Consider the following 101,948-nt stretch of genomic DNA (forward strand, 5'->3'; position numbering starts at 1 on the left):
GCGTCGCCGCGCCCGCCGGGACCATCACCCACACGACGCGGGGGGCCTGCAGGCTGTCCACAAGTTCCCGCAGGCTGTGGACATCGGCGAGGTCCGGGTTGCGGTCGTATCCGATGACGGTGTGGCCTGCGCGGCGGATGCGCTCGCGCATGTTGCCGCCCATCTTGCCGAGACCGACGAGACCAAGCTCCATCAGGTGGTTCCTTAAGCGTTGTGGCCGTCTTTGCCGGGGCGTCCGTGGATCCCGGGGACACCCCAGGCCCCGAGCCTACGCCGGGCCGGGCCGCCCGGCCCCATGGGGCGCGCGCTGCCGGCCTCCTGCCCCCGCACGTGCGCAGGCCCGGCCTCGCTGACCGCGAAACCGGGCCTGACCTGCGAAGAATCAGCCGGAGAGGCGTACCGGCATGATCAGGTACTTGTAGGTCTCGTCGGCCTCCGCGTCGACCGCCGGACGGCCGCTGAGCAGCGCGGGCTTGGTGGACGTGGTGAAGCTGAGCTGCGCCACCGGGGAGGCGATCGCGCTCAGGCCGTCCAGCAGGAAGGTCGGGTTGAAGGCGATCGAGATGTCGTCGCCGTCGAGCTGCGCGTCGACCCTTTCCACAGCCTGTGCGTCGTCGGAGGAGCCGGCCTCCAGGATCAGCACCCCCTGCTCGAAGCTGAGGCGGACCGGGGTGTTGCGCTCGGCCACCAGGGCCACGCGCTTGACGGCCTCGACGAACGGCGCGGTCTCGATCACGGCGACGGAGTTGAACTCGGTCGGGAAGAGCGTCCGGTACTTGGGCAGGTCGCCTTCGAGCAGCCGGGTGGTGGTGCGGCGGCCCGCGCCCTCGAAACCGATCAGGCCTTCGCCCGCGCCGGAGCCGGACAGCGCCAGGGTGACGGTGTCACCGCTGGTCAGCGAGTTGGCGATCTCCTGGAGCGTCTTGGCGGGCACCAGGGCCACGGCCGACGCGTCCGGGTTCTCCGGCTTCCACAGGAACTCGCGGACCGCGAAGCGGTAGCGGTCGGTGGAGGCCAGGGTGACGCGGTCGCCCTCGATCTCGATGCGGACACCGGTCAGGACGGGCAGCGTGTCGTCGCGGCCGGCGGCGGTGGCCACCTGCTTGGCGGCGGAGGCGAAGACCTCGCCGGGAACGGTGCCGGTGGCGGTGGGCATCTGCGGCAGCGCCGGGTACTCCTCCACAGGCAGGGTGTGGAGTGTGAACCGCGAGGAGCCGCAGACCACGGTCGCCCGTACACCGTCTGTGGAAATCTCCACCGGGCGGTTGGGGAGGGCGCGGCAGATGTCGGCGAGCAGCCGGCCGGAGACCAGGACGGTGCCGTCCTCCTCGACGTCCGCCTCGACGGAGACGCGGGCCGAGACCTCGTAGTCGAAGCCGGAGAGGCTCAGCGTGCCGTCCTCGGCCTTGAGCAGCAGGCCCGCGAGAACGGGCACCGGCGGCCGGGCCGGGAGGCTACGGGCAGCCCAGGCCACCGCCTCCGCGAGTACGTCGCGCTCCACCCGGATCTTCACCGGAACCGCCTCCTGCTGTTGCTCGCTCGTCTGCCGGCCTTCGTCGTCGGCTCGTCGATGCCTCGACCGATGCCGGGGACCAGTCTGACGTACGGCGCCGACAGTCCGTGCGGCCGGCGGTCAAGTCGGGAGCGAGGCGTCGGGGCGGGCTCTCGACGAGTTGTGCACAGGACCCGCTTGAAAACCGAAACCGGCCTAACTCTCTATGGGGGTAGTAGTAGGGCCTGTGGAAACGGTGGATAAGCCCGTTCTCGCAGGTCATCGCGCGTTTTTTATCCACCGACCCTGTGGGTGACACCGGTGGACAACCTCGTGTCTCTGTGGAGAACGAAAAGTTCTGCACAGGCTGTCCCCAGGTACCCCCGACTACTCCACAGGTGTGTCCCCAGCTTTCCCCCGGTACTCCACAACCCAAACGTCTACTTCCGTGTGACCGCTTTCACTCCGGGCGGTGAGAGGGGCTGGTGCGTTGCCGAACAGTGGACAAGGGTGTGGAGAACAGACCCGATCCTGTGCACAGGGTGCGCGAACCTGTGGGGAGGCGGTGGACAACGTCGTGGACAGACCTGTGGACGAAATATTTGTCCACAGCCTGTGGATGACGCTTGCGCACAATTCCACAGGGTGCTGACCTGGCCTGATGGAACCTCACCCGGCAAGCCTGTGGACAGATTGTGGGTGACGGAACCCGTCCCCAGGGTGTGGACGGAAGAAAGTCCCCCAATCTGTGGATGAGTTGCTCCTCAGGGGGCGTATTCGAACAGGTCAGGGGCGCGCGGACGAAAAAGGGCGCCCCCGTCGCAGCCCGGGAGCGCCCTCTGAAAGCGTGTGAAGGGGCCGTTTCGCGGCCCCGGCGAGCGGTACGGAGCCCGCGCTCAGCCGTTCTTGATGCGGTTGGTGAGCTCCGTGACCTGGTTGTAGATGGACCGTCGCTCGGCCATCAGCGCGCGGATCTTGCGGTCCGCGTGCATCACCGTGGTGTGGTCGCGACCGCCGAACTGGGCCCCGATCTTGGGCAGCGACAGGTCGGTGAGCTCCCGGCACAGGTACATGGCGATCTGCCGGGCGGTCACCAGCACCCGGCTGCGCGAGGAGCCGCACAGGTCGTCCACGGTCAGACCGAAGTAGTCGGCGGTGGCCGCCATGATGTCGGAGGCGGTGATCTCGGGGGCGCTGTCCTCCCCGCCCGGGATCAGGTTCTTCAGGACGTCCTCGGTCAGGCCCAGGTCGACCGGCTGCCGGTTGAGGCTCGCGAAGGCCGTGACCCGGATCAGCGCCCCCTCCAGCTCGCGGATGTTGCGCGAGATGCGGGAGGCGATGAACTCCAGTACCTCCGGCGGGGCGTTGAGCTGCTCCTGGACGGCCTTCTTGCGCAGGATCGCGATCCGGGTCTCCAGCTCGGGCGGCTGGACGTCGGTGATCAGCCCCCACTCGAAGCGGTTGCGGAGCCTGTCCTCCAGGGTGACGAGCTGCTTGGGCGGCCGGTCGGAGGAGAGCACGATCTGCTTGTTCGCGTTGTGGAGCGTGTTGAAGGTGTGGAAGAACTCCTCCTGCGTCGACTCCTTGCTCGCGAGGAACTGGATGTCGTCGACGAGCAGGATGTCCATCTCGCGGTAGCGCTTGCGGAACGCGTCGCCCTTGCCGTCGCGGATGGAGTTGATGAACTCGTTGGTGAACTCCTCGGAGCTCACGTACCGCACGCGGGTCCCGGGGTAGAGGCTCCGCGCGTAGTGCCCGATGGCGTGCAGCAGATGCGTCTTCCCGAGGCCCGACTCCCCATAGATGAAGAGGGGGTTGTAGGCCTTCGCCGGCGCCTCGGCGACGGCCACCGCGGCCGCGTGCGCGAAGCGGTTGGAGGCGCCGATGACGAAGGTGTCGAACAGGTACTTGGGGTTCAGCCGGGCGGTCGGCTCCAGCGGGCCCGAGGTGGATCCGCCGGACGGGGCCGGGGGCGCGGCGGGCCGGCCGGGGGCCTGGCGCGGCGCGGGCTGTTCGTACTGTTGCTGTTCGTACTTCTGTTGCTCGTACTGATGCGACTGGTGCGACTGGTGGGGCTGCTGAGGCTCGTACGGGGACTGCTCGTACTGCTGCTGGTCGTAGGAGCCCTGCTCGTAGCCGGAGGGCTCGGACTGCTGGAGGTAGCCCGGCTGCGGGGAGGCGTAGGGGTCGCGCTCGGGGAAACCGCCGAGTCGGGGCTGCTGCCATCCGTAGTCGTCCTGCTGGCCGCCGCGGGGCCAGGCGCCCGGCTCGGGGCGCTGCTGCTGGTAGTCCGGGTAGGCGGGGCGGGCCGTGGGGAGCTGGTCGTCCCCGTTGCCGGAGCCGCCGCCGGGGCGCTGGCCGCCGTACGGCTCGTACCCGCCGGACTGCTGCGCGGGCGGGGCGGGGGGCGCGGGCTCGCCCGCGGAGTCGTCCACCGTGATGGCGATCCGGATGGGGCGGCCGCATTCACGGCTGAGCGCGTCACTGATCAGCGGGGCGAGCCGGCCTTCGAGGACGCGCTTTCCCCATTCGTTGGGGACGGCCAGCAGCGCGGTGTCGGCGACGAGCGCCAGGGGCTGGCACCTCTCGACCCACTGCTTGTCCTTCGGCTCGATCCCCGGCTGTCCCTCCCCGAGGAGCTTTTCGAGCACCCTTGGCCACACTGCGGCAAGATCGGCAGGTACGTCAGCCACAGAGCACGCTCTCTCACAGGGGTCCCACGAATGTGTGGTTCTTTGGGACGGTCGGGACAAAAAAACCGGGGTCGGACAACGGTAGTCAGGCCAGCGGGTACGGTTCAAGTCGTTGTCCACAGCCTGTGCACAGTGTGGGGCCCCGCCGGCTCGGTTTGACCGGATGGCGTAGCCGCGCGTACCGTAACGAGGTCGAGTTGTCGATGGCTGCTGCCGCCTGCCTACCGATGGGCGAAGGTCACTGATAGTGATCATTTAGCGGTGCCACTCGGGCGAACACGCGAGTTTCCTCGTGGGCGCACGGTGACAGCCAGGCGATGTCCCGCCACAACGATTCATTCTCTGGAGCCCCCGAGTGAGCAAGCGCACCTTCCAGCCGAACAACCGCCGTCGTGCCAAGACCCACGGCTTCCGTCTCCGGATGCGTACCCGTGCCGGTCGCGCGATCCTCGCGAACCGTCGTGGCAAGGGCCGCGCCGCCCTTTCCGCGTAACAACACGCAGGTCGTGACGTCGTGCTGTCTCCCGAAAATCGGCTGAGGCGGCGCGAGGACTTCGCGAGCGCGGTACGCCGAGGTCGTCGGGCTGGTCGCCCGCTCCTCGTCGTCCACCTACGTACAAGCGGTGCAACGGACCCGCACGAGTCGGGGGAGATCGATCCCTCGTCGCGTGCGGGTTTCGTCGTCAGCAAGGCTGTCGGCAACGCCGTCATACGTAACCGGGTGAAGCGCCGTCTTCGTCATCTGGTCCGGGAGCGGCTCTCCCAGCTGCCCGCCGGTAGCCTGGTGGTGGTACGTGCGTTGCCCGGAGCGGGTGATGCCGGCCCCGAGGAACTGGCCCGGGACCTGGATGCCGCTCTGGTGCGGCTCCTGGGAGGCGTGGCTCGATGAAGTACCCGCTGCTCGCTTTGATCAAGCTGTACCAGTGGACGATCAGTCCGCTGCTCGGGCCGGTGTGCCGGTACTACCCGTCGTGTTCGCACTACGGGTACACGGCCATCGACCGGCATGGTGCGGTCAAGGGGACGGCCCTGACCGCCTGGCGGATCCTGCGGTGCAATCCGTGGTCCCCGGGTGGTGTGGATCACGTCCCACCCCGTAAACGCCCGCGTTGGCACGAGCAGCTGCGCAGTGCGTTGCGTAGATCTCGCAATGCTCAAGGAGCCTGATTAGTGGACACGATCGCCGGTCTGTTCAGCTTTATCACCACGCCCGTCTCGTGGGTCATCGTCCAGTTCCACTCGCTGTACGGCGCCATCTTCGGCGCGAACAGCGGGTGGGCCTGGGGTCTGTCCATCGTGTCCCTGGTGGTCTTGATCCGCATCTGTCTGATCCCGCTCTTCGTGAAGCAGATCAAGGCGACGCGAGGCATGCAGGCGCTCCAGCCGAAGATGAAGGCGATCCAGGAGCGCTACAAGAACGACAAGCAGCGCCAGTCCGAAGAGATGATGAAGCTGTACAAGGAGACGGGTACCAACCCGCTCTCCTCGTGCCTTCCGATCCTGGCGCAGTCCCCGTTCTTCTTCGCGCTCTACCACGTGCTGGCGAGCATCGCCAACGGTGAAGAGATCGGCTACATCGACGGTCCGCTGCTGGCCAGCGCGCGTGAGGCCCACATCTTCGGGGCCCCGCTGGCCTCCAAGTTCACCGACAGCGCCGCCGAGGTCGCCGCCCTGGGCGCCTCGATCACCGACGTGCGCATCGTCACCGCCGTCATGATCGTCCTGATGTCGCTGTCGCAGTTCTACACGCAGCGCCAGCTGATGCAGAAGAACGTCGACCTCTCGGTCAAGACGCCGTTCATGCAGCAGCAGAAGATGCTGATGTACATCTTCCCCGTGATCTTCGCGGTCATGGGCATCAACTTCCCCGTCGGTGTTCTCGTCTACTGGCTGACCACGAACGTGTGGACCATGGGCCAGCAGATGTACGTGATCAACCAGAACCCGACGCCGGGCAGCAAGGCGCAGGACCAGTACCTGACCCGCCTGCTGAAGCACATCGGCTCGCACGGTGACGTCAAGGGCCGGAGCAAGAAGAAGATCGTCGCGGCGATCGTGGCCAAGGGCCCGGACCGCAACGACAACGAGCGGAAGTTCATCACGGCGCTGACGAAGCAGGGCCTCGCGGCCCAGCCGGACGGCTCCGTGATCAGGAGTTCCGAGGCCACGGCGGATTCGGATGCGGCGAGCGGCGGTGTCGCGAAGCGGCAGCAGCCCAAGCGGCAGTCGAAGTCGCAGCGTCAGACGCCCAGCAAGCCCTCTCCCAAGAAGTAAGAAGGAGTCCCTCCCGTGACGGAAGGCACCACCACCGCCGCCGCTGAGAGTGGCGACACCCTGACCCGCCTCGAGCAGGAGGGTGAGATCGCGGCCGACTACCTCGAGGGTCTGCTGGACATCGCCGACCTGGACGGCGACATCGACATGGACGTCGAGGCCGACCGGGCCGCGGTGTCGATCGTCAGTGACTCCGCCAGCCGCGACCTGCAGAAGCTCGTGGGCCGCGACGGTGAGGTCCTGGAGGCTCTGCAGGAGCTGACCCGCCTCGCCGTGCACCGGGAGACCGGGGACCGCAGCCGGCTGATGCTGGACATCGCCGGGTTCCGCGCGAAGAAGCGCGAGGAGCTGGCGGCGCTGGGCGCGCAGGCGGCGGAGGACGTGAAGGCTTCGGGCGAGCCGATGAAGCTGGCCCCGATGACCCCGTTCGAGCGGAAGGTCGTCCACGACGCCGTGGCGGCCGCCGGTCTGCGGAGCGAGTCCGAGGGCGAGGAGCCGCACCGCTTCGTCGTTGTGCTCCCGGCCTGACCCCTGGCGCGAGTATCCGGCCCCGTCTGTGTCGCAGGCGGGGCCGATGTTTGTCAGCCTGGCATGTGAACGACGCGGCATCTTGAAGACGTGGTTTCTCCAGAACCATGCGGTACGGAAGGACGGTCCCCGTGACGGAGGCAGCTGAGCTTCCCCCGGCGCCTGAAGAGGCGCGCGCGGTGTTCGGTGAGTTTTTCCCGGAAGCTGTGCGGTATGCGGAGCTGCTGGCGGACGCGGGAGTCAAGCGGGGCCTGATCGGGCCGCGTGAGGTGCCGCGGCTGTGGGAGCGGCACCTGCTGAACTGCGCTGTGCTGTCGGAGGTGGTGCCGCAGGGCGTCACCGTGTGCGACGTGGGTTCGGGCGCCGGTCTGCCAGGTATCCCGCTGGCGCTGGTGCGCCGGGATCTCAAGATCACACTGCTTGAGCCGCTGCTGCGGCGCACGACCTTCCTCCAGGAGGCCGTGGAGCTGCTGGGCCTGGACCACGTCACCGTGGTGCGCGGCCGGGCCGAGGAGGTTCTCGGCAAGGTGCAGCCGGTGCACGTGGTGACGGCCCGTGCGGTGGCCCCGCTGGACCGGCTGGCCGGCTGGGGCGTGCCCCTGCTGCGCCCGTACGGGGAGATGCTGGCGCTCAAGGGCGACACCGCGGAAGAGGAGCTGGTGTCGGCGAAGACCGCGCTGGCGAAGCTCGGTGTGGTGAAGACCTCGGTGCTGCACGTGGGCGAGGGTCTGGTGGACCCGCTGTCGACGGTGGTGCGGGTCGAGGTCGGAGAGAGCCCCGGTGGGGTGAGGTTCGCGGCCAAGCGGGCTAAGGCGGCCCGGGTGGGACGCACCCGCCGTCGCCGTTGATTCGCTGACGTGTGGGGCTCGGCGGAGATTTCGCCTCCGTTGGGCCCCATAGGTATGGATTTCGGAGTGTCGTAGCGGCCCGAAGACCCGGTCTGGGCGCGGTCCGGGCATCGTGTTTCACGTGAAACGTCGCTCTCTGCTGCACGGAATCATCAGCCGCGGTCGTGCGGCTGCGTCCCCCCTTCACCGCAAGGACGCAAGGGGGACGGAGTTGTCCACATCGGTGGATTCATCCACAGGAGTACGGGCCCCGCTGGTTCGCGACCCCGGTGACATGGCAGGCTCTGTTCATCGCGAGCCTGATGTCGAGGAGAGTGACACCGTGCGGTCCGACGCCAACCTCGCGGGGCCGATGGCCGATCCGGTCCCCGGTCCCCGCTCTGAATCGGCGGGAGACGATGTTTCACGTGAAACATTGCCTCCGCCCCTTGTAGACAACGACACCCCCATCGGCCGAGCCGCCCAGCAGGCGGTCGAGGCGCTGGGTCGTACCGGAGAGCGGCTGCCCCGGCCGGAGCAGACCCGTGTCATCGTGGTCGCCAACCAGAAGGGCGGCGTGGGCAAGACCACGACGACCGTGAACCTGGCGGCCTCCCTCGCCCTGCACGGGGCGCGGGTCCTCGTGGTCGACCTCGACCCGCAGGGCAACGCTTCCACGGCCCTGGGCATCGACCACCACGCGGACGTGCCGTCGATCTACGACGTACTCGTGGACAGCCGGCCTCTTCTGGAGGTCGTCCAGCCGGTCGTGGATGTGGAGGGGCTCTTCTGCGCTCCGGCCACGATCGATCTGGCGGGCGCGGAGATCGAGCTGGTGTCGCTCGTGGCGCGGGAGAGCCGGCTTCAGCGGGCCATCCAGGCGTACGAGCAGCCCCTCGACTACATCCTGATCGACTGTCCTCCCTCACTCGGGCTGCTGACGGTGAACGCGCTGGTGGCCGGCGCGGAGGTGCTGATCCCGATCCAGTGCGAGTATTACGCGCTGGAGGGCCTGGGCCAGCTGCTGCGCAACGTCGACCTGGTGCGGGCCCACCTCAACCCGACGCTGCACGTGTCGACCATCCTGCTGACCATGTACGACGGCAGGACCCGGCTGGCCTCGCAGGTGGCGGAGGAGGTGCGCAGCCACTTCGGCAAGGAGGTGCTGCGGACGAGCATCCCCCGATCGGTGCGCATTTCCGAGGCGCCGAGCTACGGGCAGACGGTGCTCACGTACGACCCGGGATCGAGCGGTTCCCTCTCCTATCTGGAGGCGGCGCGAGAGATCGCGTATCGAGGGGTCGGAATGCAGTACGACGCCCAGCACGCCCATCTGGGCGCGGGCATGAACAGCACGCAGAGTGTGGCGGAGGGGATCCAGTGAGCGAGCGACGTAGAGGTCTGGGGCGGGGGCTCGGTGCGCTGATTCCCGCGGCCCCGCAGGAGAAGACGCCGCCGGTGATCAGTGCCGGTTCGACGTCTCCGTCGGCGGTGCCGGTCATGACGTCGGAGCGGGGGGTGGCGGCGGCCAAGCTCGCTTCGTTGGCGCAGGCGGATGTTTCACGTGAAACATCGCTCGCGGTCGTCCCGGCGCAAGAGGCGGATCCGGTGCCGGCCGAGACCAACGGGGTGGCGGGAGCGACGTTCGCGGAGCTTCCGATGGACGCGATCACACCGAACCCGCGGCAGCCCCGCGAGGTGTTCGACGAGGACGCGCTCGCCGAGCTGGTGACCTCCATCCAGGAGGTGGGCCTGCTCCAGCCGGTGGTGGTGCGACAGTCGGCCCCTGGTCGCTATGAGCTGATCATGGGTGAGCGGCGCTGGCGTGCCTGCCGGGAGGCCGGGCTGGAGGCCATTCCGGCGATCATCCGGGCGACGGACGACGAGAAGCTGCTCCTGGACGCGCTGCTGGAGAACCTGCACCGGGCTCAGCTGAACCCGCTGGAGGAGGCTGCGGCGTACGACCAGCTGCTCCAGGACTTCAACTGCACGCACGACCAGTTGGCGGACCGGATCGGGCGTTCGCGTCCCCAGGTGTCGAACACCCTGCGGCTGCTGAAGCTGTCGCCGTCGGTGCAGCGCCGGGTGGCCGCGGGCGTGCTCTCGGCCGGGCACGCGCGGGCACTGCTCTCGGTGGAGGACTCCGAGGAGCAGGACCGGCTGGCGCACCGGATCGTGGCCGAGGGCCTGTCGGTCCGCGCGGTCGAGGAGATCGTGACTCTGATGGCCTCGGAGCCTTCGAGCGGGGTGAAGCCGAAGGGCCCGCGCGCCGGTACCCGGTTGGCTCCGGCGCTCAGCGAGCTGGCGACGCGGCTGTCGGACCGGTTCGAGACCCGGGTGAAGGTGGACCTGGGCCAGAAGAAGGGCAAGATCACCGTCGAGTTCGCGTCGATGGAGGATCTGGAGCGGATTCTCGGAACGCTGGCGCCGGGCGAGGGCCGGGTGCTGGAGCAGGGTCTTTCCGGGGAGTGATCCCAAGGCCGCCGAGGGGCGGGTCGTGCTGGTGCGAACCGGCGCGGTCCGCCCCTTCGCCGTGCTGTCGAAGAACGGGGGGCCAGTGGATACGATGCGGTCATGGGTCGTCGGCTGGTACCGCTCACGCTGGACAACCTCCAGGATCTGCCGCGACGTTGCCGATCCTGTGTGTTCTGGGAACTGGACCCGGTCAGCGGTGAGGCCGCCATGAAGGCGGGCACTCCGGCACTGGAGAAGGAGGCGTGGATCTCCGCTGTCCTTCTGGAGTGGGGATCCTGCGGCCGCGTGGTCTATGTGGACGAGGTTCCGGTGGGGTTCGTGCTGTACGCGCCGCCGGCGTACGTGCCACGGGCCACCGCCTTTCCGACCAGCCCGGTCTCGCCGGACGCAGTGCAGCTGATCACTGCGTGGATCATGCCGGGGTATCAGGGGCAGGGTCTGGGGCGGGTCATGGTGCAGACCGTGGCGAAGGACCTGCTGCGGCGCGGCTTCCGGGCGATCGAGGCGTTCGGGGACGCCCGCTGGGAGGGTCCGGCGTGTCTGCTGCCCGCGGACCATCTCCTGGCCGTGGGATTCAAGACCGTACGGCCCCATCCGGTGCATCCCCGGCTGCGACTGGAGCTGAGGTCGACGCTGTCCTGGAAGGAAGACGTGGAGCTGGCGCTGGACCGGCTGCTGGGCGCGGCGCGCAAGGAACCGGCACTGCGGCCGCTCTGAGCGGGGTATGCGAAACGGGACCGCCCCCAGGGGCGGTCCCGTTTCACGTGAAACGCTGTGCGTCAGGCGGTCTTGACCTGGACGAAGTCCGAGAGGTCACGCAGGATGGCGGCCTTCGGCTTGGCACCGACGATCGTCTTGGCGACCGCGCCGCCCTGGTAGACGTTCAGCGTCGGGATGGACATCACGCCGTACTTGGCGGCCGTGGCCGGGTTCTGGTCGATGTTGAGCTTGACGATCTCGATCTGGTCGCCGTATTCGGCGGCGATGGCCTCGAGAGACGGCGCGATCTGGCGGCACGGTCCGCACCATTCGGCCCAGAAGTCCACCAGTACGGGCTTCTCGCTCCTGAGGACCTCGGCGTCGAAGTCAGCGTCGGTCACGGTCTTGAGAGCCACGGCGGGCCTCCTTCTTTCCTGCGGGGTGGGGTGTGTGTGGGGTGAAGCGGTCAGACAGTGGCGGTCGCGGTCGCCTTCTCGACGTCCGCGAGGGCGGCGAGGAAGCGCTCGGCGTCCAGGGCGGCGGAGCAACCCGTGCCCGCAGCGGTGATGGCCTGACGGTACGTGTGGTCCACGACGTCGCCGGCGCCGAACACGCCCGTGACGCTGGTCCGGGTGGAGGGCGCGTCGACCTTGAGGTAGCCCTCCTCGTCGAGGTCCAGCTGGTCCTTGAACAGCTCGGTCCGCGGGTCGTGGCCGACGGCGATGAACAGGCCGGTCACCGGCAGCGCGGAGGTCTCACCGGTCTTGGTGTTGCGCAGGGTGAGGCCGGAGAGCTTCTGGTCGCCGTGGATCTCGGCGACCTCGCTGTCCCAGGCGAACTTGATCTTCGGGTCGGCGAAGGCGCGGTCCTGCATGGCCTTCGAGGCGCGCAGGCTGTCACGGCGGTGGACGATCGTGACGGACTTGGCGAAGCGCGAGAGGAAGGTGGCCTCCTCGATCGCGGTGTCGCCGCCGCCGACGACGGCGATGTCGTGGTCCTTGAAGAAGAACCCGTCGCACGTGGCGCACCAGGAGACGCCGCGGCCGGAGAGGGCGTCCTCGTTGGGCAGGCCGAGCTTGCGGTGCTGGGAGCCGGTGGTGACGATGACGGCCTTGGCGCGGTGCACGGTGCCGGCGGTGTCGGTGACGGTCTTGATCTCACCGCTGAGGTCCACGGCCACGATGTCGTCCGGGACTAGCTCGGCACCGAAGCGCTCGGCCTGACCGCGCATGTTGTCCATGAGGTCCGGGCCCATGATCCCGTCCTGGAAGCCCGGGAAGTTCTCCACCTCGGTGGTGTTCATCAGCGCGCCACCCGCCGTGACCGCGCCTTCGAAGACCAGGGGCTTGAGCGAAGCGCGTGCGGTGTACAGGGCGGCGGTGTAACCGGCCGGCCCGGAGCCGATGATGATCACGTTTCGTACGTCGCTCACGGGTTTCTTCCTCGTCTCTGCGGACTGCGTGCTGCCTACCGGGGGCCGGTGCGGACTCTCACCCCACCCAACGGATCCTACGGCGCATGCATTCCCCGCCCGTCCCACCGTGGAGCGGAACCCGTCAGCTCCGGGGATAGGTGCGCGTCAGGAGGACCTTTCCGGTGGTGGCCGAGCCGTTGTTCTCGCACCCCGAGTCGACCAGGTAGGCGTCCACGCGCGCGGAGTCGTCCGGGTGCGGGAGGACGAGGAGGTAGGCGCCGGCGCCCTGGTAGGTGCCGCGCTCGGCGGCGAGCGGGGATTCCGGGCGGCCGGTGGCGCCCTGGACGCAGTCGGGGACGGACGCCGCCGCCCGCTTGTCACCAGGGGCGACGCCCGGGGCCGGAGCCGTGTTCTCCATGCCGTAGGTGTTGTTCTGCTCCCCCGGAGCGGTCTTGGCGCCGTGGGTGGCGATGAGCCCGCGCACGGTGTCCTGGAGTCCCTCGGCCGTGTAGTCACCGCCGCGCGCGACGGCCGCGCCCCGATCCGCGGAACTCGGGGTCTCCGTACGGGCGGCCGTGTCACCCGTGGGAGTGCCGGAGAAGTCGCCGAACAGGAAGAGGCCGAGGGCGCAGGCGGCGGCTCCGACCAGGCCCGAGAGCACGGCGATCCGACGGCGGGCGCGGCGTCGGCCCGGGCCGGTTGGGCCGGACGGGTGACCGGCGGGCGATGTTTCACGTGAAACATCGCGGCTCGGGGTGCGCGGCTGTGCGTCGGGCGCGGCGTGGATCCGGGGTTGGGTGGCGTCGAGGAGGGCCTCGGCGGCGAGGGCCGCGTCGATGCGGCCGGCGATGTCACCGGGCATCCGGACCGGCCCCGGAAGAGTGCCGAGGAGCCCGCGGATCTCCTCCAGGGAGTCGCGGACGTCGGCGCACAGGGCGCAGTCGTCGAGATGGCGGCGGACTTCCGCGGTCCGGGACGGGGAGAGGAGACCTTCGGTCAGGTCGGAGATCTCCGAGACGTCCGGGTGCCGGATCGTGCCGGTCGTGCCGGTTGTGGGGCTCACGGTCGTCCACCTCCGCCCTTCACAGCGTCTGGGTCTGCATGCCTGGGTTCTGCCGCTGGTGGGACGGGTGGACCCGGCGACCGGTTCCTTCCCCGCTCGATGGCGGTGTTATCCCCGGCATTCGTGCGCAGATGAGTGAGGAGGGGGACGAGCTTCGCCCGGCCGCGTGCGCACCGGCTCTTCACCGTGCCGGTGGGGACCTCGAGGATGCGGGCGGCTTCGGCGACGGGGTATCCCTGCATGTCGACGAGGACCAGCGCGGCCCGCTGATCGGCCGGGAGGGTGCTGAGGGCGGCCAGCAGCTGGCGGTGGAGGTCCTGGCGCTCCGCGGGGGCCTCGGCGGACTCGTGGGGCTCCAGGAGCCGCTCCAGGCGGTCCGTGTCGTCGAGGGGAGAGGTCCTGCGGGAGGCTGCCTTCCGCGCGCGGTCGAGGCAGGCGTTCACCGTGATGCGGTGCAGCCAGGTCGTGACGGCGGATTCCCCGCGAAAGGTGTGGGCGGCCCGGTAGGCGGAGACAAGGGCGTCCTGCACGGCGTCCGCGGCCTCCTCGCGGTCTCCGAGGGTTCGCAGGGCCACGGCCCACAGCCGGTCCCGGTGCCGTCGCACGACCTCCCCGAACGCGTCGGGATCGCCGGCCACGTGCCGGGCCAGCAGGTCCGCGTCACTGGCGTCGCCGGTCGTCGCGTCGTGCATCACACCTCGCCTCCGGGAGGGAGATTACGGCTTGGGCGGGGGAATGACGAGGGCCCGCCGTGCCGGAGCGCAGCGGGCCCGCGAGGGTGGACGGGACCTAGGGGTTGGCACCGAGGATCTTGATCTCGCTGATGCCGCCGCGGTAGCTGTCGCCCCCCTCGGGGGGCAGCGCGGTGATGTGGATCAGGATGTAGCGGGTCTTGATCGTGTGCCCGAGCGTGACCGCGAGGTTCTTCTCGACGGTCTTCTCCTCGGCGATCTGCTCGGGGAACCTGGCCAGCGACGTCGGTGAGGAGGCGTCGGGCGCTGCGGCGCGGACCTGGAGCTTGTGCCCGGGGGCGGAAAGGGTCACGTCGATGCCCGCCACCTCCTGCACGCTGCCGAGGTCGACGATGATGCCGCTACCGGCCCTGCGGTTGTTTTTCTCGAGGTTTCCGAAGTTCGCGTAGCCGTCGTACCGCGGGGTGATCCAGCTGGTGGACGGGTCGTTGTCGACCGTCTTGGCCGCGTCCTCCGGCTTCAGCGGGTCCCCACCGGGTGCGTACACGGAGACGCCGTTGACGGTCAGGGGCTTGCCCAGCGTCACGGGCTTCGGGTCGTCCTCGGAATCGGTCTGGGTCTGGTTCGGGCCGTTGGTGCCGCCGTTGTTGCGGCCCAGGAGGGCGTCGGCCAGCTGCCAGCTGCCCAGGCCGAGGGCGGCGATGAGCAGGGCGGCGACACCCCACTTGAGGGCCTTGCCGGTACGGCTCTGCAGCGGGGGAGGCGGCGGCTGTACGGGCCGGACCTGTGTGGTGTGGGCACCGGGAGGCGTGGGGCGACCGTAGTTGCCCTGCTGGTAGGTGGTGTGCTGGTACTCCGGCGGGGCCGTGAAGGCGGGCTCCGGCGGCCGGATGCGGGGCATCGCGGCGACGGCCTTGGCCAGCTCCTCGGGGCTCGTGCAGGCGGGCTCCTGGCGGGAGGCGGTGGCCCCGTCGTTGGCCAGCGCCCGCATGGCGAGTTCGCCCAGACCCCGGTGGACACCGGCGCGGACCTGGTCGGGGGCGATCAGGCCCACGCCCTTGGGCAGGCCGGCGAGGCCGTACGCGTCGTTCTCGTACGGCCAGCGCTGGGTGAGGGCGGCGTACAGGAGGGCGCCGATGGCCTCGGTGTCGGCGCGCTGCGGGGTCTCGCTGGTGATGCCGCGCAGGGCGGCGTTCACGGCGAGGCCGCGGATCCGGTACTGGCCCGTGGAGGTGCGCAGTATCGCGCTGGGCGTCAGCCGCAGATGGGCCAGTCCTTCGCGGTGGGCGGCGGCCATGGCCTGGGAGACCTGGCTGACGAGCTGATAGGCCTCGTGGGGCTCCAGGGGGCCTGCGGCGAGGAGTGCGGTGAGCTCGGTGGCGTCGGGCAGCCATTCGTGGACGACGTAGACGAGGTCGTTCTCCTCCACGGCGTCGAGGACCTGGACGAACCGGGGGTCGCCGAGGAGTGCGGAGGAGCGCGCGGCGGCCAGGACGGAGCGTGCCCGCGCGTGGTCGGCGGGCATCAGGTGGACGCCGACGGCCCGCCGCAGTTTCTCGTCCATCGCGCGCCAGCTGCTGAAGCCGTCCACACGGGTGACGCACTCCTCCAGCCGGTAGCGTCTGGCCAGCTTGTGGCCGCTGTGGAGTTCGGGTGCGGCCGCGGGGGCCGCCTTGGTGCGTTCGCCGTCCTTGTCGGGCATGGGTCCGTCCGCGGCTCGTCCGTTCTGGGTGTCCACCCCGTCGGACGTGGCCTTTGCCGCTTGCGCGGCCAGCGGCTCATCGCCGCTGCTGTCGGCCACGTCGACGGCAGCCGTGCTACGTTCCGCCACCGTCGTTCCTGCCTCCCCATCCGTTGCGCGCTGTAGGCCAGTCTGCGAAGCCATGCCAATTGTGCCCACAGTCCGACGCTATGCACGACACACGAACGGGGGCGACGGTTGTGCGCATCAGCGCCCCAAACGTCCGCGGACCATTCCCACCATCGCGTTGAGCTCTTCGATCCGCATCCGCTTGGCGGCGATGAGGAACACGGCCGCCAGGGCGATGCCTCCGGTCACCAGGGCGGCGGCGGAACCGGCGACTCCACTGCCCAGCCACTGGGTGACCGCGTAGGCGACGGCACCGGCCACCGCGGCGGCCGGGACGCAGGCGCCGGTGAGGCGGGCGTAGGTGCGCATCACGTGGGCGCCGTCGAGGTCGCCGCCGAGGCGGGTCTTGAGCCGGCGCCAGGCGACGCCCACGCCGACGGTGTAGCCGAGACCGTAGGCGGCGGCCATGCCGACGACCGCCCAGCGGGCGGGGAGCACGAAGAAGGAGGCCGCGGAGACCGCCGCATTGACGGCGGCGACGATGACCGTGTTGTAGAAGGGCGTCCGGGTGTCCTCGTAGGCGTAGAAGCCGCGCAGGACGACGTACTGGATGGAGTACGGGATCAGCCCGAGGCCGAAGGCCATCAGGATGTAGCCGATGTTCTGAGCGCCCGAGCCCGAGCCGGCGTACAGCAGGGTGGCCATCGGCACGCCGAGGGCGAGGAACGCGAAGGCGCACGGCACGATCGCGACCGCCGAGGTGCGCAGCCCGTAGGAGATGTCGTCGCGGACCGCGGCGGCGTCCCCGTCGTGGGCCGAGCGGGAGATGCGGGGCAGCACGGCCGTCATGACGGAGACGGTGATGATGGCCTGCGGCATCTGCCACAGCAGCAGCGCGTAGTTGTAGGCGGTGATGCCGGTACCGGAGTGGCCCTGCTTCTCGGCGACGGATCCAGCCCAGGTGGCGAACTGGGTGACGACGACGAGGCCGATCTGGTTGGCGAGGACGAAGAAGAACGTCCACTTGGCCAGGCGGGCGGCCTTGCCGAGGCCGTGGCCCTTCCAGTCGAAGCGCAGGCGCGGCCGGAAGCCTGCGTCGCGGAGGTAGGGCAGCATCGCGAGGGCCTGGACGGTGAGGCCGAGCAGCGTGCCGACACCCAGCAGGCGCACCCCGTCGCTGGTCACCGTGGTGGCGTTGACCCCGGAGGTGGTGAAGCCGCCGAAGGCCCAGATGAAGGCGCCGAAGGTGGCGATGACCACGATGTTGTTGAGGACCGGGGTCCACATCATGGCGCCGAACCGGCCGCGGGCGTTGAGGATCTGACCGAGCACCACGTGGATGCCCATGAAGAACATGGTGGGCAGGCAGTAGCGGGCGAACGCGACGGCCACTTCCATCTGCTGCGGGTCGGAGGCGATCTTCGGCGACATCATCGTGATGAACACCGGTGCGGCCAGGACACAGATGGTGGTGATGGCGGCCAGCAGGACCACGACGAGGGTCAGCAGCCGGTTGGCGTACGCCTCTCCCCCGTCCTTGTCGTTCTTCATGGCCCGGACCAGCTGCGGGATGAAGACGGCGTTGAGGGCGCCGCCACCGACCAGCACGTAGATCATCGTGGGCAGGGTGTTGGCGATCTGGTACGTGTCGTTGAACGTGCCCACGCCGATCGCGCCGGCGATGACCAGGGTCCGGCCGAAGCCGGTGATGCGCGAGACGATCGTGCCGGCGGCCATGAGCGCGCTGGACTTCAGGAGGCTGGAGGCGCGTCCGGCGGGCTTGCTCGGTGCCGGCGCCGCGACGGGGGCTTCCTCGGCGGGGGTGCGGGGCGCCGCCTCCTGGTCCCGGTAGAGGTGAGCGAAGGCATCGGGTTCCGGCTGCTCGTCCGCGGCCTGGGTGACGAGGGAGTCGACGCCGACGAACTGGGTGGTGGTCGCGTGGTCGCCGTACGGCAGGTGGCGGGAGGGGCCGTCCGGCTCGGGCGGCGGGGTCTGGGCCCAGACGCGCGGGTCGGGGGAGTACGAGGGCGCGGTCGGCGCCGCGTAGAGCGGTCCGGGCTCCTGGAAGGTGCCGGGCGGCGGCGGGGGGTGCGAGGCGCGGTCGTAGAGGACCTCGGCGACGGGGTCCTGGGCGGACAGGTCCTGGGCCCGGTACGGGTCGTAGTCGTAGGCATCCTGGACATACGGGTCGCGTTCCGGCGCGGGCGCAGGCGCGGGAACCTGCCCGGGCACCGGGGTGCCCGGGGCAGTGCCCTGGGAGGGCGCGGGCCCACCAGTGCCCTGCGCGCGTTCACCGTCGTACGGCGCGTTCATCGAAACCCCACCTCATCGTCCCCAGGCCGACCGGCCACGGCATCGCTCAACGGTCCACTGTCTCACCCGTGCCGGACCCCTCGGTGCTTTGCGGTCCGGTGTCCGTGGACTCGTCACTCGGCTGCGTGCTCTCCTCGGCGGCCGCGCGGGCTGCGACGCGCTTGCGACTGGCGTACATCTTGATGCCCGCCAGGACCAGGAGGAGCACACCGCCGGCGATGACGAGCATCACGGTGGGGGTGATCTCGGTGGCCTCGACGGTGAACCGTCGTTCCTTCCCGTAGGGGACGCCGTCCTTGGTGAAGAGCTGCGCCGTGACCTCGACCGGACCGCTCGCGGTCGCGTTGGCGGTGAACTTCACGGTCTGGGTGTGGTCGCCCTGGACGGTCACCTGCTGCTCCGCCTGGCCGCTGTCGCCGAACATCAGGCGCGTCGGGTTGGCGGACTTCACCCGCAGGACCAGGTCGTGGACGTCCTGGACGAGGCTGTTCTGGACGCTGACCGGGATGGTGGCGCTGTGTCCGGACAGGGTGGCGTCGGACTTGGGGATGACCTTGACCTTCTCGGTGAGACCGATCAGGTAGTCCTGCACCTGGTCCCGGTAGAGGCGCGCCTCCTCGGGACGCCCGCGCCAGGACGTGGACATCTCCCGGTTGGTGGTGTTGCCGAAGGGGATCTCCACGCGGTCGGGCGCGGCCAGGATCACCTTGAAGTGGTCGAGGCTGTTCTGTGTGGAGCGGATCTTCTCGAAGGCCGACACCGGCAGCTCCTGCTTGCGCAGGGCCTCGGGGTACTGACCGGCGCCCGGCACCTGGGTGGCGGCGCCGGGATCGGGCTTGGCGGCGGCCGCGGCCTCCAGGTCCCCGGGCTGCGTCCACCGGCCCGCCTGGAGCCCGCGTACGGCCGCTGCCATCGTCTGCACCTGGCTGACGGTGGGCATCCGCGGCGGGGCGACGACGAAGCTGCGCTGCTCGTCGGTCTTCTGCAGGTTGAGGGCGAGGCTGTGGGCGAGGAACCGCTGCACGGCCAGGGTGGAGGTCCCGGCGTTCAGCATGTCGCCCTCGAAGGCGGTGGACAGTTCGGCGTCCGCGACGACGGCGGTGGTGCCCGCGCCGATGGGCCGGGCGGCCGACGGCGTGTAGCCGAGCGCTCCGCTCTCCACGAGGCTGTCGCTGCGGGTGAGGACGTTGTGGGCGCCGGCCGAGGTGGCGACGTTGACGATCGAGGGGTCGATGGCCCCGTCCACCGGCCAGGAGAAGTCGGTGGACGCCGTGACGTGCAGGACGGTCTCGACAGCCTGCTTCGCCTTGTCGGTGGCGGGGCGCAGCTGGCCCAGGGTGCCCGAGACGTCCTTGCCGTGGTGGGCGAGGGAGGCGAGGTCGGGATCCGCGAAGGGCAGGGCGACGACCTTCTTGCCCTGGACGGCGGCTTCCAGGGAGCTCAGCCACTGCTCGGCGACGGCTTTGTTCTTCCCCTGGACGGGCTTTCCGCCCGGAGTGCGGACCCGGTAGCCCTTGGTCATCGCGTCGACGGTGTAGAGCAGGTCGGGGTCGATGACCCAGGTGATCGGCAGGTCCTTGCCGAGGGTGACCATCTGCTCCAGGCGGCCGCCGGGCTTGAGCTCGTCGGCGAGGGAATCGTCGAGGAAGACGGGGGTCTGCAGCTCGTCGGAGCCGGTCTCCGCGGTCACGCGGGTGGTGGAGATCAGCGGCCACGCGTAGGTGAGCTGGGAGCGCTTGGAGGCGGCTTCCGGCTGCCAGGGCAGGAAGGTGCGCTTGATCCCCAGGACCTGTTCGGACGGGCGGCTCTCGGTCGCCCCGGACAGGGAGACCCCGAGCTGGTAGACCCCGTCCTTGTCCAGTTCGAGCTTGTTCACCGGGACGGTCAGCGTGAAGTCCTGGTGGACCTTCGACGGCAGCGAGGCGATCTTCACGGCGTAGGCCGGATCGATCTCGCCCGGGTCGGCGCCGGCCCGGAACCCGTTGCGTTCCGCGGCCTCGTCGATGGAGGACCGGTCCGCGAGCGCGGGCCCGACCCGCAGGCCGACGTGCGCGTCGTTGATCGTCTCGGAGCCGGTGTTCACCACGGTGCCGGAGATCGTCAGGGTGTCCCCCTTGACCGGCGCGGCAGGGGTCATGGAGGTCAGCTGGACGTCCACACCGGTCGCCTGGACCGCCTGGGCCTCGGGGGCGGGAGAGTAGACCAGAGCGGCCATCACGGGCGTCCCGGCGAGCAGGACGATCGCGCGCCGCAGCCAGCGGCGCCGGACAGGAGCGGGGGACGCCCCCTGGATGTCTGCCGCCTCGGCCACGCGCTAGCCCGTTCCTCGAAGTGTCAGTGCTCGTCTTTTGTGCGTCCACGCATGGTAACGAGGCCCGCTGTGTGCGAGTGCCGCGCCTTGCTCCACATGATCGGCCCGGCCCCGGGGCGGCCGGCTACCGGGGTCGCGCAAAACGGGGCGGCTCCCGGTGGGCCGGGCACGTACCCTTTTCTGTTGTGCCGAACGCCAACGAAGACACCCCCAGTGCCCTGAGTCAGGTGCAGCGCCGCGCGGTCAGTGAACTGCTGCGGGTCGCCCCTGTCGCCGACGAGCTCGGCCGCCGATTCCAGGAGGCGGGCTTCCGCCTCGCCCTGGTCGGCGGGTCCGTCCGCGATGCGCTGCTCGGGCGTCTCGGCAACGATCTCGACTTCACCACCGATGCCCGCCCCGAGGACGTGCTGAAGATCGTCCGGCCGTGGGCGGACTCGGTGTGGGACGTGGGCATCGCCTTCGGCACCGTCGGGGCGCAGAAGAGCGCCCGCGTCGGGGACGTCGTGCGGAACTTCCAGATCGAGGTGACGACGTACCGCTCGGAGGCCTACGACCGCACCTCGCGCAAGCCCGAGGTCTCCTACGGCGACTCGATCGACGAGGACCTGGTCCGGCGCGATTTCACGGTCAACGCCATGGCCCTGGCCCTTCCCGAGCAGGAGTTCATCGACCCGCACGGGGGCCTGGAGGACCTGGCCGCCGGAGTGCTGCGCACCCCCGGGACGCCGGAGGACTCGTTCTCCGACGATCCGCTGCGGATGCTGCGGGCGGCGCGGTTCTCCGCGCAGCTGGACTTCGAGGTCGCCCCAGAGGTCGTGGCGGCCATGAAGGCGATGTCCGACCGCATCGAGATCGTCTCGGCGGAGCGGGTCCAGGGCGAGCTGAACAAGCTGATCCTGTCGGCCAACCCGCGCCGCGGTCTGGGACTGCTCGTGGACACCGGGCTGGCGGACCGGGTGCTGCCCGAGCTGCCCGCGCTGCGGCTGGAGAGTGACGAGCACCACCGGCACAAGGACGTCTACGACCACTCGCTGATCGTCCTGGAGCAGGCGATTGCCCTGGAGGAGGACGGCCCGGACCTGGTGCTGCGCCTCGCGGCCCTGCTGCACGACATCGGCAAGCCCCGCACCCGCCGCTTCGAGAGCGACGGCCGCGTCTCCTTCCACCACCACGAGGTGGTGGGCGCGAAGATGACCAAGAAGCGGCTGACCGCGCTGAAGTACTCCAACGACATGATCAAGGACGTGTCCCGGCTGGTGGAGCTGCATCTGCGCTTCCACGGCTACGGCGACGGGGAGTGGACCGACTCCGCGGTGCGGCGCTACGTCCGCGATGCCGGCCCGCTGCTGGAGCGTCTGCACAAGCTGACCCGGTCCGACTGCACCACGCGCAACAAGCGCAAGGCCAACGCCCTCTCCCGGACCTACGACGGGCTGGAGGAGCGCATCGCGCAGCTGCAGGAGCAGGAGGAGCTGGACGCGATCCGGCCCGACCTGGACGGCAACGAGATCATGCAGGTGCTGGACGTCGGCCCGGGTCCGGTGATCGGCAAGGCGTACGCCTTCCTGCTGGAGCTGCGGCTGGAGAACGGCCCGATGGGCCGTGACGCCGCGGTCGCCGCGCTCAAGGAGTGGTGGGCCGCGCAGGCCTGAGGAAGGCCCGTCGGCGTCGATGTTTCACGTGAAACATCGACGCCGGCCGTCGGTCGGGGGCGTCCTCAGACGAGGCGTCGCTCCTGCCGGCCCAGCAGCAGCGCGGTCGCGGCGTAGAGGGCGGACACACAGAGGATCAGGGCCACCGAGCGCCCGTCGGTGAGGAGCATGAGGGAGGCCACCGCCGCCGCTCCCACGAAGGCGACGTTGAAGAGCACGTCGTAGACGGAGAAGACGCGGCCGCGGAAGTCGTCGTCCACCCGGGACTGCACCTCCGTGTCGGTGGCGATCTTGGCCCCTTGGGTGGCGAGGCCGAGGACGAAGGCGGCGACCAGCATCGGCCCGGGGGCGAAGAACAGGCCGAGGGCCGGCACCAGGACCGCGGCTCCCGCGGAGCAGGCCGTGATCCAGCCGAGCGTGCCCAGTCGGCCCGCCAGCCAGGGGGTCACGACGGCGGCAGCGAAGAACCCCGCCCCGGAGGCGCCGACCGCGACGCCGAGCAGGGCCAGCCCGTCGGCCTCGTTGTCCGACCAGGAGTAGCGGCACAGCATGAGCAGCATGACGAACAGGGCGCCGTAGCAGAACCGCATCATGGTCATCGCGGCGAGCGCCCGGGCCGCCTCGCGCCGGCCGGCCAGGTGCCTGAGGCCTTCGGCCATGCCCCGCACGGTGAGGGCGACCCCTTCGGCGACGGAGGGGTGGACCCGGCCAGGGGGGTGGTCGGGCCCGAGCAGGCCGATGGCCAGGTGCAGGGAGACGAGGGCCGCACACAGGTAGAGCCCGGCCCCGAGCAGGACGACGAGGGCGTTGGAGTCGGAGGCCAGCAGCCGGACGAGGAAGGCCAGCCCGCCGCCCGCGACCGCCGCCAGGGTGCCCGCGGTGGGGGAGAGCGCGTTCGCGGTGACCAGCTGGTCGGGGCCGACGACGCGGGGCAGCGAGGCCGCGAGCCCGGCCAGCACGAAGCGGTTGACGGCGGTCACGGACAGCGCCGAGGCGTAGAACAGCCAGTCGGGTACTCCCGCGACGATCAGCATCCCGGTGACGCAGGCGAGGAAGGCGCGCAGCAGGTTGCCGTAGAGGAAGACCTGACGCCGGCGCCAGCGGTCGAGCAGCACCCCTGCGAAGGGACCGATCACCGAGTAGGGCAGGAGCAGCACCGCCATGGCGGAGGCGATGGCCGCCGGCGAGGTCTGTTTCTCCGGGGAGAAGACCACGTAGGTGGCGAGGGCGACCTGGTAGACGCCGTCCGCCGCCTGGGAGAGCAGCCGTACGGCGAGCAGGTTGCGGAAGTCCCTGAGGCGCAGGAGTACGCGCAGATCACGTACGACAGGCATGAGGGCAAGGGTCACATACGCGGAGGGTCCCCGGGCATATTGCCCGGGGACCCTCCGCGGAAGAACAGTCGAAGTCCAGGTGTCCTCGCGGACCCTTGGGGTTCGACTAGCGCTCGACCTCGCCCTTGATGAACTTCTCGACGTTCGCGTAGGCCTCGTCGTCGAAGTACTGCACCGGCGGGGACTTCATGAAGTAGCTGGAGGCCGACAGGATCGGGCCACCGATACCGCGGTCCTTGGCGATCTTCGCGGCGCGCAGGGCGTCGATGATGACACCGGCGGAGTTCGGGGAGTCCCACACCTCGAGCTTGTACTCGAGGTTCAGCGGGACGTCACCGAAGGCACGGCCTTCGAGGCGGACGTAGGCCCACTTGCGGTCGTCGAGCCACGCGACGTAGTCGGACGGGCCGATGTGGACGTTCTTCTCGCCGAGCTCACGGTCGGGGATCTGCGAGGTGACGGCCTGCGTCTTGGAGATCTTCTTCGACTCGAGGCGGTCGCGCTCGAGCATGTTCTTGAAGTCCATGTTGCCGCCGACGTTGAGCTGCATGGTGCGCTCAAGACGGACACCGCGGTCCTCGAACAGCTTCGCCATCACGCGGTGCGTGATGGTGGCGCCGACCTGGGACTTGATGTCGTCGCCGACGATCGGGACACCGGCCTCGGTGAACTTGTCGGCCCACTCCTTGGTGCCGGCGATGAAGACCGGGAGGGCGTTGACGAAGGCGACCTTGGCGTCGATGGCGCACTGGGCGTAGAACTTCGCCGCCGCCTCGGAGCCGACCGGCAGGTAGCAGATCAGGACGTCGACTTCGCGGTCCTTGAGGACCTGGACCACGTCGACCGGGGCCTCGGCGGACTCCTCGATCGTCTGGCGGTAGTACTTGCCCAGGCCGTCCAGGGTGTGGCCGCGCTGGACGGTCACACCGGCGTTCGGGACGTCGCAGATCTTGATGGTGTTGTTCTCGCTGGCGCCGATGGCGTCCGAAAGGTCGAGGCCGACCTTCTTCGCGTCGACGTCGAACGCGGCGACGAACTCGATGTCACGCACGTGGTAGTCGCCGAACTGGACGTGCATCAGACCGGGGACCTTGGCCGCCGGGTCGGCGTCCTTGTAGTACTCGACGCCCTGCACCAGCGAGGCGGCGCAGTTGCCTACGCCGACGATGGCTACGCGAACCGAACCCATTCCGGTTGCTCCCTGTTTGTTCTCGGACGAGGTCTGCGAGATGCAGGCCTCATTTTTCAGTTTCGTCGGACGGGCCGGACCGTCTCCGATCCCGTCCCGCCCGCTCACTCTCGATGAGCTCGTTCAGCCAGCGCACTTCGCGCTCCACGGACTCCATGCCGTGCCGCTGCAGCTCGAGCGTGTAGTCGTCGAGGCGCTCCCGCGTACGGACGAGGGAGGCGCGCATCTTCTCCAGACGCTCCTCCAGCCGGCTCCGGCGGCCCTCCAGCACCCGCATGCGCACGTCTCGTTCGGTCTGGCCGAAGAAGGCGAAGCGGGCGGCGAAGGACTCGTCCTCCCAGGTGTCGGGGCCCGTGTGGGAGAGGAGCTCCTCGAAGTGCTCCTTGCCCGCGGCCGTCAACCGGTAGACGATCTTGGCGCGGCGCCCTGCGAGTGAAGCGGCGAGAGCGTCTTCCGGAGCGTTGCCCGGTTCTTCGATCAACCAGCCGTTGGCGACGAGCGTCTTGAGGCAGGGGTAGAGCGTCCCGTAGCTGAAGGCTCGGAACACCCCCAGTGAGGTGTTGAGCCGCTTACGCAGCTCATAGCCGTGCATGGGGGACTCGCGCAGCAGGCCGAGGACGGCGAACTCGAGGATGCCTGAGCGTCTGCTCATCCGCCTTCCTCTCCTCCGCCCCTGGGTCTTTATGCCGAGCTGATGTATCGACTCGATACATCCAGACGATAGAACGGGCCGCCCTGATCGACAAGGGGTGATCTGGTGACCGGTGTCACATCACCAATTCGCAGCAGTGGACTTGCCTGATTTGGGGTGAACTTCGGCACTGGTCGGGTTTTGAGCGTGCGTAGTCTGTGGGCCATGACACCGGGGGAACCGGAATTCACCTGCCGCTTCCAGGCCACTCGCCTGCCCGAGGAGTAGTCGTTCGATGAGCGAGCACCGCCGCAAACCGCCGCAGCCCCAGGGTGGTGGGCGGGCTTCAGCCCGCCGCGCCGCCCAGCAGCGCCCCGGCAGGGGCGCCCCGGCCGGACGGGACGTCCCCACCGCGTCGCACAGCGGCCCGTACCCGCAGGAGCCCGCGCCGGCCAGTCGTGCCGAGGCGCGCCGGGCTGCCCAGAGAGGGTCCGGGGGCCGCGGACGAGGCGCCGCGAACGCCGCTCGCGGCGCGGGCCGCCCCGACAAGCGGCTGATCAACTACCCGCGGTCCGACCGGGACGGCTGGAAGCGCTTCGTGCCCTCCTGGAAGCTGGTCTCCGGTACCACCCTGGGCTTCTTCGCGGTGATCATCGCCGGTGCCGGCATCGGTATCGCCATGGTGAGTACGCCGGACCCGAACAAGGCGGCCAAGGCGCAGAACAACGTCTTCTACTGGGCCGACGGCAGCCAGATGGTGGCGACGGGCGGTTCGATGAACCGGCAGATCGTCCCCATCTCGAGCATCCCCCGCTCGATGAGGGACGCCGTGATCGCGGCGGAGAACGAGTCCTTCGAGACGGACAAGGGCGTGGACCCGATGGGCATCGCCCGCGCCGTCTGGAACATGGGCACGGGCGGCTCCACCCAGGGCGGCTCGACCATCACCCAGCAGTACGTGAAGAACACCTACCTGGACTCCGACCAGACGCTCAAGCGGAAGGTCACCGAGCTCTTCATCGCGATAAGGCTCGGCGTCTCCGAGCCGAAGGACAAGGTCCTCGCGGGCTATCTCAACACCGCGTACTACGGACGCGACGCCTACGGCATCCAGGCCGCGGCCCGTGCCTACTTCGGCAAGGACAGCCAGGACCTGAACCCCTCCGAGTGCGCCTTCCTGGCCTCCGTGCTCAAGGGCCCGAACCTCTACAACCCGGACGGCGGCATCGGCCCCGCGGCCACTCCCGAACTCAACGAGGACCGGGCCCGCAAGCGCTGGGCCTGGGTGCTGGACCGCCAGGTCGAGGTCGGCCGGATGGACAAGACCGAGCGGGCGAAGTACAAGGACTCGGACTTCCCCGCCCGCGTCGAGTCGGAGCAGGCCCGCGGCATGACCGGCCAGATCGGCTACCTGGTCGACACGGCCAAGGCGTACGTCATGAAGACCAAGGGCATCACCGTCGAGCAGATGGCGATGGGCGGCTACCGGATCAAGACCACCTTCGAGAAGCCGAGGGTGGAGGCGCTCGCCAAGGCCGTGGCGGACGCTCGCGACGGCTTCATCGACGAGAAGAAGCGGCCCGACACCGACACCTTCGTCCAGTTCGGCGGAGCCTCCGTGGACGTCAAGACCGGGGCGCTCGTCGCCCTGTACGGCGGCCCGGGCTGGGACCAGAAGTACTTCAGCAACAACGCCAACACCAGCGGTGTCCCGGTCGGCTCGACCTGGAAGCCGTACGTGCTCGCGGCGGCCATGCAGTACGGGACCCAGAACTCCAACGGCCGGGGCATCTCCGCCGACAGCAAGTACCAGGCCAACGACCTCACGGTGATCAACAACCGCGAGGGCAAGCCACTGCGCGACGCCAAGGGCAACCCGTTCAAGCAGAAGAACGAGAGCCCGACCGCCTACGGATACGTCACCCTCAACGAGGCGATGGAGAAGTCCATCAACGTCCCGTTCGCCCAGCTGATCTTCGACGTCGGCCACACCAAGGTGCGGGACCTCGCCAAGGCCACCGGCATCCTCGAGGAGTCGATCAACCCGAACACGGACGCCTCGTCCGCCCTCGGTACCTCCACCCCCAGCGCCATCCGGATGGCCGACTCGTACGCCACGTTCGCCGCCTCGGGCACACACCACGAGCCCTACTCGGTGACCGAGGTCGAGAAGGACGGCGAGAAGCTCCCCGGCTTCGAGGCGCCCAAGCCCCAGCGGGCCATGGACAACGCCGTCGCGGACAACATCACCAAGGTCCTGCAGAACGTCGTCAAGAACGGCACCGGCAAGGAGGCCAAGAAGCTCGGCCGGCCCGCCGCGGGCAAGACCGGTACCACGGACGAGAACAAGTCGGCGTGGTTCGTCGGCTACACCCCGGAGCTGTCCACCTCCGTCGTCCTCTTCCGCACCGACCCCAACTCGCAGGACCGCAAGCTGCAGTCCATGAACGGCGTGGGCGCCATCCCGTCCATCCACGGTGGTGACATCCCGGCCGAGATCTGGACCCAGTACATGCGCGAAGCGCTCAAGGACGCCCCGATCAAGGAGTTCCCGGAGCCCGACGACGTCGGCGTCACCGCCGACTCCGCGGGTGCCCCCTCCCCCACGCCGTCGGCCCCCGCTTCGCCGTCCCCGTCCCCGTCGACGACCCCGCCGGCCTCCCCGACGCCGTCCCCGACCCCGTCCAAGGGCGGCAAGCCGTCCTGCAAGCCGTGGGAGCTGTACTGCGACCCGGACGACCCCACGCGCGGCACGACCAACGGGGGCACGAACAACGGCGGCACCTCGGGGATCATCGCCGGCACCCAGGGCGGGGCCAGCGGATCACCGTCCCCGTCGAACAGCTGCCGACCCGGCCGCCCCTGCCCCACCAACGGAGCAACCGCCGGCGCCGTCCCGGACTGATCCGCCCCACCGCCCCGTGAACACAGGAAGGCCGTCGCACCGAGTGGTGCGGCGGCCTTCCCCCGTGTCCCGCCCCGTACGGCAGGATGGCCCCCATGACCCAGGTGCACGAGGACCGTCCCGTACTGCCGACGCAGCAGGACGAGGTCGCAGCAGCCGGCAGCGAGTTCATCGGAGGCCCGCTCGGCCGCTACGCCCGGCTCGGCGGCCACTGGCTGGGGCCGGTCCGCGTCGTGGCCCTCCTCGCCATCGGCATGTTCGCGCTCGGCATGGTGCAGAAGCTGCCCTGCTACGACTGGGCGTGGTTCCGGGGCGCGGGCTCGCAGTACACGCACGCCTGCTACTCCGACATCCCGCACCTGTACGCGGTACGCGGCTTCGCCGACAACCTGACGCCCTACTTCGACCGGCTGCCCGGCGACATGGAGTACCTGGAGTACCCGGTGCTCACCGGGCTCTTCATGGAGATCGCCTCCTGGCTGACCCCCGGCAGCGGCTCCATGCAGCACCGCGAACAGATGTACTGGATGGTCAACGCGGGCATGCTCATGGCCTGCGCGGCGGTCATCGCCGTGTGCGTCGCGCGCACCCACCGCCGCCGGCCCTGGGACGCCCTGCTCTTCGCGCTCGCGCCCGCCTTCGCCCTGACGGCGACGATCAACTGGGACCTGCTGGCCATCGCCCTGACCGCCGCCGGGATGCTCATGTGGTCCCGCGGGCGGACGGTCCTCTTCGGCGTCCTGATCGGCCTGGCCACCGCGGCCAAGCTCTATCCCGTCCTGCTGCTCGGGGTGCTGTTCGTGCTCTGCTGGCGGGCCGGGAAGTGGCGCGCATTCGGCGCGGCCGTCCTGGGCGCGGCCGGGGCCTGGCTCCTGGTGAACCTGCCCGTCATGCTCTTCGCCTGGGACGGCTGGACGAAGTTCTACACCTTCAGCCAGGAACGGCCCATCGACTTCGGCTCCGTGTGGCTGCTGATCTCACAGCGCTCGGGCAACCCCCTGGAAGACGCCAACACGTACGCGACGGGGCTGACGCTCCTGCTGTGCGGGGCGATCGGCCTGCTCACCCTGACCGCCCCGCGGCGGCCCCGGTTCGCGCAGCTGGCCTTTCTGGTCGTCGCCGCCTTCATCCTGTGCAACAAGGTCTACTCGCCGCAGTACGTGCTGTGGCTCATCCCGCTCGCCGCGCTGGCCCGGCCGCGGTGGCGGGACTTCCTGATCTGGCAGGCCGGCGAGATCGTCTACTTCCTCGGGATCTGGTTCTACCTCGCCTACACGAGCAGCGGGGACAAGCACCAGGGTCTGCCCGTGGAGGGCTACCAACTGGCGATCGCCGCCCACCTGCTGGCCACCTTGTACCTGTGCGCGGTCGTCGTCCGGGACATCCTGCTGCCCGAGCGGGACGTCGTGCGCCGCGACGGCTCGGACGACCCGTCGGGCGGCGTCCTGGACGGGGCCGAGGACGTGTTCGTGCTGTCGGACGCGGCGAGGGCGCCGCGGTACGCGGCGCCCTCGGGGGGACAGCGGGTCGACTGGGGCCTGGACCCCGAGGACTGACGGGCCGGCTCAGGCGTCGAGCACCCGGTCGAACTGCGTGGTGGTGTGGCGCAGGTGCGCCACGAGCTCGTCGCCGACCTTCGGCTCGGTCGCGTCCGAGGGCACGAACAGGATCGACACCTGCATGTGCGGCGGCTCCGCGAACCAGCGCTGCTTGCCCGCCCACACGAACGGCGACAGGTTCCGGTTGACGGTGGCCAGCCCGGCCCGGGCGACGCCCTTGGCGCGCGGCATCACGCCGTGGAGGGCCTTGGGGGCCTCCAGGCCGACGCCGTGCGAGGTACCGCCCGCGACGACGACCAGCCAGCCGTCGGAGGCGGCCTTCTGCTGGCGGTAGCCGAACCGGTCGCCCTTGGCCACGCGCGTGACGTCGAGGACGGCGCCGCGGTATTCGGTCGCCTCGTGGTCGCCCAGCCACAGCCGGGTGCCGATGCGGGCCCGGAAGCGGGTCTGCGGGAACTGCTGCTGCAGCCGTGCCAGGTCCGAGGCCTTCAGGTGGCTGACGAACATGGTGTGCAGCGGCAGCCGGGCCGCGCGCAGCCGGTCCATCCAGCCGATGACCTCCTCGACGGCGTCCGAGCCGTCCGGGCGGTCCAGCGGCAGGTGCAGGGCGAAGCCCTCCAGCCGGACGTCCTCGATGGCCCCGTGCAGCTGGCCCAGATCCTGCTCGGAGATGCCGTGGCGGCGCATCGAGCTCATGCACTCGATGACCACGCGGGCGCCGACCAGACCGCGGACCCCGTCCAGCGACGACACCGAGCGGATGACCCGGTCCGGCAGCGGCACCGGCTCCTCGCCCCGCCGGAACGGGGTGAGGACGAGCAGGTCGCCGCCGAACCAGTCCTTGATGCTCGCGGCCTCGTACGTCGTGCCGACGGCGAGCACGTCGGCGCCCATGCGGGTCGCCTCCTCGCACAGCCGCTCGTGGCCGAAGCCGTAACCGTTGCCCTTGCAGACCGGGATCATCCCGGGGAACTGGTCCTGGATCTGCTTCTGGTGCGCACGCCAGCGCGCGGTGTCGACGTAGAGCGTGAGCGCCATGGCCCGTCCGGCACCTTTCTCGATAACAGCGGGGGTCAGGGGATCAGCGGCGCGACATGTAGATGTCGAGCGCCTTGTGCAGCACCTTGTTGAGCGGGAAGTCCCACTCGCCGACGTACTCGACGGCCTCGCCGCCCGTACCGACCTTGAACTGGATCAGTCCGAACAGGTGGTCGTTCTCGTCCAGCGTGTCAGAGATGCCGCGCAGGTCGTAGACGCTGGCGCCAAGTGCGTAGGAGTCGCGCAGCATGCGCCACTGCATCGCGTTCGAGGGCCGGACCTCGCGCTTGTGGTTGGCGGAGGCGCCGTACGAGTACCAGACGTGCTGGCCGACGGTGAGCATCGTGGCGGCGGCCAGCGGCTCCCCCTCGTGCGTGGCGATGTAGAGGCGCATCCGGTTGGGGTCCTCGGCGTTGAGGGCCGTCCACTGGCGCTGGAAGTAGCTGAGCGGGCGCGGGCGGAACTTGTCGCGCTCGGCCGTGATCTCGTACAGGTGCTGCCAGGTCGGCAGGTCGTCGTAGCCGCCCTGGACCACCTCGACGCCGGCCTTCTCGGCCTTCTTGATGTTGCGGCGCCACAGCTGGTTGAAGCCCTTGAGGACGTCGTCGAGCGAGCGGTTGGCCAGCGGCACCTGGAAGACGTAGCGGGGCTGGACGTCGCCGAATCCGGCGCCGCCGTCCTCGGCCTGCTGCCAGCCCATGCGGCGCAGCTTGTCGGAGACCTCGAAGGCGCGGGGCTCGATGACCGAGGCCTCCACGTCGCGCAGGCGCTTCACGCCCGGGTCCTGGATGCCGGCCTTGATGGCCGTCGAGTTCCAGCGGCGGATGACGACGGGCGGGCCCATCTTCACGGTGAAGGCGCCCTGCTGCTTGAGGTGGGCCAGCATCGGCTGGAGCCACTCCTCCAGGTTCGGGGCGTACCAGTTGATGACCGGGCCCTCGGGGAGGTAGGCGAGGTAGCGCTTCACCTTGGGCAGCTGGCGGTACAGCACGAGGGCGGCACCGACGAGTTCCTCGGACTCGTTGAACCATCCGAGGTTCTCGGAACGCCACTCGTTCTTCACGTCGGCCCACGCCGGGACCTGGCAGTGGCTCGCCGAGGGCAGGCTCTGGAGGTAACCCAGATGCTGCTCTCGGCTGATGGTCCTCAGGGACAGGCTCATGCGGGGCGTCTCCTCCGGCGGCTTCGCTGGCTATGGCGCGAAGCCTACTGCGACAGGGGCGCCACCCTTCTGGGGGACGGGCCGGAGGCCCGGGCCGGTGCGGAGCCGGCGCCCTGCCGCGGAGGTGCCCTGATCGGCCCGGTCAGCCGCCGAAGAGGCCGCCGTGGAACATGCCGAGGTAGAAGCCGATGGCAGACGCGCCAAGGCCGATGATCAGCGCGAAGCGCTCGCGTGTCGTGACGGAGACGAACTGTCCGTACGCGCCGGTCAGAATTCCGATCAGTCCGGCCCAGGAGCTGAGCAGGTGCAGGTTGTGGAAGAAGGCCGTGACGAACGCCACGGCGCCGAGGGTCAGAGTGACCGCCATCAGGGCGTCCTGCAGCGGGTGGGGCTTGCCGTCGGTGGAGAGCAGGGAGATGGGCTGACGTTGCATGGCCTGTGCCATGGAAGGCACCTCCTGGCTGACGCAGAGCGGTGCGCCGGGGCGGCCTCCGGCAGGGGCCGGGGGCATAGCACCGAGCACACCCGTTGGATACAGATTGGGGCCCCCTCCCGTCGGATTTCAACCGGAAGGAGTCGAGGAGGTAGTCTGTACAGCTGCGCGGTGTCTGTTCTCGGACACCGTGCGCACGCATCACGACCCTCCTGCCACGGAACGACCGTGGCCGCTGAGTCCAAAGGAGGTGGGTTCCACATGCGTCACTACGAAGTGATGGTCATCCTCGACCCCGATCTCGAGGAGCGCGCTGTCTCCCCGCTGATCGAGAACTTCCTCTCCGTCGTCCGTGAGGGCAACGGAAAGGTCGAGAAGGTCGACACCTGGGGCCGTCGTCGTCTCGCTTACGAGATCAAGAAGAAGCCCGAGGGCATCTACTCGGTCATCGACCTTCAGGCCGAGCCTGCGGTCGTCAAGGAGCTTGACCGACAGATGAACCTGAACGAGTCGGTTCTCCGGACCAAGGTCCTTCGCCCCGAGACCCACTGAACTTCGGTTCAGCGGTAATCGGGACCGAGTAGCACAGCAGCCCAGCAGCAATCCCCGCCGAGAGGTTCATCCATGGCAGGCGAGACCGTCATCACGGTCGTCGGCAATCTCGTCGACGACCCCGAGCTGCGCTTCACCCCCTCGGGTGCGGCGGTCGCGAAGTTCCGTGTCGCGTCCACCCCCCGCACCTTCGACCGTCAGACCAATGAGTGGAAGGACGGCGAGAGCCTGTTCCTGACCTGCTCGGTGTGGCGGCAGGCGGCGGAGAACGTCGCCGAGTCCCTCCAGCGAGGCATGCGCGTCATCGTGCAGGGCCGGCTGAGGCAGCGGTCGTACGAGGACCGTGAGGGTGTCAAGCGCACGGTCTACGAGCTGGACGTCGAGGAAGTCGGCCCCAGCCTGAAGAACGCCACGGCCAAGGTCACCAAGACCACCGGTCGCGGCGGTCAGGGTGGGTACGGCGGCGGTGGCGGCCAGCAGCAGGGTGGCGGCGGTGGCTGGGGCGGAGCCCCCAGCGGCGGCGCCCCGCAGGGCGGCGGAGCTCCCTCCGACGACCCGTGGGCGTCCAGCGCGCCGGCCGGTGGCCAGCAGCAGGGCGGCGGCGGGGGCGGCTGGGGCGGAAGCTCCGGCGGCTCCGGCGGTGGCTACTCGGACGAGCCGCCCTTCTAGGGCAGCTCGCATCCCCACTTCTTGATCACACAGGAGAGACACAATGGCGAAGCCGCCTGTGCGCAAGCCTAAGAAGAAGGTCTGCGCATTCTGCAAGGACAAGACCGCGTACGTGGACTACAAGGACACGAACATGCTGCGGAAGTTCATTTCCGACCGCGGCAAGATCCGTGCCCGCCGCGTTACCGGCAACTGCACGCAGCACCAGCGTGACGTCGCCACGGCCGTGAAGAACAGCCGTGAGATGGCGCTGCTGCCCTACACGTCCACCGCGCGATAAGGAAAGGGTGACCGACTAATGAAGATCATCCTGACCCACGAGGTCTCTGGCCTCGGCACCGCCGGCGATGTCGTCGACGTCAAGGACGGTTACGCTCGCAACTACCTGGTCCCGCGTGGTTTCGCGATCCGCTGGACCAAGGGTGGCGAGAAGGACGTGGCGCAGATCCGCCGCGCCCGCAAGATCCACGAGATCGCGACCATCGAGCAGGCCAACGAGATCAAGGCCAAGCTCGAGGGCGTGAAGGTGCGTCTGGCCACCCGTGCGGGTGACGCCGGCCGTCTCTTCGGCTCCGTGACCCCGTCCGACATCGCCACGGCGATCGAGGCTTCCGGTGGTCCGAAGGTCGACAAGCGCCGCGTTGAGCTGGGCGCCCCGATCAAGACCCTCGGTTCGTACCAGGTCTCCGTGCGTCTGCACACCGAGGTCGCCGCGAACGTGGGCATCGAGGTCGTCGCCGCCTAAGGGCTGCGTGTGAAGGGCCGCACCCCTCGGGGTGCGGCCCTTCGTCGTTTCCCGGTGTTCCACGCCGTTGTTTCACGTGAAACATCGGCGTGCAGCCGTGGAGCGGGGACCTACGAGCGGGTGGCTCCCGCGATCAGCCAGCGGCCGGAGCAGGCGCGCACCCTGAGCGTGACCATCCGGACCAGCATCATCAGGGTCATGGCCCACCAGAGCGTGGTGATGCCGCCGCCTACGACCGGCACGAGGAGGGCGGCCGGGACGAACGCGGCCAGCGTCACCAGCATGGCCCGGGCCAGGTAGCGGCCGTCGCCCGCGCCCATGAGGACGCCGTCGAGCACGAAGACGACGCCCGACACGGGCTGGGACAGGGCCACGACCAGCAGGGCGGGGAGCAGGGCCGCCTCGACCGCCGGATCGCTGGTGAACAGCGGAATGAACACCGGGCGGGCCAGGACGACCAGCAGGCCGAGCACGACGCCCGAGACGATGCCCCACTGCACCATGCGGCGGCAGACGGTCTTCGCGCCTTCCGTGTCGCCCGCGCCCAGGTAGCGGCCGATGATCGCCTGTCCGGCGATGGCTATGGCGTCGAGCGCGAAGGCGAGCAGGCTCCACAGGGCCAGCAGGATCTGGTGGGCGGCGATGTCGGCGTCCCCCAGCCGCGCGGCCACGGCTGTCGCGATCATCAGGATGGCGCGCAGGGACAGGGTGCGGACCAGCAGGGGTGCGCCGGCCTGGGCGCAGGCCCGGATGCCCGCGGTGTCCGGGACCAGGGAGGCGCCGTGCCGGCGGGCTCCGCGGACGACCACGAAGAGATACGCGGCCGCCATCGCGCACTGGGCGATGACCGTGCCCCAGGCGGAGCCGGCGATGCCGAGCCCCGCCCCGTAGACGAGGGCCGCGTTCAGGCCCACGTTGAGGGTGAAGCCGCCCACGGCCACGTAGAGCGGGGTGCGGGTGTCCTGGAGGCCGCGGAGGACTCCGGTGGCGGCCAGCACCATCAGCATGGGCGGGATGCCGAAGGCGGAGATGCGCAGATAGGTGACGGCGTACGGGGCGACGGTGTCGGAGGCCCCGAAGAGGGAGATCAGCGACGGAGCCGCGGGCAGCACCACTGCGATGACGGCCGCGCCGAGCAGGAGGGCGAGCCAGATGCCGTCCATGCCCTGTCGGATCGCCGCCTGCAGGTCGCCTGCGCCGACCCGTCGGGAGACGGCCGCCGTGGTGGCGTACGCGAGGAAGACGAAGACGCTCACGGCGGTGGTGAGCAGAGCGGCGGCGATGCCCAGGCCGGCGAGCTGGGGCGTGCCGAGATGTCCCACGATGGCGCTGTCGGCCATCACGAAGAGGGGCTCGGCGACGAGTGCGCCGAAGGCGGGGACGGCGAGCGCGAGGATCTCGCGGTCGTGCCGTCTCCGCCCAGCCTCGGGTGTGGTGAGGGCCTGTGTCATGTGCTCAATCTAATCTTCCACAGGTAATGGATGCAACCCAGCTGTGATCCTTACTGTGACGCCGATGTGAACCTTCTCCGCGACTCGTTGGAGGCGATCTGGAGACCGTGGCCAAGATTTTTTCTCCCCACTGGCTCCTGAGGGGAAAATCGCAGCTCAGGAGGGGTAACGGGGTGGCCCGGGTGATTTTGTCCACAGCGTCGTCCCCCGGTCCGTGCACAGCTTCCGGGGAGTTACCCACAGCATTGGCGCCGTCATCCACATCTCATCCACACAGCCTGTGGATAACAAGATTGGCTGACGCCGCTCCCGGCCCTACCGTGGTGCGTTGCCCGACTCGCCGACAGCCGATTCGGGTGCCCCACATGTCAGAGCCGTGTCGTAGAAAGAGTGGCACGGCAAGGTCCGCTTTGCGGACGGGAGGAGGCGGCCCGGTGAGTATGCCCGAGCCCATGGACGACCCCTGGGCCGACAGCGGTCCGGGTGACCGTCTGCCCGCTCGTTCGCGCCGTAACAGCGAAGGCCGTGGCCGCGGGGACGAACAGCACGACCGGGGCCGCGAGGGCGGCTCCTGGGACGGCGGCGGCGGTGGCGGCTTCGAGCGCGTCCCTCCGCAGGACCTCGACGCCGAGCAGTCGGTGCTCGGCGGCATGCTGCTCTCCAAGGACGCCATCGCCGACGTCGTCGAGGTCATCAAGGGCCACGACTTCTACCGACCCTCCCACGAGACGATCTTCCAGGCCATCCTCGACCTGTACGCCAAGGGCGAGCCGGCCGACCCGATCACCGTCGGCGCCGAGCTGACCCGGCGCGGCGAGATCAGCAAGGTGGGCGGGGCCTCGTACCTGCACACCCTGGTCCAGTCCGTGCCGACGGCGGCGAACGCCGAGTACTACGCGGAGATCGTCCACGAGCGGGCCGTCCTGCGCCGTCTGGTCGCCGCGGGCACGAAGATCACGCAGATGGGTTACGCGGCCGACGGCGACGTCGACGAGATCGTCAACAGCGCCCAGGCCGAGATCTACGCCGTCACCGAGCAGCGGACCTCCGAGGACTACCTGCCGCTCGGCGACATCATGGAGGGCGCCCTCGACGAGATCGAGGCGATCGGCTCGCGCAGCGGCCAGATGTCGGGCGTTCCGACCGGTTTCACGGACCTGGACTCGCTGACGAACGGCCTGCACCCGGGCCAGATGATCGTCATCGCCGCCCGTCCCGCGATGGGCAAGTCCACGCTCGCCCTGGACTTCGCCCGCGCCTGCTCCATCAAGAGCAACCTGCCGAGCGTGATCTTCTCCCTCGAAATGGGGCGCAACGAGATCGCCATGCGCCTGCTCTCGGCGGAGGCCCGGGTGGCGCTGCACCACATGCGCTCCGGCACGATGACGGACGACGACTGGACCCGGCTGGCCCGCCGGATGCCGGACGTCTCCGCCGCCCCGCTCTACATCGACGACTCCCCCAACCTGTCGATGATGGAGATCCGGGCCAAGTGCCGCCGGCTCAAGCAGCGCAACGACCTCTCGCTCGTGGTCATCGACTACCTCCAGCTGATGCAGTCGGGCGGCTCGCGCCGTCCCGAGAGCCGCCAGCAGGAGGTCTCGGACATGTCCCGAAACCTCAAGCTGCTGGCCAAGGAGCTCGAGGTCCCCGTGATCGCGCTCTCCCAGCTGAACCGTGGTCCGGAACAGCGCACCGACAAGAAGCCGATGGTCTCCGACCTGCGTGAATCGGGATCGATCGAGCAGGACGCCGACATGGTGATCCTGCTGCACCGCGAGGACGCGTACGAGAAGGAGTCCCCCCGCGCGGGTGAGGCGGACCTGATCGTGGCCAAGCACCGTAACGGCCCCACGGCCACGATCACCGTGGCCTTCCAGGGCCACTACTCACGCTTCGTGGACATGGCCAACACGTAGCATCCGATCATGGATGACCTTTCTGAGGACCTGGAACTTCTCCCTGCCACCCGGCGTGCCCTCCGGCACCGGATCGCCGTCGCGCAGAGCGCGGGACGGGCGCCGTCCGTCGTGGCGGCCGTGCTGCGGGGCGGTGAGGTGGTCTGGGAGGGCTCTCGGACCTCGGTCGAAGGGCACGGTCCCGACGGGAACGTCCAGTACCGGATCGGTTCGATCACCAAGACCTTCACGGCAGTTCTGGTGATGAGGCTGCGGGACGAGGGACTGCTGAGCCTCTCGGATCCGTTGGAGAAGCACCTGCCGGGGACGGGCGCCGGCGAGGTGAGCATCGCTCAGTTGCTGGCCCACACCGGCGGACTGGCGGCGGAGACCCCCGGCGCGTGGTGGGAGCGCACCCCCGGCGCACTGCGTCCCGAGCTCTCCGACGTCCTGGGCGACGAGCCGTTCGCCCTCACGCCGGGACGGCGCCACCACTACTCCAACCCCGGCTACACCCTGCTGGGTGCGCTGGTGGAGGCGCTGCGCGGGCAGCCCTGGGAAGAGGCGCTGCGGGCCGAGGTGCTGGAGCCCCTCGGTCTGGACCGCACGAGCGGGCAGCCGCGGGCCCCGCACGCGGGAGGCTGGGCGGTCCACCCGTGGGCGGACCTGATGATGCCCGAGCCGCTGGAGGATCTCGGGCTGATGGCTCCCGCCGGACAGCTCTGGTCGACGACCAGGGACCTGGCGCGGTTCGCCGACTTCCTGCTGCACGGTGACGAACGGGTCCTGAGCGCGGAGTCCGTACGGGAGATGCGCACGCCGGCGGCGCCGCCGGAGCCCGGTCTCGCCGATCTCGGCTACGGGCTGGGGATGCAGCTGACGGCCCAGGGCGAGCGGAGGCTCGCGGGCCACAGCGGTTCGCTGCCCGGCTTCGTCGCGGGCCTGTGGCTGAGCGAGGCGGACGACGTGGCGGCGGTGGTGCTGGCGAACTGCACCTCGGGGCTTCCGGCCGCGACGGTGGCGGCGGAACTGGTGGGGATCGTGGCGGACGCCGAGCCGCGGTTCCCGAAGCCGTGGCGGCCCTTCCCGGCGTCGGAGGACCGGGTGCCCCTGGAGCTGTGCGGCCCCTGGTACTGGGGGACTTCGGCGCAGGTGGTGCGGCTGACGGCGGACGGACTGCTGGAGCTGGGCCCGCTGGGCGGATCCGGGCGCACGGCCCGGTTCCGGCCCGGGCCGGACGGTACCTGGACCGGACTGTCCGGCTACTACGCCGGAGAGACGCTGCGGGCGGTGCGCCGGGAGGACGGCTCGGTGAGCCACCTCGATCTGGCGTCCTTCGTCTTCACGCGCGAACCGTACGACGCCCAGGCGCCGGTGCCCGGCGGGGTGGACCCGCAGGGCTGGCGGGGCATCGGCTGACGGGCCGGGCTCAGACGACGAGTTCGCGTTCCAGCGGGGTGCGGAAGCGCGGGGTGATCCGGGCCTCGCCCACCCATGAGGCGAGGCGGGCCGCCTCGGCGGTGACCGCCTCCTCGGCGGCCCGGCCGGGGTTGCCCAGCAGCCGCCAGACGATCTCGCCGTCGGCACGCTGGGCCCAGCCGCCGACGATCTCGCCGTTCCACCACACGGTGGGACCGATGTTGCCGGCGTAGTCGAAGAGCGCGGGCTTGTGGGCGGGGTCGAGGTGGAAGCCGCGGTCGGCCCAGCCCATCCCGCTGGGGTCGAGGCCGGGCAGCAGCGCGGCCCAGGGCTCCGGGGCCGGTTCGGGCGCGGTGTCGCCGGGGCCGACGAGGGCGGTGCTGCCGTCCTCGAGGCGGACCTGGTCCGGGCCCACGGCGGCGAGTGCCCTGCGTACGTCCGTGAGGGTCCAGCCGGTCCACCACTTGAGGTCGGCCTCGGTGGCGGGACCGTAGGCGTGGAGCCAGCGGCGGGCGATCTCCGCACGGGCCTCGGCGGCGGGTACGGCGGGCCAGGGCTCGGTGTGCACCCAGCGGTACTGGCTGGAGGTCCACGACCCGCGCGGGCGGCTGCGCCGGATCCGGCCGTCCGCGGCCAGCAGCCGGATGACACGGGTGGCGACACCGGTCTCCGTCTCGTACTTCTTGCCCCGGCCGATGGTGATCTTCTGGCGCAGTGCGGGCACGGCGGCCGACAACTGGCTTCCGGTGGACGGCCCGTGCACGTCGAGGGCGTCGAGCACGGCGGCCTCCGCCTGTGCCAGCCACTGTGCGTCGAGTCCCTGCCCGTCCTCGTCGAGGTGCTTCAGGAGGGTTCGGCGCTCCTTGACGGCGATCGCCCGGGCGGACGAGGTGTCGACGTACGGGGCTAGGTCCGCCGAGACCGCGAAGAGCGTGTTGCGCATGCTGAGCAGCCGTACGAGGCTGACGTCCTCGTAGAGCGCCTGCTCGACCAGAGCGGGGTCGCCTTCGGCGAGCCGGGCGCGGGCGGAGAGGAAGATCGTCGCGGCGTCGGTGGCGTGCAGGGCGACGACGGAGTCCGCTGCCTCCGCCACCGTGGCGGCCCGGGCCGAGGGAGCGAGGCGGTGGCGCCGGCCGAGCCGGTGGCGGCGCTCGGCGGTGGTGACGAGGGGCAGGCTGGGGCTCATCCTCCCGATCGTAGGCCGGGCCGCCGACAGGGCGACCCGGCCCGCGGGCCGTCGCGCTCAGAGCTGCAGCTTGAACCCGACGTGGGAGGCGGTGAAACCGAGCCGCTCGTAGAAACGGTGCGCGTCGGTGCGGGTCACGTCCGAGGTCAGCTGGACGAGCGAGCAGCCTTCGGTACGGGACTTCTCCACCGCCCACTCGATGAACCGGGTGCCCAGCCCGCCGCCGCGCTCGTCCGCGTGGACCCGGACGCCCTCGATGATGGAGCGGGTGGCCCCCTTGCGGGAGAGACCGGGCACGATCGTCAGCTGGAGGGTGCCCACGACGCGGTCCGCACGGACGGCGACGACCAGATGCTGGTTCGGGTCTCCGGTGAGGCGCCGCAGGGCCGCACGGTACGGGGTGAGGTCGTCGGGGGACTCGCGGGTGGCACCCAGCGGGTCGTCGGCCAACATGGCGACGATGGCGGGCAGATCGGCCTCGGTCGCGGGCCGGATGGCCGGCTCGGGGGTGTCGGTCATGACGGGTGCTTCCTTCCTCAGCCCGCTGCCACGGTGAGCGGAGCCCAGCGGCGGGTCCAGTCGCCGGGCAGGCCGGGGATGTCACGGGTCATGACGGCGTTGAAGGCCACGGAGTCGAGGCCGCGGTCCTTGAGCCAGGCGACGAGCTCCTTGTGCCGTACGTCGACATCGGTGCGCAGCAGCCGGTCCGTACCCGCGGCGAGCGCGGTGACCAGTGACTGGGCGGTGCCCGTGTCCTGAGCGATCAGCGGGCCGATGACATGGGTGTCCATATTGGGCCAGGCGGCGGCGTAGCCGGTCAGGGTGCCGTCTCCGCTGCGGTCCTCGGCGACGATCAACTGGTCAGCGAAGGCGGGCAGTCTGGTGAGCATGTGCGTGCGGTCGGTGCCGAAGACCTCGGCGTCCAGACGCAGGATGTCCTGGAGGTCGCCCGCGGTGGCCGGCCGGACCAGGGGGGTGCCGTACGCGCCGGGGTCGCCCTCGGGCCGGAAGGCGCCCTTCAGCATCTCGACGCGGCCCGTGGTCTTGAAGCCGAGCTCCTCGTACAGCGGGCGGCCGTACGGAGTGGCGTGCAAGGTGAGCGGGACACCCTTGAGGACGTCGTCGCAGACGTGGGTCATCAGGCGTCGGCCGAGGCCTTGACGGGCGTAGCGGTCGGCGACGAGGACCATGCCGATGGCGGCGAGTTCCGGGGCGGCGACGGTGCGGCCGTACTCGGTGACGATGCACGCGGCCGCGAGTCCCCGGCCGTCCGGGGCGTCGACGCCGTAGCCCTTTCCGGCCGCGAGGAGCAGACCCCACTTGTGGTCCTCGCGGAGCCAGCCGCGGTCTTCGGACAAGTCGGCGCAGCGGTGGAGATCGTCCACGGTCAGCGCCCGGATCGGCAGATCAGTGATGTGTGGTGGTGTCACCGGCTCAGACTGGATCATGGGCCGGGAGCCGTCCAGAGGATTTGGGGGGAGATGTTTCACGTGAAACACGCTGTTTCACGTGAAACCAAGCCACTAGCCTCGACGGCTATGACGCTCCTGCACCTCTTCGACCTCGACGGCACGCTGATGTACGGGTCGGCCGCACCGGTCGAGATCTCCCGTCAACTCGGCCTGGGCGCCGAGATCGCCGAGCTGGAGAGGGCCTTCGGCGCGCTGGAGATCGGGCCGCACGAGTTCTCGGTGGCCGCCCACGCGCTCTGGGCCCAGCTCACGCCCGCGCATGTCCGGGCGGCGTTCGACGGGTCCCCCTGGCTCGCGGGAATCCGGGACGTCTGGCAGGAGATCCGGGAGCGCGGGGACTATTGCGCGGTGATCTCCCTGTCGCCCTCCTTCTTCGTGGAGCTGCTCCTGGAGTGGGGTGCGCACGCCGCGCACGGTTCGGTCTATCCGGAGGTGCCGTTCACCCGGCCCGTGGAGGCCGCGGGGATCCTCACGCCCGAGGGCAAGGTCACGGTGGCGGACCGGCTGTGCGAGCGGTTCGGCGTGAGCCGGGGCGACTGCGTCGCGTACGGGGACTCGGTGACCGACTCGGTGCTCTTCGACGTGGTGCCGGTGTCGGTGGCGGTCAACGCGCGGCCCTGGCTGGCGGAGCGCGCGACCCATGTCTACCAGGGCCGGGACCTGAGGGAGGCATACCAGCTCGTAGGGGTGGCACGCCCGGGAGTTCAGGCATCTTAGGAGGAAAGTGGGTTCGAAACGCGGATTTTCCGCATTTCCCCACCGGCATCTGAACCGGCTGGCACGCTGGGGAACCCGGAACCACGGATTCACAGACCGTGGCGTGTGCAGACCGACCGAGATGCTCGAAGCGAGGCACCGCATGGACGCTCCGCCCACCAGATCGGCCAGACGCGACCCGGCCCGGATACCCGGCGAGGGCGGCGCGGCCGAGCCCTCACCGGATGCCGTGCTCATCCGTCGAACCCTCGCGGAGATCGCCCCCATCGCCGACAAGGTCACCTCGTACTTCTACGCGCTGGTCTTCTCCGGGCACCCCGAAGTGCGGGGCATGTTCCCCGCCGCCATGGACACGCAGCGCGAGAGGCTGCTGAAGGCGCTGCTGACCGCCGCCGAGCACATCGACGATCCAGAGGTACTCGCCCCCTACCTGCGCCGACTGGGCACGGGGCACCGCAAGTACGGCACGATGGCCGGCCATTACCCCGTGGTCGGCGAGGCCCTGGTCGGAGCGCTGGCCCGGTACGCCACCGACAGTTGGGGGCCGGAGACCCAGGCCGCATGGGTGCGCGCGTACACCGCGATCTCCCAGATCATGATCGACGCGGCGGCCGAGGACGAGGTGAGGGCCCCGGCGTGGTGGCACGCGGAAGTGGTCTCCCACGATCTGCGCACCTCGGACATCGCGGTGCTGACGGTCCGCCCCGACCAGCCGTACGCCTTCCTCGCCGGCCAGTACGCGAGCCTGGAGACCCCCTGGTGGCCGCGGGTCTGGCGGCACTACTCCTTCGCCTCGGCGCCCCGCGCCGACGGGCTGCTGTCGTTCCACGTCAAGGCCGTCCCCGCGGGCTGGGTCTCCAACGCGCTGGTGCGCCACGCCCGCCCCGGGGACGTGCTGCGCCTCGGACCGCCGGCCGGGTCGATGGTGGTGGACCACAGCACGGACAACGGGATGCTGTGCCTGGGCGGCGGCACCGGCATCGCCCCGATCAAGGCGCTCATCGAGGACGTGGCCGAGCACGGCGAGCGGCGGCCGGTGGAGGTGTTCTTCGGGGCGCGCAGCGACAGCGATCTGTACGACAAGGACACGCTGCTCGGGCTGCAGCGCTCGCATCCGTGGCTGTCGGTGCGCCCGGTGGTGGGCGACGGGCTGGCCGGGCAACTGCCCCACGCCGTGGGCGAACACGGGCCGTGGAGCTCCTACGACGCCTTCGTCTCCGGGCCGCCGGCGATGATCCGCAGCGGGGTGGACGAGCTCCTTCGGATCGGCATCCCCGGCGAGCGGATCCGCCACGACGCCGTGGAGGAACTGGTGGGCATCGCCGGCTGAGACCGGCGGGCAGGCCGCCGGTCTCGGCCGGGCTCAGCCCAGGTCGGGAGCGTGCATGGCGCGTACGCCCTCGATGTTGCCGTCGAGGTAGTGCCGCAGGGACAGCGGGACGAGATGGACGGCGGCGATGCCCACGCGGCTGAAGGGCACGCGGACGATCTCGTACTCGCCCTCGGGCTCGTCGATTTCGGGGCCGTGGCGCAGGCTCGGGTCCATCGATTCGAGGCGGCAGACGAAGAAGTGCTGCACCTTCACGCCGGTCACCCCCCTGTCGGCGATGTGCTCGACCGTGTCGACGAAGCAGGGCACCACATCGGTGATCTTCGCGCCGAGTTCTTCGTGGACCTCTCGGTGGAGGGCGTCGACGACGGTGGAGTCCGAGGGCTCCACTCCCCCGCCGGGGGTGAGCCAGTACGGATCGACGCCGGGCTTGGTGCGCTTGATGAGGATCAGGTCGTCACCGTCGAGCAGGATCGCGCGGGCGGTGCGTTTGACCACGGGACGTTCGGTCATGGGAGAAGAGTGGCCCACCGCTCCCCTTCTGAAACGCGCCACGGGCCGGAAAAGAGGGGGCTCACCAGTGCACGGCGGCGTCCACCAGGAGGTCGTGCGCCCGCGCGAGGTGGGCGAGGGCGAGGCTCCCGGTCCGCACGACCAGGAACCAGGTGCGCAGCGGCGGTACGGAGGGCTCGGCCAGGGCCACGATCCGGCCGCTGTCGAGGGCTTCCCGGCACAGGTAGCGGGGCAGGACGGCGAGTCCGGCGCCGGCCCCGACGCATTCCAGTACGGCCCGCAGGTCGGGTGCGACCACGGTGGCGGCCAGGGACCGGGCATCGGGCATGGTGTCGAAGACGGCGGCCCAGTACCGGGTGACGAGCGGCAGGCTCTCGTGGACCTCCACGAGCGGGATGCCGTCGAGAGCGGCGGGGCCCTCCTCGGACAGCCGCCCCGTGCCGACGAGGGCGGCCCAGTAGGGCGCGGCGACCAGGACCTGCTCCTCGTCGCACAGGGCGGTCACGGCGAAGAGCCCGCCGCGCGGGTGGGCGGTGGTGACGACCAGGTCGTGGTGGCCTGCGGCGAGCCCCTCCAGGGTCGCTTCGGCGCCGGTCTCCAGGGTGGCGCGCAGGGTGTGGCCCTGGCCGACGAGGGGCGCCAGGGCGGGGAGCACGCGCAGGCCGAGGAACTCGGGCGGCCCGGCGACGTGGAGGGTGCGCGACGCACCGGCGGCCTCCCGCCCGGACTCGGTGATCCGCAGCAGGGCGTCGAGGTGCGGGGCCGCCTGGTGGGCCAGTTCGTCGCCGACGGCGGTGGGGGTGACGCCACGGGCCCGACGGTGGAAGAGGGGCCGCCCCAACTGGCGCTCCAGGGTGCGTATCTGCGAGGTGACGGCCGGCTGGGACAGGCCCAGGAGGGCGGCGGCCCGGGTGAACGAGCCGGCCCGGTGGACGGCGACGAAGGTGCGCAGCAGGGCCAGGTCCATCGCGGCACCTCTCGGTGGGGGCCTTCAACTATAAATATGCCGATAGGCCCCTGTCGTTACCGTGATTGGACTCTGACGCAGAGTCAATTAGCCTTGTCGCGTGGTTCTTCGCGCGCGGAACCCTGGGCGGTCCGAGCCACGAGGGGGGAGGCTCGGACCGTCCGTCCAGGGCCTGTTCAGCCGGCGCGGCCTGCGCGGTCGAGGGCCCGCAGCACGTCCGCGACCAGGTCCTCGGTGTCCTCGGCTCCGGCGGAGAAGCGGATGAACCCCTCCGGCACGGCGTCACCGCCCCACCGGCCGCGCCGCTCGGCGGTGGACCGCACTCCGCCGAAACTCGTGGCGTCCTCGACCAGGCGCAGAGCGGACATGAAGCGTTCCGCGTGGGCCCGGTCGGGCAGGGTGAAGGAGACCACCGACCCGAAGCCCCGCATCTGGCGGGCCGCCGTCTTGTGCGAGGGGTCCGTGGCCAGCCCCGGGTAGCGCAGCCCGGTCACGTCGGGGCGGCCGGCCAGCGCCTCGGCGACGGCCAGGGCGTTGGCCCACTGGCGCTGTGCGCGCAGTTGGATCGTGGCCAGGGAGCGGTGGGCGAGCCAGGCCTCCATCGGGCCCGCGATCGCGCCGACGATCTTGCGCCAGCGCCGGACGCCCGCGGCGAGCTCCGGGTCGCGGCAGACCACGTACCCGAGGAGCAGGTCGCCGTGGCCGGTGAGGCCCTTGGTGCCGCTCGCCACGGAGAAGTCGGCCCCGAGCTCCAGGGGCCGCTGTCCGAGGGGGGTGGCGAGGGTGTTGTCGACGGCGACGAGCGTCCCGCCGGCGTGCGCCGCGTCCACGAGGCGCCGGACGTCGCACACGTCGAGCCCGGGGTTGGACGGGGTCTCGATCCACAGCAGCCGGGCTCCGTCGAGGACCGCGAGCTGGGCGTCGTCGCCGGTCGGGGCGGTGCGCACGTGGATGCCGTACGCCTCCAGCTGCTCCCGCACCAGGGGCAGTGCCTGGTAGCCGTCGTCGGGCAGGACCACGGTGTCGCCGGTGCGCGCCTGGGAGAGGAGGACGGCGGAGACGGCCGCCATGCCGGAGGCGAAGACGATGGTGTGCACCTCCTCGCCGGGGGCCTCCAGTTCTCCGATCGCCCGCTCCAGCAGCGTCCACGTGGGGTTGGTGTCGCGGCCGTAGGCGTACGGGCCTTCGACGTCGCCGGGGAGGTGGAAGTGGGCGGCGAAGACCGGTCCGGGCAGGGTCGGCTCGTTCTTCACGGGCTCCGGCAGCCCTGCGCGGAGCGCGCGCGTGCCGTCGCCGATCGCCTCGGCGGTTCCTTCGGGGGCGTACTCGTTCACGCGGTGTGCTCCTTCACGGCCTCGCGTACGGCGTCCAGCAGACCGGGGCTCGCCGCCTCGACCAGCTCCAGGCAGTCCTCGAACCCGTCGAGGGACCCGTAGTAGGGATCCGGTACGTCGGCCTCCGCGGCCGTGGCCGCCGGATCGTAGGACCGCAGCAGCCGGATCTTGGCGGCGTCCTGCGGGGTGGGTGCGAGCGCCCGCAGGTCCCGCAGGTGTTCGGCGTCGAGCGCGATGACGAGGTCCAGGCGGTCGAACCAGGAGGCGCGGAACTGCCGGGCCCGGTGGTCCTGCTCGTAGCCCGCGGCCTCCAGGACGGAGACGGTGCGCGGGTCGGCGCCGTCGCCCTCGTGCCAGCCGCCGGTCCCGGCGCTGTCCACCTCGACCAGGTGGTCGAGGCCGGCTCGCGTCACATGGGCACGGAAGACGGACTCCGCCATGGGGGAGCGGCATATGTTGCCCGTGCAGACGAAGCAGACGCGGTACGTGGGCGTCATGGAAGTCCCGTTCAGTTCTTGTCGGGCAGGACCATGTTCACGGCCCAGGAGACGATGGAGATGATCAGGCCGCCGAGGACCGCGGTCCAGAATCCGTCGACGTGGAAGCTGAGGTCGAGCTTCGAGGCCAGCCACGAGGTCAGGAGCAGCATCAGGGCGTTCACGACGAGGGTGAACAGGCCCAGGGTGAGGACGAACAGCGGCAGCGAGAGCAGCTTCACCAAGGGCTTGACGATCAGGTTCACCAGGCCGAAGACCAGGGCGACCAGGATCAGGGTGAGCGTCCGGCGGCCCAGGCTGCTGCCGTCGTCGAGGGTGATGCCGGCGAGCAGCCAGACGGCGACGGCCAGGGCCGCGGCGTTGGCGAGCGTCTTGACTACGAAATTCATCATGTGTCTGATCGTGGCAGAGATGATCCCGGTGGGACATCGGCAGATCAGCGGATGCGACGGCGCTACCGAACACAAGGGGCACAACCACGATGAAAGCGTTCCGGCTTGACGAGCTCGAAGCCGAGCGGGCCGCCAACGACGGCGCCTATCTCCAGTTCCTGCGCGAGCGGAACATGTCGGTCGGGCTGTACGCGCTCGATGCCGGGCAGGCCGATCCGCAGCAGCCGCACCGCCAGGACGAGGTCTACTTCGTCGTGAGCGGGCGCGCCTCGATCACGGTCGGGGAGGAGACGACCACCGTGGCGCGCGGCAGCGTCGTCTACGTCCCGGCGGGCGTCGCGCACAAGTTCCACCACATCACCGAGGACCTGAAGGTGATGGTGGTGTTCTCCCCGCCGGAGAGCTGAGCGCACCGGACACCCGAGGGTCGCGGCTCCGGTTCCCCTAAGGGGAGGGTCAGGGGACTCCGGGGGCTCGCGGGCCCCGATCCGGGGCCGTGGACTCCTAGCATCGAGAGCAGGAAGTCACGGACGAGGAAGAGGTCGAGGACATGAACGGCATCCGAGAGACATTCGCAGGCATGCCCTGGTGGGTTAAGTGGGTCGCCGTTCCCCTGCTGGCGCTGTTCGTGTTCGGCGGTGTCATCACCACCGTCCTGAGCGTGCTGATCGGGTTCGTCTTCAAGCTGCTCCTCTTCATCGGCCTCGTCGCCGGCCTGGTGTTCGTCGTGAAGAAGGTCGGCGGCCGGACGAAGTCCTCCTCCGGCGACTGGTAGGAGGAGGGGGCCGGCCCCGGGGAGCGGCCGGAGGCGGGCGGAAGGGGACGAGCCGGGTGGTTCCGGGATTAAGCCAGATGAGGGAACGCGGCGGGCTAAACCGCTCACATCCCGGGAATCGGCGGATAGAGTGGCAATCTGCGCCGTTCCCTGGGCACCGAAAGCCGGTACTGCCGCTTTGACCTGCGGTGATGTTGATGAGCCGCCGAGTACGACCCCCAGGGGCCACGGCCTACGCGGGGGCGGCCCCCGCAGGATGGGTCTCCCCGAAGGCCCGCCGCCACACCTGGGGGTGAGCTTTGTCTCCGGTTCACAATGCCGGTGTGCCGACACTGATCGGTTCGGTGCAGAGGGCGCTGAGACTCCTCGAAGCCGCGGGGTCCCACAGCGGGGGAGCGCCGGCGAAACAGCTCGCGCGCGAGGCCGGGCTCCCGCTCCCCACCGCGTACCACCTGCTGCGCACCCTCACGCACGAGGGCTATCTGCGCCGGGAGGGCGGGGTCTTCGTCCTGGGTGACGCCGCGGGCCGGCTCGCGGCCGGGGGACTCCAGCAGAAACGTCGCAGCATGATCCTCGACTCCCTCGCGCACTTCCGCGACGCGGTCGGGGCCCCCGTCTACTTCGCGGTCTACCGTGAGGGTGAGATCGAGGTCGTGGGCGTTTCCGACACCCAGTCCAGCCCGGCCTGCCAGGAGTGGGCCGACTTCCGTGCGACCGGCCATGCGCACGCCATCGGGCAGTGCCTGCTCGGACAACTCGACGAGGAAATGCGCAAGGACCATTACGACCGTCATCCGGTCGAGCCGATCACCGCTTTTACCGTGCGGGATCTCCGGTCCCTGGAGTATCGGATCGGGGCCCTCGGGCGAATGCAGCCAGTAACCGAACGCCAGGAATATGCACTTGGCACAGTCTGCGCGGCCATCCCCATCACAGCGGGCGATACCGCCGCAACCATGGCGATTTCTCTCCCCTTGCACCAGGAAGATCGATTGCTCTATGTAGTCGATCGGCTACGGAGTGAAGTAGGCGCGCTGTTGAGCACCCTCTCGTTCTCTATCAGTATCTGAAAACTCACTCCTTGTGATCTGCTAGCGCTTCCACCACTCTTGTCAAGAGGAGCCTGGGGGATCATTCCTGGCCACTTCCACTACAGCGGGGTAGGCAATGCGCGAGTCGGTACAGGCAGAGGTCATGATGAGTTTCCTCGTTTCCGAGGAGCTGTCGTTCAGGATTCCGGTGGAACTGCGGTACGAAGCCCGTGATCCCTACGCGGTCCGCCTGACCTTCCACCTTCCCGGAGACGCGCCCGTGACCTGGGCGTTCGGCCGGGAGCTCCTCCTCGACGGCATCAACAAGCCGTGCGGTGACGGCGATGTGCACATCGCCCCCACCACCCCGGAAGACCTGTCCGACGTCCACATCCGGCTGCAGGTCGGCGCCGACAGGGCCCTGTTCCGCGCCAGCGCGGCGCCGCTCGTCGCGTTCCTCGACCGCACCGACCGGCTCGTCCCGCTCGGACAGGAGCGGAACCTGGGCGACTTCGAGGAGCACCTCGACGAGGCGCTCGGCAAGATCCTGGCCGAGTGGAAGCAGAACGAGCAGAACGCCGGCTGACGCACCACCCTCAGCGCTTGCGCCGCCGGCCCCGGCCGCCGCGGACCGGTCCCGAGGCCGCCGCGACGTCCGGGGGGCCCGGCCGGTCGGCGGCCACCACCAGCGAGGCCAGCGCCGTCGTCACCGGGACCGAGGCCACCAGTCCGATCGAGCCGACGAGCGTCCGTACGATCTCCACCGCGACCAGCTCGCTGTTGGCCACCGAGCCCATGCTGCTGTTGGCGATCGAGAACAGCAGCAGCAGCGGAAGCGCGGCACCCGCGTAGGCCAGCACCAGCGTGTTGACCACCGACGCGATGTGGTCGCGGCCGATCCTGATCGCCGCCCGGTACAGGCCGCGCGGCCCCATCGAGGGGTCCGCCGCGTGCAGTTCCCAGACCGCCGAGGTCTGGGTGACCGTCACGTCGTCGAGCACGCCCAGCGATCCGATGATCACGCTCGCGAGCAGCAGACCGCTCATGTCGATGTCCGGGTAGAGCCCGTGGATCAGCCCGGTGTTGTCGTCCGTGTTGCCGGTGAGGGACGCCCAGTCGATGAACACCGAGCCCAGCAGACCGATCAGCAGCAGCGAGACGAGCGTGCCGAGGACGGCGACCGAGGTGCGGGCGGTCAGGCCGTGGCACATGTAGAGCGCGATCAGCATGATGGCGCTCGCCCCGACCACCGCGACCACGAGCGGGTTCGAACCCTGCAGGATCGCCGGGAGGATGAAGAGGGTCAGCACGCCGAAGCTGACGATCAGCGCGATCAGGGCGAACAGCCCGCGCATCCGCCCGACGAGGACGACCGAGACCGCGAAGATGCCGGCCAGCACCGCCAGGGGGATCTTGCGGTTCACGTCGATCACGGAGTACTGCAGGTCGCGGGGGGCGTCCGGCGCGTACGCCACGACGACCTCCTGGCCGTCCGTCAACTGCCGTGGCGCGCCCGGCTGGACGATCTCCACGAAGGTGCGGCCCTTGTCCGGACCGCTGCCGACCTCGACGGTGGCCTTCTTGCACTCCCCGGTCTGCGCGGCCTGCGCCTCGCGGCCCTCGGGCGTGGAGGGGTCGGCGGTCGGCGGCACCTGCGCGGCGTTCACGGACTTGCAGTCGACGTGTTCGAGGGAGACGACCCTGCCCTGCTGCGTCTGGCGGTCGAAGCCCACCCCCGTGCGCTCGTGGGCGGGGGCGCCGCCCGGCCAGAGCACCACCATGCCGATGAAGACGGCGGTGGCGAAGGGGATCAGCACGGCCGCGATGACCTTGCGCAGGTGCTTCGAGACGGGGGCCGCCGGGCCGTGGCCGTGGCCGTGTCCGTGTCCGTGGGAATGACCGCCGTGGCCGGCGGAGTGGCCACCGTGGTGACCGGCGGACGGCCCGGACGAGTGTTCGGCGGAGTGCCCGGGGCCGTGGTGCTCGTGGCCGATGTGGCCAGGGGGCTCTGTGGGCTCGGTGGGGGGCTGCGGCGAGGGCGTCACCAGCAGATCATCGCAAGAGATGAGGGGGCCCACTGTTCAGCACGCCATGGATGACGCTAGCGTGGGGGCACCTTTGCACAACGCGGGAGCTCGGAGCACCGGGCTGAGAGGACGCTGATCACCGTACGCGCATCACGGATGCGTGCGGGAGGAGGCTGCGTCGACCGCCGAACCTGTTACCGGGTAATGCCGGCGTAGGGAGATAGGTCTCATGACCATTCAGGACGCACGCACGCCTGCCGTCGGCCAGGACGCCGACGGCCAGACCGAGCGCCAGCCCGGCTGGCACAAGGGCTACGTCGCGGGCTCCCGCCCCGACATCCGGGTGCCGGTCCGCCAGGTCCACCTCACCAACGGCAAGGACGTGACGCTCTACGACACGTCCGGTCCGTACACCGACCCCCAGATCGAGACCGACGTCCGCCGGGGCCTCGCCCCGCTGCGCGAGAACTGGATCATCGGCCGTGGCGACACCGAGGAGTACGCGGGCCGTCCCGTGCGCCCCGAGGACGACGGCATCAAGCACACCTCGCCCCGCGGTGGCCTCAAGAACCTCGACGCGGTCTTCCCGGGCCGCCCGCGTCAGCCCCGCCGGGGCCGTGACGGCCAGGCCGTCACGCAGCTCGCGTACGCCCGCCGGGGCGAGATCACCCCGGAGATGGAGTACGTCGCGATCCGCGAGAACGTCTCCCCCGAGGTCGTCCGCGAGGAGATCGCCGCAGGTCGCGCGGTGCTTCCCGCGAACGTGAACCACCCGGAGATCGAGCCGATGATCATCGGCAAGCGCTTCCTGGTGAAGGTCAACGCCAACATCGGCAACTCCGCGGTCACCTCCTCCATCGAGGAGGAGGTCGACAAGATGACCTGGGCGACCAAGTGGGGCGCCGACACGGTCATGGACCTCTCGACGGGCCGCAACATCCACACCACCCGCGAGTGGGTGCTGCGCAACTCCCCCGTCCCGATCGGCACCGTGCCGCTCTACCAGGCGCTGGAGAAGGTCGACGGCCGGGCCGAGGAGCTGACCTGGGAGATCTACAAGGACACGGTCATCGAGCAGGCCGAGCAGGGCGTCGACTACATGACGGTCCACGCCGGCGTGCTGCTGCCCTACGTGCCGCTGACCGCCCGCCGCAAGACCGGCATCGTCTCGCGCGGTGGCTCGATCATGGCCGCGTGGTGCCTCGCGCACCACAAGGAGAACTTCCTCTACACGAACTTCGAGGAGCTCTGCGACATCCTCGCGACGTACGACGTCACGTACTCGCTGGGTGACGGCCTGCGCCCCGGCTCCATCGCGGACGCCAACGACGCGGCGCAGTTCGCGGAGCTGAAGACGCTGGGCGAGCTCAACACGATCGCCAAGCGCCACAACGTGCAGACGATGATCGAGGGGCCGGGCCACGTCCCGATGCACAAGATCAAGGAGAACATCGACCTCCAGCAGGAGATCTGCGAGGAGGCGCCGTTCTACACGCTCGGCCCGCTCACCACGGACGTCGCGCCCGCCTACGACCACATCACCTCGGGCATCGGCGCCGCGATGATCGCCTGGTGGGGCACCGCGATGCTCTGCTACGTCACGCCCAAGGAGCACTTGGGCCTGCCCAACCGCGACGACGTGAAGACCGGCGTCATCACGTACAAGATCGCGGCGCACGCCGCCGACCTGGCCAAGGGGCACCCCGGCGCCCAGGAGTGGGACGACGCGCTGTCGGACGCGCGGTTCGAGTTCCGCTGGGAGGACCAGTTCAACCTGGCCCTCGACCCGGACACGGCCCGTGAGTTCCACGACGAGACCCTGCCCGCCGAGCCGGCCAAGACCGCGCACTTCTGCTCCATGTGCGGTCCGAAGTTCTGCTCGATGAAGATCTCGCAGGACATCCGGCGCGAGCACGGCGGCGACCTGAAGGCCGACGAGATCCAGGCGGGCATGGCGGAGAAGTCCGCCGAGTTCGCGGCCTCGGGCAACCGCGTCTACCTGCCGCTGGCCGACTGACGCGCCGCACGGACGGAGGGCGCCGCTCCCAGGCCTGTCGGGCCGGGGCGGCGCCCTGCCGCGTCAGGCGACCACGAGGTACGGGTCCACCTTGCGCCGTGCGAAACCGAGGTTGGCGAGGACCCGGTCCCGGTGCTCGTCGGGGAGGGCATCACCCGTGAGGAGCCGTTCGCAGCAGTCCAGCGACTCCCGGTACTCGCCGACCCAGTAGGCGGCCACGGCGAGTTCGTCGAGGGCGCGCCACTCGTACCACTCGGACTCGACGAACAGCACGTCGTCGGGGCGGGGGATCCGTACGGCCTGCCGGGCGAACATGTACGCGAGGGGCCAGCGGCCCTCGTTGCGGCAGACGCGGGCGAGATCGCCGAGCGATTCGGCGCGCGAGGGCCGGCTCTCGTGGGCACGCAGGTAGCGGTCGGTCACCTCGGCCGGCGGTCTCCCGATCCGGGCCGCGATCCGTGCCGCGTAGAGCCGGGCGCAGAAGGACTCCTCGGCGAATCCGCCCATGTCCGCCCGGAGGTCGTAGGCGGCGAGGGATTTCTCGGCTTCTCCCGCGTCGCGCCAGCTCTGCGCCAGGTAGAACGCGTAGCGCGCGTTGTCCGGTTCCTCGGCCAGCCCCTGTTCGAGGATCCTCGCGTCGTGCAGGTACTTCTCCCGCTCGCCGCCTTCGCGCTGACGGGCCCCGCCGCCGACGACGAGGATGTTGAGGCCCTCCAGCGTTCCGCGGCTGTACGGGGCCTCGCACGCGAGGTGTTCGTGGAGTACGCCGACGTATCTCCACGGCAGGCGCGTGGAGACGAGGGCGGGCCGCCAGTGGACGACGGGCTCGTGGTGCACGGCGAGGTGGTACGCGTCGAGCGTGAGGTCCGGCAACCGGAACCCGCACTCGACTTCCATCACGTCGTCGGCGTCGATGAACAGCAGGTAGTCCGCGCTGGAGCGGGCGAGCTCGATGGCCTCGCTGCGGCTGCCGTCGAACCCCCGCCAGGGCCGCTCGTGCAGGACGCCGGGCAGATCGGCGAGGTATTCCCGGATGACGTCCTGGGTCCCGTCGGTCGAGCCGGTGTCCACGATGACCCATGTGTCGATCAGCGGACGCACCGATTCGAGACATCTCCGGATCACGTGCGCCTCGTTCTTGACGATCATGCTGAGGCAGACTTTTGCTTTCACGAGCCGACGGTAGGCATCCGGGTCATGCCCTGCAAGGAAGCTCGAACGGCCATGGGGGGCGGATTATTAGTCCGACGAGTCGACTTGTTCGCACGGCCGGCGGGGGTCAATCCGGCCGGGGGTTAATCCGGCCGGTGGTCGGGGCCGCCGAAGTCCGGGCTGGTGAAGTCCGGGGGCGTGTAGCCGGGGCGGGGTCCCTCCGAGGGGGATCCGGGGCTGGTGAAGTCGGGTCGGCTGTATCCCAGGTTGGGGATGCGCCCGGCCGCCGGCGTTCTGGGGGTGGGGAAGCCCGGCCCCGCACTCGGATCGGCCAGCGCGTCCCGCAGGAACGGCATGATCCCCCGCTCCAGCAGGGCGTGCCGCCAGGCCTCGCGGGCCCGCGCCACCTCGTCCGGTACGGCCTCGGTCTCGTCCGCCGCCACTTCGGTCGCGCTGTTGCGGACGGCCGTCACGAGCAGCCCGATCACCGCGAACAGCAGCGCCGCGACGGTGAGCGCGCCGAACAGCCAACCCGCCGTCAGCATCGTCTTGGCGAAGGCCGGTTCGGGCTCGATCAGCTTCAGGCTGTAGCCCACGAGCAGGAATATCAGCATGGCCGTGCCCGCCAGGACGGGGGCGAGGACCGCGACCACGGCGCTGACGCCCGCGCCGCCGCCCATGCCCTGTCCGCCGTCCTCGTCCGCCGCGGCGCCGGGCGTGGACAGCACCTCGTCGCGCCGTTCCTCGCGGACCTTCACGTAGTGGCCGTACTCGGCGGCGGCCGCAGCCGCCAGCAGTGCGCTGGCCCCCTGGGCCATGGTGCGCAGCTGTTCGGCGTTCAGCCGTTCGCCGAGGGTGGCGAGCTCGGGCCGTTCGTTCGCGGTGCGCAGCGCCTCGTCGAGGAGCCGGTCGAATTCTGGTCGGTCTTCGGTCAGCAGGTGCGGAGCGCTGGTCATGTGCATCCCCCGATGCTCCGTAGAAGCCGGTATCCCCGCGTAGAACGGGGCGCCGGCACAAACGGAGGAGAGCCTGCTACGGATAGAGCGATGGTAGAGCGCCCGCACCACGCCGTGACAGGGGCTTTGCGGAAATACCCCTATGCGTAAGCTCTCAGTCGCTCAGAGGGAGTTGTACGACAAGCAGCTTGCCCGCCATCGTCACCCCGCCGTCCATCGCGATGGCGAGCCCGTCCGCGTACACATGCGGGCCGTCCACGGCCTCCGGGCCGCGCGACTCGTCCCCGTCCTCGGTGCCCACCTCGCCGAGCAGGTACGGGATGGGGCTGTGGCCGTGCACGACGCGGCTGCCGCCGTAGGTGTCGAGGAGTTCGCGGACGGCCTGCGGGCCGGTGCCCTCGTCGCGGAAGGCGAACCGCTTGGTGAACTTGCGGAAGAGGTCCCACGTGATGTCGGCGTCGCCCCGGTTGAGGAGCTCGTGGATGGTGTCGTTGACGTCCTCGATGGAGTCGCCGTAGTCGAGGTAGGCCGTGGTGTCGGAGTGCAGCAGCAGGTGGCCCTCCTCCAGGACGGCCGCGTCCAGCCGCGACATCCACTGCAGGTGCACGTCCTGCAGGCGCTCCATGTCGGAGCGCTGGCCGCCGTTGAGGAGCCAGGCGGCCTGGAAGGTGGCGGTGCCGGCGCCGGAGACGACGGGGGTGTCGCCGAACCGCTTGGCGCCGATGAGCAGCAGCTCGTGGTTGCCCATCAGGGCCTTGCAGTAGCCGCCCGCGGCGGCGGCCTCGGCGGACAGCCGCATCACGAGGTCGATGACGCCGATGCCGTCGGGGCCGCGGTCGGTGAAGTCGCCGAGGAACCAGAGCCGGGCGTTGCCGGCGGACCAGCGGCGGTCCGCGTCGATCAGGCCCTGGGCGTGGAGTTCGGTGACGAGCTCGTCGAGGTAGCCGTGGACGTCGCCGACGACGTAGAGCGGGCCGGGTCCGTCGGCCGCGGTCTCCTGCGGGACGTACTGGACCTGGACGGTGTCGCCGGGACCGCCGACGGCGCCGCGGCCGATGATCGGCAGGTCGCGGTGGGTCGGGGTGTAGCCCTCGAAGTCGTCGTCCTCGGGGCCCTGGCTCGTCGCGTGCGCGGGATGCGGGGCCGGCGGTGCGGCGGGCGGCGTGGCGAGCGGTGCGGGCGGTGCGGGCGGCACCGGTGCGGGCGGTGCGGGCGGCACCGGTGCGGGCGGCACCGGCGCGTAGCCGGGCTGCGGGGGCACGGCCGGCGTGCCGTCGTCGTAGTACGCCGGGTACGCGCCGTAGACGGGAGCCTCGTCGGTGTTCCCGGAAGATACGGCGTACGCGGCGGGTTCGGTGACTGGAACCCGGAAGTCCCGCAGCGTGTCCGTCCGCATCGCGGGTCCCTGACCGGCCCCCTGAGTCATCGACCCCTCCACCACCGTCGCGCTGCCGTACACCTGCGGACCCTCCTGACCTCCGGGGAGGAGGGTCCGTGATGTCGTGCGCCCATCATAGGAATGCGGCTCGCGCTCTGTGACGCACCAGGGGTGGTGAATCCTTAGCGGAGCCGATCGTTCCTACCGTTTTCTACCGATATCTGTGTTGCTGAAATGTTCGGCCGGGTCCCCGGCAGGCCGACCGGACGGTCTGGCGGTCAGTCCTTGGCCGGGGAACGGGGTGGGCTGACGGTCGTGCGCGGCTGCCTGCGCTGCGACGAGGTACGGATGATGAGCTCGGTCGGGACGACCTGTTCGACGGGGCGTCCGGTGTCCATTCCCTCGATCGCGTCGATGAGCAGCTGTACGACGGCGGTGCCGATGCGGCGCGGTTTGAGGGAGAGCGTGGTGATGGGCGGTTCGGTGTTGGCGTAGACGGTGGACTCGCTGCAGCACACGAGCAGCAGGTCCTCGGGGACGCGCAGGCCGTAGCGCCGGGCGGCGGCGAGCAGGTCGGTGCCGTTGGGGTCGAAGAGCCCGTAGACGGCGTCGGGCCGGTCGGGCCGGGCGAGGAGCCGGTCGGCGGCGACGGCGCCCGCGCACGGGTCGTGGGCGGGGTAGGACTCGTAGACGGGGTCCTGGCCGACGCGCTCGCACCAGTCGAGGTAGGCGGTGGTGGAGAGCCGGGTGTACGTGTCGGTGGTGGTGCCGGTCAGCAGGCCGATCCGGCGGGCGCCGGCGGCGGCGAGGTGGTCGAGCAGGCCGAGTACGGCGGCCTCGTGGTCGTTGTCGACCCAGGCGGTGACGGGGAGGGAGCCTGCGGGGCGGCCGTCGGAGACCACGGGCAGGCCCTGGCGGACCAGTTCGGTGACGACGGGATCGTGGTCGGAGGGGTCGATGACGACGGTGCCGTCGAGGGCGACGTTGGACCACACGTCGTGGCGGGAGGTGGCGGGGAGGATGACGAGGGCGTAGCCGCGGGCGAGCGCGGCCGAGGTGGCGGCCCTGGCCATCTCGGCGAAGTAGGCGAATTCGGTGAAGGTGAAAGGTTCATCCCCGTACGTCGTCACGGTCAGGCCGATGAGGCCCGACTTGCCGGTACGGAGGGTGCGGGCGGCGGCCGACGGGCGGTAGCCCAGCCGGTCGGCCACCTCGCGAACGTGGCGGCGGGTGGCGTCCGGCAGCCGTCCCTTGCCATTGAGCGCGTCGGAGACGGTTGTGATGGAGACGCCCGCCGCGGCGGCCACGTCCCTGATGCCTGCCCGGCCCTGTCGGCCGGCGGCCCGCCGGGTGGTCTCGGTCCGGCTCACCTGATGCTTCCCTGCTGCTGTCATGGCGAGCCGATAGTAGGGCTCGGGGGGGTGGGTGGTCCGGGTGCATATGCACCCGTTGACAGGCACGATTCTGCATGGTTCGCCACCCCCAATGACCTTGGAATTGAAGGTATTTGATTGCTGAGAGTGAGGGTGGAGCTTGTCGGCGGGTCCGGGCATGCCAAAACGGTGTGGTCTCGGGACGGTCTCAACTCACCTGCACGAGGGACGCGCGCCACGGCGCAGGCCACCGGCGCGCGCATATATGCGCGCGCTCCCCCGGATTCCAGGCGCCCCCCATTCTCGGAACGGCGGAATCCTCATAAGGTGAGCAGTATTGAGTCGACGGCGACGTCGGACGGGACGGTCGAGGAGGACCTGCGGTGAGCGAGAAGAGCCCGAAGCTGCGCGCCGAGCTGGACGGCATTCCGACGTACAAGCCCGGGAAGCCGGCTGCCGCGGGAGGACCCGTCGCGTACAAGCTGTCGTCGAACGAGAACCCGTACCCGCCGCTGCCCGGCGTGCTCGAGACCGCGGTCTCGGCGGCCGGCAGCTTCAACCGGTACCCCGACATGGCCTGCACCGGCCTCGTGAACGAGCTCGCCGAGCGCTTCGGGGTGCCCGTCGAGCACATCGCCACGGGCACCGGCTCGGTCGGCGTGGCCCAGTCGCTGATCCAGGCGGCGGCAGGCCCGGGCGACGAGGTGATCTACGCCTGGCGCTCCTTCGAGGCGTACCCGATCCTCACGCAGATCGCGGGCGCGACCTCGGTGCAGGTCCCGCTGACCGACGGGGACGTGCACGATCTGGAGGCCATGGCGGCGGCGATCACCGACCGCACCCGGCTGATCTTCGTCTGCAACCCGAACAACCCCACGGGCACCGCCGTGCGCCGCGCCGAGCTGGAGCGCTTCCTGGACCGGGTGCCCTCGGACGTCCTGGTGGTCCTGGACGAGGCGTACCGCGAGTTCGTGCGCGACACGGACGTCCCGGACGGCGTCGAGCTCTACCGCCACCGCCCGAACGTGGCCGTGCTGCGTACGTTCTCCAAGGCGTACGGGCTGGCCGGCCTGCGGGTCGGCTTCGCCATCGCGCACGAGCCGGTGGCCGCGGCGCTGCGCAAGACGGCCATGCCGTTCGGCGTCAGCCAGCTCGCGCAGGACGCGGCGGTGGCCTCGCTCCGCGCCGAGGACGAGCTGATGGGCCGCGTGGGGGCGCTGGTGTGCGAGCGTGCGCGGGTGCACGAGACGCTGCTCGCGCAGGGCTGGTCCGTGCCGGACACCCAGGCGAACTTCGTGTGGATGCGGCTGGGGGAGCGGACCGCCGAGTTCGCGGCGGCCTGCGAGAAGGCCGGTGTGGTGGTCCGGCCCTTCGCGGGCGAGGGCCTGCGGGTCACGATCGGTGAGACCGAGGCGAACGACCTCTTCCTGCACACGGCGGAGGCGTTCTTCAAGGAGCTGTAGGCGGTCGTGGTTGTCCTGGCGGCCGGACCCGGCAGGGGTCGGTCAGGCCCGGTGCGGGTGCGCGGAGAGCGCCCGGCCGGGTCCTAGGCCAGTTCCACGCGGACGGGATCGCCGTCGCGGACGGTGGAGAGCAGGCGGGGGTCGCCGTCGAACGAGCCGAGCACGTTGCACGGGCTCGCCAGGCGGCTCTCGCCTCCGCGTGAGATGGGTGTGGGGCCGTAGGGCAGCGCGAGCGCGTCGCCCTCGGTCCAGAACGCGACCGTGCCCGGCTCGACGACCTGCCGGGCGTCGTGTTCCAGGGCCACGGAGACGCCGGTGTCGAAGTAGACCTCCTCGCCCCAGGTGTTCGCGGAGGCGGAGATCGGAAGGGCCTCGGCCAGTGCCTTGCTGGTCGGGGTGTCGTCGAGGGTCGCGGTGAGCTGGCCCGCAGGCCAGGAAATCCGTATCTGCATGAGCCGCATTCAACAATCTGTTGAATGGATTGGCTAGGGGGGTACCCCCCTGGTGGCTTCCGAAGGTGGTAGGACATAATGCTTGTGAATGTGAACGCGTTCACAAGCGCGTTCTGCTTTCTCCCGGATTGAGTAGGACACACCAGGCAGACTGCGTGACCACGCCGACGCGAAGGAGACGAGGACGTGGACCTGGCTTTGGCGCCGGAAACTCTGGCGCGCTGGCAGTTCGGCATCACCACCGTCTATCACTTCCTCTTCGTACCCCTGACGATCTCGCTCGCCGCGCTCACGGCCGGCCTGCAGACCGCCTGGGTGCGCACCGAGAAGGAGAAGTACCTCAGGGCCACGAAGTTCTGGGGAAAGCTCTTCTTGATCAATATCGCGATGGGTGTCGTCACCGGCATCGTCCAGGAGTTCCAGTTCGGCATGAACTGGTCCGACTACTCGCGCTTCGTCGGCGACATCTTCGGTGCCCCGCTGGCATTCGAAGCGCTGATCGCGTTCTTCTTCGAGTCGACCTTCATCGGTCTGTGGATCTTCGGCTGGGACAAGCTGCCCAAGAAGATCCACCTGGCCTGCATCTGGATGGTGTCCATCGGCACCGTCCTCTCCGCCTACTTCATCCTGGCGGCCAATTCCTGGATGCAGCACCCGGTCGGCTACCGCATCAACGAGGAGCGGGGCCGGGCCGAGCTCACCGACTTCTGGCTCGTGCTCACCCAGAACACCGCCCTCACCCAGTTCTTCCACACCATCACGGCCGCCTTCCTGGTGGGCGGTGCGTTTATGGCCGGCATCGCCGCCTTCCACCTGGCGCGCAAGAGGCACATCCCCGTGATGCGGAGCTCGCTGCGGCTCGGCCTGATCGTCATGATCATCGCCGGTATGGGCACGGCCCTGAGCGGTGACCTGCTCGGCAAGGTGATGTTCAAGCAGCAGCCCATGAAGATGGCCGCCGCCGAAGCGCTCTGGGACGGCGAGGCGCCGGCCCCCTTCTCGATCTTCGCCTACGGCGACGTGGAGAAGGGCCACAACAAGGTCGCCATAGAGATTCCCGGCCTGCTGTCCTTCCTGGCCAACGACGACTTCACCTCGTTCGTCCCGGGCATCAACGACGTCAACAAGGCGGAGCAGGAGAAGTTCGGCCCCGGCGACTACCGGCCCAACATCCCGGTCGCCTACTGGGGCTTCCGCTGGATGATCGGCTTCGGCATGGCCTCCCTCGGCGTCGGCGTGCTGGGTCTGTGGCTGACCCGCAAGAAGTTCATGCTGCCGCCGGGTCTGCGCACCGGGGAGGACGAGGCCCCGAACCTGGTCCTCTTCAAGAAGGCGCTGAGCCCGAAGTTCGCGAACCTCTACTGGATCGTCGCGCTCTGGACGATGGGCTTCCCGCTGATCGCCAACTCGTGGGGCTGGATCTTCACCGAGATGGGGCGCCAGCCCTGGGTGGTCTACGGAGTCCTGCGCACCCGGGACGCGGTCTCGCCGAACGTCTCCCAGGCCGAGGTGCTCACCTCGATGATCGGCTTCACCCTCCTCTACGCGGTGCTCGCCGTCATCGAGGTCAAGCTCCTCGTCAAGTACGTCAAGGCCGGACCGCCCGAGCTCACCGAGGCCGATCTCAACCCGCCCACCAAGATCGGCGGGGACGACAAGAACCCCGACCGGCCGATGGCCTTCTCGTACTGAGGCTGAGGAGACCGCACCATGCAACTCCACGACGTCTGGTTCGTACTCATCGCCGTCCTGTGGACCGGCTACTTCTTCCTGGAGGGCTTCGACTTCGGAGTCGGCGTACTGACCAAGCTGCTCGCCCGCGACCGTACGGAGAGGCGGGTCCTGATCAACACGATCGGGCCCGTGTGGGACGGCAACGAGGTCTGGCTGCTCACGGCGGGCGGTGCGACCTTCGCCGCCTTCCCCGAGTGGTACGCCACCCTCTTCTCCGGCTTCTACCTGCCGCTGCTGCTCATCCTGGTCTGCCTCATCGTCCGCGGCGTCGCCTTCGAATACCGGCACAAGCGCTCCGAGGACCGGTGGCAGACCAACTGGGAACACGCGATCTTCTGGACCTCGCTGATCCCCGCCTTCCTGTGGGGCGTGGCCTTCGCCAATATCGTCCGCGGCGTGAAGATCGACGAGAACATGGAGTACGTCGGCAGCCTCTTCGACCTGCTCAACGTCTACTCGATCCTGGGCGGACTGGTCACCCTCACCCTCTTCACCTTCCACGGCGCGGTCTTCACCTCGCTGAAGACGGTCGGGGACATCCGGGACCGCTCGCGGAAGCTGGCGACCGGGCTGGGCGTCGTCACCGCCGTGCTGGCCCTGGTCTTCCTGACCTGGACCCAGGTCTCCCGCGGCGACGGCAAGAGCCTGGTCGCGATGGCCGTCGCCGTGCTGGCCCTGCTCGGGGCGCTCGGCGCCAACCTGAGGGGCCGCGAGGGCTGGTCCTTCGCCCTGTCCGGGGTCACCATCGCGGCCGCCGTCGCGATGCTCTTCCTGACGCTCTTCCCGAACGTCATGCCGTCCTCGCTGAACGATGCCTGGAACCTCACGGTCACCAACGCCTCGTCCAGCCCGTACACCTTGAAGATCATGACCTGGTGCGCGGCCGTGGCCACCCCGCTCGTCCTCCTCTATCAGGGCTGGACGTACTGGGTGTTCCGCAAGCGGATCGGTACGCAGCACATCGTCGACGTGCACTGAGTTCCCGCACCACCCCGCCGTCCGACCCTCCCTTGGGGGATGTTTCACGTGAAACCGATCGACCCGCGCCTGCTTCGGTACGCCCGCGCCACCCGCCTCTTCCTGGGCGCCGTGGTGGCCCTGGGGCTGGTCGGGGCGGGGCTGGTCGTCGGTCAGGCGATGCTGATCGCCGAGATCGTGGTCGGAGCCTTCGAGAAGGGCCTGGGCGGCGAAGCGCTCCGGACGCCGCTGCTGCTGCTCGCGGCGGTGGCGCTCGGGCGCGGCCTGATCGCCTGGCTGACGGAGCTGGCCGCGCACCGCGCCGGCGCGGCGGTGAAATCGGAGCTCCGGGGCCGGCTGCTGGAACGGGCCGCGGACCTCGGCCCCGGCCGGCCCCCCGGGCAGAGGACCGGGTCGCTGGTGTCACTGGCCACCCGGGGGGCGGACGCGCTCGACGACTACTTCTCCCGCTACCTGCCCCAGCTGGGGCTCGCGGTGGTCGTTCCGGTGGCGGTCCTGGCCCGCATCGTCACCGAGGACTGGGTGTCGGCGGCCATCATCGTGGTCACGCTGCCCCTGATCCCCGTGTTCATGGTGCTCATCGGCATGGCCACCCAGTCCCGGATGGACCGCCAGTGGCGGCTGCTGTCCCGGCTGTCGGGGCACTTCCTCGACGTGGTGGCCGGCCTTCCCACGCTGAAGGTCTTCGGCCGGGCCAAGGCGCAGGCCGAGTCGATCCGCAAGATCACCGACGACTACCGGCGCGCGACGATGCGGACCCTGCGCCTCGCCTTCCTCTCCTCCTTCGCGCTGGAACTGCTGGCGACCCTGTCGGTGGCCCTGGTCGCCGTCACCATCGGCATGCGACTGGTCCACGGTGAACTGGACCTCTACACCGGCCTGGTCATCCTGATCCTGGCGCCCGAGGCGTACCTGCCGCTGCGGCAGGTGGGGGCTCAGTACCACGCGGCCGCGGAAGGACTGGCGGCCGCGGAGGAGGTCTTCGCGATCCTGGAGGCTCCCGCCACCGGCCCGGCGGGGACGGCCGGGCTGCCCGCCGGCGCCCCCCTGCGGATCGAGATCGACGGGGTCGCCGTCCGCTACGAGGGCCGGGGCGAGGACTCTCCCGGGCCGGTCTCGCTGACCGTCGCTCCGGGGGAGTGCGTGGCCCTCACCGGACCAAGCGGCGCGGGCAAGTCCACCCTGCTCCAGGTGCTGCTGGGGTTCGTGACGCCCACCGCGGGGCGGGTGCGGATCGCCGGCGTGGACCTGGCCGAGCTGTCCCCGGCGCATTGGCGGGAGCAGGTCGCGTGGGTGCCGCAGCGACCGCACCTGTTCGCCGGGACGATCGCCGAGAACGTCCGACTGGCCCGCGCGGGGGCCTCCGGCAGCGAGGTGGACGCGGCCCTGAAGGACGCCGGGGCCTGGGAGTTCGTGACCGCGCTGCCGCGCGGGGCGCAGACCCTGCTCGGTGAGGGCGGTGTGGGACTGTCCGCGGGGCAGCGCCAGCGGCTGGCCCTGGCGCGTGCCTTCCTCGCGGACCGGCCCGTGCTGCTCCTGGACGAGCCGACGGCGGCCTTGGACGGTGAGACCGAGGCGGGGATCGTGGACGCGGTCCGGCGACTGTCCTCGGGGCGGACCGTCCTGCTGGTCGTGCACCGGCCGGCGCTGCTCGCGGTCGCGGACCGGGTGGTCCCGATGGCTGCCGGCGGCCCCGCCGAGCTCCTCGCCAACGGACGCCACGGGGGGCCTCATGCCGAGGGGGCGCGCCCCGACGGTGCGCTTCCCGAGGGACGTCCCCTCGGCGGTGCGCTTCCCGAGGGGCCGGACCCGGAGGGGCTGCTCCCCCACGCGGGCGCTTCCCGTGACGGAGCCCGTGCCCAGTCCCCCGGCGACAGCGGCCCGGACGCCGGGGAGTGGATCCTCGGCGCCGCGCCCGAACGGGTGCGGGCCGGCCGCGGGACCGACGCGCGCGGGGCCGATCCGCTGCGCCGGGTGCGGGCGGTGGCCAGGGCCTGGCAGGGACGGTTCAGGCTCGGCCTGCTGCTCGGGGCGCTGGCCGTGGGGTGCAGCGTCGGCCTGATGGCCGTGTCCGGCTGGCTGATCTCACGGGCCTCCGAACAGCCGCCCGTGCTCTATCTGATGGTGGCCGTCACGGCCACGCGGGCCTTCGGAATGGGCCGCGCCGTCTTCCGGTACGCGGAACGGCTCGTCTCCCACGACGCCGTGCTGCGGATGCTCGCCGACCTGCGGGTGTCCGTCTACCGGCGGCTGGAGCGCATCGCGCCCGCCGGGCTGCGCGAGCACCGGCGCGGGGACCTGTTGGCCCGACTGGTGGCCGACGCCGACGCCCTCCAGGACTACTGGCTGCGCTGGCTGCTGCCGGTCGGCACCGCGGTGCTCGTCGGGACCGGTTCGGTCGCCTTCACCACCTGGCTCCTTCCCGAGGCCGGCGCCGTGCTCGCCACCGGGCTGCTCGCCGCCGGCATCGGGGTGCCGCTGGTCAGCGGGGCCTGCGCCCGCCGGGCGGAGCGCCGGCTCGCGCCCGCCCGGGGTGAGCTCGCCACCCGGGTGGCCGATCTCCTCACCGGAACCGCGGAGCTGACCGTGGCCGGTGCGCTGGAGGACCGCAAGGGCCGTGCGCGGGAGAGCGACGCCGTGCTGACCGGCATCGCGGCGCGGGGCGCCGCCGCGAGCGGGCTGGGCGGCGGGCTGTCCGCCCTCGTGTGCGGGCTCACCGTGGTGGCCGCCGCAGCCGTCGCCGCGAACGCCGTCCACGACGGGCGGCTGTCCGGGGTGGCCATGGCCGTCGCGGTCCTGACGCCCCTCGCCGCCTTCGAGGCGGTGAACGGGCTGCCGCTCGCCGTCCAGTACCGCCAGCGGGTGCGCCGCAGCGCGGAGCGGGTCTACGAGGTCATCGACGCGCCGGTCCCGGTCACCGAGCCGGAGCAGCCCGCCGCCGCCCCGGCTTCGCCCTTCCCGCTGCGGCTGACGGGGCTCGCCGCCCGCCACCCCGGCCAGGACCGGAACGCCCTGCACGGGCTGGACCTGACCCTGGAGGCCGGCCGCCGCATCGCCGTCGTCGGCCCCTCGGGCTCCGGAAAGACCACGCTGGCCCAGGTCATGCTCCGCTTCCTGGATCCGCGCGAGGGCGCGTACACCCTGGGCGGGGCCGACGCGCGCACCCTCGACGGCGACGACGTCCGCGCGCTCGTGGGCCTGTGCGCCCAGGACGCGCACATCTTCGACAGCTCGGTGCGGGAGAACCTGCGCCTGGCCCGGACCGGGGCGAGTGAGGAGCAGCTGCGTGACGCGCTGGCCGCGGCCCGGCTGCTCGAGTGGGCCGACGGACTTCCGGACGGCCTGGACACCCTGGTCGGCGAGCACGGCGAGCGGATCTCGGGCGGTCAGCGCCAGCGACTGGCCCTGGCCCGGGCACTGCTCGCGGACTTCCCCGTACTCGTCCTGGACGAGCCGGCCGAGCACTTGGACCTGGCCACGGCGGACGCTCTGACGGCGGACCTGCTGGCCGCGACCGAGGGCCGGACCACCGTGCTGATCACACACCGGTTGGCCGGCCTGGCGGCGGTGGACGAGGTGATCGTGCTGGACCACGGCCAGATCGTGCAGCGCGGCGCGTACGCGGAGCTGGCCGCGGCCGAGGGACCGCTGCGGAGGCTGCTGGAGCGTGAAAGGGCCACGGACGGTACTTTGGCCAACTTTCCCCGCTAATGGGGACTAACTAGTCTCAAGGGCATGTCAGCGCAGCAGTCGCACCAGTCGCCGGATTCCTCGGATCCGCTGCCGGATCCCTCGCCGGCCGCACCGGCCGTGCCCGCGACGTCGGACCCGCTGGTGGCCGCCACCGAGGCCACCAGGAGCCTGCAGGGCCTGTCCACCGAGCTCACGGCGCGGGTACCGCAACTGCTGGAGGCGATGCGGTCGGTCGGCACCGGCCTCGAACTGCATTCCACGCTGGACCGCATCTGCGAGACCGCGGCCGAGCTCGCGGGTGCCCGCTACGCGGCGATCGGTGTCGTCGACACGGAGGGCCGCGGGCTCTCGGACTTCGTCACCCACGGGATCGCCCCGGAGCCGGCCCGGAAGATCGGACACCGTCCGGACGGGAAGCGCGGCCTGCTCGGAGCACTGATCTCACATTCCGACACCGTTCTGCTCACCGATCTGACCAAGGATCCGCGCTCAGCGGGGTTCCCGGCGCACCACCCGCCCATGAAGACCTTCCTCGGTGTCCCGATCCGGGTGCAGGGAGAGATCTTCGGCAATCTGTACCTCGCAGAGAAGAAGGACGGCGAGTTCAACGACTACGACGTCCACATGGTCCGGGTCCTGGCCACCGAGGCCGGCATCGCCATCGGCAACGCCCGGTTGTACGAGGCCGCCATGCAGCGCGAGCGCTGGATCGACGGCTCGGTGGCCGTCACCACCGCCCTCCTGTCCGGCGGGGACGCGGACGACGCCCTCGTGGTGGTGGCGGAGCAGGCCCGCCGGCTGGCCGACTCCTCCGCGGGGATCGTGCTGCTGCCGGCCGAGGAGGGCGGGATGGAGATCGTCGCCGTCTCGGCCGAGAACCCGGCCACCTCGCTCGGTGTGGTGATCCCGGCCGAGAGCCCGGTGGTGGACAGCCTGTTGCGCGGCGAGCCGGTCTTCGTGGACGACGCCTCGTCCGACCCCCGCACGATCAACAAGCTGACCAGCCAGTTCGGGCCCTGCATGATGCTGCCGCTGCACAGCGGCGGGCGGGTGCTGGGCGCGCTGGTCACCCCCCGGGGGCGAGGCGAGCGACCGTTCAGCGAGGCCGAGCGGACCCTGGCGACTCAGTTCGCCTCGCAGGCGGCGCTCGCCCTGATGATGGCCGAGGCGCAGCGCGACCGTGAGCGGCTGGCCGTGTTGGAGGACCGGGACAGGATCGCCCGCGACCTGCACGACCTGGTCATCCAGCGGCTGTTCGCCACCGGGATGATGCTGGAGGGCGCCCAGCGCCGGTCCATCGTTCCCGAGGTCCGTGACGGCGTGGGCAAGGCCGTGGACGAACTGGACGTGACGATCCAGGAGATCCGCACCGCCATCTTCGCCCTCCAGCAGGGCCCTGCGGAGGCTCCGTCAGGGTTGCGCACCCGGGTGCTGCGGGAGATCAACATGGCCGCCGTGCCCCTGGGCTTCAAGCCCGCGCACCGCTTCGTCGGCCCGATCGACACCGTCGTCGACGAGCTGGTCGGCAAGAACCTGATCGCCGCACTGCGCGAGGCGCTCTCCAACGCCTTCCGCCATGCCGACGCGTCCCGGATCGAGGTGGTCCTGGACTGCACCGGCACGCTCGCCGACGGACGTCCCGGGGTCCGGCTGGAGGTCGCCGACGACGGGGTGGGCATCGCCGAAGGGGGCCGGCGCAGCGGGCTGCGCAATCTGCGCCGACGGGCCGAGTCGCTGGGCGGCGCCAGCTCGTACGGCCCGGGCCTCGGCGAGGACGGCGGTGGGACCACCGTGGTGTGGGAGGCCCCGCTCTGAGACGCCCGGTGCCCGGTGCCGTGTGCTCGGCTGCTCAGACCTGTCGCTGTGCGATGAGCTCGGCCAGGATCCGCTCGATGACGAGGGCGACCCCGTCCTCGTTGTTGGCGACCGTGCGGCCGGACGCGGCCGCGATCACATCCGGGTGGGCGTTGCCCATCGCGTACGAGGTGCCGGCCCAGCTGAGCATCTCCACGTCGTTCGGCATGTCCCCGAACGCGACGACCTCGTCGGGGGAAATGCCGCGCTCGGCGCAGCACAAGGCCAGCGTGCTGGCCTTGGAGACCCCGTGCCCGCTGATCTCCAGCAGGGCCGTGGGGCTGGAGCGGGTGATCGACGCGTAGGCGCCGGCGGCGGAGCGGGCCAGCGTCAGGAACTCGTCCGGGGCGATCTCGGCGTGGTGCGCCAGCAGCTTCAGCACGGGCGCCCCGCCCCCGTCCGTGTCCTCCCGCAGCAGCTCCTCAGCCGTGGCGATCCTGGCGGCCGGGTCCTTGAAGAACGGCGGGTACTCCGGCTCGTAGTTGATGCCGGTGGTCAGCTCGACCGCGAAGGACGTGCCGGGTGCGGCGATCCGCAGGGCATCGACGACGGCGAGCGCGGCCGCCCGCGGGAGGGACCTGACCTGGACGAACTCCCGTCCGGCGTGCAGGTCGACGACCGCCGCGCCATTGGCGCAGATCGCGAGGCCGTGCCCGTGGACGTGATCGCTGACCACGTCCATCCAGCGGGCCGGGCGTCCGGTGACGAAGAAGACCTCGATTCCGGCCTCCTCGGCGGCGGCGAGCGCCGCGACGGTACGCGGCGAGACGGATTTGTCGTCGCGCAGCAGGGTGCCGTCGAGGTCGGTGGCGATGAGCCGGGGCGTGGGGGTGGGCCCGTCCGGGCGCTGGGGAGCCGAGGTCACGCTCCATCTTCGCCCATGGTCGGGGGCGGTCGAACCATGATCAGGTCTGGTTGTCGCGCCGGATGATGTTTCCCACGAGGCGATGTTTCACGTGAAACATCGCCTCGCCGTAGGCTCGACGCATGAGTCTGCGTCTGAGCACGGTGATCCTTCCGGTACGTCGATGGCACGAGGGAGGCCGCGATCAGTGGCTCCGGGCTGAGCAGCTCGGATTCCACACCGCCTACACCTACGACCACCTGTCCTGGCGGACCTTCCGTGACGGCCCCTGGTTCGGTGCGCTGCCCACCCTGACCGCGGCGGCCACCACCACCGAGCGGCTGCGCCTGGGCACGCTCGTCACCTCGCCGAACTTCCGCCACCCGGTGACCCTCGCCAAGGAGCTCATGTCCCTGGACGACATCTCCGGTGGGCGCATCACCCTCGGCATCGGAGCGGGCGGCAATGGCTTCGACGCGACCGCGCTGGGCCAGGACCCCTGGTCCCCGCGTGAGCGCGCGGACCGCTTCGCGGAGTTCGTGCCCCTGTTGGACCAGTTGCTGACCGAGGGCTCGGTGAGCCACGAGGGCACCTTCTACTCCGCCGAAGAGGCCCGCAACATCCCCGGCTGCGTGCAGGGGCCGCGACTGCCCTTCGCGGTCGCCGCGACCGGACCGCGCGGTCTGCGGCTCGCCGCCCGCCACGGCCAGGCCTGGGTGACCACGGGCGACCCGAAGCTCTTCGAGGAGGGCACCCCCGAGCAGTCGCGTGAGGCCCTGCGCGGCCAGCTCGAACGGCTCGACAAGGCCTTCGTGGAGATCGGGCGGGATCCCGAGCCCATGGAGAAGATCCTGCTGACCGGCTTCACGCCCGAGGCCAACACCGTGCTGGAGTCGGTGGACGCGTTCGTCGACTTCGCCGGCCGCCACCGCGAGCTCGGCTTCACCGAGCTGGTGATCCACGCGCCGATCCCGGACTCCGACTTCGCCGCCGACGAGGCCGTCTTCGAGAAGATCGCCACCGAGGCCCTGGCCCAGCTCGACAGGTGACCCGCCGTCCGTCGCCGCTCCGGACGGGAGCGGCGACGGACGACGGCGACCGGCGGCGACGGCGATCGGGGTTCTACGCCCCGTTCAGCTGCTCGAAAAGACGCTCCGCCGACGGCAGGAGCCAGTCGGGCAGCTCCTCCTCGGGCCGTGCCCGCACCTCGTCGATCAGCGCGGCGACGCGCGCTGCCCCCGCCTTCGCGTCACCCCGCTCCTGCTCCGTCCAGGCCGCGTTGTTCAGGCACTGGAACCGGTCCCGCAGATGATCGGGACCGAGCTCGGCGTAGGCCCGGGCGGCCCGGTCCCACAGCTCGATCTCCTCCAGGCGCAGCGCGTCGGCCTCCGCGCGTCCCAACCGGGCGGCCGTGACCGGGCTCGCGGCGTCGACGGCATCGTCCCGGGCCTCGTCTTCCGGGGCCGCCTCGTTCGTGCTGACGTGCCGGTCGAGGACCTGCGCCAGCTGGTGCCAGGTCTGGGCGAGCTCGGACCGCAGCTCAGGAGCACCGGGATCCGCGGCCAGGGCCGCCTCCAACACCCGGGCGGCCTCGTCCATCCGGCCCCGGGCCTGCTCCACCGTCGCGGCGTCGACCTCCTCGCGCAGCCCCAGCCAGGCGAGGGAGCGCAGCACCCGTACCTCGGCGACCGGGGCCTCGCCCGTCAGCCGGTGCAGTTCGAGGGCGCGCTCGTAGGCGGCGATCGCCTCCGCGGGCAGCCCCGCGTCGGACAGGGCGTCGGCGGCCGACTGCGCGAAGCCCGCCTGCGGACGCGGATCCTCCCAGCCCTTGGTCAGCTCCGCCGCCAGCAGGTACTGCTCCGCCGCGGGCCGTGGCTCGTTCAGCCGGCGCAGCAGGTCGCCCAGGAACTCCCGTACGGACACCGCCTGCTGCTCGCCGTGCTCCAGCAGGTCCGGCAGGGCCGACTGCAGGACCTCGGCGGCCTCGGCGGCCCGGTCCTCGCGCGCGTACGCCCGGGCCAGCAGCAGCCGGGCCTGCGCCCCGCCGTCCGCGGTGAGACCGGCCTGGTCGAACCAGTGCGCTGCGGCCAGCGCGAGCGCCGCGGCCTCCTGTGCAGGTCCGCCCCGCCGCAGCACGATGTCCGCGAGGGTCAGCCGTACGACGCCCTGCGCCTCGGCGTCGGTCAGTTCGGCTGCGTGCTCAAGCCCGGAACGCGCCGCCTCCTCACCTCTTCGGGCCGGTCCAACGACATCAGCACCCCGGCCCGCAGCACCAGCGGATCCACGGCCTGCCACGGCCGGCCGGCGGTGATCGCCCGCGCCGCGGACGTCGCCAGCAGCGGCAGGGCCCGCTCCGGGTCGCCCTGCGCGAGGGCCACCCGGCCCAGCATCTCCTCGGCGTCCGCGACCACGTCCGCCGCCACGTCCCCGTAGGCGGCGATGAAGGCGGTCAGCTCGGCGGCGAGCTCACCGTGACCGTGCCCTTCCCCCATGCCGTGGTGGTCGTCCTGGTGGTGGTCGTCCGGGCCGGCCGCCTCGACCGAGCGCAGGTACGACTCCACGCGGATCGAGGACAGTTCCGCGAGCGCGATCCGCCGGGCCCGCAACGGTTCGGCGGCGTCCAGTGCCTCCGCGGACCGCAGGGCGATCCGCAGCAGCTCCCGGATCTCCTCGGGTGCGGCCCCCGACTGCGCGGCGACGCTCGCCAGCCGCAGCTCGGCGAGCGCGGCGCGCTCCGCCCGTCCGAGCGCCCGGTAGGCGTCACGGACCGCGGCGAGGAGTCGGGGAGCCTCTTCGGCCCCGCGCCGCGCGGCGGCCAAGGCCTGCTGGTCCGCGAGGTCGGCGTGGACCAGCGGATCGGGCTCCGGCTGCGCCTCCACCCGTACGGCCACCTCGGCCCACAGGGCGTCCGCACCCGGATGGCTCACGTCCCGGGCGCCGCGGGCCCGCTCCACGAGATCGGTGAACCCGGTGGGCACCGCGACCGGCGCGGACACGGACGGGGCGGCGCCCACGACGGCACCGGCCGCGTCGGTCCGCGGCAGGTCCGCACTGCGCACCCCCAGCGGCAGCGCCCCCACCAGCGGCTCCTGGCCCACCCGCGCGAGGAAGCGGTCCGAGACCCGGGTCGTACCGTTGCGCGCGTCGAACTGCCGGGCGATGTCCAGGCAGCCCGAGTGGAGCACCTCGTACAGCTCGGAGACCGTACGGGGTGCCCCCTCGTACACCACGGCAGGGCTCCGGCCGTGGCCCAGCTCCTCCAGACGGCGCAGCAGCACGAGGATGCCGCCGTGGAAGGCCAGCCGGTCGTCGAGATTGGCGAGCGGAGCCACGTGGGCGGCGTGCTCGGCCAGGATCTCCAGTCCGCGCGACTCGTTGCCGGTGAGCGCGCAGAACTCGATGTGCTTGCCGACCGACGGCAGCAGGCTGTCGTTGCCGCGGGCCATGCGGTAGCCGCGCACGTGGTTCGAGCGCGCCTCGTCGACCCGGCCCAGCCGCAGCAGCGGCAGCAGCGAGGTGGCCAGGACCCGGTGCGGCTCCTCGGCGCAGACCAGATCGCCCGCGAGCACCGGCTTCCACCGCTCCAGTGCCTCGGCGTCATGGCCCTGCACGACGGCGTACTGGCCCTGGCCGTTGAGCTCGCAGGCCTGGCAGTCGCTCATGTCGTCGCGCTCGGCCGCCAGCCAGCGCCGGAAGGCCCGCTCGGCGCGTTCGTCGTCGCCGACCGCATGGGCGAGCCACAGCTCGGCCTCGCGCACGGGCCGCTCGCTGTACCCCGCGATCTTGTAGCGGCGCTCCATCTCGTCCAGCCAGCCGACCGCCGATTCCAGCGGGATCCCGGGAGAGTCCGAGATGGCCGAGGCCACCCACTTGAACTGCCAGAACAGCGAGTGCGCGTCCCATTCGCCGAAGGCGCCCGGGTCGTTGTCGTACTCCTGGAGCAGCCGCGCGAAGGGCACCAGCATCTTCGACGACTCGGAGCTGTAGAGGTAGGCGTTGATCAGGTTGTCCAGGGCCTCGCGGAACAGCGGGCGGTCGCCGTTCGCCTCGGCCGCCCCGACCAGGGCCTCGGCGTGCGCGTTGCGCGCCGCGCCGTTCGGCGCTTCGCGGTTCTCCGCCAGACCCCGCACGATCTCCTCGCGCGTCAGCGTCGTCACTTCTGGTCCTCCTGGGCGTCGCGGGCATCGGTGGAGTGCGTCGCCCATTCCAGGAGCCCGAGGAAGGCCCGGTTGAGCAGCGTGGAGTCGGCGGGGCGCAGCGGGCGCTGCGACATCAGCAGGGCCTGCCCGTACAGCGATTCGACGGCGGTGCCGGTCAGCGCCTCGTCGGGAAGGGCGGCGATCCGCCGGATCAGCGGATTGTTGTGGTTGAGGACCAGCCGGGCGCGCGGCGCGGAGCCCCGCAGCGCGCCGAGGATCCCGCTCCACAGGGAGTCGGCGCTCTCCAGTGCGGCGGTGCGGTCGCGCTCCTGGCGGGCCTGGCGGTCGTCGAGGTAGAGCGCGGGGACGGCGACGGGCTGGAAGGCGCGCAGCACCACGTCGCAGCCCTGGGGTTCCAGGCGGGTGCGTGCGGTGGCCAGGAAGGCGGCGAGCTCCAGTTCGGCTGCGGTCGGCACCGGGTCCAGCCGCTCGGTGACGGCTCCGGCGTCCAGTTCGGTGATCTTGAGGTCGGGCCGCACGGCGGGCAGCAGCGCCAGCAGGTCCGCGTCGTAGGTGTAGCCGGCGTTGATGACGCCGAGCCCGTGGGCCGCGGCGATCGGTGCGATCTGGCGGAACTCCTCGACCGTGCGCGTGAAGTGGATGTCCGTGTGGGCGGCCGCGAACTCCTGCAGGCTCATCGAGCCGTCGCTGGTCTCGAACGGCAGCCACGGCAGCATCAGCCCGAGCAGTTCGGAGTCGTGCCGGGCCATGGACTTCACACCGAGGTGGTGGACGCGCAGGAAGGCGGCCAGGCGGTCCGGTTCGCTCGCGGCGAGCTCGGCGAGCCAGCCGCGGACGCGGGCGCCTAGCGCCTCCCGTACGGCGGCCAGGGTCTCGTCGTCGTAGAGGTTCTCCCGGGAGGCGGTGGGCCGCAGGGTGTCCGTGTCGAGGACGGCGCGGACGAAGAAGGCCCAGTCCGGCAGCAGGTTGTCGGCCCGGTCGGTCAGCAGCATGCCCTTGAGGTGCACGCGGTGTCCGGCCCGGTGGGCGGGGCTGGTCGGCTCCGGGAGGACGTACGCCACCCCGCGCACGCCGGCGACCGGCAGGTCGAGGTCGATGCTGTCGAGCGGGGTGAAGCCGAAGAGCTGAGCGCAGTGCCCGGCGAGCGCGACGCGGCGGGCGGCGGGGGTGGGGAAGGCCCGGTCCCATACGGCGGGGCGGTCGGTGACGGGGCGCGGCCCGCCGCCCTCGCCGTCGTCGAAGGTGATCGCGTACGGCAGGAGGGAGCCGTAGTCGCGGGCCAGTTCCTCGACCGTCGCCGGGACGGTCCATTCCGCGGCGCCCGGGCGCGCTTCGAGGACGACGGTGGTACCGGGCTCCGGGCGCGCCTCGTGGGGCAGTTCGCGGACGGTGTACGAACCGTCGTCCGTGGCGAGCCATTCCACGGGCGCGGCATCGGGGTCGCGGGCGGAGCGGGTGACGACGCGGATCTGGCGGGCCACGACGAAGCACGCGAGCAGCCCGATGCCGAACTGGCCGAGGAACTCACCGCGGGTGGCCTCCAGGCCGTGCTCGCCGAGGGAGCCGTCGCCGCCGCGCTTGGAGCTGCGCCCGATGGTGGCGAGCAGGGAATGGGCCTCGTCCGCGGTCAGGCCGATGCCGCTGTCCTCGATGGTCACGCGGCCGCCGGACGCCGACAGCCGGATGCGGACCTCGGCCTCCGGGTCGAGGGCGTGGCGGGCGGTGACCGCGTCCACGGCGTTCTGCAGGAGCTCGCGGACGTAGACGCGCGGGCTGGAGTAGAGGTGGTGGGAGAGGAGATCCACCAGGCCGCGCAGATCGACCTGGAAATTGTGGGGTGCGGACGTCATAGGGCGTCACCTCGCGTACGTGCAGGGATGGTTCGGTGATCGCGAGGTGCCCCCCTCACGGATCCCGGAGTGGGACACACATTAGGGGGATGGTCCGACAATCTCAGCGTGAATTCCTGCCCCCGGGAGTGCCCCCGGAGCCTCGGTCGAAAGCCCGCCGGCGCGCTGCCGGACGCTACTGGAAGCGCAGGAACCGCGGCGGGACCGCGTCCACCAGCCACACCCCGTTGGCGCTGATGCGGAAGACGTGCCCGGCCGCACGCATCGCGCCGGCGTCCACGGCGAGTACGACGGGCCGCCCGCGCCGCGCGCCGACGCGGGTCGCGGTCTCCCGGTCGGGGGACAGGTGCACGTGGTGGCGGGCCATCGGGCGCAGGCCCTCGGAGCGGATCGCGTCCAGGGCGGCGGCGACGGTGCCGTGGTAGAGGTACGCGGGCGGCTCGGCCTCCGGAAGGTCCAGGTCCACGGCGACGGTGTGCCCCTGGTTCGCCCGGATCCGGGTGCCGTCGACGGCGAACCGCTGCTTGTCGTTGGCGGCGACGACGTGGTCGAGCTCGGCGCGGCTGAAGTGGAATCCGTGGGCGGCGGCCGCCCCCAGCAGATCGTCGATCTCCACCCAGCCCTGGGGGTCGAGCACCAGTCCGATCCTTTCCGGCTGGTGCCGCAGGTGTTTCGAGACGTACTTCGACACCTTCACGGTGCGTCTTTCATCCATGGCCCCAGCGTGCCCGCTCGGGCAGTCGTCCGGCAGGGATTTTCGGGTGCGGGGCGAGGATGGACACCCTCTATCGCGGTTCCAAGATGCGGAATATATTTTCCGCTGCCACTTCTGCTCAGGGGGAGAAACCATGACAGCCCATACCTCTCTGCCACGCCGTGCGGCTGCCGAGCTGATCGGGACCGCCGGCCTGCTCGTCGTCGTGATCGGCTCCGGACTCCAGGCCGCCGAGCTCAGCCGGGACAACGGGGTCGCCCTGATCGCCAACTCGCTCGCCTCGGCCATCGGCCTCGGACTGATCATCACCCTCTTCGGGCCGCTGTCCGGCGCCCACCTCAACCCGGTGGTCACCCTCAGCTCCTGGTGGGCCCGGCGCACCGGGGGTGAGGGGCTCGGCGGCCGGGAGGCGTTGGTGTACACCGCGGCCCAGACCGCGGGAGCCATCGGCGGCGCGCTCCTCGCGGAGACCATGTTCGGCCGGACCCCCGGCACGTTCTCCACCCAGGTGCGCGACGGCGGGCACCTGCTCGTCGGCGAGGTGGTCGCCACCGCCGGTCTGGTCCTCGTGATCCAGGGCCTCGGGCGGATCGGGCGCCCTCGGCTCGTCCCGGCGGCGGTCGCGGCGTACATCGCCGCCGCGATCTGGTTCACCTCCTCCGGGTCCTTCGCCAACCCGGCCGGCACCATCGGGCGCAGCTTCAGTGATTCGTTCACCGGCATCGCCCCGGAGTCGCTGCCCGGATTCGTCGCCGCCCAGCTGATCGGCGGGATCCTCGGCCTGGCCCTGGCCGCCCTGCTGTACGGGAAGGGGAAGGACAGCGGGATGGGAAGCGGCGGCGAGAGCGGGAGCGGGGCCGCGCGGACCGCGAAGCCGGTGCCGGTGGTGCCGGTGCCGGTCGAGGGGGCCGTACCGGCGCCCCTGCCCGAGACCGGGCCCGCGGACGGTGCGAGCCCCACGAAGGCGGCGTACGAGCCCGTCGGCTGAGGCGCCGCCGCCCCGGTTACCCACAGGCAAAGGGGAGTTGTCCACAGCCGTTTGGGCGGGTTTTGGCGGCAAATGCATGATCCGCCCTGTGGACTACCGGCCGGGATCCGCCCGGCGGGCCAGATCGTTCATGGTCCGGGCCTGGAGCTCCCGCTCCGTCGCGGCCCGGACGAACTCCGCCACGTGGTCGGGGCCCACCAGGTCCTGCACCGCCCGTACCGTCCCCGCCGGCAGCGCCACCGGCGAGGGCCCCGACGGCTGGGGAGTGCCCGCCGCCCCCAGGTGCTGCTGCAGATGCCGGGTCGCGAAGAGCCGCATCGCCCGGGCCAGTTCCGCGTCCACCGTCTGCTGGGCGAGCGGGCGCAACCGCCGCACCATCGTCGCCGCCTCCGCCGCGTCCGCGTCCGTGGGCGGCACCTGCCCGAGGTAGCGCGCGAAGACGTGCTCGGTGGTGAACTCCAGGAACCGCGAGGCGATGTGCTCCACCTGCCCGCGCAGTTCCCGCAGGTGCCCGGTGATCGCCGGCAGCGGCACGCCGGCCGCGTACAGTTCGGCGGCCACCGCCAGCTCCTGCGGGGAGGGCACCAGGAACTGGTCCGGGCGCCCCGGGATCCGCTCCAGGACGCCCAGCTCGCAGGCCTCGCCCACCGCCTCGTCGTCCGGGCGGCCGCCGAACCGCTCGTTCAGCTCCTCCCGGCTGATCCGCGCGGCCTCCTCGTCGGTCCACGGCCCGTGCACCTCGGCGACCAGCCCCAGCACGCCGCCCAGGCCGCGCCCCGCGTCCCAGGCCTCCAGCAACTCCTTGATGGAGGCCAGGGTGTAGCCGCGGTCGAGCAGGTCCGCGATCTGGCGCAGCCGCGCCAGATGCGTGTCCCGGTACACGTTGGAACGGCCGCGCCGCTCCGGCTTCGGCAGCAGCCCGCGGTCCTGGTACGCCCGGATCGTGCGCACCGTCGCCCCGCTGTGGTGCGCCAGATCCTCGATCCGGTACTCGGCTACCGCCTGATCGGACAATCCCGGCTCCCTACGACATCGCGGCTGGGCCGACCGCGCCGCCCGGCGCGGGCCGGACGGCAGGTGAAGCCGCGAGGTGCTCGACCGCCCTGCGCGGCGAGCCCTCCTGCGAGGGATGGTACGACCGCCGGAAGGAGCGGGATATGGCCGTGCCGGGCTCTGTCCACCACGAGCCCCCGCTCACAGCTTCGGCTCCACCCTCGCGAGGCGCCGCAGGAGTCGCGGGGCGTGGCGGGACATCCACAGGGCCCCCTTGGACTCGGGGGTCACCGGTACGACGGCCTCGTTGCGGACCACGGCGCGCAGGATGGCGTCGGCGACCTTCTCCGGCGGGAAGTTGCGCAGCCCGTACAGCCGCGAGGAGCGTTCCCGGCGGCGCTTCTCCTCGGCCTCGTCCACCCCGGCGAAGCGCGACGTGGCGGTGATGTTGGTGTTGACGATGCCGGGGCAGATCGCGGAGACGCCGATCGACTTCGACGCCAGTTCCGCGCGCAGGCACTCCGACAGCATCAGCACCGCCGCCTTCGAGGTGCTGTAGGCGGGCAGGGTCCTGGAGGGCAGGTAGGCCGCGGCGGAGGCGGTGTTGACGATGTGTCCGCCCTGGCCGCGCTCGGCCATCTGCCTGCCGAAGATCCGGCAGCCGTGGATGACGCCCCACAGATTGACGTCCAGGACCTTCTTCCAGTCCTCGGCCGTCGTGTCGAGGAAGGCTCCGGACAGGCCGATCCCGGCATTGTTGACCAGGACGTCCACGATGCCGTACTCGGCGGCGACCTTCGCCGCGAGCTTCTCCATCGCCTGCTCGTCGCTGACGTCCACGCACTCGGCCCAGGCCTCGGCGGCGCCCACGAGCCGCGCCATGTCGGCCGTGCGCGCCGCGCCCTCGGCGTCGCGGTCGACGGCCACCACCCGGGCCCCGGCCTCGGCGAAGGCGAAGGCGGTGGCCCGGCCGATGCCGCTGGCCGCGCCGGTGACCAGGACCAGCCGGCCGCCGAAGCGGTCGGCGTACGGGCCCGGTGCCTTGAGCTGCGGTGCCCGCGTGGCCGGCTCCTCCCGGGCGGTGACGAACTCGCCGATCCAGGCGGCCAGCTGGTCCGGCCTGGTCCTCGGCACCCAGTGCTTGGCGGGCAGCGTGCGCCGCAGCAGGTCCGGGGCCCAGTGCTCCAGGCCGTCGTAGAGCCGCTCGGACAGGAAGGCGTCCTCGGTCGGGGTGATCAGCTGCACGGGTGCGTGGGCGTACGCGTCGGTGCGCGGCCGACGCAGCCGCGCCCGCACGTTGTCGCGGTAGAGCCAGGCACCGTGTGCCGCGTCCGAGGGCAGCGAGGCCGTCGGGTACGAGCCGGCCGGAACCTTCTCGACGCGCTGGAGGATCGACGGCCACCGCTTGCCGAGCGGTCCGCGCCAGGCCAGTTCCGGCAGCACGGGGGTGTGGAGCATGTAGACGTACCAGGACTTGACGCCCTGGCCGAGCAGCTGCGCGGCCGCGCGCGGGGTCGGCCGCGTCATCCGCTTCTTGATCCAGTGCCCGAAGTGGTCGAGGGAGGGACCGGACATCGAGGTGAAGGAGGCGATCCGGCCCTCGGTACGGCCGACCGTCGCGAACTCCCAGCCCTGTACGGAGCCCCAGTCGTGGCCTACCAGGTGCACGGGCCGGTCCGGGCTGACCGCGTCCGCCACCGCCAGGAAGTCGTCGGTCAGCTTCTCCAGGGTGAAACCGCCGCGCAGCGGCTGCGGCGCGGTGGAGCGCCCGTGGCCGCGTACGTCGTAGAACACCACGTGGAAGCGGGCGGCGAGCCGCTCGGCGACCTCCGACCAGACCTCCTTGCTGTCCGGGTAGCCGTGCACCAGCAGCACGGTCGGGCGGTCCGCCTCCCCGAGCTCGACGACGCACAGCTCGACCCCTCCGGTGCTCACCCAGCGCTCGCGCGCGCCCGCCGGCCCCGCCACTCCTGCTCCGCTCATGCCGCTCATGCTGCCTTCTCCTCGGCCCAGCGCCGCACGTGCGGCAGGTCGTCGTCCAGCCAGAACGCGCTCTCCTCGGGATCCCGGGAGTCGGTGACGACCAGGATCTCCTCGAACTTCGCGCCGGTGCCCCGGAAGCCCAGGTGCGGCTCCACCGCCCACAGTCCGGGCTGCGGCGGGTGGTCGGAGAAGTGGTACGGACTCCACAGCGGGGACCAGCCCTCGCGATGCCCGTGCAGGGCGTCACCGGCCAGCCCCTTCAGGGACTGGGTGCCGAACCCGAAGGCGGTCGGGGACCAGCGCCGCTCCTTGACCCGGTCGATCTTGTGCGCGATCACCCCGAACGGATAGGCCCGGTGCCGGTTGGCGTACCCCTGCCGGGTCATCAGCCGCTCGACGTTCTCGTAGATCTCGCGCAGGGAGCGGCGCTCGCGCACCTGCTCCAGGATGAGTACGCGGTGGGCCTGGAGGTCCGACATCAGCCGGTCCTGCACCGGATTCAGTCCGAGGCTGCCCGAGTAACCGATGTCAGCCGCGTACCCCTTGAACACCGGTGCCATGTCGAGGATGAACGGCATCCCCGGCTCCAGCTTCCGGTTGGTCGGGAAGAACTGCAGCGGGATCTTGAAGTTCGCGAAGGCGGTGCGGTCCCCGAACCAGGCGAAGGGCAGGTGGAACCAGTCCCGTACGCCGCGGTCGCGCAGCCACTGGCGCTGCATGCGCGCCGCCTCGCGCTCGGTCACGCCGGGCCGCAGCTGGGCCGCGACGGCCTCCGCGCACTCGTACGAGAGGCGCTGCACCTCTCTGAAGCCGCCCAGATCGGCGGAGAGTCGTCCGGAGAGTCGCGCGGTGCGTTGCTTGGTGTCCCCAGCCATGTCAGCCCGTCCATCCGTCTAGCCGTACGCGCCCGTAACTTGACACTGATGAATGTGACAATGACCGGAGATCACGTCAAGGGTCGTGCACAGACCTGTGGATAAAGTTGTCCGGTCCACATCAGCCTCCAGTACGGGTGCGTACGCCTCAAGGCGGATACGGGATCCCACTCAAGGTCTGACGCTTCGCGAGAGCTCCCCCACTAACGTCGCTCTCGTGACTGTCATCGCGACCGAAAGCCTGAGCAAGCGGTACCCCCGAGTGACCGCCCTCGACCGGCTCTCCCTGGACATCGGGCCTGGTGTGACCGGCCTCGTGGGTGCCAACGGAGCCGGCAAGTCCACGCTGATCAAAATTCTGCTGGGACTGTCCCCCGCCACCGAGGGCAGCGCCGCCGTGCTCGGCCTCGACGTCAAGACGCATGGCGGTGCCATCCGTGAACGCGTCGGGTACATGCCCGAGCACGACTGCCTGCCACCCGACGTCTCGGCCACCGAGTTCGTCGTCCACATGGCGCGCATGTCCGGGCTGCCGCCGACCGCGGCCCGCGAGCGCACCGCCGACACCCTGCGCCACGTCGGGCTGTACGAGGAGCGCTACCGCCCCATCGGCGGCTACTCCACCGGCATGAAGCAGCGCGTCAAGCTGGCCCAGGCACTCGTCCACGACCCCCAGCTGGTGCTCCTCGACGAGCCGACCAATGGCCTGGACCCGGTCGGCCGTGACGAGATGCTCGGCCTGATCCGCCGCGTCTACACGGACTTCGGCATCTCCGTTCTGGTCACCTCCCACCTCCTCGGCGAGCTGGAGCGGACCTGCGACCACGTGGTGGTCGTCGACGGCGGCAAGCTGCTGCGCTCCAGCTCCACCAGCGACTTCACCCAGATCACCACGACCCTCGCGGTCGAGGTCACCGACTCCGACGCACACCCGGACGGCACCGCCGCCCTGCGCAAGGCGCTGACCGAGGTGGGCGTCGTCCTGCACGAGGGCGGCGAGCAGGGCCTGCCCGGCGCCGGCCACATCCTCCTCGTCGAGGCCTCCGGCGAGGACACCTACGACACCGTCCGCGACACGGTCGCCGATCTCGGCATCGGCCTGGTCCGCATGGAACAGCGCCGCCACCACATCGCGGAGGTCTTCCGCGACAGCGATCGGCCCGCGCACTCCGTCCAGCAGAAGGGAGCCGGTTCCGATGGCGCCTGAGACCTCCACCCAGATCCACAACATCGGCTACCGGTCCTACGACGGCCCCCGGCTCGGCCGCGCCTACGCCCGCAAGTCACTGTTCTCGCAGTCCCTGCGCGGCGCCTACGGACTCGGCCGCTCGGCCAAGTCCAAGGTCCTGCCGATGATCCTCTTCGCGGTGATGTGCGTTCCCGCGCTGATCATCGTCGCGGTCGCCATCGCGGTGCCCGGCTCCAGCGACCTGCCGATCAAGTACACGACGTACGCCCTGACCACCCAGGTGATCATCGGCCTCTTCCTCGCGTCCCAGGCGCCGCAGTCCGTCTCCCGGGACCTGCGCTTCAAGACGGTGCCGCTCTACTTCTCGCGGCCCATCGAACGCGTCGACTACGTCGTGGCCAAGTACGCGGCCATGGCCTCGGCCCTGTTCATCCTCACCGCGACCCCGCTGCTGATCATGTGGATCGGCTCGCTCCTGGCGAAGTTCGACTTCGCCCACCAGACCAAGGGATTCGGGCAGGGACTCGTGTCGGTTCTGCTGCTGTCGCTGCTCTTCTCCGGCCTCGGCCTGGTGGTGGCCGCGCTCACGCCGCGCCGCGGCTTCGGCGTCGCCGCGATCATCGCGGTGCTCCTGATCCCGTTCGGCGCGGTGACCGCGGTCCAGGGCATCGCCTACAGCACCGGAAACGCCGGGGCCATCGAGTGGATGGGCCTGTTCTCCCCGGTCACCCTCATCGACGGCGTACAGACCGCGTTCCTCAACGCGACCTCGGCCTTCCCCGGCGGCGAGGGTCCCTCGGCCGGTGTCGGTGCCGTCTACCTGCTCGTCGCCCTCGGCCTCATCGCCGGCTCCTACGCCGCCCTGATGGCCCGCTACCGGAAGGCCGGGCTGTGACCACCATCGACATCGACCACACCTCCCGCTGGTTCGGGAACGTCGTCGCCGTCAACGACGTGACCATGAGCATCGGACCCGGTGTCACCGGGCTCCTCGGTCCCAACGGCGCGGGCAAGTCCACCCTCATCAACATGATGGGCGGCTTCCTCGCCCCGTCCACGGGCACCGTCACCCTCGACGGCGCGCCGATCTGGCAGAACGAGCAGGTCTACAAGCAGATCGGCGTCGTGCCCGAGCGCGAGGCGATGTACGACTTCCTCACCGGCCGGGAGTTCGTCGTCGCCAACGCCGAGCTGCACGGCCTCGACGACGCGGCGGCCCAGCGGGCCCTCGCCACCGTCGAGATGGAGTACGCCCAGGACCGCAAGATCTCCACCTACTCCAAGGGCATGCGCCAGCGCGTGAAGATGGCGTCCGCCCTCGTCCACGACCCGTCCGTGCTGCTCCTGGACGAGCCGTTCAACGGGATGGACCCGCGCCAGCGCATGCAGCTGATGGAGCTGCTGCGGCGCATGGGCGACGAGGGGCGCACGGTCCTGTTCTCCTCCCACATCCTGGAGGAGGTCGAGCAGCTCGCCTCGCACATCGAGGTGGTCGTCGCCGGCCGGCACGCCGCTTCCGGTGACTTCCGCAAGATCCGCCGTCTGATGACGGACCGCCCGCACCGGTATCTCGTCCGATCCTCCGACGACAGGGCGCTCGCGGCGGCCCTGATCGCCGACCCCTCCACGGCCGGTATCGAGGTCGACCTGAAGGAGGGCGCGCTGCGCATCCAGGCCGTCGACTTCGGCCGCTTCACGGAGCTGCTGCCCCGTGTGGCCCGCGCGCACGGCATCCGGCTGATGACGGTCTCGCCCTCCGACGAGTCCCTCGAGTCGGTCTTCTCCTACCTCGTCTCGGCCTGAAAGGAGCTGGCACCCATGTACGACCCCACCGTTGCCCGGCTCACCTACCGGGCCCTGCTCGGTCGGCGGCGCGCACTGATCCTCTTCGCGCTGCCCGCCCTGCTGATCGTCATCGCCCTCGCCGTCCGCGCCGTCACCGGTGCGGACGACAAGGTCGCGGCGGACCTCCTCGGGGGCTTCGCCCTCGCCACCATGGTTCCGCTGATCGGCGTCATCGCCGGCACCGGCGCCATCGGGCCGGAGATCGACGACGGCTCGATCGTCTACCTGCTCTCCAAGCCGCTGAAGCGCCCGACGATCATCATGACCAAGCTGATCGTGGCGATCGCCGTCACCATGGCCTTCTCCGCGATCCCCACCCTGATCGCCGGGTTCATCCTCAACGGCAACGGCCAGCAGATCGCCGTCGCCTACACGATCGCCGCCCTCGTGGCCTCGATCGCCTACAGCGCGCTGTTCCTGCTGCTCGGCACCGTCAGCCGGCACGCGGTCGTCTTCGGTCTGGTCTACGCCCTGATCTGGGAGTCGCTCTTCGGCAGCCTGGTCTCCGGCGCCAAGACCCTCAGCGTCCAGCAGTGGGCCCTGGCCCTTGCCGAGAAGGTCGCCGGTGACGGGTACGTCGACGCCACCGTGGGCCTTCCCACCGCGGCGGTCCTGCTCTCCGTGGTCACGGTCGGCGCCACCGTCTACGCGGGCCAGAAGCTGCGTCGGCTCACCCTGGCGGGCGAGGAGTAGGTCCCGCCGCATCCCCTGCGAAACAGTGCCCCGCCCGGCCCACCGGCCAGGCGGGGCACAGCTTTGCGGGTCATCATCGGTGCATGATCGAGCACACCGAGCCGGAGCCGTCCAGGCCCCTGTGGTCCTGGATACGCTCCTCTCCCGGGACGCACATCTGGCTGCTGATCATCGCCGTCACCAGCGTCGTCGTCGTGATCGCGCCCGACAGGCTCGAGCACGTCCTGCTCCACCGCAACAGCAGCAACATCCACCAGCTCGTCCAGCACCCCGTACGGGCCCTCCTCAGCAGCGCGTTCTGGATCGAGAACCCGGCCTCGCTCGCCCTCTACGCCGTCCTCTTCGAGCTGTTCTACGCGCCCGTCGAACGATGGCTCGGTACCCAGCGCTGGCTCCTGATCGTGGCGAGCGCGCACATCATCGCCACCCTGGTCAGCCAGAGGGTCCTGCTGATGGCCATCGAGGACCACCGGGCCCCGCGCAGCATGACCCATGTCGTCGACATCGGCGTCAGCTACGGGCTGGCGGCCGCCGTCGGTGTCCTCACCTATCGGCTCCCCAGCCCCTGGCGGTGGTTCTACCTGGCCGGAGCGGTCGCCTTCTTCGGACTCCCGCTCGCCACCGGCGGCACCTTCACCGACCTCGGCCACGCCATCGCGCTCTCCGTCGGTCTGCTCGCCTGGCCGCTCACCCGCCACGATGTTTCACGTGAAACACGACCCCGTTTCACGTGAAACATGCACGATGTCCCGCTCCCGCCCCGGCCGTAAGGAAGTTGACGGTCATGGGCCTTCCCTATGGGCGCCCATCGCCGGATTCACGGCCGATGCGCGGAAATTCGCTGGTACGCGACTTCCGCCCGGGGCAGAGTGAGTCGTGCGGGGAGCAACAAAAGGTCCGGGGCAGCCACTTCGAGCGCGCCTCGCGGCGTGGGCTGTCCCGGACCTCTCCTACTCCGTACCGGCTACGCGGCGCCCAGCAGACGTTCCAGCACCACCGCGATGCCGTCCTCCTCGTTGGAGGTCGTCACCTCGTCGGCCACCGTCTTGAGCTCCGCATGGGCGTTGGCCATCGCCACCCCGTGCGCGGCCCAGCCGAACATCGGGATGTCGTTGGGCATGTCACCGAAGGCGATCGTCTCCGCGGCCTTCACCCCCAGCCGGCGCGCCGCCAGCGACAGGCCGGTGGCCTTGGTCAGGCCGAGCGGCAGTATCTCGACGATGCCCGGACCCGCCATGACGATGTCGACCAGGCTGCCGACGGTCTCCCGGGCCACCTTGACGAGCGCGTCTTCGTCCAGCTCCGGGTGCTGGATGTAGAGCTTGTTCAGCGGGGCCGTCCACACCGCGGCGGTGTCCTCCAGGTAGAGGGCCGGGAGGCCCTCCTGCGCCTGGTAACCGGGGCCGAAGAGGACCTCGCCGTCCACACCGTCCCGGCTGGCGGCCAGAGCCAGCGGTCCGATCTCGGCCTCCAGCTTCGACAGCGCGAGACCGGCCAGCTGCCGGTCCAGCGTCACCGAGGTCAGCAGCCGGTGCGCACCCGCGTCGTACACCTGCGCGCCCTGCCCGCAGACGGCGATCCCCTTGTAGCCGAGATCGTCCAGCACGTGCCGGGTCCACGGCACGGCCCGGCCGGTGACGATGATGTGCGCCGCGCCCGCCGCGGTGGCCGCGACGAGCGCTTCACGGGTACGTTCCGAGACCGTGTCGTCACCACGCAGCAGCGTGCCGTCGAGATCGGTGGCGACGAGCTTGTACGGGAACGGGGCCGGGCTCACTTGTTGATCGGCTCCAGGACCTCGCGGCCGCCGAGGTAGGGGCGCAGCGCCTGGGGCACGCGTACCGAACCGTCGGCCTGCTGGTGGTTCTCGAGGATGGCGACGATCGTACGCGGAACGGCGCACAGGGTGCCGTTCAGCGTGGACAGCGGCTGGGTCTTCTTGCCGTCGCGGTAGCGGATCGACAGGCGGCGTGCCTGGAAGCCGTCACAGTTCGAGGCGGAGGTCAGCTCGCGGTACTTGCCCTGGGTCGGGATCCACGCCTCGCAGTCGAACTTGCGCGAGGCGGAGGCACCGAGGTCACCGGTGGCGACGTCAATCACCTGGAACGGCAGCTCCAGGCTGGTCAGCCACTGCTTCTCCCATTCAAGGAGCCGCTGGTGCTCGGCCTCGGCCTCCTCCGGCGCGACGTACGAGAACATCTCGACCTTGTCGAACTGGTGGACGCGGAAGATGCCGCGGGTGTCCTTGCCGTACGTACCGGCCTCGCGGCGGAAGCACGGCGAGAAGCCGGCGTACCGCAGCGGCAGCTTGTCGGCGTCGATGATCTCGTCCATGTGGTACGCGGCGAGCGGGACCTCGGAGGTGCCGACCAGGTAGTAGTCGTCCTTCTCCAGGTGGTAGACGTTCTCCGCGGCCTGGCCGAGGAATCCGGTGCCCTCCATGGCGCGCGGACGGACCAGCGCCGGGGTCAGCATCGGGATGAAGCCGGCCTCGGTGGCCTGGGCGATGGCCGCGTTGACCAGCGCCAGCTCCAGCAGGGCGCCCACACCGGTCAGGTAGTAGAAGCGCGAGCCCGAGACCTTGGCGCCGCGCTCGACGTCGATGGCGCCGAGCGATTCGCCGAGCTCCAGGTGGTCCTTCGGCTCGAATCCCTCGGCGGCGAAGTCGCGGATGGTGCCGTGCGTCTCCAGGACGGTGAAGTCCTCCTCGCCGCCGACCGGGACGTCCTCGTGGACGATGTTGCCGAGCTGCAGGAGGAGCTGCTTGGCGGCCTCGTCGGCCTCGTTCTGCTCGGCCTCGGCGGCCTTGACGTCCTGCTTGAGCTGCTCGGCCTTCTTCAGCAGCTCGGCCCGCTCCTCGGGGGAGGCCTTAGGGATGAGCTTCCCGAGGGACTTCTGCTCATTGCGCAGTTCGTCGAAGCGCATGCCGGAGGACCTGCGGCGCTCGTCTGCGGAGAGCAGCGCGTCGACGAGGTCGACGTCCTCTCCACGGGCGCGCTGCGAGGCGCGGACACGGTCAGGGTCTTCACGGAGCAGCCGGAGGTCAATCACCCCTCCAGGCTACCGGGCGGGGCTTCCCGGGATCACATCGATATCACGCTGCGTGTCGCTATGTCCCAATTGCAACGAATGGATAAGTCTTGATCGCTGACCGGAAGTGAACCTTCTCGGAGCGTCAATAAAAGCGGTCCCTTTCCCCGAAAAGGGGCACAATGCCGGCGGCCGGGCCTTCTCTGAGCAGGGCCGGAGGGCGTTCTTGTCCACAGGAATTGCCGCTGCCGGCATCTTATCCACAGGCTGTGTGCTGCATCTGTGGACACAGGAATAGATCATTCCTGATCGGCGGATGGCCGAGGTGAATCAGGGTTCAAACCACCCTCACACACTCATTCGGGTGGGAATGCCTCGCCCCAAAGAGTTGATCGGCGATACGGGGGTGACACCGTTCACCTTCCGCTCCCCAGCGCGAAACCTGACCCCCCCGACCGATTTGTCGACCTTGTCATGCCGTTCTGTCGACTTGTCCCCAGGTCTCCATCTCGCCCTGTGGATAACTCTGTGGACAGTGGACGGGGCGGTGGACGAACCCCTACGCCCGGCCGTCGAGGCAGCGAGTCAGCCAGTCGGAGGCGTCCGTGAAGTCACCGTCGGTGGTTCCGGCACGAGGCGCCCTGACATCACTCTGAGCGACACCGGCGCGCGGATAGGACCCGAGGAAGCGGACCTGAGGGCAGGTCCGCTTGAGGCCCATCAGCGCCTCGCTGACCCGGCGGTCCGAGATGTGGCCCTCGGCGTCGACGGCGAAGCAGTAGTTGCCGATGCCCTGTCCCGTTGGACGGGACTGGATCAGCATCAGGTTGACCCCGCGGACCGCGAACTCCTGGAGGAGCTCCAGCAGCGCACCGGGGTGGTCGTCGCCCAGCCACAGCACGACGGAGGTCTTGTCGGCGCCGGTCGGCGCGGCGGGGCGCGCGGGACGGCCTACGAGCACGAAGCGGGTCTCGGCGTTCTCGGCGTCGTGGATCTCGGTGACCAGCGGGACGAGCCCGTAGGTGGCGGCGGCGAACTCACCCGCGAAGGCGGCGTCGAAGCGGCCCTCCTGGACCAGCCGGGCGCCGTCGGCGTTCGAGGCGGCAGACTCCCACACCGCGTCGGGCAGGTGCGCCCGCAGCCAGTTGCGCACCTGCGGCTGGGCGACGGGGTGCCCGGTGACGGTCTTGACGTCCGACAGGGCGGTCCCGGGCCGTACGAGCAGCGCGAAGGCGATGGGCAGCAGCACCTCGCGGTAGATCATCAGCGGTTCGCCGGAGGCCAGCTCGTCGAGGGTGGCGGTGACCCCGCCCTCGACCGAGTTCTCGATCGGGACCAGTGCGGCGGCCGCCTCACCGTTGCGCACGGCGTCCAGGGCGGCCGGGACCGACACCATCGGGATGAGCTCCCGGGTCGCGGCTTCCGGCAGGGTGCGCAGGGCGGCCTCGGTGAAAGTGCCCTCGGGACCGAGATACGTGAAGCGGGTGGCTGACATGCGATCAGCGTAATGCCGGGGCCGCGCCCACCGGGGTCCTGTTCATCCTTCGAGCAGCCGCTGCCCCACGTACTCGCCGCTGCGGGGGCCGGGCGGAACCGCGTACAGACCGCTGGACTCGTGCCGGATGAACTCCGACAGGGCGTCCCCGCGGTCCAGCTTGCGTTGGACGGGCACGAACCCGCGCAGCGGATCGGCCTGCCAGCAGACGAAGAGGAGGCCGGCATCCGGGGTGCCGTCGGCGCCGATCCCGTCGTGGAAGGAGAAGGGACGCCGCAGCATGGCCGCCCCACCGTTCTGAGCGGGGGCGGAGATCCGGGCGTGCGCGTTGGACGGGATCACCGGCTTGCCGTCCGCGCCGAGCTTGTCGAGTTCCATCTCGGTGGTCTCCGTGCCGCCGGTCAGCGGCGCGCCGGTGGCCTTCGTGCGGCCTATGACCTGCTCCTGCTGGGCGAGCGACTGCTTGTCCCAGTCGTCGAGCAGCATGCGGATGCGCCGTACGACGGCGTACGAGCCCCCGGCCATCCACGCGTGCTCGGCCGGTCCCGGGCCCGCCGCGGGGACGAAGATCCGCTTGTCGAAGTCGGGCTGCGAGGGCGTCGGATTGCCGGTGCCGTCGATCTGGCCCATGAGGTTGCGGGCGGTCATCGGGGTGTGAGTGGCTCCGGGAGACCGGTTGAAGCCGTTCATCTGCCAGCGGACGCGCGCGGCGTCCCCGGCGTCCTTCTGCAGCGCGCGCAGGGCGTGGAAGGCGACGAGTCCGTCGTTCGCGCCGATCTGGACCCACAGGTCGCCGTTGCTGCGCTGGGCGTCGAGCCGGTCGGAGGAGAAGTTCGGCAGCGGATCGAGGGCGGCGGGGCGGCGGGCGGCGAGGCCGGTGCGCTCGAAGAAGGAGTGGCCGAAGCCGAAGGTGACGGTGAGGGAGGAGGGACCGGCATCCAGGGCGATACCACTGTCGGAGGTCGCGGCGGGCTCGCCCGCCATGAGTCGCCGCGCTGTGTCCGACCAGCGTCGCAGCAGTGCGGCGGCCTCCGTCCGGCCCGCCCCGGCGGTGAGGTCGAAGGCGATGAGATGCCCCTTGGCCTGCAGGGGCGTGATGATGCCGGCCTGGTGGTCTCCCTGGAACGCCACCTTGGTGGCGCCGAGGGAGGACAGGCTTCCGGCGTTGCTCGGGGCCGGGGTGCCCGCACCTGAGCGGGTCCCGGAGTCGGCGAGCGCGGAGTGCGCGAGGGCGCCGCCCGCGGCGCCCAGCGCGAGTCCGGCGGCGCCCGCGGCGCCGACGGTGCCCAGCAGCCGGCGCCGGGAGATCTCGATGTCGGGGTTGCTCTCGGTCACGCTGCTCAGCCGATCTTCACTGTCTTCTGCACGGTGGTCTGGTCGATGTCGGAGGTACGGACGGTCACGTCGATGCGCCATTCACCGGCGAGCGGCAGCTGGACACCGGAGGAGGTCCAGTGCCCGGGGGCCGCCTGGTCGGGGACGAGCGGCAGCGGGCCGATGTCCTTGGCCGGGAGGGTGAAGGCCACCTTGATCTCGGGGAGGTCGAAGGGCTTGCCGTCGCCGGAGTCGGCCCAGAGGTGCAGGGTGTTGGCCCCGACCCGGCCCGGGTCGAGTTCGAGCCGGACGGACCCCTTGCCGTTCTGACCGCCGGTGTCGAACGGCAGGGTGATCTTCACGGCGCGGTCGGGGACGGCGGTGGCGCCGGCACTGCCGCGGCCGGCCTCCTGCTCCACCGTGCGCCCGGGCTCGGTGCTGGTGAGCACCGTGGTGACGGCGAGCAGGATCACGGCGATTCCCGCTTCGGTGAGGACGGAGCGGCGCAGACCGGCACGGTGGGGGTCGGCGTCACGGACCTGCTTCTCGCGTGCGCTCTCCCGGGCGGCGCGCTGCCGGGCGAGCTGGGCGGCGCGCTCCGGGTCGGCCGGGACGGTGACGGGCTCTGTTTCACGTGAAACATCGGAGCCGTCCACCGCGGCGGAGTCTGTTTCACGTGAAACATCGCCCCGCCCGGTCACCTCCGCGGGGGTGGCCCCCGGTGCCTCCGGGGTATCGGCGAGGCGTGCGGTCCACTTGCGGGACAGGTAGGCGATCCCGAGAAGGACGGCCACCAGGCCCACCTTCACGAGCAACAGCTGTCCGTAGTCGGTGCCGGTGAGGGCGGACCAGCTGCCGAGCTGGCGCCAGGACTGGTAGACGCCGGTGACGGCGAGGACCAGGACGCTGACGAAGGCGACCGTGGAGAAGCGCCGGACGGCCGCGCGCTCGATTCCCGGGACCTTGTGGAGTGCGACGAGCAGTGCGGCGAGACCGCCGAGCCAGGTGGCGACGGCCAGCAGGTGCAGGATGTCGGCCGGCATGGCGATACCGGGCTGGATCCCGGTGGAGGCGTGTTCGGAGAGGGCCCAGGTGGCGGCGATCCCGCCGGCGACGACTGCGCCGCCGATGGCCAGGCCGAAGGTGAGGTCGTTGGTGGCCCTGGCCTCCTCGTGCGCCTCCCCCTCGTGCCCCTCCGGCGCGAGCTCTTCCTCGGGCCCGGCATCCTGCACACGGCGTGCGTAGACGCCGAAGAGGACCGCGACGAAGAGGGCGGCGGCACCCAGCAGGAGCAACCGCGAGACGAGCGAGGCACCGGTCTTGGTCTCCAGGACGGCCCGGAGCCCGTCGAGGTCGAACGCGTCGGCGAACTTCCCGGAGCCCGTGTACGGGGTCCGGAGCAGCAGCATCACGAGGGTGGCCGTGGTCAGGGTGACCCAGGCGCGCACGACGAGCTTCTGGAGCGGTCGTTCGGCGGCTCCCCGGCGCCAGCACAGCAGGATGAACGCGGCGCCGCCCACGAGGACGGTGAAGCCGGCGTAGGCGGCGTACCGGGCGATCCCGTACGCGATGCCGACGGGGCCGCCGCCTGCCCGCGCGGTGGGCAGCGTGACATCGGTGGCCGAGGGCGCGCCGATGGAGAAGGTGAAGGCGCCGGAGATCGGGTGGCTGTCGGCCGAGACGGCCTGCCAGGCGACGGTGTAGGTGCCGTCGGGCAGACCGGTGTGCAGGGCGGTGCCGTAGCGGACGGTGTTCCCGCTGCACATGTCGCGCAGCTCACCGGTGTCCACCCGCCGGCCTTGAGGGTCGAGGACGCGGATGGAGTCGTCGCCCAGTGCGACCTGTTCCGAGAAGGAGAGGGTGACCTGGGCGGGCGCCGTGGCGACCACCGCCCCGTCCTTGGGGTCGCTCGCGGTGAGTGCGGCGTGCGCCGCGGCCGGTGACGCCGCGGTGTACAGGGTTGCCAGCAGGGCTGCGAGGACCAGCGCGAGCCGCGGCAGCAAGGCCGTGGCACGGACGCGGGCCGTGGAGGGGGCGGGGGCGGTGGCCGTCATGGCGTGTCAGTTCCTCGGTCCGTCAGTGGGCTTTGTCAGCCGTGGATTTCGGATCCTGCGCGTTGTACGTCCGATCCTTCACGTCCAGCTCGACCTTGACGGGGCCGGCCTTCTCGAAGCGGAGCTCGACGGTGACCTTGTCCCCGACCTTCGGCGTGTTGTTGAGCCCCATGAACATGATGTGGCTGCCGCCGCGCTCCAGCCGGAGCTCGCCGTTCGCCGGCACGTCCATCGCCTGGACCTGCTGCATCTTCTGGTCCTTGGTCTCGTGGATCTGGAGATCGCCGGAGAGCGGGGAGGTGGCGCCGGTGAGCTTGTCGGCGCTCTCGGTGTTGTTCTTGATGACCATGAAGGCGCCGGCCATCTTGTCGTCCACGGGCTGGGGCATGAACGCGCCGCTGACCGCCATCTTCGGCTCGCTGTCGCCGGAGCAGCCGGACAGGGCGAGGGCCGCCGTCAGGGAGAGGGCGGCGGTGAGGGTGCGGGTGGTGCGGGCGTTCACGGGGTCTCTCCCTTGACGAGCTTCGGCAGGTCCTTGGTGTAGTCGTCGACGGTGGTGCCCTCGCCGTAGAGGACGTAGCCCTCGTCGGTCTTGGGCGAGAACGCGATGACCTGGGCGCCGTGCATGGAGACGACGTTGCCGTTGGCATCCTTCGTGGGTGCCTCTATGCCGATGCCGAGCGTGCGCGCCCCGGCCTGGATGGCGGCGAAGTCCCCGGTGAGTCCGACGAAGGACGGGTCCTGCGCCTTGAGCCACGCGGCGAGGGACTCGGGAGTGTCCCGTTCGGGGTCGGTGGTGACGAAGACGACCCGGAGGTCGTCCTGGTCGGCCTGGGGAAGCGCCTTCTTGGCGACGGCGATGTTGCTCATCGTCAGGGGGCACACGTCGGGGCAGTGGGTGTAGCCGAAGTAGATAAGCGTCGGCTTGCCCTTGGTCTGCTCACGCAGGTTCCAGGGCTTGCCGGTGGTGTCCGTGAGGACGAGCTCCGGCTTGGTGAAGGGGCGGTCCAGGACGGTCGCGGCCTTGGCGTGGTCCTGGCCGCCGGCGATCTGGGTGACCGAGCCGGGCTTGGCGGACTCACCGCCACAGGCGGTGAGGGTGAGTGCGGCCGCTGCGAGGAGAGCGGCGGCCGCCACACGTGTGGTGCGCATGGAGAGGAATCCCTGGGATCGGGGGTGGTTCGGATGTGGGGCGGTGGCGCGCACGGCGCCGGAAGGTCAGGCGGAGCGGCGACGGGAGGCGACGCCGAAGGCGACTCCGCCGAGTCCGAGGACGATGCCGGCGACGCCGAGGACGCGCGCGGTCGTGTCGGAGCCGTGCTCGGCGGCGGCCTCGTCGTGGCCGTGCCCGGCGTCCTTCTCGGCGTTCTTCGCTTCGTCCGCCTTGGCGTCGCCGTGGTGGTCGTCGCCCTTCGCCGCGGTCAGCTTCAGGACGGGAGCCGGGTTCTGCGGTTCCGCTGCGCCTTCCTTGGCCTCTTCGATCCAGCGGACGACCTCGCCGTTGTCATACGTCTGGATGGACTTGAAGGCCATCTGGTCGGCGTTCTCGGGCAGCTTGCCGACGGACACCGGGAACTGCTGGAACTTGCCGGGCTCGATCTTGCCGCCGGACCAGGTCACCTTGGTGACGACCTCGTTGACCTGCTTGCCGTGCACGGTCAGCGGCTTGTCGAGCTTGGTCTTCTCGACGCTGGAGGTCCAGCCGGGGATGTCCTGCGGCATGACGGACGTGAGCGGCTGGTCGACCGGGAAGTTGACCTCGAGCTGAGTGGTCGAAGCGTTGTCGCGCTCGTTCGGGACCTTGAAGTTGAGCGTCGCGTAGCCACCCTTGGCGGCGTCCCCGACCGGCTGCACGCCGACGTGCGCGAAGGCGGTACCCGACAGGACGAGGACGGAGCCGGCGGCGAGAGCGGCGGCGAAGGAGATGCGAGAGGTCTTCATGGCGGAAACACTCCACGGAAGCAGTGGTGACGGTGGCTCCGCGCGCGGGCGCGCACGGAGTTCGCGGCACCGGTGCTCCCACCGTGTGTCCCGGGGAGGAGGGTGCCGCGTCAGGCTGCGAGGGCGAGGGCCACGGGCGGCCCGCGCCTGATCACCGTGTGCTGGAGTGCCTCCCGGCCGGTGTGGGCGGCCGGGTCGGACCCGGTGCGCAGGGCCCGGGGGAGCCGGGCGGGCGCGCCCGGAAGACCGGCGCCGAGGGCCCGTACGAGGGCCAGCGCGGCGCGCAGCGGGCGTACCGGGGCGGCGGCTTCGGCGGAGAGCCGGGACAGTTCCACGAGGCGGAAGAGTGCGGCGTCACCGCGGCCGAGCAGCCAGCCGGCGGCGAGTGCGGCCAGCAGGTGGCCGATCAGCATGGCGGGGCTGAACAGGCCCGTCGCGGGTGCCGTGGTGGCGGCTTGGGCCACGTGGGCGTGGGCGCTGTGCCCCTGGGCGGCGACCTGTCCGGCCGTGGCGACCTGCCCGGCCTGCTCGGCCAGGGCGGCCGGGTCCAGGCCCGCGGCCTCCAGGATCTGCCGGGCGTCGGCCTGGCTGAGCGGTACGGAGTTGCCCCCGCAGACCAGCCGGGCGGCGAGCGCCGCGAGCGAGCTGTCGGAGGCGCCGGCCGGTGCCTGCGCGGCCGCGGTGCTGTGCTGGCCGAGGCCGAACAGCGCGTGCAGGGCCAGTTGTCCGGTGGCGAGCCCGGCGGCGATGCCGGGCAGGGTGCGACGGCGGCCGGCGAGCGTGGCGGCGACCGCGAAGACGGCGAGGAACCCGGCGCACAGGGACCACCAGGGCACGCTGGCGCAGGACGCCAAGGCGTGCCCGGCCGCGGACAGCACGACGCAGACCGCGGTGAACACCGCGGCCCGGATGAGCCGGAGGCCGGCTCCGGCGTGCGTCGCGTGGGGGTCAGACATGGCCGGGTCATCATCGCACTGCGCTGAGGGCGTCCATACGGCAGGTCCGGAAGGTCCACATGGTCCCCTCTGCGCAGACCGTCCGGTCACGACCCCGGGCGGGCCACCCCGGCGGAACGCGTACACCGCTCCCCGGGAGAGCCGCATCGGCCGAACGAGGGCAATGCGGTCTCGGACGGCCGCAGGGCGCTTACGGTCATCCGTAGGTGGCAATAGGTAACCGTATGAGCATCTGGTGGTCTCTCCACTTGAGGCGCGAAGCCGCGAGCGTGCCGCTCGCCAGGCGATTGCTGCTGGGGACCATGGAGACCGCGGGGGTGGACCCGGACATCTCCTTCGACCTCTCGGTGGCACTGAGCGAGGCGTGTGCGAACGCCGTGGAGCACGGCGGGGGCGGTGATCTTCCGGACGAGACCGCGGCGGCGTACCACGTCACGGCCTACCTGGACGGGGACCGCTGCCGCATCGAGGTGACCGATTCCGGTCCGGGGTTCCCGCCCGCGACGGAGCCCCGCCGTAGACCGTCCCTGGCCGAGCACGGCCGGGGCCTCGATCTGATCGCCGAGCTCGCCGATCACGTCCGTTTCCGCAACCGGCCGGGCCGGGGCGCGGTGGTGAGTTTCGACAAGATGCTGAAGTGGCGCGACGGCGCGCTGCTGAAGGTGTCCTAGACACGGTGATGGGCGGGACCCCGTACGGGATCCCGCCCACCTGAGAGGACCGGTGGAGGCGTCAGCCCTTGAGCCGCGCCATCCAGGCCTCGACGTCGGTCGAGGTGCGGGGCAGCCCGGCCGACAGGTTCCGGTTGCCGTCCTCCGTGACGAGGATGTCGTCCTCGATCCGTACGCCGATGCCGCGGTACTCCTCCGGCACGGTCAGGTCGTCGGCCTGGAAGTAGAGACCCGGCTCGACGGTGAGGCACATGCCCGGCTCCAGCGTGCCGTCGACGTACGCCTCGGTGCGCGCGGCGGCGCAGTCGTGGACGTCCATGCCGAGCATGTGGCCGGTGCCGTGCAGGGTCCAACGGCGCTGCAGGCCCAGTTCCAGGACGCGCTCGACGGGGCCCTCCAGCAGACCCCACTCGACGAGCTTCTCGGCCAGCACGTGCTGGGAGGCGTCGTGGAAGTCGCGGAACTTCGCGCCCGGCTTCACCGCGGCGATGCCGGCTTCCTGGGAGGCGTAGACCGCGTCGTAGATCTTGCGCTGGATGTTGGTGTACGTGCCGTTGATCGGCAGCGTCCGCGTGACGTCGGCGGTGTAGAGGGAGTGCGTCTCCACACCGGCGTCGAGCAGCAGCAGGTCGCCGGAGCGGACGTCGCCGTCGTTGCGGACCCAGTGCAGGGTGCAGGCGTGCGGGCCGGCGGCGCAGATGGAGCCGTAGCCGACGTCGTTGCCCTCGACGCGGGCGCGCAGGAAGAAGGTGCCCTCGATGTAGCGCTCGGACGTGGCCTCGGCCTTGTCGAGGACCTTCACGACGTCCTCGAAGCCGCGGACGGTGGAGTCCACGGCCTTCTGCAGCTCGCCGATCTCGAAGGCGTCCTTCACGGCGCGGGCCTCGGAGAGGTAGACGCGCAGCTCCTCGTCGCGCTCCTTGGTCACCTTGTCGGTGAGGGCGGACTCGATCACGGAGTCGTGGCCGCGGACGCACCGGACCGGGCCCTCGGCCTCGGTGAGGGCCTCGGCGAGCTCGCGCACGTCACTGGCGGGAATGCCCAGGAGCTGCTCGGCCTCGGTGAGGGAGTGGCGGCGGCCGACCCACAGCTCGCCCTGGCCGGACAGCCAGAACTCGCCGTTCTCCCGGTCGGAGCGCGGCAGCAGGTAGATGGTGGCGGTGTGCCCGGCAGCCCCTGTGGGCTCCAGGACCAGGACGCCGTTCTCGGTCTGGTCACCGGTGAGGTACGCGTACTCCGTCGAGGCGCGGAAGGGGTACTCGGTGTCGTTCGAGCGGGTCTTCAGGCGTCCCGCGGGGATGACGAGGCGCTCGCCGGGGAAGCGCGCGGACAGCGCGGCGCGGCGGTCGGCGGTGTGCCCGGCCTGGGCGATGGGCTCCAGTCCGTGCAGCTCGGTGTCGGCCCAGCCGGTGCGCATGCTCTCGGCGAGTTCGTCGCTGACGCCCGGGTACAGACCGTTCTTGCGCTGCTTGATCGTCTTCTTGGGCTGCTCTTCTTCCGGGGTCTCCGGGGTGAGCTCGTCAGCCACGTCTTCTCCTCAGCTACGACGGTACGGACCTGGGTGTGGACCGCATCCATCGTATGCGTGTGCGGGGAGGGCCGGTCCGAATCGTGCCGTCCGTCACGATACGGACTGTGGACCGCGGTCCGGCCGGACGCGAAGCGGCCCCCCGGAGCGACCGCCCCGGAGGGACCCGCGCACGACGGCTCACTCGAAACGGGCGGCGAGCAGCACGATGTCCTCGGGGGCCTCGGCGGGCTCCCCGTCGGGCAGCACGGTCCGCAGGATGTGCTCGCACAGGGCCGCCGGGTCCTCCCGGGCGCCGCGGGGCACGCCCGCGGCCGCCGCGTGCAGCCGCGCGTAGGCCCGGTCCATCGGGTCTCCGGTGTGGCGCAGCAGCCCGTCGGTGTAGAGCAGCACCGTTTCTCCGGGTGCGGGTTCGATCTCCACGCTCGGCGCCTCCCAGCAGGGCAGCATGCCCAGCGGAGCGGAGAGCGAGGTCTCCACGTACTCGGTGCGGTGCTCGCCGATGAGGAGCGGCGGGGTGTGCCCGGCGCCGGCCAGAATGATCTTGTGGCCCTGGCCGTCGGAGTGCGGGCCCCCGGCCGGTTCGCAGTAGGCGAAGAGCGCGGTGGCCGAGCGGGCCGGCTCCGTGAGGCGCAGCAGGAGCTCCAGGTCGGACAGGACCGCCACCGGGTCCTCGCCCTCCATGACGGCGTAGGCCCGCAGTGATGCGCGCAGCCTCCCCATGGCGGCGACGGCGCTCGGCCCGGATCCGGTGACGGAGCCGACGGCCAGGCCGAGGGCGCCCTCGGGCAGCGGCAGGGCGTCGTACCAGTCGCCCCCGCCGCGCGGCCTCGTGTGGTGGCGGGCCGCGAGCTGCACCCCGGGGATCCGGGGGAGCCGGCTGGGCAGCAGTTCCTCGGCGAGGGTCGCGAGGCGCGAGCGGGAGCGCTCCACCTCCAGCATCCGGGCCAGGTGCTCGGCGGCGTGCCGGACGTACAGCCCGGCGAGGTCGCGCTGGCGGTCGTTCGGCTCGGCCTGCTCGTCGTAGAGCCAGACGGCGGCGCCGAGCCGGCCGGTGGCCTCGGCGGTCAGCGGGAGCGCGTAGCTGGCGGCGTAGCCGAGGCGGGCCGCGACCTCGCGGTGCCGGGGGTCGACGGGGGCGGCGAAGCCGCCCGTGCCGGGGGGCTCGCCCGGTTCGGGGAGGACCTCGGAGCCGCCGTGGGCGTCGGGCAGTCCGTCGAGGATCCGGCCGTACGAGGTCGCGCTGCGCGGCACGGTCTCGATGTGGCCGAGTTCGGCGTGGCCGAGACCGAGGCCGATCGTGCTGGTGGGGCCGAGTCCGTCGGAGGGCTCCAGGACGATCAGCCCGCGGCGGGCGCCGACGAGTGAGGCTCCGGCGCGCAGGAACTCGTGGAGGGAGGCGTCGAGGTCACAGGTGCGGGCGAGCCGCTCGGTGAGCTCGTGCAGGGTGGTGAGATCCGAGACCATGCCCGCCAGCCGGTCCTGGATGACGCTGCCCGGGCCGGGCGGCGGCGCTGGTGCGGGGGTGGTGCGGGCGGGCGTGGGCGCCGCAGTGTGCGGTGACGCGGTAACTGCTGGATCGATTCCAGCCACTTTCGGCAGATGCGGGGCGCTCATGGCGTCCGCCTTTCCACCTGGTGCGATTCGCCATATAGCATCGCAAACCCCCAGATCGTGCTGCGCCGCCATCAAGGAATCCACATCTACACGCAGACGTGGATGCATGTCCAGCATTGCCCAGGTGGGAATCCTGGTGTCCGTGGGACGGCAACTCACTGTCGAGCCAAGGCTAGAACTTGGCCGGAAAAAGCTGGAAGCGGTCGGTTTTTGAGGTCGACTGGGCGGGCGCCGCAGGGGGCTCGGGTACGTATTCGGTGACGCCCGGGGTGAGTTGGCGCCGTCGGGAACCGATGGGAACCACCCGGCACGGGCCGTCGTCCTTAGCGGCGGCAGCCGGTCTCGGCCGTCGGCGCGGGTCGCGCTCCGCCCCCGCCGGACGTTTGATGGACCCGTAAGACAACTGCACGAACCGTGTGGACCTGCTTCTGGCGGACAGTGACGCGAAACCTGTACGTGTGGTGAGACACCGGTTACATGGTGTGATGTGGCCCTCGGCGTTCAACGGAAAGGAACGAGCGCTCATGCGCGAGATCCTCGGAAGGCGTCTCCAGCGGCTCCGCGATCGCTTTCAATCCCTGCGCCCCGACACGGGACAGAGCGGCACCGCGTCCGCTCTCCTCGACGCGGCGCTCGTCTGCGCCAGCACATGGCAGTGGCCCGTCCTCCCCGGTGTCGGTCGCTCCGCCACTGACGGTTCGCGGTGCGCCTGCCCCGATCCCGACTGCGTCGTCCCCGGCGCCCACCCCTTCGACCCCGGACTGCTCGCCGCCACCACCGACCCCCGGATGGTGGCCTGGTGGTGGACCAACCGGCCCACCGCCCCCGTCCTGATGGCCACCGGCGGGACCGCCCCGTGCGCGGTGAGCCTGCCGGCCGGCGCGGCCGCACGGGCCCTCGTGCGACTGGACGCACAGGGCATGCGCCTCGGTCCTGTCGTGGCCACGCCCACCCGCTGGTCGCTCCTGGTGGCGCCGTATTCGCTGGAGCGGCTCGGCGAACTCCTTTACGCGAAGGACCACGTGCCCTCCTCGCTGCGCTTCCACGGCGAGGGCGGCTACCTGTTGCTGCCGCCGTCCGCCGCCTCCAGTGGCGGCCAGGTGCGCTGGGAACGGGAGCCCCAGCCCGAGCCCCGGCCTCGGTCCCAGTCGCGGCAGCGGAGGCAGCAACCGCGACAGGCGCGGCAGCCGTCGCCGGTGGGGGCTGAGCCGCGGGACGCCGTGAACCTCTGGCTGCCCGATGTCGAGGCCGTCGTGGACGCGCTCGTCGAGGCGAGCAGCGGGGCACCGGGCGGCGGCAGCAGGCTCGCGTACTGACCCGCGGGGCATCTGCGGATCACTCGTACGGGTGCCAGCGGGACGAGTTTCGCGGGGAATTGGGCGCGGGGATCTCCGTGCCCCATTCCCGCGTCGCTATCTTCGGCGAATGAATCTCCGTCTGATCGGTATCGGCGCCGGTGTGCTGATCATCTTGTCGCTCCCGCTCGCCGGAGCGATCGCCGGGCCGGATTTCGCCGGTCAGGACGACGGAAAGGGCGGCGGCCTGTTCTCGACGCTCGGACTTTCGGACTCTCCCCGCACCTCCCCGACCGCCCCCGCGCGGCCGGCGGGCGCGGCGGTGGAGCCCGGAAAGCCGGGTCCGGTCGAGCAGCCCCGTACCGATTCCCGCTGCGGTCCCGAGGTGTCGTCGCCGCACGGAGTGGAGGCGCAGACCTGCGTGCTGGTGGGCGAGGGCCGTACGTGGGGCCGGAGTTACTACAGAAACACGAGTGGTCGCGCGCTGGATGCCGTGCTGACGATGATGGGTCCGGCCGGACGCACGGTGCAGATCCGGTGCGCGGTCGGCGCGGGTGACGAGCCGGGCCTGTGTGAGACGCCCAAGGAGGACTCTGCCGGAGCCCCTGACAGTTACTCGGCCGTAGCGGAGTTTGCAGTTCCGGATGATGAAGGGGAGCTGCTGCTGCGGTCCGGGAGCAACTCGTCCGTACCGGGTGACGGTTGAGTACCGCCGGAAATGGAAGGGCCCGGTCGCTGGCGACGGGGGATGCACCAGCGACCGGGCTACAAGAACGGTAACAAGAGATCGCCTGTTCGCAAATTCGATCTCTGATATTCAGACACCGATTTGCAGACGATTAGCGGGAGTTGTGACTCCGGTCACCGGCTCCACGCGTGCGCGCGATCAGCTGAGGGTCACCTGGCGGTTGGTGAGTCCGCCGCGTGCCCGGCGCTCCTCCGTGGTCAGCGGGGCGTCCGTGGCCAGAGCCCCGGCCAGCCGCTCCGCGAACTCCGCCGCGGGCTTCTCGACGTCGTCGGCCGTGACTCCGGTGGGGAGGTCCCAGACGGGGACCATGAGGCCGTGCGCACGGAAGGAACCGACGAGCTTCGTGCCCTCACCGAGCGAGGACGTGCCCGCCGCGTGCAGCCGCGCGAGGGCGTCGAGCAGCTTCTCCTCGGGGTGCGGCATGACCCAGCGCAGGTGGTTCTTGTCCGGGGTCTCGCACCAGTACGCCGCGTCCACGCCGGTCAGCTTGACGGTGGGAATGGCGGCCGCGTTGGCGCGCTCCAGCGAGGCGGCGATCTCCGGGGAGGCACTCTGCGCGCTCTCGGATTCCGGAATCCAGAATTCGAAGCCGCTGTGCACAACCGGCTCGAAACCGCCGTCCGTGTCCAGGAGATCCTGAAGTCG

The 101,948-nt window shown here is 70.7% G+C and carries 91 protein-coding genes and 1 riboswitch (1 of these 92 cut by a window edge); of the genes, 40 read left to right on the top strand and 51 right to left on the bottom strand.

Translation table 11 applies throughout. The features are described 5' to 3' along the window. The 3 genes from gnd to dnaA form a co-directional block, all read right to left on the bottom strand. On the bottom strand, positions 1-193 hold the 5' end (the start) of the coding sequence (gnd, locus tag ACFYP3_RS14885) for a phosphogluconate dehydrogenase (NAD(+)-dependent, decarboxylating) (RefSeq protein ID WP_388831624.1). 683 nt of this gene lie to the left of the window's left edge; 193 of the gene's 876 nt are visible here — the first part of the coding sequence; its start codon is at positions 191-193; its stop codon lies off the left edge, out of view. Between the two features lie 189 nt (positions 194-382). Beyond that, positions 383-1,513 carry a DNA polymerase III subunit beta gene (gene dnaN, locus ACFYP3_RS14890; RefSeq protein ID WP_030707714.1) on the bottom strand — a complete coding sequence of 377 codons (1,131 nt, stop codon included), beginning with the start codon at positions 1,511-1,513 and terminating at the stop codon, positions 383-385. 875 nt (positions 1,514-2,388) lie between these two features. Next, the gene (dnaA, locus tag ACFYP3_RS14895) at positions 2,389-4,440 is read right to left on the bottom strand and encodes a chromosomal replication initiator protein DnaA (RefSeq protein ID WP_388831626.1); all 2,052 of its coding nucleotides are present in this window, start codon (positions 4,438-4,440) and stop codon (positions 2,389-2,391) included. A gap of 100 nt (positions 4,441-4,540) precedes the next feature. Here dnaA and rpmH point away from each other — a divergent pair, with 100 nt between their 5' ends. From rpmH to ACFYP3_RS14940, 9 genes are all read left to right on the top strand, one after another. Then, positions 4,541-4,678, top strand: a complete 138-nt coding sequence (gene rpmH / locus ACFYP3_RS14900) for a 50S ribosomal protein L34 (RefSeq protein WP_008741645.1) — start codon at positions 4,541-4,543, stop codon at positions 4,676-4,678. Positions 4,679-4,699: 21 nt separating this feature from the next. Then, entirely contained in the window at positions 4,700-5,074 is a 375-nt protein-coding gene (gene rnpA / locus ACFYP3_RS14905; protein ID WP_078892724.1) for a ribonuclease P protein component, read from the top strand. Next, complete coding sequence (yidD, locus tag ACFYP3_RS14910; protein ID WP_076043740.1) at positions 5,071-5,352, top strand: membrane protein insertion efficiency factor YidD; 282 nt, start codon at positions 5,071-5,073, stop codon at positions 5,350-5,352. Before rnpA ends, yidD begins: the two co-directional genes overlap by 4 nt. A gap of 3 nt (positions 5,353-5,355) precedes the next feature. Next, positions 5,356-6,459, top strand: coding sequence for a membrane protein insertase YidC (yidC, locus tag ACFYP3_RS14915; protein WP_388831629.1), 1,104 nt, complete (start codon positions 5,356-5,358; stop codon positions 6,457-6,459). A 15-nt stretch (positions 6,460-6,474) separates the two neighbouring features. Continuing rightward, complete coding sequence (locus ACFYP3_RS14920; RefSeq protein WP_388831631.1) at positions 6,475-6,987, top strand: protein jag; 513 nt, start codon at positions 6,475-6,477, stop codon at positions 6,985-6,987. Positions 6,988-7,118: 131 nt separating this feature from the next. Then, complete coding sequence (gene rsmG / locus ACFYP3_RS14925; protein WP_030707721.1) at positions 7,119-7,835, top strand: 16S rRNA (guanine(527)-N(7))-methyltransferase RsmG; 717 nt, start codon at positions 7,119-7,121, stop codon at positions 7,833-7,835. A 274-nt stretch (positions 7,836-8,109) separates the two neighbouring features. Continuing rightward, positions 8,110-9,198 (top strand): ParA family protein, encoded by a 1,089-nt coding sequence (locus tag ACFYP3_RS14930; protein WP_078892725.1) that lies wholly within the window; start codon positions 8,110-8,112, stop codon positions 9,196-9,198. Next, the gene (locus tag ACFYP3_RS14935) at positions 9,195-10,286 is read left to right on the top strand and encodes a ParB/RepB/Spo0J family partition protein (protein ID WP_388831634.1); all 1,092 of its coding nucleotides are present in this window, start codon (positions 9,195-9,197) and stop codon (positions 10,284-10,286) included. Before ACFYP3_RS14930 ends, ACFYP3_RS14935 begins: the two co-directional genes overlap by 4 nt. Before the next feature lie 102 nt (positions 10,287-10,388). Next, complete coding sequence (locus ACFYP3_RS14940) at positions 10,389-11,006, top strand: GNAT family N-acetyltransferase (protein WP_388831636.1); 618 nt, start codon at positions 10,389-10,391, stop codon at positions 11,004-11,006. Between the two features lie 62 nt (positions 11,007-11,068). Here ACFYP3_RS14940 and trxA read toward each other — a convergent pair whose 3' ends face one another. From trxA to ACFYP3_RS14975, 7 genes are all read right to left on the bottom strand, one after another. Further along, positions 11,069-11,404: a thioredoxin gene (gene trxA / locus ACFYP3_RS14945; RefSeq protein ID WP_388831638.1), complete on the bottom strand. Its 336-nt coding sequence runs from the start codon at positions 11,402-11,404 to the stop codon at positions 11,069-11,071. Between the two features lie 50 nt (positions 11,405-11,454). Continuing rightward, positions 11,455-12,420: a thioredoxin-disulfide reductase gene (gene trxB, locus ACFYP3_RS14950; RefSeq protein ID WP_388831640.1), complete on the bottom strand. Its 966-nt coding sequence runs from the start codon at positions 12,418-12,420 to the stop codon at positions 11,455-11,457. 124 nt (positions 12,421-12,544) lie between these two features. After that, positions 12,545-13,465, bottom strand: a complete 921-nt coding sequence (locus ACFYP3_RS14955) for a hypothetical protein (RefSeq protein WP_388831642.1) — start codon at positions 13,463-13,465, stop codon at positions 12,545-12,547. After that, entirely contained in the window at positions 13,462-14,157 is a 696-nt protein-coding gene (gene sigM / locus ACFYP3_RS14960; protein WP_388831644.1) for an RNA polymerase sigma factor SigM, read from the bottom strand. The genes ACFYP3_RS14955 and sigM overlap by 4 nt, the downstream gene beginning before the upstream one ends. Positions 14,158-14,254: 97 nt before the next feature. Then, positions 14,255-15,988 carry a protein kinase family protein gene (locus ACFYP3_RS14965; protein ID WP_388831646.1) on the bottom strand — a complete coding sequence of 578 codons (1,734 nt, stop codon included), beginning with the start codon at positions 15,986-15,988 and terminating at the stop codon, positions 14,255-14,257. A 117-nt stretch (positions 15,989-16,105) separates the two neighbouring features. Further along, a complete protein-coding gene (gene murJ / locus ACFYP3_RS14970; protein WP_388831648.1) occupies positions 16,106-18,280 on the bottom strand; it encodes a murein biosynthesis integral membrane protein MurJ in 2,175 nt (724 codons plus the stop codon). A 46-nt stretch (positions 18,281-18,326) separates the two neighbouring features. Continuing rightward, entirely contained in the window at positions 18,327-20,591 is a 2,265-nt protein-coding gene (locus ACFYP3_RS14975; RefSeq protein WP_388831650.1) for a DUF6049 family protein, read from the bottom strand. 185 nt (positions 20,592-20,776) lie between these two features. Between ACFYP3_RS14975 and ACFYP3_RS14980 the strand changes: the two genes are divergently transcribed. Then, complete coding sequence (locus ACFYP3_RS14980; protein WP_388831652.1) at positions 20,777-22,243, top strand: CCA tRNA nucleotidyltransferase; 1,467 nt, start codon at positions 20,777-20,779, stop codon at positions 22,241-22,243. A gap of 65 nt (positions 22,244-22,308) precedes the next feature. Here ACFYP3_RS14980 and ACFYP3_RS14985 read toward each other — a convergent pair whose 3' ends face one another. The 3 genes from ACFYP3_RS14985 to ACFYP3_RS14995 all read right to left on the bottom strand — a co-directional run bounded on the left by ACFYP3_RS14985 (position 22,309) and on the right by ACFYP3_RS14995 (position 25,418). After that, positions 22,309-23,577 carry an MFS transporter gene (locus tag ACFYP3_RS14985; protein ID WP_388831654.1) on the bottom strand — a complete coding sequence of 423 codons (1,269 nt, stop codon included), beginning with the start codon at positions 23,575-23,577 and terminating at the stop codon, positions 22,309-22,311. Positions 23,578-23,683: 106 nt separating this feature from the next. Next, on the bottom strand, positions 23,684-24,766 hold the full coding sequence (locus ACFYP3_RS14990) for an inositol-3-phosphate synthase (protein WP_030707739.1): 1,083 nt from the start codon (positions 24,764-24,766) through the stop codon (positions 23,684-23,686). A 49-nt stretch (positions 24,767-24,815) separates the two neighbouring features. After that, positions 24,816-25,418 (bottom strand): PadR family transcriptional regulator, encoded by a 603-nt coding sequence (locus tag ACFYP3_RS14995; protein WP_030707740.1) that lies wholly within the window; start codon positions 25,416-25,418, stop codon positions 24,816-24,818. 274 nt (positions 25,419-25,692) lie between these two features. Between ACFYP3_RS14995 and ACFYP3_RS15000 the strand changes: the two genes are divergently transcribed. Together ACFYP3_RS15000 and ACFYP3_RS15005 are read left to right on the top strand one after the other, a co-directional pair. Continuing rightward, complete coding sequence (locus ACFYP3_RS15000; RefSeq protein ID WP_388831657.1) at positions 25,693-28,302, top strand: transglycosylase domain-containing protein; 2,610 nt, start codon at positions 25,693-25,695, stop codon at positions 28,300-28,302. A 95-nt stretch (positions 28,303-28,397) separates the two neighbouring features. After that, positions 28,398-29,858: a glycosyltransferase family 87 protein gene (locus tag ACFYP3_RS15005; protein ID WP_388831659.1), complete on the top strand. Its 1,461-nt coding sequence runs from the start codon at positions 28,398-28,400 to the stop codon at positions 29,856-29,858. A gap of 9 nt (positions 29,859-29,867) precedes the next feature. On the opposite strand, the gene ACFYP3_RS15010 is transcribed toward ACFYP3_RS15005, so the two are convergent. From ACFYP3_RS15010 to ACFYP3_RS15020, 3 genes are all read right to left on the bottom strand, one after another. Beyond that, the gene (locus ACFYP3_RS15010) at positions 29,868-30,899 is read right to left on the bottom strand and encodes an alanine racemase (protein ID WP_388831661.1); all 1,032 of its coding nucleotides are present in this window, start codon (positions 30,897-30,899) and stop codon (positions 29,868-29,870) included. 43 nt (positions 30,900-30,942) lie between these two features. After that, a complete protein-coding gene (locus ACFYP3_RS15015) occupies positions 30,943-32,061 on the bottom strand; it encodes a peptidoglycan bridge formation glycyltransferase FemA/FemB family protein (RefSeq protein WP_351290127.1) in 1,119 nt (372 codons plus the stop codon). 142 nt (positions 32,062-32,203) lie between these two features. After that, positions 32,204-32,506, bottom strand: coding sequence for a hypothetical protein (locus tag ACFYP3_RS15020; protein WP_365468066.1), 303 nt, complete (start codon positions 32,504-32,506; stop codon positions 32,204-32,206). 249 nt (positions 32,507-32,755) lie between these two features. On the opposite strand from ACFYP3_RS15020, the gene rpsF reads away from it, so the two are divergent. The 4 genes from rpsF (at position 32,756) to rplI (ending at position 34,460) form a co-directional block, all read left to right on the top strand. After that, positions 32,756-33,046: a 30S ribosomal protein S6 gene (gene rpsF, locus ACFYP3_RS15025; RefSeq protein WP_004950685.1), complete on the top strand. Its 291-nt coding sequence runs from the start codon at positions 32,756-32,758 to the stop codon at positions 33,044-33,046. Positions 33,047-33,118: 72 nt separating this feature from the next. Then, the gene (locus tag ACFYP3_RS15030; RefSeq protein ID WP_388831664.1) at positions 33,119-33,715 is read left to right on the top strand and encodes a single-stranded DNA-binding protein; all 597 of its coding nucleotides are present in this window, start codon (positions 33,119-33,121) and stop codon (positions 33,713-33,715) included. A gap of 43 nt (positions 33,716-33,758) precedes the next feature. Beyond that, on the top strand, positions 33,759-33,995 hold the full coding sequence (gene rpsR, locus ACFYP3_RS15035; protein WP_005315025.1) for a 30S ribosomal protein S18: 237 nt from the start codon (positions 33,759-33,761) through the stop codon (positions 33,993-33,995). An 18-nt stretch (positions 33,996-34,013) separates the two neighbouring features. After that, positions 34,014-34,460 carry a 50S ribosomal protein L9 gene (gene rplI / locus ACFYP3_RS15040; protein ID WP_365468069.1) on the top strand — a complete coding sequence of 149 codons (447 nt, stop codon included), beginning with the start codon at positions 34,014-34,016 and terminating at the stop codon, positions 34,458-34,460. A 110-nt stretch (positions 34,461-34,570) separates the two neighbouring features. Here rplI and ACFYP3_RS15045 read toward each other — a convergent pair whose 3' ends face one another. Then, entirely contained in the window at positions 34,571-35,911 is a 1,341-nt protein-coding gene (locus ACFYP3_RS15045) for an MATE family efflux transporter (protein WP_388831667.1), read from the bottom strand. A 452-nt stretch (positions 35,912-36,363) separates the two neighbouring features. Here ACFYP3_RS15045 and dnaB point away from each other — a divergent pair, with 452 nt between their 5' ends. Beyond that, entirely contained in the window at positions 36,364-37,830 is a 1,467-nt protein-coding gene (gene dnaB, locus ACFYP3_RS15050; RefSeq protein ID WP_388831792.1) for a replicative DNA helicase, read from the top strand. Positions 37,831-37,839: 9 nt separating this feature from the next. Then, positions 37,840-39,228 carry a serine hydrolase domain-containing protein gene (locus ACFYP3_RS15055; protein ID WP_388831669.1) on the top strand — a complete coding sequence of 463 codons (1,389 nt, stop codon included), beginning with the start codon at positions 37,840-37,842 and terminating at the stop codon, positions 39,226-39,228. A 10-nt stretch (positions 39,229-39,238) separates the two neighbouring features. Here the strand turns inward: ACFYP3_RS15055 and ACFYP3_RS15060 are convergent, their stop codons facing one another. The 3 genes from ACFYP3_RS15060 to ACFYP3_RS15070 are packed head-to-tail and all read right to left on the bottom strand — an operon-like array spanning position 39,239 to position 41,844. Continuing rightward, entirely contained in the window at positions 39,239-40,414 is a 1,176-nt protein-coding gene (locus ACFYP3_RS15060; protein ID WP_388831671.1) for a winged helix DNA-binding domain-containing protein, read from the bottom strand. Positions 40,415-40,471: 57 nt separating this feature from the next. Further along, positions 40,472-40,933 carry a GNAT family N-acetyltransferase gene (locus ACFYP3_RS15065; protein ID WP_388831673.1) on the bottom strand — a complete coding sequence of 154 codons (462 nt, stop codon included), beginning with the start codon at positions 40,931-40,933 and terminating at the stop codon, positions 40,472-40,474. 17 nt (positions 40,934-40,950) lie between these two features. Continuing rightward, the gene (locus tag ACFYP3_RS15070) at positions 40,951-41,844 is read right to left on the bottom strand and encodes a GNAT family N-acetyltransferase (RefSeq protein ID WP_388831675.1); all 894 of its coding nucleotides are present in this window, start codon (positions 41,842-41,844) and stop codon (positions 40,951-40,953) included. 108 nt (positions 41,845-41,952) lie between these two features. On the opposite strand from ACFYP3_RS15070, the gene ACFYP3_RS15075 reads away from it, so the two are divergent. Continuing rightward, positions 41,953-42,603 (top strand): HAD family hydrolase, encoded by a 651-nt coding sequence (locus tag ACFYP3_RS15075; protein ID WP_388831677.1) that lies wholly within the window; start codon positions 41,953-41,955, stop codon positions 42,601-42,603. A 142-nt stretch (positions 42,604-42,745) separates the two neighbouring features. Next, on the top strand, positions 42,746-43,933 hold the full coding sequence (locus ACFYP3_RS15080) for a globin domain-containing protein (protein WP_388831679.1): 1,188 nt from the start codon (positions 42,746-42,748) through the stop codon (positions 43,931-43,933). A 33-nt stretch (positions 43,934-43,966) separates the two neighbouring features. Here the strand turns inward: ACFYP3_RS15080 and ACFYP3_RS15085 are convergent, their stop codons facing one another. From ACFYP3_RS15085 to ACFYP3_RS15105, 5 genes are all read right to left on the bottom strand, one after another. Beyond that, positions 43,967-44,446, bottom strand: a complete 480-nt coding sequence (locus ACFYP3_RS15085; RefSeq protein WP_388831681.1) for an NUDIX domain-containing protein — start codon at positions 44,444-44,446, stop codon at positions 43,967-43,969. A gap of 61 nt (positions 44,447-44,507) precedes the next feature. Next, positions 44,508-45,413, bottom strand: a complete 906-nt coding sequence (locus ACFYP3_RS15090; RefSeq protein ID WP_388831683.1) for a LysR family transcriptional regulator — start codon at positions 45,411-45,413, stop codon at positions 44,508-44,510. Between the two features lie 176 nt (positions 45,414-45,589). Further along, entirely contained in the window at positions 45,590-46,747 is a 1,158-nt protein-coding gene (locus ACFYP3_RS15095; protein ID WP_388831685.1) for a cystathionine gamma-lyase, read from the bottom strand. Further along, the gene (locus ACFYP3_RS15100; protein WP_388831687.1) at positions 46,744-47,244 is read right to left on the bottom strand and encodes a low molecular weight protein-tyrosine-phosphatase; all 501 of its coding nucleotides are present in this window, start codon (positions 47,242-47,244) and stop codon (positions 46,744-46,746) included. The genes ACFYP3_RS15095 and ACFYP3_RS15100 overlap by 4 nt, the downstream gene beginning before the upstream one ends. Positions 47,245-47,255: 11 nt before the next feature. Next, positions 47,256-47,636, bottom strand: a complete 381-nt coding sequence (locus ACFYP3_RS15105) for a phage holin family protein (protein WP_388831689.1) — start codon at positions 47,634-47,636, stop codon at positions 47,256-47,258. An 89-nt stretch (positions 47,637-47,725) separates the two neighbouring features. Between ACFYP3_RS15105 and ACFYP3_RS15110 the strand changes: the two genes are divergently transcribed. The 4 genes from ACFYP3_RS15110 (at position 47,726) to ACFYP3_RS15125 (ending at position 50,028) form a co-directional block, all read left to right on the top strand. Further along, entirely contained in the window at positions 47,726-48,043 is a 318-nt protein-coding gene (locus tag ACFYP3_RS15110) for a cupin domain-containing protein (RefSeq protein ID WP_388831691.1), read from the top strand. 143 nt (positions 48,044-48,186) lie between these two features. Further along, entirely contained in the window at positions 48,187-48,411 is a 225-nt protein-coding gene (locus ACFYP3_RS15115) for a DUF5326 family protein (RefSeq protein WP_362856396.1), read from the top strand. Positions 48,412-48,734: 323 nt separating this feature from the next. Further along, positions 48,735-49,481 (top strand): IclR family transcriptional regulator, encoded by a 747-nt coding sequence (locus ACFYP3_RS15120; protein ID WP_388831694.1) that lies wholly within the window; start codon positions 48,735-48,737, stop codon positions 49,479-49,481. A 97-nt stretch (positions 49,482-49,578) separates the two neighbouring features. Then, positions 49,579-50,028, top strand: coding sequence for an SsgA family sporulation/cell division regulator (locus ACFYP3_RS15125; protein ID WP_388831696.1), 450 nt, complete (start codon positions 49,579-49,581; stop codon positions 50,026-50,028). A 10-nt stretch (positions 50,029-50,038) separates the two neighbouring features. On the opposite strand, the gene ACFYP3_RS15130 is transcribed toward ACFYP3_RS15125, so the two are convergent. Beyond that, entirely contained in the window at positions 50,039-51,487 is a 1,449-nt protein-coding gene (locus ACFYP3_RS15130; protein ID WP_388831698.1) for a YibE/F family protein, read from the bottom strand. 72 nt (positions 51,488-51,559) lie between these two features. Beyond that, positions 51,560-51,705: riboswitch (TPP riboswitch) on the top strand. Between ACFYP3_RS15130 and thiC the strand changes: the two genes are divergently transcribed. Continuing rightward, a complete protein-coding gene (gene thiC / locus ACFYP3_RS15135; protein ID WP_388831700.1) occupies positions 51,699-53,486 on the top strand; it encodes a phosphomethylpyrimidine synthase ThiC in 1,788 nt (595 codons plus the stop codon). It overlaps the preceding riboswitch by 7 nt. Before the next feature lie 63 nt (positions 53,487-53,549). Here thiC and ACFYP3_RS15140 read toward each other — a convergent pair whose 3' ends face one another. From ACFYP3_RS15140 to ACFYP3_RS15155, 4 genes are all read right to left on the bottom strand, one after another. After that, a complete protein-coding gene (locus ACFYP3_RS15140; protein ID WP_388831702.1) occupies positions 53,550-54,659 on the bottom strand; it encodes a glycosyltransferase in 1,110 nt (369 codons plus the stop codon). 122 nt (positions 54,660-54,781) lie between these two features. Continuing rightward, positions 54,782-55,600, bottom strand: a complete 819-nt coding sequence (locus ACFYP3_RS15145; RefSeq protein ID WP_388831704.1) for a hypothetical protein — start codon at positions 55,598-55,600, stop codon at positions 54,782-54,784. A 148-nt stretch (positions 55,601-55,748) separates the two neighbouring features. Beyond that, positions 55,749-57,035: a metallophosphoesterase gene (locus ACFYP3_RS15150; RefSeq protein ID WP_388831794.1), complete on the bottom strand. Its 1,287-nt coding sequence runs from the start codon at positions 57,033-57,035 to the stop codon at positions 55,749-55,751. 215 nt (positions 57,036-57,250) lie between these two features. Next, positions 57,251-58,366: a LacI family DNA-binding transcriptional regulator gene (locus ACFYP3_RS15155; RefSeq protein WP_388831706.1), complete on the bottom strand. Its 1,116-nt coding sequence runs from the start codon at positions 58,364-58,366 to the stop codon at positions 57,251-57,253. A 362-nt stretch (positions 58,367-58,728) separates the two neighbouring features. Here ACFYP3_RS15155 and hisC point away from each other — a divergent pair, with 362 nt between their 5' ends. Continuing rightward, positions 58,729-59,808, top strand: coding sequence for a histidinol-phosphate transaminase (gene hisC / locus ACFYP3_RS15160; RefSeq protein ID WP_388831708.1), 1,080 nt, complete (start codon positions 58,729-58,731; stop codon positions 59,806-59,808). A gap of 83 nt (positions 59,809-59,891) precedes the next feature. On the opposite strand, the gene ACFYP3_RS15165 is transcribed toward hisC, so the two are convergent. Beyond that, complete coding sequence (locus ACFYP3_RS15165) at positions 59,892-60,260, bottom strand: cyclophilin-like fold protein (RefSeq protein ID WP_326589178.1); 369 nt, start codon at positions 60,258-60,260, stop codon at positions 59,892-59,894. 186 nt (positions 60,261-60,446) lie between these two features. Between ACFYP3_RS15165 and ACFYP3_RS15170 the strand changes: the two genes are divergently transcribed. Genes ACFYP3_RS15170 through ACFYP3_RS15185 form a run of 4 tightly spaced genes read left to right on the top strand, consistent with a single transcriptional unit; the run spans position 60,447 to position 68,480 of the window. Then, positions 60,447-61,952, top strand: a complete 1,506-nt coding sequence (locus ACFYP3_RS15170) for a cytochrome ubiquinol oxidase subunit I (RefSeq protein ID WP_388831710.1) — start codon at positions 60,447-60,449, stop codon at positions 61,950-61,952. An 18-nt stretch (positions 61,953-61,970) separates the two neighbouring features. Continuing rightward, a complete protein-coding gene (cydB, locus tag ACFYP3_RS15175; RefSeq protein WP_388831712.1) occupies positions 61,971-62,972 on the top strand; it encodes a cytochrome d ubiquinol oxidase subunit II in 1,002 nt (333 codons plus the stop codon). Between the two features lie 48 nt (positions 62,973-63,020). Then, entirely contained in the window at positions 63,021-66,683 is a 3,663-nt protein-coding gene (gene cydD / locus ACFYP3_RS15180; protein ID WP_388831714.1) for a thiol reductant ABC exporter subunit CydD, read from the top strand. Positions 66,684-66,707: 24 nt separating this feature from the next. Further along, the gene (locus tag ACFYP3_RS15185) at positions 66,708-68,480 is read left to right on the top strand and encodes a GAF domain-containing sensor histidine kinase (protein ID WP_388831716.1); all 1,773 of its coding nucleotides are present in this window, start codon (positions 66,708-66,710) and stop codon (positions 68,478-68,480) included. Positions 68,481-68,514: 34 nt separating this feature from the next. On the opposite strand, the gene ACFYP3_RS15190 is transcribed toward ACFYP3_RS15185, so the two are convergent. Then, positions 68,515-69,384: a Cof-type HAD-IIB family hydrolase gene (locus ACFYP3_RS15190; RefSeq protein WP_388831718.1), complete on the bottom strand. Its 870-nt coding sequence runs from the start codon at positions 69,382-69,384 to the stop codon at positions 68,515-68,517. Between the two features lie 122 nt (positions 69,385-69,506). On the opposite strand from ACFYP3_RS15190, the gene ACFYP3_RS15195 reads away from it, so the two are divergent. Then, positions 69,507-70,412: an LLM class flavin-dependent oxidoreductase gene (locus ACFYP3_RS15195; protein ID WP_388831720.1), complete on the top strand. Its 906-nt coding sequence runs from the start codon at positions 69,507-69,509 to the stop codon at positions 70,410-70,412. Between the two features lie 73 nt (positions 70,413-70,485). Here the strand turns inward: ACFYP3_RS15195 and ACFYP3_RS15200 are convergent, their stop codons facing one another. The 4 genes from ACFYP3_RS15200 to ACFYP3_RS15215 all read right to left on the bottom strand — a co-directional run bounded on the left by ACFYP3_RS15200 (position 70,486) and on the right by ACFYP3_RS15215 (position 76,088). After that, on the bottom strand, positions 70,486-71,499 hold the full coding sequence (locus ACFYP3_RS15200; RefSeq protein WP_388831722.1) for a tetratricopeptide repeat protein: 1,014 nt from the start codon (positions 71,497-71,499) through the stop codon (positions 70,486-70,488). Between the two features lie 47 nt (positions 71,500-71,546). After that, the gene (locus ACFYP3_RS15205) at positions 71,547-73,520 is read right to left on the bottom strand and encodes a hypothetical protein (protein ID WP_388831724.1); all 1,974 of its coding nucleotides are present in this window, start codon (positions 73,518-73,520) and stop codon (positions 71,547-71,549) included. After that, positions 73,517-75,373 carry an HSP90 family protein gene (locus ACFYP3_RS15210; protein WP_388831726.1) on the bottom strand — a complete coding sequence of 619 codons (1,857 nt, stop codon included), beginning with the start codon at positions 75,371-75,373 and terminating at the stop codon, positions 73,517-73,519. The genes ACFYP3_RS15205 and ACFYP3_RS15210 overlap by 4 nt, the downstream gene beginning before the upstream one ends. A 175-nt stretch (positions 75,374-75,548) precedes the next feature. Further along, entirely contained in the window at positions 75,549-76,088 is a 540-nt protein-coding gene (locus ACFYP3_RS15215; protein WP_388831728.1) for an RNA 2'-phosphotransferase, read from the bottom strand. A 133-nt stretch (positions 76,089-76,221) separates the two neighbouring features. Between ACFYP3_RS15215 and ACFYP3_RS15220 the strand changes: the two genes are divergently transcribed. Continuing rightward, the gene (locus ACFYP3_RS15220) at positions 76,222-77,076 is read left to right on the top strand and encodes an aquaporin (RefSeq protein WP_388831730.1); all 855 of its coding nucleotides are present in this window, start codon (positions 76,222-76,224) and stop codon (positions 77,074-77,076) included. Between the two features lie 93 nt (positions 77,077-77,169). Here ACFYP3_RS15220 and ACFYP3_RS15225 read toward each other — a convergent pair whose 3' ends face one another. The 3 genes from ACFYP3_RS15225 to ACFYP3_RS15235 form a co-directional block, all read right to left on the bottom strand. Next, positions 77,170-78,090: a MerR family transcriptional regulator gene (locus ACFYP3_RS15225; RefSeq protein ID WP_388831732.1), complete on the bottom strand. Its 921-nt coding sequence runs from the start codon at positions 78,088-78,090 to the stop codon at positions 77,170-77,172. 180 nt (positions 78,091-78,270) lie between these two features. After that, positions 78,271-80,052 carry an SDR family oxidoreductase gene (locus ACFYP3_RS15230; RefSeq protein WP_388831734.1) on the bottom strand — a complete coding sequence of 594 codons (1,782 nt, stop codon included), beginning with the start codon at positions 80,050-80,052 and terminating at the stop codon, positions 78,271-78,273. Positions 80,053-80,057: 5 nt separating this feature from the next. After that, on the bottom strand, positions 80,058-80,927 hold the full coding sequence (locus ACFYP3_RS15235) for a M24 family metallopeptidase (protein WP_319725750.1): 870 nt from the start codon (positions 80,925-80,927) through the stop codon (positions 80,058-80,060). Between the two features lie 217 nt (positions 80,928-81,144). Between ACFYP3_RS15235 and ACFYP3_RS15240 the strand changes: the two genes are divergently transcribed. The 5 genes from ACFYP3_RS15240 (at position 81,145) to ACFYP3_RS15260 (ending at position 85,388) form a co-directional block, all read left to right on the top strand. Next, positions 81,145-82,134, top strand: coding sequence for an ABC transporter ATP-binding protein (locus ACFYP3_RS15240; RefSeq protein ID WP_388831736.1), 990 nt, complete (start codon positions 81,145-81,147; stop codon positions 82,132-82,134). After that, entirely contained in the window at positions 82,124-83,011 is an 888-nt protein-coding gene (locus tag ACFYP3_RS15245; RefSeq protein WP_388831738.1) for an ABC transporter permease, read from the top strand. Before ACFYP3_RS15240 ends, ACFYP3_RS15245 begins: the two co-directional genes overlap by 11 nt. Then, positions 83,008-83,919, top strand: a complete 912-nt coding sequence (locus ACFYP3_RS15250; protein ID WP_388831740.1) for an ABC transporter ATP-binding protein — start codon at positions 83,008-83,010, stop codon at positions 83,917-83,919. The genes ACFYP3_RS15245 and ACFYP3_RS15250 overlap by 4 nt, the downstream gene beginning before the upstream one ends. 15 nt (positions 83,920-83,934) lie before the next feature. After that, entirely contained in the window at positions 83,935-84,654 is a 720-nt protein-coding gene (locus tag ACFYP3_RS15255) for an ABC transporter permease (protein ID WP_388831742.1), read from the top strand. 83 nt (positions 84,655-84,737) lie between these two features. After that, complete coding sequence (locus ACFYP3_RS15260) at positions 84,738-85,388, top strand: rhomboid-like protein (protein ID WP_388831744.1); 651 nt, start codon at positions 84,738-84,740, stop codon at positions 85,386-85,388. A 230-nt stretch (positions 85,389-85,618) separates the two neighbouring features. On the opposite strand, the gene ACFYP3_RS15265 is transcribed toward ACFYP3_RS15260, so the two are convergent. The 9 genes from ACFYP3_RS15265 to ACFYP3_RS15305 form a co-directional block, all read right to left on the bottom strand. After that, positions 85,619-86,431 carry an HAD family hydrolase gene (locus ACFYP3_RS15265; protein ID WP_388831746.1) on the bottom strand — a complete coding sequence of 271 codons (813 nt, stop codon included), beginning with the start codon at positions 86,429-86,431 and terminating at the stop codon, positions 85,619-85,621. Next, positions 86,428-87,705, bottom strand: a complete 1,278-nt coding sequence (gene serS / locus ACFYP3_RS15270; protein ID WP_388831748.1) for a serine--tRNA ligase — start codon at positions 87,703-87,705, stop codon at positions 86,428-86,430. Before serS ends, ACFYP3_RS15265 begins: the two co-directional genes overlap by 4 nt. A gap of 538 nt (positions 87,706-88,243) precedes the next feature. Next, on the bottom strand, positions 88,244-89,179 hold the full coding sequence (gene pheA / locus ACFYP3_RS15275) for a prephenate dehydratase (protein WP_388831750.1): 936 nt from the start codon (positions 89,177-89,179) through the stop codon (positions 88,244-88,246). 42 nt (positions 89,180-89,221) lie between these two features. Continuing rightward, positions 89,222-90,595: an iron uptake transporter deferrochelatase/peroxidase subunit gene (gene efeB, locus ACFYP3_RS15280; protein ID WP_388831752.1), complete on the bottom strand. Its 1,374-nt coding sequence runs from the start codon at positions 90,593-90,595 to the stop codon at positions 89,222-89,224. After that, a complete protein-coding gene (locus tag ACFYP3_RS15285; RefSeq protein ID WP_388831754.1) occupies positions 90,520-92,547 on the bottom strand; it encodes a copper resistance CopC/CopD family protein in 2,028 nt (675 codons plus the stop codon). Before ACFYP3_RS15285 ends, efeB begins: the two co-directional genes overlap by 76 nt. Before the next feature lie 22 nt (positions 92,548-92,569). Then, positions 92,570-93,049 carry a copper chaperone PCu(A)C gene (locus tag ACFYP3_RS15290; RefSeq protein ID WP_388831756.1) on the bottom strand — a complete coding sequence of 160 codons (480 nt, stop codon included), beginning with the start codon at positions 93,047-93,049 and terminating at the stop codon, positions 92,570-92,572. Continuing rightward, the gene (locus tag ACFYP3_RS15295; RefSeq protein WP_388831758.1) at positions 93,046-93,699 is read right to left on the bottom strand and encodes an SCO family protein; all 654 of its coding nucleotides are present in this window, start codon (positions 93,697-93,699) and stop codon (positions 93,046-93,048) included. The genes ACFYP3_RS15290 and ACFYP3_RS15295 overlap by 4 nt, the downstream gene beginning before the upstream one ends. Positions 93,700-93,765: 66 nt before the next feature. Next, positions 93,766-94,488: a YcnI family protein gene (locus ACFYP3_RS15300; protein ID WP_388831760.1), complete on the bottom strand. Its 723-nt coding sequence runs from the start codon at positions 94,486-94,488 to the stop codon at positions 93,766-93,768. A gap of 110 nt (positions 94,489-94,598) precedes the next feature. Next, the gene (locus ACFYP3_RS15305) at positions 94,599-95,444 is read right to left on the bottom strand and encodes a hypothetical protein (protein ID WP_388831762.1); all 846 of its coding nucleotides are present in this window, start codon (positions 95,442-95,444) and stop codon (positions 94,599-94,601) included. A gap of 224 nt (positions 95,445-95,668) precedes the next feature. Here ACFYP3_RS15305 and ACFYP3_RS15310 point away from each other — a divergent pair, with 224 nt between their 5' ends. Then, on the top strand, positions 95,669-96,115 hold the full coding sequence (locus tag ACFYP3_RS15310) for an ATP-binding protein (RefSeq protein ID WP_388831764.1): 447 nt from the start codon (positions 95,669-95,671) through the stop codon (positions 96,113-96,115). Positions 96,116-96,176: 61 nt separating this feature from the next. Here the strand turns inward: ACFYP3_RS15310 and ACFYP3_RS15315 are convergent, their stop codons facing one another. Together ACFYP3_RS15315 and ACFYP3_RS15320 are read right to left on the bottom strand one after the other, a co-directional pair. Next, the gene (locus ACFYP3_RS15315) at positions 96,177-97,643 is read right to left on the bottom strand and encodes an aminopeptidase P family protein (RefSeq protein ID WP_388831766.1); all 1,467 of its coding nucleotides are present in this window, start codon (positions 97,641-97,643) and stop codon (positions 96,177-96,179) included. A gap of 180 nt (positions 97,644-97,823) precedes the next feature. Then, on the bottom strand, positions 97,824-99,377 hold the full coding sequence (locus tag ACFYP3_RS15320; protein ID WP_388831768.1) for a PP2C family protein-serine/threonine phosphatase: 1,554 nt from the start codon (positions 99,375-99,377) through the stop codon (positions 97,824-97,826). 407 nt (positions 99,378-99,784) lie between these two features. Between ACFYP3_RS15320 and ACFYP3_RS15325 the strand changes: the two genes are divergently transcribed. Continuing rightward, entirely contained in the window at positions 99,785-100,576 is a 792-nt protein-coding gene (locus ACFYP3_RS15325) for a bifunctional DNA primase/polymerase (protein WP_388831770.1), read from the top strand. A 109-nt stretch (positions 100,577-100,685) separates the two neighbouring features. Next, complete coding sequence (locus tag ACFYP3_RS15330) at positions 100,686-101,261, top strand: hypothetical protein (RefSeq protein ID WP_388831772.1); 576 nt, start codon at positions 100,686-100,688, stop codon at positions 101,259-101,261. 180 nt (positions 101,262-101,441) lie between these two features. On the opposite strand, the gene ACFYP3_RS15335 is transcribed toward ACFYP3_RS15330, so the two are convergent. Then, on the bottom strand, positions 101,442-101,948 hold a 507-nt coding region (locus tag ACFYP3_RS15335; protein ID WP_388831774.1), incomplete at its 5' end, for a DUF5926 family protein.

The organism is Streptomyces sp. NPDC005533, from assembly GCF_042871845.1.
Lineage (GTDB): Bacteria > Actinomycetota > Actinomycetes > Streptomycetales > Streptomycetaceae > Streptomyces.

What these genes read in the sequence shown, in the direction of transcription:
- ACFYP3_RS15285 (WP_388831754.1), bottom strand. Translation starts at nt 92,547, where the DNA reads ATGACGGCCACCGCCCCCGCCCCCTCCACGGCCCGCGTCCGTGCCACG.
- ACFYP3_RS15030 (WP_388831664.1), top strand. Translation starts at nt 33,119, where the DNA reads ATGGCAGGCGAGACCGTCATCACGGTCGTCGGCAATCTCGTCGACGAC.
- ACFYP3_RS15300 (WP_388831760.1), bottom strand. Translation starts at nt 94,488, where the DNA reads ATGAAGACCTCTCGCATCTCCTTCGCCGCCGCTCTCGCCGCCGGCTCC.
- cydB (WP_388831712.1), top strand. Translation starts at nt 61,971, where the DNA reads ATGCAACTCCACGACGTCTGGTTCGTACTCATCGCCGTCCTGTGGACC.
- sigM (WP_388831644.1), bottom strand. Translation starts at nt 14,157, where the DNA reads ATGCACGACGCGACGACCGGCGACGCCAGTGACGCGGACCTGCTGGCC.
- ACFYP3_RS14985 (WP_388831654.1), bottom strand. Translation starts at nt 23,577, where the DNA reads ATGCCTGTCGTACGTGATCTGCGCGTACTCCTGCGCCTCAGGGACTTC.
- ACFYP3_RS14930 (WP_078892725.1), top strand. Translation starts at nt 8,110, where the DNA reads ATGGCAGGCTCTGTTCATCGCGAGCCTGATGTCGAGGAGAGTGACACC.
- ACFYP3_RS15080 (WP_388831679.1), top strand. Translation starts at nt 42,746, where the DNA reads ATGGACGCTCCGCCCACCAGATCGGCCAGACGCGACCCGGCCCGGATA.
- dnaB (WP_388831792.1), top strand. Translation starts at nt 36,364, where the DNA reads ATGGACGACCCCTGGGCCGACAGCGGTCCGGGTGACCGTCTGCCCGCT.
- pheA (WP_388831750.1), bottom strand. Translation starts at nt 89,179, where the DNA reads ATGTCAGCCACCCGCTTCACGTATCTCGGTCCCGAGGGCACTTTCACC.
- ACFYP3_RS15060 (WP_388831671.1), bottom strand. Translation starts at nt 40,414, where the DNA reads ATGAGCCCCAGCCTGCCCCTCGTCACCACCGCCGAGCGCCGCCACCGG.
- ACFYP3_RS15230 (WP_388831734.1), bottom strand. Translation starts at nt 80,052, where the DNA reads ATGAGCGGAGCAGGAGTGGCGGGGCCGGCGGGCGCGCGCGAGCGCTGG.
- ACFYP3_RS15330 (WP_388831772.1), top strand. Translation starts at nt 100,686, where the DNA reads ATGAATCTCCGTCTGATCGGTATCGGCGCCGGTGTGCTGATCATCTTG.
- ACFYP3_RS15195 (WP_388831720.1), top strand. Translation starts at nt 69,507, where the DNA reads ATGAGTCTGCGTCTGAGCACGGTGATCCTTCCGGTACGTCGATGGCAC.
- ACFYP3_RS15295 (WP_388831758.1), bottom strand. Translation starts at nt 93,699, where the DNA reads ATGCGCACCACACGTGTGGCGGCCGCCGCTCTCCTCGCAGCGGCCGCA.
- ACFYP3_RS15125 (WP_388831696.1), top strand. Translation starts at nt 49,579, where the DNA reads ATGCGCGAGTCGGTACAGGCAGAGGTCATGATGAGTTTCCTCGTTTCC.
- ACFYP3_RS15020 (WP_365468066.1), bottom strand. Translation starts at nt 32,506, where the DNA reads ATGGCACAGGCCATGCAACGTCAGCCCATCTCCCTGCTCTCCACCGAC.
- ACFYP3_RS15155 (WP_388831706.1), bottom strand. Translation starts at nt 58,366, where the DNA reads ATGACAGCAGCAGGGAAGCATCAGGTGAGCCGGACCGAGACCACCCGG.
- ACFYP3_RS15010 (WP_388831661.1), bottom strand. Translation starts at nt 30,899, where the DNA reads ATGGCGCTCACGCTCTACGTCGACACCGCGCGCTGGCGTGCGCACCAG.
- rplI (WP_365468069.1), top strand. Translation starts at nt 34,014, where the DNA reads ATGAAGATCATCCTGACCCACGAGGTCTCTGGCCTCGGCACCGCCGGC.
- ACFYP3_RS15085 (WP_388831681.1), bottom strand. Translation starts at nt 44,446, where the DNA reads ATGACCGAACGTCCCGTGGTCAAACGCACCGCCCGCGCGATCCTGCTC.
- efeB (WP_388831752.1), bottom strand. Translation starts at nt 90,595, where the DNA reads ATGGCGCATCGACGTGACCGTCCGTACCTCCGACATCGACCAGACCAC.
- ACFYP3_RS15210 (WP_388831726.1), bottom strand. Translation starts at nt 75,373, where the DNA reads ATGACGTCCGCACCCCACAATTTCCAGGTCGATCTGCGCGGCCTGGTG.
- rpsF (WP_004950685.1), top strand. Translation starts at nt 32,756, where the DNA reads ATGCGTCACTACGAAGTGATGGTCATCCTCGACCCCGATCTCGAGGAG.
- ACFYP3_RS15245 (WP_388831738.1), top strand. Translation starts at nt 82,124, where the DNA reads ATGGCGCCTGAGACCTCCACCCAGATCCACAACATCGGCTACCGGTCC.
- ACFYP3_RS15065 (WP_388831673.1), bottom strand. Translation starts at nt 40,933, where the DNA reads ATGACCGACACCCCCGAGCCGGCCATCCGGCCCGCGACCGAGGCCGAT.
- ACFYP3_RS15045 (WP_388831667.1), bottom strand. Translation starts at nt 35,911, where the DNA reads ATGACACAGGCCCTCACCACACCCGAGGCTGGGCGGAGACGGCACGAC.
- dnaA (WP_388831626.1), bottom strand. Translation starts at nt 4,440, where the DNA reads ATGATCACTATCAGTGACCTTCGCCCATCGGTAGGCAGGCGGCAGCAG.
- yidD (WP_076043740.1), top strand. Translation starts at nt 5,071, where the DNA reads ATGAAGTACCCGCTGCTCGCTTTGATCAAGCTGTACCAGTGGACGATC.
- thiC (WP_388831700.1), top strand. Translation starts at nt 51,699, where the DNA reads ATGACCATTCAGGACGCACGCACGCCTGCCGTCGGCCAGGACGCCGAC.
- ACFYP3_RS15260 (WP_388831744.1), top strand. Translation starts at nt 84,738, where the DNA reads ATGATCGAGCACACCGAGCCGGAGCCGTCCAGGCCCCTGTGGTCCTGG.
- ACFYP3_RS15145 (WP_388831704.1), bottom strand. Translation starts at nt 55,600, where the DNA reads ATGCACATGACCAGCGCTCCGCACCTGCTGACCGAAGACCGACCAGAA.
- ACFYP3_RS15215 (WP_388831728.1), bottom strand. Translation starts at nt 76,088, where the DNA reads ATGGATGAAAGACGCACCGTGAAGGTGTCGAAGTACGTCTCGAAACAC.
- ACFYP3_RS15325 (WP_388831770.1), top strand. Translation starts at nt 99,785, where the DNA reads ATGCGCGAGATCCTCGGAAGGCGTCTCCAGCGGCTCCGCGATCGCTTT.
- ACFYP3_RS15305 (WP_388831762.1), bottom strand. Translation starts at nt 95,444, where the DNA reads ATGTCTGACCCCCACGCGACGCACGCCGGAGCCGGCCTCCGGCTCATC.
- ACFYP3_RS15075 (WP_388831677.1), top strand. Translation starts at nt 41,953, where the DNA reads ATGACGCTCCTGCACCTCTTCGACCTCGACGGCACGCTGATGTACGGG.
- ACFYP3_RS15320 (WP_388831768.1), bottom strand. Translation starts at nt 99,377, where the DNA reads ATGCTGGACATGCATCCACGTCTGCGTGTAGATGTGGATTCCTTGATG.
- ACFYP3_RS15005 (WP_388831659.1), top strand. Translation starts at nt 28,398, where the DNA reads ATGACCCAGGTGCACGAGGACCGTCCCGTACTGCCGACGCAGCAGGAC.
- ACFYP3_RS15220 (WP_388831730.1), top strand. Translation starts at nt 76,222, where the DNA reads ATGACAGCCCATACCTCTCTGCCACGCCGTGCGGCTGCCGAGCTGATC.
- ACFYP3_RS15090 (WP_388831683.1), bottom strand. Translation starts at nt 45,413, where the DNA reads ATGGACCTGGCCCTGCTGCGCACCTTCGTCGCCGTCCACCGGGCCGGC.
- ACFYP3_RS15235 (WP_319725750.1), bottom strand. Translation starts at nt 80,927, where the DNA reads ATGGCTGGGGACACCAAGCAACGCACCGCGCGACTCTCCGGACGACTC.
- ACFYP3_RS14995 (WP_030707740.1), bottom strand. Translation starts at nt 25,418, where the DNA reads ATGAGCAGACGCTCAGGCATCCTCGAGTTCGCCGTCCTCGGCCTGCTG.
- murJ (WP_388831648.1), bottom strand. Translation starts at nt 18,280, where the DNA reads ATGAACGCGCCGTACGACGGTGAACGCGCGCAGGGCACTGGTGGGCCC.
- ACFYP3_RS15100 (WP_388831687.1), bottom strand. Translation starts at nt 47,244, where the DNA reads ATGACGCCCACGTACCGCGTCTGCTTCGTCTGCACGGGCAACATATGC.
- rpsR (WP_005315025.1), top strand. Translation starts at nt 33,759, where the DNA reads ATGGCGAAGCCGCCTGTGCGCAAGCCTAAGAAGAAGGTCTGCGCATTC.
- ACFYP3_RS15110 (WP_388831691.1), top strand. Translation starts at nt 47,726, where the DNA reads ATGAAAGCGTTCCGGCTTGACGAGCTCGAAGCCGAGCGGGCCGCCAAC.
- ACFYP3_RS15115 (WP_362856396.1), top strand. Translation starts at nt 48,187, where the DNA reads ATGAACGGCATCCGAGAGACATTCGCAGGCATGCCCTGGTGGGTTAAG.
- ACFYP3_RS14990 (WP_030707739.1), bottom strand. Translation starts at nt 24,766, where the DNA reads ATGGGTTCGGTTCGCGTAGCCATCGTCGGCGTAGGCAACTGCGCCGCC.
- ACFYP3_RS15000 (WP_388831657.1), top strand. Translation starts at nt 25,693, where the DNA reads ATGAGCGAGCACCGCCGCAAACCGCCGCAGCCCCAGGGTGGTGGGCGG.
- ACFYP3_RS15310 (WP_388831764.1), top strand. Translation starts at nt 95,669, where the DNA reads ATGAGCATCTGGTGGTCTCTCCACTTGAGGCGCGAAGCCGCGAGCGTG.
- ACFYP3_RS14940 (WP_388831636.1), top strand. Translation starts at nt 10,389, where the DNA reads ATGGGTCGTCGGCTGGTACCGCTCACGCTGGACAACCTCCAGGATCTG.
- ACFYP3_RS15165 (WP_326589178.1), bottom strand. Translation starts at nt 60,260, where the DNA reads ATGCAGATACGGATTTCCTGGCCTGCGGGCCAGCTCACCGCGACCCTC.
- ACFYP3_RS15255 (WP_388831742.1), top strand. Translation starts at nt 83,935, where the DNA reads ATGTACGACCCCACCGTTGCCCGGCTCACCTACCGGGCCCTGCTCGGT.
- ACFYP3_RS15015 (WP_351290127.1), bottom strand. Translation starts at nt 32,061, where the DNA reads ATGAGCCTGTCCCTGAGGACCATCAGCCGAGAGCAGCATCTGGGTTAC.
- ACFYP3_RS15185 (WP_388831716.1), top strand. Translation starts at nt 66,708, where the DNA reads ATGTCAGCGCAGCAGTCGCACCAGTCGCCGGATTCCTCGGATCCGCTG.
- ACFYP3_RS15105 (WP_388831689.1), bottom strand. Translation starts at nt 47,636, where the DNA reads ATGATGAATTTCGTAGTCAAGACGCTCGCCAACGCCGCGGCCCTGGCC.
- ACFYP3_RS15055 (WP_388831669.1), top strand. Translation starts at nt 37,840, where the DNA reads ATGGATGACCTTTCTGAGGACCTGGAACTTCTCCCTGCCACCCGGCGT.